The sequence below is a fragment of the Mesorhizobium sp. Pch-S genome (assembly GCF_004136315.1).
Taxonomy (GTDB): Bacteria; Pseudomonadota; Alphaproteobacteria; order Rhizobiales; family Rhizobiaceae; genus Mesorhizobium.
On record NZ_CP029562.1, the window covers coordinates 1,308,456 to 1,423,798 of the forward strand.

The 115,343-nt window shown below is 64.9% G+C and carries 94 protein-coding genes and 2 pseudogenes (1 of these 96 only partly in view); 59 read left to right on the forward strand and 37 right to left on the reverse strand.

Annotated elements, in window-relative coordinates; genetic code table 11:
• Positions 1 to 470 carry the final stretch of a peptidoglycan-binding protein gene (locus C1M53_RS06065; protein WP_129411415.1) on the forward strand. The gene continues 3,253 nt to the left of window position 1, outside the view, so only the last 470 of its 3,723 coding nucleotides appear in the window; the start codon falls outside the window, past its left edge; the stop codon is at positions 468 to 470.
• A gap of 252 nt (positions 471 to 722) precedes the next feature.
• Here the strand turns inward: C1M53_RS06065 and C1M53_RS06070 are convergent, their stop codons facing one another.
• The 3 genes from C1M53_RS06070 to C1M53_RS06080 all read right to left on the reverse strand — a co-directional run bounded on the left by C1M53_RS06070 (position 723) and on the right by C1M53_RS06080 (position 4,208).
• Complete coding sequence (locus C1M53_RS06070; RefSeq protein ID WP_129411416.1) at positions 723 to 1,676, reverse strand: isoaspartyl peptidase/L-asparaginase; 954 nt, start codon at positions 1,674 to 1,676, stop codon at positions 723 to 725.
• A 324-nt stretch (positions 1,677 to 2,000) separates the two neighbouring features.
• Positions 2,001 to 3,581, reverse strand: a complete 1,581-nt coding sequence (locus C1M53_RS06075) for an ABC transporter substrate-binding protein (protein WP_129411417.1) — start codon at positions 3,579 to 3,581, stop codon at positions 2,001 to 2,003.
• 54 nt (positions 3,582 to 3,635) lie between these two features.
• The gene (locus tag C1M53_RS06080) at positions 3,636 to 4,208 is read right to left on the reverse strand and encodes a MarR family transcriptional regulator (protein ID WP_165358061.1); all 573 of its coding nucleotides are present in this window, start codon (positions 4,206 to 4,208) and stop codon (positions 3,636 to 3,638) included.
• Between the two features lie 190 nt (positions 4,209 to 4,398).
• Between C1M53_RS06080 and C1M53_RS06085 the strand changes: the two genes are divergently transcribed.
• The 10 genes from C1M53_RS06085 (at position 4,399) to C1M53_RS06130 (ending at position 14,393) form a co-directional block, all read left to right on the forward strand.
• Positions 4,399 to 5,100, forward strand: a complete 702-nt coding sequence (locus C1M53_RS06085) for a creatininase family protein (protein ID WP_129411419.1) — start codon at positions 4,399 to 4,401, stop codon at positions 5,098 to 5,100.
• 331 nt (positions 5,101 to 5,431) lie between these two features.
• Positions 5,432 to 6,403 carry an ABC transporter permease gene (locus C1M53_RS06090; RefSeq protein WP_129411420.1) on the forward strand — a complete coding sequence of 324 codons (972 nt, stop codon included), beginning with the start codon at positions 5,432 to 5,434 and terminating at the stop codon, positions 6,401 to 6,403.
• A gap of 1 nt (position 6,404) precedes the next feature.
• Positions 6,405 to 7,319, forward strand: coding sequence for an ABC transporter permease (locus tag C1M53_RS06095; RefSeq protein ID WP_129411421.1), 915 nt, complete (start codon positions 6,405 to 6,407; stop codon positions 7,317 to 7,319).
• The gene (locus tag C1M53_RS06100; protein ID WP_129411422.1) at positions 7,316 to 9,001 is read left to right on the forward strand and encodes an ABC transporter ATP-binding protein; all 1,686 of its coding nucleotides are present in this window, start codon (positions 7,316 to 7,318) and stop codon (positions 8,999 to 9,001) included. Before C1M53_RS06095 ends, C1M53_RS06100 begins: the two co-directional genes overlap by 4 nt.
• A 235-nt stretch (positions 9,002 to 9,236) precedes the next feature.
• A complete protein-coding gene (locus C1M53_RS06105) occupies positions 9,237 to 10,160 on the forward strand; it encodes a sulfite exporter TauE/SafE family protein (RefSeq protein WP_129411423.1) in 924 nt (307 codons plus the stop codon).
• Between the two features lie 47 nt (positions 10,161 to 10,207).
• The gene (locus C1M53_RS06110; RefSeq protein WP_129416046.1) at positions 10,208 to 10,981 is read left to right on the forward strand and encodes a TIGR02186 family protein; all 774 of its coding nucleotides are present in this window, start codon (positions 10,208 to 10,210) and stop codon (positions 10,979 to 10,981) included.
• 139 nt (positions 10,982 to 11,120) lie between these two features.
• Complete coding sequence (locus tag C1M53_RS06115; RefSeq protein WP_129411424.1) at positions 11,121 to 11,459, forward strand: gamma-butyrobetaine hydroxylase-like domain-containing protein; 339 nt, start codon at positions 11,121 to 11,123, stop codon at positions 11,457 to 11,459.
• Entirely contained in the window at positions 11,452 to 13,188 is a 1,737-nt protein-coding gene (locus C1M53_RS06120; RefSeq protein WP_129411425.1) for a fumarate reductase/succinate dehydrogenase flavoprotein subunit, read from the forward strand. The genes C1M53_RS06115 and C1M53_RS06120 overlap by 8 nt, the downstream gene beginning before the upstream one ends.
• Before the next feature lie 13 nt (positions 13,189 to 13,201).
• Positions 13,202 to 13,435, forward strand: a complete 234-nt coding sequence (locus tag C1M53_RS06125; protein WP_129411426.1) for a ferredoxin family protein — start codon at positions 13,202 to 13,204, stop codon at positions 13,433 to 13,435.
• A 1-nt stretch (position 13,436) separates the two neighbouring features.
• Positions 13,437 to 14,393, forward strand: coding sequence for a HEAT repeat domain-containing protein (locus tag C1M53_RS06130; protein WP_129411427.1), 957 nt, complete (start codon positions 13,437 to 13,439; stop codon positions 14,391 to 14,393).
• A 235-nt stretch (positions 14,394 to 14,628) separates the two neighbouring features.
• Here C1M53_RS06130 and C1M53_RS06135 read toward each other — a convergent pair whose 3' ends face one another.
• Entirely contained in the window at positions 14,629 to 15,432 is an 804-nt protein-coding gene (locus C1M53_RS06135; protein ID WP_129411428.1) for a Crp/Fnr family transcriptional regulator, read from the reverse strand.
• A 280-nt stretch (positions 15,433 to 15,712) separates the two neighbouring features.
• Here C1M53_RS06135 and C1M53_RS06140 point away from each other — a divergent pair, with 280 nt between their 5' ends.
• The 4 genes from C1M53_RS06140 (at position 15,713) to C1M53_RS06155 (ending at position 19,193) form a co-directional block, all read left to right on the forward strand.
• Positions 15,713 to 17,125 (forward strand): ABC transporter substrate-binding protein, encoded by a 1,413-nt coding sequence (locus C1M53_RS06140; protein ID WP_129411429.1) that lies wholly within the window; start codon positions 15,713 to 15,715, stop codon positions 17,123 to 17,125.
• Positions 17,126 to 17,130: 5 nt separating this feature from the next.
• Entirely contained in the window at positions 17,131 to 17,916 is a 786-nt protein-coding gene (locus tag C1M53_RS06145; RefSeq protein WP_129411430.1) for an ABC transporter permease, read from the forward strand.
• On the forward strand, positions 17,913 to 18,761 hold the full coding sequence (locus C1M53_RS06150) for an ABC transporter ATP-binding protein (protein ID WP_129411431.1): 849 nt from the start codon (positions 17,913 to 17,915) through the stop codon (positions 18,759 to 18,761). The genes C1M53_RS06145 and C1M53_RS06150 overlap by 4 nt, the downstream gene beginning before the upstream one ends.
• Positions 18,762 to 18,842: 81 nt before the next feature.
• Positions 18,843 to 19,193 carry a DUF2200 domain-containing protein gene (locus tag C1M53_RS06155; RefSeq protein ID WP_129411432.1) on the forward strand — a complete coding sequence of 117 codons (351 nt, stop codon included), beginning with the start codon at positions 18,843 to 18,845 and terminating at the stop codon, positions 19,191 to 19,193.
• A 65-nt stretch (positions 19,194 to 19,258) separates the two neighbouring features.
• Here the strand turns inward: C1M53_RS06155 and C1M53_RS06160 are convergent, their stop codons facing one another.
• Positions 19,259 to 20,125: a transporter substrate-binding domain-containing protein gene (locus C1M53_RS06160; RefSeq protein ID WP_129411433.1), complete on the reverse strand. Its 867-nt coding sequence runs from the start codon at positions 20,123 to 20,125 to the stop codon at positions 19,259 to 19,261.
• Between the two features lie 456 nt (positions 20,126 to 20,581).
• Here C1M53_RS06160 and C1M53_RS06165 point away from each other — a divergent pair, with 456 nt between their 5' ends.
• The 8 genes from C1M53_RS06165 (at position 20,582) to C1M53_RS06200 (ending at position 28,622) form a co-directional block, all read left to right on the forward strand.
• Entirely contained in the window at positions 20,582 to 21,502 is a 921-nt protein-coding gene (locus C1M53_RS06165; protein ID WP_129411434.1) for a LysR family transcriptional regulator, read from the forward strand.
• A gap of 397 nt (positions 21,503 to 21,899) precedes the next feature.
• Entirely contained in the window at positions 21,900 to 22,463 is a 564-nt protein-coding gene (locus C1M53_RS06170) for an NAD(P)H-dependent oxidoreductase (RefSeq protein WP_129411435.1), read from the forward strand.
• Positions 22,453 to 22,947 carry a flavin reductase family protein gene (locus tag C1M53_RS06175; RefSeq protein WP_207213071.1) on the forward strand — a complete coding sequence of 165 codons (495 nt, stop codon included), beginning with the start codon at positions 22,453 to 22,455 and terminating at the stop codon, positions 22,945 to 22,947. The genes C1M53_RS06170 and C1M53_RS06175 overlap by 11 nt, the downstream gene beginning before the upstream one ends.
• A gap of 47 nt (positions 22,948 to 22,994) precedes the next feature.
• A complete protein-coding gene (locus C1M53_RS06180; protein ID WP_129411436.1) occupies positions 22,995 to 24,350 on the forward strand; it encodes an LLM class flavin-dependent oxidoreductase in 1,356 nt (451 codons plus the stop codon).
• An 84-nt stretch (positions 24,351 to 24,434) separates the two neighbouring features.
• On the forward strand, positions 24,435 to 25,370 hold the full coding sequence (locus C1M53_RS06185; protein WP_129411437.1) for an amino acid ABC transporter permease: 936 nt from the start codon (positions 24,435 to 24,437) through the stop codon (positions 25,368 to 25,370).
• 2 nt (positions 25,371 to 25,372) lie between these two features.
• On the forward strand, positions 25,373 to 26,137 hold the full coding sequence (locus tag C1M53_RS06190) for an amino acid ABC transporter ATP-binding protein (RefSeq protein WP_129411438.1): 765 nt from the start codon (positions 25,373 to 25,375) through the stop codon (positions 26,135 to 26,137).
• 87 nt (positions 26,138 to 26,224) lie between these two features.
• A complete protein-coding gene (locus tag C1M53_RS06195; RefSeq protein WP_129411439.1) occupies positions 26,225 to 27,301 on the forward strand; it encodes an LLM class flavin-dependent oxidoreductase in 1,077 nt (358 codons plus the stop codon).
• 1 nt (position 27,302) lies between these two features.
• Complete coding sequence (locus tag C1M53_RS06200; protein ID WP_129411440.1) at positions 27,303 to 28,622, forward strand: NtaA/DmoA family FMN-dependent monooxygenase; 1,320 nt, start codon at positions 27,303 to 27,305, stop codon at positions 28,620 to 28,622.
• A gap of 14 nt (positions 28,623 to 28,636) precedes the next feature.
• On the opposite strand, the gene C1M53_RS06205 is transcribed toward C1M53_RS06200, so the two are convergent.
• A complete protein-coding gene (locus tag C1M53_RS06205; protein ID WP_129411441.1) occupies positions 28,637 to 29,530 on the reverse strand; it encodes a LysR family transcriptional regulator in 894 nt (297 codons plus the stop codon).
• A gap of 121 nt (positions 29,531 to 29,651) precedes the next feature.
• Here C1M53_RS06205 and C1M53_RS06210 point away from each other — a divergent pair, with 121 nt between their 5' ends.
• From C1M53_RS06210 to C1M53_RS06220, 3 genes are all read left to right on the forward strand, one after another.
• The gene (locus C1M53_RS06210; RefSeq protein WP_129416048.1) at positions 29,652 to 30,599 is read left to right on the forward strand and encodes an alpha/beta hydrolase; all 948 of its coding nucleotides are present in this window, start codon (positions 29,652 to 29,654) and stop codon (positions 30,597 to 30,599) included.
• 17 nt (positions 30,600 to 30,616) lie between these two features.
• Entirely contained in the window at positions 30,617 to 31,579 is a 963-nt protein-coding gene (locus C1M53_RS06215; protein WP_129411442.1) for an alpha/beta hydrolase, read from the forward strand.
• A 66-nt stretch (positions 31,580 to 31,645) separates the two neighbouring features.
• Positions 31,646 to 32,281, forward strand: a complete 636-nt coding sequence (locus C1M53_RS06220; protein WP_129411443.1) for an SDR family oxidoreductase — start codon at positions 31,646 to 31,648, stop codon at positions 32,279 to 32,281.
• Between the two features lie 8 nt (positions 32,282 to 32,289).
• Here the strand turns inward: C1M53_RS06220 and C1M53_RS06225 are convergent, their stop codons facing one another.
• On the reverse strand, positions 32,290 to 33,198 hold the full coding sequence (locus C1M53_RS06225; RefSeq protein WP_129411444.1) for a LysR family transcriptional regulator: 909 nt from the start codon (positions 33,196 to 33,198) through the stop codon (positions 32,290 to 32,292).
• A 258-nt stretch (positions 33,199 to 33,456) separates the two neighbouring features.
• Between C1M53_RS06225 and C1M53_RS06230 the strand changes: the two genes are divergently transcribed.
• The 3 genes and pseudogenes from C1M53_RS06230 to C1M53_RS06240 all read left to right on the forward strand — a co-directional run bounded on the left by C1M53_RS06230 (position 33,457) and on the right by C1M53_RS06240 (position 36,570).
• On the forward strand, positions 33,457 to 34,404 hold the full coding sequence (locus C1M53_RS06230; RefSeq protein ID WP_129411445.1) for a ring-cleaving dioxygenase: 948 nt from the start codon (positions 33,457 to 33,459) through the stop codon (positions 34,402 to 34,404).
• A gap of 67 nt (positions 34,405 to 34,471) precedes the next feature.
• A pseudogene (locus C1M53_RS06235) lies at positions 34,472 to 35,022 on the forward strand (NADPH-dependent FMN reductase).
• Positions 35,023 to 35,151: 129 nt separating this feature from the next.
• On the forward strand, positions 35,152 to 36,570 hold the full coding sequence (locus C1M53_RS06240) for a GAD-like domain-containing protein (RefSeq protein WP_129411446.1): 1,419 nt from the start codon (positions 35,152 to 35,154) through the stop codon (positions 36,568 to 36,570).
• 132 nt (positions 36,571 to 36,702) lie between these two features.
• Here C1M53_RS06240 and C1M53_RS06245 read toward each other — a convergent pair whose 3' ends face one another.
• From C1M53_RS06245 to C1M53_RS06255, 3 genes are all read right to left on the reverse strand, one after another.
• The gene (locus C1M53_RS06245; RefSeq protein WP_129411447.1) at positions 36,703 to 37,191 is read right to left on the reverse strand and encodes a hypothetical protein; all 489 of its coding nucleotides are present in this window, start codon (positions 37,189 to 37,191) and stop codon (positions 36,703 to 36,705) included.
• Between the two features lie 76 nt (positions 37,192 to 37,267).
• The gene (locus tag C1M53_RS06250) at positions 37,268 to 38,797 is read right to left on the reverse strand and encodes a VOC family protein (RefSeq protein ID WP_129411448.1); all 1,530 of its coding nucleotides are present in this window, start codon (positions 38,795 to 38,797) and stop codon (positions 37,268 to 37,270) included.
• 436 nt (positions 38,798 to 39,233) lie between these two features.
• Entirely contained in the window at positions 39,234 to 39,938 is a 705-nt protein-coding gene (locus C1M53_RS06255; protein ID WP_129411449.1) for an SDR family oxidoreductase, read from the reverse strand.
• 96 nt (positions 39,939 to 40,034) lie between these two features.
• Between C1M53_RS06255 and C1M53_RS06260 the strand changes: the two genes are divergently transcribed.
• Positions 40,035 to 40,919: a LysR substrate-binding domain-containing protein gene (locus tag C1M53_RS06260; RefSeq protein ID WP_129411450.1), complete on the forward strand. Its 885-nt coding sequence runs from the start codon at positions 40,035 to 40,037 to the stop codon at positions 40,917 to 40,919.
• A 98-nt stretch (positions 40,920 to 41,017) separates the two neighbouring features.
• On the forward strand, positions 41,018 to 41,509 hold the full coding sequence (locus tag C1M53_RS06265) for a Holotricin-3 precursor (RefSeq protein ID WP_129411451.1): 492 nt from the start codon (positions 41,018 to 41,020) through the stop codon (positions 41,507 to 41,509).
• Between the two features lie 93 nt (positions 41,510 to 41,602).
• Here C1M53_RS06265 and C1M53_RS06270 read toward each other — a convergent pair whose 3' ends face one another.
• The 3 genes from C1M53_RS06270 to C1M53_RS06280 all read right to left on the reverse strand — a co-directional run bounded on the left by C1M53_RS06270 (position 41,603) and on the right by C1M53_RS06280 (position 44,844).
• Positions 41,603 to 43,051, reverse strand: a complete 1,449-nt coding sequence (locus tag C1M53_RS06270) for an FAD-dependent monooxygenase (RefSeq protein WP_129411452.1) — start codon at positions 43,049 to 43,051, stop codon at positions 41,603 to 41,605.
• Between the two features lie 151 nt (positions 43,052 to 43,202).
• A complete protein-coding gene (locus C1M53_RS06275; RefSeq protein WP_129411453.1) occupies positions 43,203 to 44,330 on the reverse strand; it encodes a DKNYY domain-containing protein in 1,128 nt (375 codons plus the stop codon).
• Between the two features lie 40 nt (positions 44,331 to 44,370).
• Entirely contained in the window at positions 44,371 to 44,844 is a 474-nt protein-coding gene (locus tag C1M53_RS06280; protein WP_129411454.1) for a hypothetical protein, read from the reverse strand.
• A gap of 213 nt (positions 44,845 to 45,057) precedes the next feature.
• Here C1M53_RS06280 and C1M53_RS06285 point away from each other — a divergent pair, with 213 nt between their 5' ends.
• Positions 45,058 to 45,561 carry a hypothetical protein gene (locus tag C1M53_RS06285; protein WP_129411455.1) on the forward strand — a complete coding sequence of 168 codons (504 nt, stop codon included), beginning with the start codon at positions 45,058 to 45,060 and terminating at the stop codon, positions 45,559 to 45,561.
• 11 nt (positions 45,562 to 45,572) lie between these two features.
• Here the strand turns inward: C1M53_RS06285 and C1M53_RS06290 are convergent, their stop codons facing one another.
• Positions 45,573 to 46,226, reverse strand: a complete 654-nt coding sequence (locus tag C1M53_RS06290; RefSeq protein WP_129411456.1) for an alpha/beta fold hydrolase — start codon at positions 46,224 to 46,226, stop codon at positions 45,573 to 45,575.
• 846 nt (positions 46,227 to 47,072) lie between these two features.
• Between C1M53_RS06290 and C1M53_RS32310 the strand changes: the two genes are divergently transcribed.
• Positions 47,073 to 54,848 (forward strand): autotransporter-associated beta strand repeat-containing protein, encoded by a 7,776-nt coding sequence (locus tag C1M53_RS32310; RefSeq protein ID WP_129411457.1) that lies wholly within the window; start codon positions 47,073 to 47,075, stop codon positions 54,846 to 54,848.
• Between the two features lie 134 nt (positions 54,849 to 54,982).
• On the opposite strand, the gene C1M53_RS06300 is transcribed toward C1M53_RS32310, so the two are convergent.
• Positions 54,983 to 55,846: an NAD(P)H-binding protein gene (locus tag C1M53_RS06300; RefSeq protein ID WP_129411458.1), complete on the reverse strand. Its 864-nt coding sequence runs from the start codon at positions 55,844 to 55,846 to the stop codon at positions 54,983 to 54,985.
• A 99-nt stretch (positions 55,847 to 55,945) separates the two neighbouring features.
• On the opposite strand from C1M53_RS06300, the gene C1M53_RS06305 reads away from it, so the two are divergent.
• Positions 55,946 to 56,866 carry a LysR family transcriptional regulator gene (locus tag C1M53_RS06305; protein ID WP_129411459.1) on the forward strand — a complete coding sequence of 307 codons (921 nt, stop codon included), beginning with the start codon at positions 55,946 to 55,948 and terminating at the stop codon, positions 56,864 to 56,866.
• 10 nt (positions 56,867 to 56,876) lie between these two features.
• Here the strand turns inward: C1M53_RS06305 and C1M53_RS06310 are convergent, their stop codons facing one another.
• The 5 genes from C1M53_RS06310 to C1M53_RS06330 all read right to left on the reverse strand — a co-directional run bounded on the left by C1M53_RS06310 (position 56,877) and on the right by C1M53_RS06330 (position 62,722).
• The gene (locus tag C1M53_RS06310) at positions 56,877 to 58,172 is read right to left on the reverse strand and encodes a D-tagatose-bisphosphate aldolase, class II, non-catalytic subunit (RefSeq protein ID WP_129411460.1); all 1,296 of its coding nucleotides are present in this window, start codon (positions 58,170 to 58,172) and stop codon (positions 56,877 to 56,879) included.
• Positions 58,169 to 59,116, reverse strand: coding sequence for a sugar kinase (locus tag C1M53_RS06315; RefSeq protein ID WP_129411461.1), 948 nt, complete (start codon positions 59,114 to 59,116; stop codon positions 58,169 to 58,171). The genes C1M53_RS06310 and C1M53_RS06315 overlap by 4 nt, the downstream gene beginning before the upstream one ends.
• A gap of 28 nt (positions 59,117 to 59,144) precedes the next feature.
• Positions 59,145 to 60,140, reverse strand: a complete 996-nt coding sequence (locus C1M53_RS06320) for a ribose ABC transporter permease (RefSeq protein WP_129411462.1) — start codon at positions 60,138 to 60,140, stop codon at positions 59,145 to 59,147.
• On the reverse strand, positions 60,137 to 61,684 hold the full coding sequence (locus tag C1M53_RS06325) for a sugar ABC transporter ATP-binding protein (protein ID WP_245488466.1): 1,548 nt from the start codon (positions 61,682 to 61,684) through the stop codon (positions 60,137 to 60,139). The genes C1M53_RS06320 and C1M53_RS06325 overlap by 4 nt, the downstream gene beginning before the upstream one ends.
• Positions 61,685 to 61,819: 135 nt before the next feature.
• Complete coding sequence (locus tag C1M53_RS06330) at positions 61,820 to 62,722, reverse strand: substrate-binding domain-containing protein (RefSeq protein ID WP_129411464.1); 903 nt, start codon at positions 62,720 to 62,722, stop codon at positions 61,820 to 61,822.
• A gap of 357 nt (positions 62,723 to 63,079) precedes the next feature.
• On the opposite strand from C1M53_RS06330, the gene C1M53_RS06335 reads away from it, so the two are divergent.
• Together C1M53_RS06335 and greA are read left to right on the forward strand one after the other, a co-directional pair.
• A complete protein-coding gene (locus C1M53_RS06335; RefSeq protein WP_129411465.1) occupies positions 63,080 to 64,105 on the forward strand; it encodes a LacI family DNA-binding transcriptional regulator in 1,026 nt (341 codons plus the stop codon).
• Positions 64,106 to 64,235: 130 nt separating this feature from the next.
• The gene (gene greA / locus C1M53_RS06340; RefSeq protein ID WP_129411466.1) at positions 64,236 to 64,718 is read left to right on the forward strand and encodes a transcription elongation factor GreA; all 483 of its coding nucleotides are present in this window, start codon (positions 64,236 to 64,238) and stop codon (positions 64,716 to 64,718) included.
• Between the two features lie 327 nt (positions 64,719 to 65,045).
• Here greA and C1M53_RS06345 read toward each other — a convergent pair whose 3' ends face one another.
• The 3 genes and pseudogenes from C1M53_RS06345 to C1M53_RS06355 form a co-directional block, all read right to left on the reverse strand.
• Positions 65,046 to 66,860 carry a DEAD/DEAH box helicase gene (locus tag C1M53_RS06345; protein ID WP_129411467.1) on the reverse strand — a complete coding sequence of 605 codons (1,815 nt, stop codon included), beginning with the start codon at positions 66,858 to 66,860 and terminating at the stop codon, positions 65,046 to 65,048.
• A 433-nt stretch (positions 66,861 to 67,293) separates the two neighbouring features.
• Positions 67,294 to 69,092: pseudogene (recQ, locus tag C1M53_RS06350) on the reverse strand (DNA helicase RecQ).
• 140 nt (positions 69,093 to 69,232) lie between these two features.
• Complete coding sequence (locus C1M53_RS06355; protein WP_129411468.1) at positions 69,233 to 69,574, reverse strand: metalloregulator ArsR/SmtB family transcription factor; 342 nt, start codon at positions 69,572 to 69,574, stop codon at positions 69,233 to 69,235.
• Between the two features lie 114 nt (positions 69,575 to 69,688).
• On the opposite strand from C1M53_RS06355, the gene C1M53_RS06360 reads away from it, so the two are divergent.
• Positions 69,689 to 70,381 carry a DUF899 domain-containing protein gene (locus tag C1M53_RS06360; protein WP_129411469.1) on the forward strand — a complete coding sequence of 231 codons (693 nt, stop codon included), beginning with the start codon at positions 69,689 to 69,691 and terminating at the stop codon, positions 70,379 to 70,381.
• Positions 70,382 to 70,432: 51 nt separating this feature from the next.
• Here C1M53_RS06360 and C1M53_RS06365 read toward each other — a convergent pair whose 3' ends face one another.
• Positions 70,433 to 71,464: a class I SAM-dependent methyltransferase gene (locus C1M53_RS06365; protein ID WP_129411470.1), complete on the reverse strand. Its 1,032-nt coding sequence runs from the start codon at positions 71,462 to 71,464 to the stop codon at positions 70,433 to 70,435.
• Positions 71,465 to 71,759: 295 nt separating this feature from the next.
• Between C1M53_RS06365 and C1M53_RS06370 the strand changes: the two genes are divergently transcribed.
• Both C1M53_RS06370 and C1M53_RS31610 read left to right on the forward strand, forming a co-directional pair.
• The gene (locus C1M53_RS06370) at positions 71,760 to 73,757 is read left to right on the forward strand and encodes an EAL domain-containing protein (RefSeq protein ID WP_129411471.1); all 1,998 of its coding nucleotides are present in this window, start codon (positions 71,760 to 71,762) and stop codon (positions 73,755 to 73,757) included.
• A 138-nt stretch (positions 73,758 to 73,895) separates the two neighbouring features.
• Entirely contained in the window at positions 73,896 to 74,708 is an 813-nt protein-coding gene (locus tag C1M53_RS31610; protein ID WP_165358062.1) for a hypothetical protein, read from the forward strand.
• Between the two features lie 9 nt (positions 74,709 to 74,717).
• On the opposite strand, the gene C1M53_RS31615 is transcribed toward C1M53_RS31610, so the two are convergent.
• The 3 genes from C1M53_RS31615 to C1M53_RS06385 form a co-directional block, all read right to left on the reverse strand.
• Positions 74,718 to 74,888 carry a hypothetical protein gene (locus tag C1M53_RS31615; protein WP_165358063.1) on the reverse strand — a complete coding sequence of 57 codons (171 nt, stop codon included), beginning with the start codon at positions 74,886 to 74,888 and terminating at the stop codon, positions 74,718 to 74,720.
• A 501-nt stretch (positions 74,889 to 75,389) separates the two neighbouring features.
• Positions 75,390 to 77,330: a hypothetical protein gene (locus C1M53_RS06380; protein WP_129411472.1), complete on the reverse strand. Its 1,941-nt coding sequence runs from the start codon at positions 77,328 to 77,330 to the stop codon at positions 75,390 to 75,392.
• Positions 77,331 to 77,867: 537 nt separating this feature from the next.
• Positions 77,868 to 78,296 carry a transcriptional repressor gene (locus C1M53_RS06385; RefSeq protein ID WP_165358064.1) on the reverse strand — a complete coding sequence of 143 codons (429 nt, stop codon included), beginning with the start codon at positions 78,294 to 78,296 and terminating at the stop codon, positions 77,868 to 77,870.
• A gap of 167 nt (positions 78,297 to 78,463) precedes the next feature.
• On the opposite strand from C1M53_RS06385, the gene C1M53_RS06390 reads away from it, so the two are divergent.
• From C1M53_RS06390 to C1M53_RS06410, 5 genes are all read left to right on the forward strand, one after another.
• Positions 78,464 to 80,419 (forward strand): TonB-dependent receptor, encoded by a 1,956-nt coding sequence (locus tag C1M53_RS06390; protein ID WP_207213073.1) that lies wholly within the window; start codon positions 78,464 to 78,466, stop codon positions 80,417 to 80,419.
• 2 nt (positions 80,420 to 80,421) lie between these two features.
• Positions 80,422 to 84,276: a cobaltochelatase subunit CobN gene (gene cobN / locus C1M53_RS06395; RefSeq protein ID WP_129411474.1), complete on the forward strand. Its 3,855-nt coding sequence runs from the start codon at positions 80,422 to 80,424 to the stop codon at positions 84,274 to 84,276.
• 23 nt (positions 84,277 to 84,299) lie between these two features.
• Complete coding sequence (locus C1M53_RS06400; protein ID WP_129411475.1) at positions 84,300 to 84,758, forward strand: MotA/TolQ/ExbB proton channel family protein; 459 nt, start codon at positions 84,300 to 84,302, stop codon at positions 84,756 to 84,758.
• Complete coding sequence (locus tag C1M53_RS06405) at positions 84,758 to 85,075, forward strand: DUF2149 domain-containing protein (protein ID WP_129411476.1); 318 nt, start codon at positions 84,758 to 84,760, stop codon at positions 85,073 to 85,075. Before C1M53_RS06400 ends, C1M53_RS06405 begins: the two co-directional genes overlap by 1 nt.
• A 110-nt stretch (positions 85,076 to 85,185) precedes the next feature.
• On the forward strand, positions 85,186 to 85,575 hold the full coding sequence (locus C1M53_RS06410; protein WP_144378044.1) for a DUF930 domain-containing protein: 390 nt from the start codon (positions 85,186 to 85,188) through the stop codon (positions 85,573 to 85,575).
• 67 nt (positions 85,576 to 85,642) lie between these two features.
• On the opposite strand, the gene C1M53_RS06415 is transcribed toward C1M53_RS06410, so the two are convergent.
• The 3 genes from C1M53_RS06415 to C1M53_RS06425 form a co-directional block, all read right to left on the reverse strand.
• Positions 85,643 to 87,625: an FAD-dependent oxidoreductase gene (locus C1M53_RS06415; protein WP_129411478.1), complete on the reverse strand. Its 1,983-nt coding sequence runs from the start codon at positions 87,623 to 87,625 to the stop codon at positions 85,643 to 85,645.
• Positions 87,626 to 87,872: 247 nt separating this feature from the next.
• A complete protein-coding gene (locus C1M53_RS06420) occupies positions 87,873 to 88,874 on the reverse strand; it encodes an inorganic phosphate transporter (RefSeq protein WP_129411479.1) in 1,002 nt (333 codons plus the stop codon).
• Between the two features lie 5 nt (positions 88,875 to 88,879).
• Entirely contained in the window at positions 88,880 to 89,521 is a 642-nt protein-coding gene (locus C1M53_RS06425) for a DUF47 domain-containing protein (protein WP_129411480.1), read from the reverse strand.
• Positions 89,522 to 90,284: 763 nt separating this feature from the next.
• On the opposite strand from C1M53_RS06425, the gene C1M53_RS32315 reads away from it, so the two are divergent.
• On the forward strand, positions 90,285 to 91,505 hold the full coding sequence (locus C1M53_RS32315) for a calcium-binding protein (protein ID WP_281040921.1): 1,221 nt from the start codon (positions 90,285 to 90,287) through the stop codon (positions 91,503 to 91,505).
• A 601-nt stretch (positions 91,506 to 92,106) separates the two neighbouring features.
• Here C1M53_RS32315 and C1M53_RS06435 read toward each other — a convergent pair.
• The gene (locus C1M53_RS06435) at positions 92,107 to 93,093 is read right to left on the reverse strand and encodes a methyltransferase (RefSeq protein WP_129411482.1); all 987 of its coding nucleotides are present in this window, start codon (positions 93,091 to 93,093) and stop codon (positions 92,107 to 92,109) included.
• 277 nt (positions 93,094 to 93,370) lie between these two features.
• On the reverse strand, positions 93,371 to 93,805 hold the full coding sequence (locus C1M53_RS06440) for a VOC family protein (protein WP_129411483.1): 435 nt from the start codon (positions 93,803 to 93,805) through the stop codon (positions 93,371 to 93,373).
• A 238-nt stretch (positions 93,806 to 94,043) separates the two neighbouring features.
• Between C1M53_RS06440 and C1M53_RS06445 the strand changes: the two genes are divergently transcribed.
• The 5 genes from C1M53_RS06445 to C1M53_RS06465 all read left to right on the forward strand — a co-directional run bounded on the left by C1M53_RS06445 (position 94,044) and on the right by C1M53_RS06465 (position 98,400).
• The gene (locus tag C1M53_RS06445) at positions 94,044 to 95,102 is read left to right on the forward strand and encodes an aminopeptidase (RefSeq protein WP_245488467.1); all 1,059 of its coding nucleotides are present in this window, start codon (positions 94,044 to 94,046) and stop codon (positions 95,100 to 95,102) included.
• Between the two features lie 213 nt (positions 95,103 to 95,315).
• Entirely contained in the window at positions 95,316 to 96,350 is a 1,035-nt protein-coding gene (locus tag C1M53_RS06450) for an RNA polymerase subunit sigma-70 (RefSeq protein ID WP_129411484.1), read from the forward strand.
• Between the two features lie 481 nt (positions 96,351 to 96,831).
• On the forward strand, positions 96,832 to 97,410 hold the full coding sequence (locus C1M53_RS06455) for a dihydrofolate reductase family protein (RefSeq protein WP_129411485.1): 579 nt from the start codon (positions 96,832 to 96,834) through the stop codon (positions 97,408 to 97,410).
• 146 nt (positions 97,411 to 97,556) lie between these two features.
• A complete protein-coding gene (locus tag C1M53_RS06460) occupies positions 97,557 to 97,913 on the forward strand; it encodes a metalloregulator ArsR/SmtB family transcription factor (RefSeq protein WP_129416051.1) in 357 nt (118 codons plus the stop codon).
• Positions 97,897 to 98,400: an SRPBCC family protein gene (locus tag C1M53_RS06465; protein WP_129411486.1), complete on the forward strand. Its 504-nt coding sequence runs from the start codon at positions 97,897 to 97,899 to the stop codon at positions 98,398 to 98,400. The genes C1M53_RS06460 and C1M53_RS06465 overlap by 17 nt, the downstream gene beginning before the upstream one ends.
• 91 nt (positions 98,401 to 98,491) lie before the next feature.
• Here C1M53_RS06465 and C1M53_RS06470 read toward each other — a convergent pair whose 3' ends face one another.
• On the reverse strand, positions 98,492 to 98,935 hold the full coding sequence (locus C1M53_RS06470; RefSeq protein WP_129411487.1) for a hypothetical protein: 444 nt from the start codon (positions 98,933 to 98,935) through the stop codon (positions 98,492 to 98,494).
• Positions 98,936 to 99,201: 266 nt separating this feature from the next.
• Between C1M53_RS06470 and C1M53_RS06475 the strand changes: the two genes are divergently transcribed.
• Both C1M53_RS06475 and C1M53_RS06480 read left to right on the forward strand, forming a co-directional pair.
• Positions 99,202 to 99,927 (forward strand): phosphotransferase, encoded by a 726-nt coding sequence (locus tag C1M53_RS06475; RefSeq protein WP_129411488.1) that lies wholly within the window; start codon positions 99,202 to 99,204, stop codon positions 99,925 to 99,927.
• A 596-nt stretch (positions 99,928 to 100,523) separates the two neighbouring features.
• Positions 100,524 to 101,162, forward strand: coding sequence for a LysE family transporter (locus tag C1M53_RS06480; protein ID WP_129411489.1), 639 nt, complete (start codon positions 100,524 to 100,526; stop codon positions 101,160 to 101,162).
• Positions 101,163 to 101,510: 348 nt separating this feature from the next.
• Here C1M53_RS06480 and C1M53_RS06485 read toward each other — a convergent pair whose 3' ends face one another.
• Positions 101,511 to 102,152: a dihydrofolate reductase family protein gene (locus tag C1M53_RS06485; RefSeq protein ID WP_129411490.1), complete on the reverse strand. Its 642-nt coding sequence runs from the start codon at positions 102,150 to 102,152 to the stop codon at positions 101,511 to 101,513.
• Between the two features lie 283 nt (positions 102,153 to 102,435).
• Between C1M53_RS06485 and C1M53_RS06490 the strand changes: the two genes are divergently transcribed.
• From C1M53_RS06490 to C1M53_RS06510, 5 genes are all read left to right on the forward strand, one after another.
• Positions 102,436 to 102,762 (forward strand): metalloregulator ArsR/SmtB family transcription factor, encoded by a 327-nt coding sequence (locus C1M53_RS06490; RefSeq protein WP_129411491.1) that lies wholly within the window; start codon positions 102,436 to 102,438, stop codon positions 102,760 to 102,762.
• Positions 102,762 to 103,250 carry an SRPBCC family protein gene (locus C1M53_RS06495; RefSeq protein WP_129416052.1) on the forward strand — a complete coding sequence of 163 codons (489 nt, stop codon included), beginning with the start codon at positions 102,762 to 102,764 and terminating at the stop codon, positions 103,248 to 103,250. The genes C1M53_RS06490 and C1M53_RS06495 overlap by 1 nt, the downstream gene beginning before the upstream one ends.
• Positions 103,251 to 103,605: 355 nt before the next feature.
• Positions 103,606 to 105,660, forward strand: coding sequence for an N-6 DNA methylase (locus C1M53_RS06500; protein ID WP_129411492.1), 2,055 nt, complete (start codon positions 103,606 to 103,608; stop codon positions 105,658 to 105,660).
• 8 nt (positions 105,661 to 105,668) lie between these two features.
• Entirely contained in the window at positions 105,669 to 107,057 is a 1,389-nt protein-coding gene (locus C1M53_RS06505) for a restriction endonuclease subunit S (protein WP_165358066.1), read from the forward strand.
• A complete protein-coding gene (locus C1M53_RS06510) occupies positions 107,057 to 107,872 on the forward strand; it encodes a hypothetical protein (RefSeq protein WP_129411494.1) in 816 nt (271 codons plus the stop codon). The genes C1M53_RS06505 and C1M53_RS06510 overlap by 1 nt, the downstream gene beginning before the upstream one ends.
• A gap of 244 nt (positions 107,873 to 108,116) precedes the next feature.
• Here C1M53_RS06510 and pdeM read toward each other — a convergent pair whose 3' ends face one another.
• Positions 108,117 to 108,833, reverse strand: a complete 717-nt coding sequence (gene pdeM, locus C1M53_RS06515; protein ID WP_129411495.1) for a ligase-associated DNA damage response endonuclease PdeM — start codon at positions 108,831 to 108,833, stop codon at positions 108,117 to 108,119.
• Entirely contained in the window at positions 108,830 to 111,472 is a 2,643-nt protein-coding gene (locus tag C1M53_RS06520; protein ID WP_129411496.1) for a ligase-associated DNA damage response DEXH box helicase, read from the reverse strand. The genes pdeM and C1M53_RS06520 overlap by 4 nt, the downstream gene beginning before the upstream one ends.
• A gap of 491 nt (positions 111,473 to 111,963) precedes the next feature.
• On the opposite strand from C1M53_RS06520, the gene C1M53_RS06525 reads away from it, so the two are divergent.
• Entirely contained in the window at positions 111,964 to 112,911 is a 948-nt protein-coding gene (locus C1M53_RS06525) for an LD-carboxypeptidase (RefSeq protein WP_129411497.1), read from the forward strand.
• 602 nt (positions 112,912 to 113,513) lie between these two features.
• The gene (locus C1M53_RS06530) at positions 113,514 to 114,002 is read left to right on the forward strand and encodes an ABZJ_00895 family protein (RefSeq protein WP_129411498.1); all 489 of its coding nucleotides are present in this window, start codon (positions 113,514 to 113,516) and stop codon (positions 114,000 to 114,002) included.
• An 85-nt stretch (positions 114,003 to 114,087) separates the two neighbouring features.
• Here C1M53_RS06530 and C1M53_RS06535 read toward each other — a convergent pair whose 3' ends face one another.
• Complete coding sequence (locus C1M53_RS06535) at positions 114,088 to 115,092, reverse strand: methyltransferase domain-containing protein (protein WP_129411499.1); 1,005 nt, start codon at positions 115,090 to 115,092, stop codon at positions 114,088 to 114,090.
• Between the last annotated feature and the right edge of the window lie 251 nt (positions 115,093 to 115,343).

Here is a 115,343-nt window from a genome sequence, read left to right on the forward strand (position 1 = left end):
TCAAGGACAGCCAGTTCAACCTCGGCATCCTCGCCGCCAAGGGTGCTGGCATGCCGCAGAACCTGGAGGAATCCTACAAGTGGTTCGCGCTGGTGGCGAAGTCCGGTGACAAGGACGCTGCCGCCAAACGCGACGAGATCGCCAAGGCACTGCGCCCCGAACAGCTCGAACGCGCCAGGCAGGCCACCGAGCTGTGGAAGCCGAAGCCGCTCGACGAAGCCGCCAATTCCATCGAGATGCCGGCAGCCTGGCAGGACGCCCCGACCACCATTGCCGGTGTCGACATGAAGAAGGCGGTGCAGAACATCCAGCGCATCCTGGCCAAGAACGGCTATGATGCTGGCGGCACCGACGGCGTCATGGGCGACCGCACCAAGAAGGCGATCATGGCCTTCCAGACCGACAACGGCCTGCCGGCCACCGGCTCGGTCGACGAGCCGCTGGTCAAGGCACTGCTGGCGAAGAAATAAGGCTCGCGCTGACGTTTCGGCCAGCACCTTCTCCCCTTGCGGGAGAAGGTGGCCTCGCCACAGGCGATGTCGGTTGAGGGGTGCTGGACGGATCGCGAGTTTGCTGGCCAGACGAGGCAGCCATGCCTCAATCCTCCGCGTTCAGGCAGTGCAACTACAACCCAGAGAGCAGCATTTGCGTAACGGAATTGCAGCGTTTCCGCCATTCAAAGAAAAGCAGAAACGCTCCAGGCTCCAAGACTGGTCTGCGATCTACTGCAGGTCTTCCGGATACCGATAGACTTCCGCGTGCGAGGCCACGAAGATTTCGCCCTTGTCGTTCACCCAGCCACGGAACATGCCGTCGGTGTTGTAGGGTGCCGCAATGGCGCCTTGCGCATCGACCGCCACCAGGCCGGCGCCGACGTCCTTCAGGTCGTTCATGATCACCTTGCGCGTCGCCGTCTCCAGGCTTTCACCGAGATAGTCGACGCGGGACGCGACCTCGTGCCCGGCAACGTGGCGGATGAAATACTCGCCCTTGCCGGTGCCTGAAACGGCGCAGACGCCGTTGCGCGCATAGGTGCCTGCGCCGATGATCGGGCTGTCGCCGACCCTGCCATCCGGCTTGTTGTTGTAGCCGCCGGTCGAGGTGGCGGCAGCCAGATCGCCATGGCTGTCCAAAGCGACCGCACCGACCGTGCCATGCTTTTCGGATTCGCTGGCCCTGGCGGCGGTGCCGGCCTCGACATGCGCCTTCATCGCGGCCAGCGCCGCCCGGCGGCGCCCGGTGGTGAAATAGTTCTGCGGCTCGACGGCCAGCCCGATGTCCTCGGCGAACCTGTCGGCGGCGGGGCCGGTCAGAAGCAGGGGATCGCCCTGCTCCAGCAGCGCCCGAGCGGCCTTGACCGGGTTGCGCACATGCCGGGCGGCGCTGACGGCGCCGGCGGCCAGCGAGCGCCCGTCCATGATCGAGGCGTCGAGTTCATGCACGCCGTTCTCGTTCAGTGCAGCGCCATGGCCGGCGTTGAAATGCGGGCTGTCTTCCATGACGATGACGGCGGCCTGCACGGCGTCGAGCGCGCGGCCGCCGGATTCCAGCACCGCGTAGCCGGCTTCCAGCGCGCGGCCGAGATCGCGGCGCGCTGCGATCCATTCTTCCTCGTCGAGATCGAGCCTGGCCATGACCCCGCAACCACCATGGATCGCCAATGCGAATTTCGTCATCGTCCGTTACCTTCAAAGGGGAGCAGGCGGCCCGGCGGACCGCTTCAGGAGTTTCGCAATTCCGGGCGCAAAACCGCTGCGCACTTTTGCTTCCGGAACACGACCCCGAAAGCAGGAATTGATTTCGGGGTCGCGCTTCAAAAAAGCCAGATCAGGAAGAAGATCGACCCAACGCCTTCCTGACCTGGAGAGAATGCAAACGGGGTGAACGGTATTCCGTTCTATCTCTCGTTTTCAGCATGTTCCGCGTTCGGAAAGCCCTCGGCTTCCTGCCTTGTTTGCTTTCCGGCTGGATCATGCCTCCCCGTTGCATTCCCGGGAATCCTACTGCTTCGGCTTGGCGTCCATCGCCAGCGTGTCCTCGTCGGAACGCGGCGTGTAGGTGATCTTGTCCGCCTTGACGCCCCAGGCCGAGACGTTGACGGCCAGCGGCAGGTCGGGACGGTCGGTCGCGACGAGCAGGTTCGCCTTCTCGAGCAGTTCGCGGCGCCTGGCTTCGTCCATCTCGACGCCGGCATCCTCGATCAGCTTGTCCATCTGAGGGTTGGAATAGCCGCGCGTGTTGAAGGCACCCAGCGACTTTTCCTTGTCGTTGGTGTGCATCAGCGACGACAGCATGTAGTTCGCCTCGCCGGTCAGCGTGCCCCAGGACGCCATGTAGAGCGAATATTCGCCACGCGTCTTGGCGGGATTGAACACCGCGGCCGGCACGCCGTTGACGTCCGCCTGCACGTTGATCGCCGCCAGCAGCTGCGCCACCGTCGGCCCAAGCTCGGTCGGCAGACGGTCGTTGGCGTAGTTCAGCGACACCTTGAAGCCGTCCGGGAAGCCCGCCTCGGTCATCAGCTGCTTGGCCTTGTCGACATCATAGGCCGCCGGCTGGATGTCCTTGTTGTAGCCGAAGATGTTGGCGCTCACGAGCTGGGTCGGCACGACACCCATGCCTTCCAGCGCCACGTCGGCGATGGTCTGGCGGTCGATGACGAGATCGAAAGCCTCACGCACGCGCGGGTCGAGGAAGGGGTTCTTGTCGAGCTTCTTGCCGGCCTTGTCCCAGACCATCGGCGAGTTCTCGCGGAAGTCGAACTCCAGATAGGGGATGTAGACCGACTCGTCCTTGACCACGTCGATGGCCGGATCGGCCTCGAGATTGGCGAGGTCGGTCGCCGGCACTTTGGAGATCAGGTCGACCTGCCCTGCCTTGAGCTGGGCGACGCGGGCCGCGTCATTGGGGATTTCCTTGCGCACCACCTTGTCCCAGGGCTGCGCACCACCCCAGTAGCCGTCGAACTTCTCCAGCACGAGGTCCTGCGTCGGCGCCCAGCTGACGAACTTGTAGGGACCGGTGCCGATCGTGGCCTTGCCGGTGTTGAAGCCCTCGGCCGCCGTCTCCTTGGTGGAATAGGCCGCGGCCGCCTTGTGCGAGACGATGAAGAGACGCACGAAATCGTTGGGCAGGGTCGGTGCCGACCCATGCGTCTTGACGCGCACCGTCAGCGGGTCGACGACTTCGACGCCGGCGACGCGGCGCACATAGATGGTCGACGGGTTCGGTCCGGTGACGTTGGGGATGCGCTCGATCGAGAACTTCACGTCCTCGGCGGTGAAGTCCGAACCGTCATGGAACTTCACGCCTTCGCGCAGCTTGAACTCCCAGGTCGTGGCGTCGACCGGCTTCCAGCTCACCGCCAGATTGGGCTCGACCTCGAGCTTGTTGCCGGACTTCAGCAGCGTGTCGAACACATGCTTGGTGGCCTCGGCATTGGCCGAGGTGGCCGTGAAATGCGGATCCATCGAGGCCGGACCGGATTTGGTGGCAATGGTCAGGTCTGCGGCGAGCGCCGGCAGCGACACGAGCAGCGTCGACACAAGCAGGGCCGAGCGCAGCAAGGAACGGGTTGTCATGGGGATCTCCTCTTTTTGTTGTTGAATGTCTCGTCGTCGCCGATGTCGGCGGGATCAGTCGGTCGCCGCCTCGGCGGCAGTCATGTCGAGATCGCGCGGCCAGCTGCCCGTGGCGACGACCATCTTGGTCAGCAGGTCCGACAGGGTCAGCCGTTCGGCGGGCGACAGGCATTCGAGCATGGCGCGTTCATGCTCGAGCATCAGCTCCTTGACGGAGACCACGGCGGCACGCCCCTTTTCCGTCAGGGTCAGGGTGACGCGGCGCTGGTCGGAGGGGTCGATCTCGCGGTCGATCAGGCCGAGCGTCGCCACCTTGTTGACGGCACGGCTCAGCGTGTTCTTGGGAAAGTTGGACGAGCGCACAACCTCGGTCAGCGTCAGGCCATCGCCGAGATAGAGCGACCACAAGACGACGAACTCCGGACGCAGCAGGCCGAGCTGCTGCTGGATGCGGCCATAGACGGGATTGTTGAACTGCAGGGCGAGGAAGTTCAGCCGGAACGACAGCCAGCAGGGATTGTCCCACAGTTTCGGAAAGAGCGGATCGTCCTGCGGCAGGTGCTGCGGGCCCGGCGTTTCCCGGCCTGCACGCGCCTCATGCAAGGCTGTGCTCAGCAATCGATCCATATGACCTCGCCCCTGAATTAGTCCCAAACGGAACGGTAATTGAAATTTTTGTTGCGTCAACCTCATATTTTTGTTCCTAATGGAACTTAATTGGAGATATCTCGCAGTTTTGTTGCTGGCCCATGCCGCATTCCGGCAGGCTGGCGCACGACACCAATCGCGGACGTCGCGGAGAATGGAGTTTTCAGGAATGCGCATTCAGGACATGCACTGGGCTCAGGTGGAAGAGCGTGCCAAGGTCGACGATCGCTGCGTCCTGCCGATCGGATCGGTCGAGCAGCATGCCTATCTCAGCCTCGCGACCGACATGATCCTGGCCGAGCGCATTTCGGTGGAAGCCGCCGCGCCGCTCGGCGTTCCCGTCTTCCCCTGCCTGCCCTATGGCATGGCCTCGGGCTTCGCCGATTTCCCCGGCACCATCACGCTGACGCTGCGCACCTATATCAGCGTCATCGAGGACATGCTCGACAGTGTCTACCGTTCCGGCTTCCGCCGCATCCTCGTCGTCAACGGCCATGGCGGCAACACGCCGATCGCCCCGCTGCTGTCGGAATGGATGAACAGCCATCGCGACACCTCGGTAAAGCTGCATGACTGGTGGCGTGCACCGAACACCATGGCCAAGGTGATGGAAATCGACCCGGCCGCCAGCCATGCGAGCTGGATGGAGAATTTCCCATGGACGCGGCTCGAAGGCGCGCCGGTGCCGAACTTCAAGAAGGATCGCATCGACTTCGCCGCCACCGGCCGCGTCGATGCCGGCCGCAAACGCGAACGCATCGCCGAAGGCAATTATCACGGCGTGTTCCAGCGCCCGGACGCGGACATGTTCGCGATCTGGGAGGTCGGCGTGGCGGAGACCCGCGACGAGATCGAGAACGGCTGGCATTGATGGATGGACGACGGCATTGCGGCCAGCCCCTTCTCCCCTTGCGGGAGAAGGTGGATCGGCGCGCAGCGCCGAGACGGTTGAGGGGTGTTGGAAGGAACAAGGCCGGGCAGAACTGCTCATCTCGCATCGATCCCGACGGGCAATCGGGAAGGCAGCGTTCCGTCCAACACCCCTCATCCGACCTCGCCTTTGGCGAGGCCACCTTCTCCCACAAGGGGAGAAGGGGCCGGCTGCAATGCAGGCACTCATTCTCTTACCCTCAGGCGAATCCGGAGGGCTCTGTTGCGGGAGGACATATGAAACACGACAAGCACCGTTACGGGGTCAGTGCATGACCTCCTTCGTGTTCAAGCGGCTCAGCCAGGCGGTCATCGTGCTGATCGTGATGTCGATCCTGGTCTTCGTCGGGGTCTATGTGATCGGAAACCCGGTGGACGTGCTGATCTCGCCCGACGCCACCCAGGCGATCCGCGAACAGGTGATTGCCGAATACGGCCTCGACCAGCCGCTATGGAAACAATATCTCGACTTCGTCGGCTCGATGTCGACCGGCGATTTCGGCCGCTCCTTCGTCTTCAACATGCCGGTCGGCGAGCTGATCTCGCAACGCCTGCCCGCGACGCTGGAGTTGGCGGTCATCGCAGTGATCCTGGCCTCGCTCATCGGCGTTCCGCTCGGCATCTATGCCGGCTACCGGCCGGGCAGCCTCGCGTCCCGCATCATCATGGCAGGCTCGATCCTCGGCTTTTCGGTGCCGACCTTCTGGATCGGCCTGATGCTGATCATGCTCTTCGCCGTGCAGTTCGGCGTGCTGCCGGCGGGAGGACGCGGCCAGACGGTCAGTCTGCTGGGGGTCCCCTTCTCTTTCCTCACGCTGGACGGCTGGAAGCACCTGATGCTGCCCGTGCTCAACCTGTCGCTGTTCAAGATGTCGATGATGTGCCGGCTCGCCGCCGCCGGCACCCGCGAGGTGATGACCACCGACGCCATCAAGTTCGCACGCGCCGCCGGCATCCCCGAGCGCACCATCCTGCGCCGGCACGTGCTGAAGCTGATCTCGATCCCGCTGGTCACGGTGTTCGGCCTCGAACTCGGTTCGACGCTGGCCTTCGCACTGGTGACGGAAACCATCTTCAACTGGCCGGGCCTCGGCAAGCTGATCATCGATTCCATCGCCTCGCTCGACCGGCCCGTGATGGTCGCCTACCTGATGATGGTCTCGGTGCTGTTCGTCGTCATCAACCTCAGCGTCGATCTGGCCTATGCCGCGCTCGATCCGCGCCTTCGACTCAAGGGACGCTGAGATGAGCGACATCACCGTCAAGGACAATATCGACGCGGCACCGCCGGCTTCCGCCTGGCGCGACTTCTGGCGCATCTTCCTGCGTAACAAGGTTGCGGTGATCGCGCTGGCGGTCGTGCTGGTCATTGCGCTGGTCGCCATCTTCGCGCCCTTCATCACGCCGCAGGACCCCTATGACCTGCGCTCGCTGGTGCTGCGGGACGCGCGGCGGCCGCCGGGCTTCGTCGGCGCCAACGGCATGCACTACCTGCTCGGCACCGACAGCCAGGGCCGCGACCTTCTGTCGGCCATCATCTATGGCCTGCGCATCTCGCTGGAGATGGGCCTGATCGCCGGCGCGGTGGCCTTCACCATCGGTGCCATCGTCGGCTGTTTCGCCGCCTATGCCGGCGGCCGCTTCGAGACATTCATCATGCGGCTGGTGGACGTGCAACTGTCCTTCCCGGCCATCCTGCTCGCCTTCGTCGTCGCCGCGCTGCTGGGACAGGGTAAGGGACAGCTGATCCTGGCGCTGGTCTTCGCCCAATATGCCTATTTCGTGCGGACCGCCCATGGCGCGGCCTCGGCCGAACGGCAGAAGGACTATGTGCAGGCGGCACTCTCCATTCCGATGAGCGGCTGGTTCGTGGTCACCCGGCACATCCTGCCGAACTCGCTGCCGCCGCTGATCGTCGTCGCCACGGTGCAGGTCGCCTCCGCCATTTCGCTGGAAGCGACGCTGTCCTTCCTCGGCGTCGGCCTGCCACCCACCGAACCGTCGCTCGGCATGCTGATTGCGAACGGCTTCCAGTATCTCCTGTCAGGCCGCTACTGGATCTCGATCTATCCGGGCGTCGCCCTCATCATCCTGATCATGGCGATCAACCTGGTCGGCGACCAGGTCCGCGATCAACTCAATCCACGGCTGCGCAAATGACCGAACTGCTCAAAGTCGAGAACCTGCGCACCTATTTCGAGACCGAGCGCGGCATCGTCAAATCGGTCGACGGCATTTCCTTCGAGGTGGGCAAGGGCGAGATCTTCGGCCTGGTGGGCGAATCCGGTTCGGGCAAGTCGATCACCGGCTTCTCGCTGATCGGCCTGCTCGACGCCAATGGCAAGGTGCAGCCGGGCAGTTCCGTCAGGCTGGAGGGCCGCGAGATCGTCGGCCTGCCGGACCAGGAGCTGCGCAAGATCCGCGGCCGCGAGATCGCGATGGTCTTCCAGGACCCGATGATGACGCTGAACCCGGTGCTGAAGATCGTCGACCAGATCGCCATGGCGATCCGCGCCCATGAAAAGGCCAGCGATCAGGACGTGCGCCGCCGCGCCATCGAGGCGCTGGCGCGCGTGCGCATCGTCGAGCCCGAGAAGAAGATCGACCAGTATCCGCACCAGTTCTCGGGCGGCATGCGCCAGCGCGTCGCCATTGCCATCGCCCTGCTACACAAGCCCAAGCTGGTGATCGCCGACGAGCCGACGACGGCGCTCGACGTCTCCGTGCAGGCCGACATCCTCAAGGAGATGAAGGCGCTGGTGGCCGAACTCGGCGTCTCGATGATCTGGATCAGCCACGACCTGGCGACGGTCAGCCAGATCTCGCAGCGCATCGCGGTGATGCGCCGCGGCAAGATCGTGGAAACCGGCAGCGTCACGCAAGTGCTTGGCACGCCGCAACATTCCTATACGCAAGGGCTGCTCGACGCCCTGCCCTCGCGCGCCAGGCCCGGCGAACTGCTGGCCTCGGCCGCGACCGAAAGTTCCGGCCCGATCGTGCTCGACGATCTGGCCAAAGCCGCTCCCAAGGCTGCCGACGGCGCGTTCGTCCAGGTCGACGATGTCGACATGGTCTTCGAGCGCCCCGTCGGCCGCGTCGGGCGTTTCACGCAGAAGCTCGGCATGAGCCAGCCGCCGCATGCCGTCCACGCCGTCAGGGACGCCAGCCTGACCATCGCCCAGGGCGAGGTGCTCGGACTGGTCGGCGAAAGCGGCTCCGGCAAGTCGACGCTCGGCCGCATCATCTGCGGTATCTACACCCCGACTGCCGGCACGGTGACCGTCGCCGGCCGGAAGGTGCGCGAAGGCCAGCGCAAGCTCGGCACCGGCGTGCAGATGATCTTCCAGGATCCTTATGCCTCGCTCGATCCCCGCCGCACCATCTTCCAGTCCGTCGCCGAGGGTCCGCTGGCGCATGGCCTCACCACGCGCAGCAGCGCCCGTGCCTATGTGAACCGCTGGCTGAAGGCGGTCGCCTTCGACCCTGCGCTTGGCGACCGTTACCCGCACCAGTTTTCCGGCGGCCAGCGCCAGCGCATCGCGATCGCACGGGCGCTGGCCATGCAGCCGGAACTGATCGTCTGCGACGAACCGGTTGCCTCGCTCGATGTCTCGATCCAGGCACAGGTGATCAACCTTCTGATCGAATTGCGCCGCACGCTGAACCTGACGCTGCTGTTCATCAGCCACGACCTGTCGGTGGTGCGCCATCTGTGCGACCGGGTCGTCGTCATGCATCACGGCAGGATCGTCGAAGAGGCGGAAGTCGGCCAGCTTTTCGAAGCACCGAGCCAGGCCTACACCAGGATGCTGCTCGACGCGGTGCCGAAACTGGCGGTGTAGAAATCGGGCGGGGCCAGCCCGCGACGCGCAAATAGCGCCAAAGGCGTCGCCTTCGCGACGCCCTGCCATCAAATTGCCTGTTAGCTTGCCCGTAACTGCTTGAATGGGTTTTTGTTTCGGTAACCGTGACCGGTGTTTTCCCTGTCACGTTGCCGGCGCAAGAACGAATTAGCTTTTCGATGGTATAGCAACAGAAGTTCTGTTGCCGAGAGGCTGGATTGATCGAGACTGACGGGTGAGCATTTATCTCCCGATCGCGGAAATTTCCGTCAACATCCTCGTGCTGCTCGCCATGGGCGCAGCGGTGGGTTTCCTGTCGGGCATGTTCGGCGTCGGCGGCGGATTCCTGATCACGCCACTGCTGATCTTCTACAACATCCCGCCGGCAATCGCGGTCGCCACCGGCGCCAACCAGGTCATCGCCTCGTCCTTCTCCGGCGCGCTGTCGCACATGAAGCGAGGTACGCTTGATTTCAAGCTGGGCGGGGTATTGTTAGCCGGCGGTGTCGTCGGCTCGACGGTCGGCATCTATGTGTTCGGCCTGCTGCGCGAGATCGGCCAGCTCGACCTGTTCATTTCGCTGCTCTACGTGGTGCTGCTCGGCACGGTGGGCGGACTGATGCTGGTGGAGAGCATCAATGCGCTGCGCGCCACGCGCGGCGGCGCGGCACCGGTGCTGAAGAAATCCGGCCAGCACAACTGGATCCACCGGCTGCCGCTGAAGATGCGCTTCCGCGCGTCCAAGCTGTTCGTCAGCGTCATCCCGGTGCTCGGCCTCGGCGCCGCCATCGGCTTCCTGTCGTCGATCATGGGTGTCGGCGGCGGCTTCATCATGGTGCCGGCACTGATCTACCTGCTGAAGGTGCCGACCAACGTCGTCATCGGAACTTCGCTGTTCCAGATCATCTTCACCTCGGCCTACACCACGCTGGTGCACGCCACCACCAACCAGACGGTGGACGTGATGCTGGCGTTCCTGCTGATGGTCGGCGGCGTCGCCGGTGCGCAATACGGCGCCAGGGCCGGCCAGAAACTGCGCGGCGAGCAGCTGCGCGCACTGCTGGCAGCGCTGGTTCTGGCGGTGGCCATCCGCCTAGCCATCGATCTCTTCGTAACGCCACCCAACCTCTATTCGCTCGCCGCGCTGGGGCTGAGCTGATGGCAGTTCAGACCCTGCCGGTTTCGTCCCCGTCCCGCCGGTTCGGCATGACCCTGGGCTTGCTGCTGCTCCTCGCGTTCGCCGCGCTGCCGGCCGCGGCGCAGTCGCCGCACCAGGAAAATATCCAGATCGGGCTTTCCACCGACAGGGTGATGATCACCGCGGGCTTCACCGGTGCCGACCTCACCATCTTTGGCGCACTGGAGGATGCCGACCCGCAGATCGCCCGCCAGGGCCGCTATGACGTGATCGTGGTGCTGGAGGGTCCCGCGAGACCGGTCGTGGTGCGCCGCAAGGACCGCGTGCTGGGCGTCTGGATCAACCTGGAATCGGAAACCTTCGAGAACGTGCCGGTATCCTATTCGGTCGCCACCACACGGCCGTTCCAGGACATCACCGAGCCGGCAAGCTACAAGCAGCTCTCGCTTGGTGCCAACAACATCTTCATGCAGCCGGCCGACGAGAGCCAGAATCCGGCGACCATCGCCGAGTTCACCAAGGCGCTGCGCGAACGCAAGGCGGCGACCGGGCAGTACAGCGAGAATGTCGGCGGCGTGCAGTTCCTGTCACAGAACCTGTTCCGCGCCACGGTCAGGCTGGCGCCCAGCGTACCCGTCGGCACGCACAAGGCGCGCGCCTACCTTTTCAAGAACGGCCTTTTCGTGAAGGAAAGCTCGGCCCAGCTCGAAATCCGCAAGTCCGGTTTCGAACAGTCGATCTTCCGTGCCGCCCACGACTATTCCTTCCTCTACGGCTTCTTCGCCATCAGCCTGGCCATGATCACCGGCTGGCTCGGACGCGTCATCTTCCGCAAGGATTGAGGACAGGCGGCTCTACCCTCGAACCGTTCGCGGATGTCCGGGGATCACTCGGCGACGGCCAAAAATTCGAGCGACGGCAATTTATTGCGTGCCTTGCAGTCCAAGGCAGCCAACATGGCGGCCTATTGCAAAGGACGCCATGCAACCGCTCGAACTCAGGATAAATGCCGCGCGCAACGCCCTCATCGTCAGATGGGGCGACGGCACGAGCACGGCTTTGGCGGCGGCGGCGCTGCGCGCCACGAGCCGCGCGGCCGGGCAGGTTCGCGCCGGGCTGGAAGGGCGAAATGGCGTGTTCGAGGGCGTGGTGATCACCGGGGCCGAGGCTGTCGGCACCTACGCCATCCGCCTCGCCTTCTCGGACGGCCACGACAGGGGCATCTACCCATGGGATTACCTGCGCGATCTCGCCACCCTGAACCCAATCGCACATCAATCCCGCACGAGCGGCGGCGGGCGGGAGCAACAAGATGGATGATTTTGTCGAAGGCCTGTCGGAAGTCAGCTGCGACGTGCTGGTGATCGGCGGCGGCACCGCCGGGCCGATGGCCGCGCTGAAGGCCAAGCAGAAGAACCCGGCCCTCAACGTCGTGCTGCTCGAAAAGGCGAATGTGAAGCGGTCCGGAGCGATCGCCATGGGCATGGACGGGCTGAACAACGCCGTCGTGCCCGGCTACGCGACGCCCGAGCAGTACACCAAGGAAATCACCATCGCCAATGACGGCATCGTCGATCAGGCGCCGGTGCTGAAATACGCGACGCGCTGCTACGACATCATCCAGGAGCTCGATCGCTTCGGCATCCGCTTCCAGAAGAACGCCAACGGCGAGTACGATCTGAAGAAGGTGCACCACCTCGGCACCTATGTGCTGCCGATGCCGAATGGCGATACCGTCAAGAAGGCGCTTTATCGCCAGCTCAAGCGGGAACGGGTGCTGATCTCCAACCGCTACATGGCCACCCGCCTGCTGACGGCCGGCGACGGCCGCATCGCCGGCGCAATCGCGGTCAACACGCGGTCGGCTGAATTGCTGGTGCTGCGCGCCAAGACGGTCATCCTGTGCATGGGTGCGGCGGGCCGGCTCGGGCTGCCGCATTCCGGCTACCTGTACGGCACCTATGAGAACCCGACCAATTCGGGCGACGGCTACGCCATGGCCTATCATGCGGGTGCGGCGCTGGCCAATCTCGAATGCTACCAGATCAACCCGCTGATCAAGGACTATAACGGTCCGGCATGCGCCTATGTCGCCGGCCCGTTCGGCGGCTACACCGCCAACAATGAAGGCAGGCGTTTCATCGAGAGCGACTACTGGTCCGGCCAGATGATGCAGGAGTTCTACAACGAACTGCAATCGGGCAAGGGGCCGGTCTTCCTCAAGCTCACCCACCTGCATTCCGATACGGTCGGCGAGATCGAGCGCATCCTGCACAAGGTGGAACGCCCCTCGCGCGGCCGTTTCCATGAAGCGCGCGGCACCGACTACCGGGAGAGCATGATCGAGATGCACATCTCGGAGATCGGCTTCTGTTCCGGCCACAGCGCGTCCGGCGTGTTCGTCGACGAGCATGCGCGCACCACGGTGCCCGGCCTCTATGCCGCAGGCGACATGGCCAGCGTGCCGCACAACTACATGCTGGGTGCCTTCACCAACGGCGCCGTGGCCGGCGAGCACGCCGCGGAGGTCGCGACCGCGATCGACTTGCCGGACTTCGATGGCGGTGCGGTGCGGCGCGAACGCGAGCGCGTGCTAGCGCCGACACGACGCGAGGACGGCATTCCGCCGAACCAGCTCGAATACAAGGCGCGCCGGCTGGTCAACGACTATCTGCAGCCGCCGAAGGTGACAGCCAAGATGCGGCTGGGGCAAGCGCGGCTGGCCGAGGTCCGCGACGATCTCGAAACGGGGCTGATCGCCCGCAACGCGCACGAACTGATGCGGGCGCTGGAGGTGTCGTCCATCCTCGACTGCGCCGATATGGCAGCCCATGCCTCGCTCTATCGCACCGAGAGCCGCTGGGGCCTCTATCACAACCGCGTCGACCATCCCGACAAGGACGACGACAACTGGTTCTGCCACACGCTCGTGGAAAAGGTCGACGGCCGCATGGTCTCACGCAGACAGCCGATCCAGCCCTATGTCGTGCCGGTCGAGGACGCGGAACGCACCGCCTATGACCGCCTGCGGGTTTCAAGCAAAGCCTGACCGAGAAAAGCCAATGCCGCTCGCTCATTCCCCATCAACGGTTCCGGTCGTCGTCGACGAGGCGAAATGCATCGCCGACAAGGGCTGCACGGTCTGTGTCGAAGTCTGTCCGCTGGATGTGCTGCGCATCAGCGAGCTGACCGGCAAGGCCTACATGAAATTCGACGAATGCTGGTACTGCATGCCTTGCGAAACCGACTGCCCGACCGGCGCGGTCACCGTCAACATCCCCTATCTGCTGCGCTGACATGACCCAGTCCGACCCTTTTGAAGATTTCGGAGACGTCGCGGAAATCGCGCGGGGGCTGCACAACGCGGATGCCGCGGTGCGCCGGCTGGCCGTCATCGACCTTGCCGAGACGGCCGAGCCCGAAGTGGTTTCCCATCTCGTCGCCGGTGCCGAAGACGCCGATGCCGGCGTGCGGCTGGAGATCGCGCTCGCCCTGTCCGGTTTCGACGGCGTGGAAACCGCGGCAGGGCTGGCTCGCCTTCTGACCGATGAAGATCGCGCCGTCGCGCAGGCGGCGGCCGATGGCCTGGCTGAGCTGAAGGAGCCGGCGGCGGCGGCCGCCATCCTGCCGCTGACGGATCACGAGGCGACCTTCGTCCGGGCCGAGGCGTTTCGCGGATTGAAAGCCCTGCGCTCACCCGCCGCGCTCGGCGCTGCACTTGCCGCGCTCAAGGATCCGGAAGCCGCCGTGCGCATGCAGGCGCTCGGCGTCGTCGCCTACCTGAAGCTGGACGAGACCCTGCCTTCGCTCATCGCCGCGACACATGATCCCGACGCGACCGTCAGGGCAACTGCCGTCAGTTCGCTCTCCTTCACCAGCCAGCCCGCGGCGGCGACCGCCGTCAACGCCGCACTGAAGGATGTCGACTGGCAGGTGCGGGCCGCCGCGGCGGAGACACTTGGCCATCTCGGCTTCGCGCCGAGCCTCGACGGGTTGCTCGCCGGGCTTTCGGAAGATTTCTGGCAGGTCAGGCAGAAATGCCTCAACGCGCTCGGCAAGCTGAAGGCGCAGGCGGCGGTGCCGCAGATCGTGGAGCAGCTGTCGAGCGAGATCGCACTGCTGCGCAAGGAAGCCGCCGCGGCACTCGGCGAGATCGCTCATCCCTCCGCGCGCGAAGCCCTGCTGCAGCATGTCTCCGACGGCGACCCGGACGTGCGCAAGACCGTGCGGTGGGCGCTCACGCGGATCGGCTGACAGGTAGCGACCCCTTCTCCCCCTGCGGGAGAAGGTGGCTCGGCGCGCAGCGCCGAGACGGATGAGGGGTGCTGGAAGAAACGAGACCGTGCAACGTATTACACCTGCATCGCTCTCTCTGTATTTGGAAAAGAGGCGCTCCGTCCAACACCCCTCATCCGACCTCGCCTGCGGCGAGGCCACCTTCTCCCACAAGGGGAGAAGGATCAGCCAACGCCGCGCGGACCGGCTGAAGTCAGCCGCCCTTAGAGACCATCTCGAGCAGCAAATGCGGCCGCTCGATGCGGATGTGGCGCGGCGTCACCGTCACCAGCCCGTCGCGCTGGAAACGCTTCATCATCATCGTCACCCACTGACGCGTCGAGCCGACCATGGCCGCGATCTGGTCATGCGTCACCCTGGCGTTGATGATGATGGCGCGGCCGTCGCGCACGCCGTGCAGCTGGCCGAGATTGGACAGGAACTGCGCCAGCCGCTCGATGACCGAACGTGTGCCCAGCATCTGCGCCATGGCCGAATAGCATCTTCCCTTCGCCGCAAGCCCCTGCAGCAGGCAGACGGCAAAGTTTGGCATCTCGACGATGAGCGTGCGCAAAGCCGCTGACGGCAGGAACAGGATACGGCAGTCGCTCAAGGCCTCGCCGGACCAGATGTGGACGCCGCCGCCGCTCAGTTCGGGCCCGCCGATGAAATGCCCCTTGGTCCAGTAGGCCAGCGTGATCTCACGCCCGGACGGTGCGGTGTAGAAGACGCGAACCCGGCCGCCGTCGATGATGAAGATGCCGCCATGTTCCTCGCCCTGCGTGAAGATCGGCTGGCCGGCGGTGAATGCGAGCTGCCGGCAATTGGCTCGAAGCCGCTCCAGCTCATCCGGTTTCAAGGCGTCGAGAAAGTAGGCGCCCTCGTTGAGACCCTCGACACTGTCGCTGAGAAACAGCGATCCGTCCCCGGGCAGCACCACCGGATCGGGCAGGGAAACAGCTGGCCTCGAAGCGGCGCGCCTGGCGCCGGGCGTGGTCACTTGCAGGTCGAGGCTCATGAGGCAGCTCCAGCGGGTGGCCTTTGATCGCCAGCAAATTAGATAAATGCGATAGACTTAGAAGAAATATATTTGCGGCTTTGCGGCCTGCCGTAGATGGAACCTGACGCGAGAGGCCGTTCCGGCACGCGGAAGCTTCCGGCAGGGCCGGAAATCGGCCCTCGGCGGTGGATCCCTGGCCCGGTGCCGCGCAACTAATTGCTTCAGCCGCCGATGACGCCCCCCAATAATCCGATGCGACAACGGCCGCATCGCCGGCAATCAATCGGGGGTTCAACCTATGACATTGCGCTTACATCTTGCCGCACTCGTACTCGCCGCGTCCGCGCTGGTTTCGACGGCCGAGGCCGAGACGATCCGGGTCGCCATCGGCACGCAGGACACCACCATCAACACGGCGACCGGCGGGCTTTTGATCCGCGAACTGAAGCTGCTCGACAAATATCTTCCGCATGACGGAAAATACGCGGGCGTCAGCTACGACATCCAGTGGAAGAACTTCACCAGCGGCGCGCCGATCACCAACGAACAGATCGCCGGCAAGCTCGATTTCGGCGTGATGGCGGACTTCCCGGGCTCGTTCAACGGCCTCGCCCACATCAAGGCAGGGCGCAAGAGCATCTTCATCACCGCCCTGCAGGGCAGCGTCGGCGGCAGCGGCAACGGCATCGTCGTGCCGGTACAGTCGCCGATCCAGTCCTTCTCCGAGCTCAAGGGCAAGACGATATCGGTGCCGTTCGCCTCGACCTCGCACGGCATGCTGCTGCGTGCGGTGAAGGAACAGGGCTGGGATCTCGAAAAGGACGTCACGATCATCACCCAGGCGCCGGAAGTCGCCGGGGCTGCCCTCAAGGCCAACCAGATCGAAGCGCATGCCGATTTCGTGCCGTTTGCGGAGCTGTTCCCCTGGCGCGGCATCGCCCGCAAGATCTATGACGGATCGCAGGCAAAGACGCCGACTTTCCACGGCGCGCTGGTCGATGCCGACTATGCGGCCAAATATCCCGAGATCGTCGTTGCCTATCTGCGCGCCGCCATCGAGGCCGACCAGCTGATCGGCAAGGAGCCGGAAAAATACAGCGAACTGATCGCCAAGGTCACCGGCGTCGATGCCGAAGTGGACTATCTTTTCCACGGGCCGCTTGGGCTGCAGACACGCGACCTGACCTGGAAACCGGAATACCGGCAGGCCGTCGCCACCGCGATCGACACGCTGGTTCTGTTGAAGAAGGCTGACCAGACCTATGACGTCAACAGCTTCATCGACGACCGTTTCATCCGGGAAGCCTTCAAGCAGTCCGGCCTGGACTACGAAGCAGCGCTCAAGAACTATGCGCAGCTGCCGCTCGACGCCAAGGACGCCGCCACCGGCGAAGTCATTACCGACCCGAAGCGCGTGGCCGAGGTCTGGGTTGCGGGTGAGCCGCTCGTGCGCCACTACGCTTCCGCGCAGAACGCATTGAAGGCGCTGAAATCGGTCGAAAGCGAAGGCAAGACGGCACGCGTCTTCTATGCCCAGGATCGCGAGAGCGGCATCAAGCTGCTGGGCGCCCAGGCCTGGTTCGTGCGCGCCGACAATGGCGAGGTCGATGCCTTCCTGCTCAAGGAACGGGCGGAAGCCTGGGCCAAGGCACATGGCGGCAGCGTGCAGGACTTCGCGACGGCCAAGGCCGCCGTCGTGGCCAGCAACTGACCGGCATGGAGCGCGCAAGCACCGGCCGCTGGCTGCGCCGCGCCGCATCGCTCGCCATCTGCCTGGCCTTCTGGCAGGTGGCGTCGCGGTTCAAGCTCGATCTCGGCATCGTGACGTTCCAGAACGTGCCATCGCCGGTCGACGTCGCGCGGGCCGGTCTGGATTTCCTGCAATCGCCGCGTTTCGCGACGCATGTGGCAAGCAGCGTGAAGCGGGTGCTGGCGGGTTTCGCGCTTGCCGCGCTGATCGGCATCGCGCTGGGGCTCGTCATCGGCCGGTCGCGGCGTCTGCGCGACTTCCTGCAGACACCGCTGGAGATCCTGCGCCCGATCCCGGCCGTCGCCTGGATTCCGCTGGCGGTGCTGATGTTCCCGTCATCGGAACTCTCGATGATCTACATCACCTTCACCGGCGCGCTGTTTCCGATCGTGCTCAACACGGTGCACGGCGTCGAGCATGTCGATCCGCGCCTGATTGCCTCGGCGCGCAGCCTGGGCAGCACCAGGGCGGCGATGCTGTTCGAGGTCATCCTGCCGGCGGCGGCGCCGAACATCGTCACCGGCCTGGTCATCGGCATGGGCACCTGCTGGTTCTGCCTGGTGACCGCGGAAATGATCTCCGGCCAGTTCGGCATCGGCTATTACACCTGGGAATCCTACACCCTGCAGAACTATCCCGAGATCATCGTCGGCATGATCCTGATCGGACTGCTCGGCCTGGGCAGCAGCCTGCTGCTGCGCGCCGCAGGCAAGGCGGCACTGCCATGGCACAGGCAGGAGAATTCGCGATGAACGCCCATTCGCGCGACGTCGGGGCAGCCGCCGGCCACATCCGCGCCGATCGCGTCACGATCCGGCTCGGCGAAGGCGCCGGCGCCTTCGAGGCGGTGAGCGAGGCGAGTTTCGAGGTCCGCCCCGGCGAATTCGTCTGCCTGCTCGGTCCCTCCGGCTGCGGCAAGTCGACATTGCTCGGCGCCATGGCCGGCCACATCAGACCAGCCTCGGGCACATTTTCCGTCGACGGCCATCCGATCGACGGTCCGCATCCGGAACGCGGCATCGTCTTCCAGCAGCACACCCTGTTTCCGTGGAAGAATGTCCGCGACAATGTCGCCTTCGGTCTGAAGATGCGTGGGGTGAAGCGCGGCCCGCGCCGGCTCGAGGCAGACAGGATGCTGGAGCTCGTCGGGCTCGCCGGCAGCGCCGACCGCTATCCCGGCCAGCTTTCCGGCGGCATGCAGCAGCGCGTCGAGATCGCCCGCGTGCTGATAAACCAGCCGAAGCTGCTGTTGATGGACGAGCCGTTCGGGGCGCTCGATGCGCTGACCCGGCTGCGCATGCAGGAATTGCTGCTCGACATCTGGGAGCAGTTCCGCAAGACCATCGTCTTCGTCACCCACGACATCGATGAAGCGCTGCTGCTCGCCGACCGCATCATCGTCATGCAGGCACAGCCCGGCCGCATCCATGAAGAGATCCGCGTGCCTTTCGAGCGGCCGCGCTCGACCGACATCATAACCTCGGGCACGTTCATGCAGCTGAAGCAGCATTGCCTCAGCCTGCTGCATGGCGACCGGCGACAGGACACCTTGACCCGGCTCTCGCCGCTCGGAGCTGTCCGCGCCGCCAAGGCATGAGGCGCGCGTCGCCTTCCGACACATGCCGAAGCGGCTTGATCGCTGCCGCATTCGGTCCGATGATCCGCGCCCGGAGGACGCATGATGGAACATCGCATCTATTCCACCAGCGTGGCGAGCGTCTATCGGCTCTACGTCGCGAAGGTGGAAAGAAAGGGACGCACCCAGGCGGAGGTGGATGAGGTCACCCGCTGGCTGACCGGCTACAGCCAGCAGGCGCTGGACGAGCAACTGGCGAAGAATACGAATTTCAAGGATTTCTTTGCCCAGGCGCCCCAGCCGAACCCCTCGCGTTCGCTGATCACAGGCATGGTCTGTGGCGTCCGGGTGGAAGAGGTCGAAGACCCGCTGATGCGGGAAATCCGCTACCTGGACAAACTGGTCGATGAACTCGCCAAGGGCAGGAAGATGGAGAAGATCCTGCGGGCATAGCCCGCAGCATCCTGCTGACCGTTCTGGCCGAACCCGTCGGGAACGGGCACGGCCTGTCACCCTGCTCACTTCCTGGTGGCGTTGATCTCGGGCTTGTCCATCAAGGATGCTTCGAGACCGTATTTCCTGGCGATGGTCTCCAGCGTGCCGTCGGCCTTGAGTTCGGTGAGCGCCGCGACGAAGGCCTTTGCCAGCTCGGGCTTGTCGACCGAGGTATAGGGGCCCATCGGAACCTTGTCGCCGACACCGGCCTGCAGGATCATCCAGTCCTGATGGCCCTTGCTGAGGATGAAGGCAGCCTGTTCGGTCGAGACGACCTCGGCAGCGTCGCGGCCCGACTTCAGCGCGAGATCGGCATCCGGCACCGAGCTGTAATAGCTGATGGTCAGCGCCGGCTTGCCCTTGTCGGCGCAGTTCTTCACCGCGAACTCGCCGACCTTCACCGTATCGGTGCCCTTGAGAACGCCAATGCTGCCGCCGCACAGGGCGTCGATGTCGGGATATTTGTCCTTGTTCGCGGCCTGGATGATGATCGCGTTGGACGAGGTCGCATAGTCGGCGAAGGTAACAAGCTTCTGGCGCTCCAGCAGGTCGCTGGTGCCGCCGGCGCCGGCATCGAAGCGGCCGCCGCCGACACCGGTGATCAGGCCTTCCCACTTGGCATTGACGATGTTGGCCTTGATGCCGAGCTTTTCGGCCACGGCATTGAAGACGTCGACTTCCAGGCCGGTGGTCTTGCCGGCCTCGTCGATCCAGGAATAGGGCGGATAGTCGAGCACCATCGCCACCGTGATCTCGCCCTTGGACTTGTAGGGCTCAGGCAGCAGATCCTTCGCGCTTTCGGCAAAGGCGGAAACGGCGGTGCCGGCGATGATCGCCGCCGACAACACAGTCGTCCTCATGAATTTCGTCAGACAGCTCACAGTCTTCATCAATTTTCCTCCCAGGTAGACGATGAAACCCCAACAACCCGGCAAAGCTCCGCCCGTCCGCCAAAGCGGGGGTCGGAATCGTTTCCAGAATTTGCCAAATTGCCTATGCGTTCAGACGCAAGCAGTGGATGAGGGGCGTTGCGATATAGCGTCCGGAAGCCCCGCCCTCCAATGCAGAGCCCCTCCGGGTCACACCATCACGTTGACAACCCTTGCGGACCTATCGAATTCCGCGCCCCCATAGCTTATGCGTTTGCATAGAGCGTTTCCGTTTTTCACAGAAACGCGGAAACGCTCCAAGTTTTTGTTTTCGACGCATTTTTGTAACGCCAAGTCATCCCACTTGGCTAAAAAATGCTCCAGTGGCACATTGCTAACATCAAAAAGTGATTATTTGCAACGTGCATTGTTGAAAAAAATGAATGAAACGATTGTGACGGATCGGCGAGCGCTTTCATGGTGACGTTCAAACAGCTCGAAGCCTTGTACTGGATCGGCACGCTCGGCAGCTTCGAGGCGGCCGCGCAGCACCTCGACACGACGCAGTCGGCGATTTCCAAGCGCATCCAGGAACTCGAGGCGAGTTTCGGTGTCTCGGTGTTCGACCGCAGCCGCCGCGCCGCCCATCTGACGCCGAAGGGCGTCGAGATGCTGGAGCTTGCCGCCGGCCTGCTCGAACAGCGCACGCGTTTTGCCGAGCGCTTCAGCGCCCCTGACCTGATCGAGCGCCGGCTGCGCATCGGCGCGACCGAAGCCTCGGCCATGACATGGCTCGGCCGCTTCGTCGGCAGCCTGCACCAAGCCTTCCCGAAGGTCTCGCTGGAGATCGTGGTGGATTCGGCAACCACGCTCACCCAGAAACTGGCCGAGAGCCAGCTCGATCTTGCCGTGGTCCCGGACGGCCTCACCGATCCGCGTTTCCAGGCCGTTCCGGTCGGCTCGTCGCAATGGTGCTGGGGCTGCGCGCCCGGCCTTGTCGAGGCCGACAGGAAACATCACCTCAGGGACCTCGCCGAACATGCGATCCTGCTGCGCCCCGACTCGGCGTCCGAGATGCTGGTCGGCACAACGCTGCGCTCGGCCGGGCTTGCCACCACCAGGATTATAGCCGTTCCCGATTTCCTGTCGCTGGTCAGCCTGACCGTCGGCGGCCTCGGCGTCGCCGCCATGCCGACCTTCCTCTTCGACCAGGGCTTTGCCGGTGCCGCGCTGGCCCGTATCGACACGGTGGAACCGGTGCCGGACCTGCAATATCTCGCAGTTTTTCCGGCCGCCGACACCAGCCCGATCCTGGCTTCCGTGGTCACGCTGCTCAAGCAGACCTGCGATTTCTCCAAGGCCTACCAGGCTCGGGACGTGGCGGTCGAGCCGAGCTAGTTACGTCGGCATTCTTCCTTCTCCCCTTGGGCCCACAAATGTTCGAGGCGCGACTTGCCTTCTCCCCTTGTGGGAGAAGGTGGCTCGGCGCACAGCGCCGAGCCGGATGAGGGGTGCTGGACGGAACGCTGCTTTCCCATTTTACAGACAACCAACTGTTATACGTACATAATCCTTCTCTTCCTCGTTTCTTCCAACACCCCTCATCCGGCCCTTCGGGCCACCTTCTCCCACAAGGGGAGAAGGGGACGCCACGTCTGCGCATTTCACAATTCATTCTTTTTTTTCCACAATCATTCTTGCAATAAATCTCTTTTAGAAATACTCGTAAAGCCAGATCACGGCTGACGGGTGCGCACGGTGCGCGCTGACCGGCCAACGTTTTCGGCTTTGCGACATGGACAGTTTTCCAACCACGGCACCCAGGATTTCGCTCGTCATCGGCAATCCAAAGCCGATGTCGCGCACCCGCACGCTTGCCGAGCGGTTCACCGACGGGTTGATCGCACAGCCCGGTCGCGATCGGGTCGTGATCGACCTGGCCGAACAGGCCGATGCGCTGTTTCCGCCAAGGACCGAGTTGCTGGCGCCACTCTACGAGCGGCTGAGCGGCAGTGACCTGGTGGTGGTCGCCTCGCCGACCTACAAGGCGAGCTATACCGGGCTCACCAAGCTGTTCTTCGACCAGATGCGGCCCAACGCGCTGCAGGGCGTGGTCGCCATCCCGCTGATGACCGGTGCAAGCGCGGCGCATTCGCTGGCCGTCGATTTCCATCTCGCCGCGCTGCTCAGGGAGCTCGGCGCGATCGTGCCGACCGGCGGCGTCTATTTCATCGTCAACGAAACCGAAGACCTCGAGGCAGCCGTGAACGCCGCGATCGCCAGGCAGCGATCGCAGCTGGCGCTGCTCAAGGCGCCCTGGGGAGGCAAGCATGCTGGAAATGCCATCGATGGTCGCTAGGACCGCGCCTGAACCGCACCTGTTTCGCCAGGCGCTCGGCCATTATGCGTCGGGCATCACGGTGATCGCCGGTGTCGCCGACGGCCTGCCGGTCGGCTTCACCTGCCAGTCCTTCTACAGTGTCTCGCTGGAGCCGCCACTGGTGTCGTTCAGCGTCATGCGCACCTCCGGCAGCTGGCCGAAGATCCGTGCCAGCGGCGCCTTCTCCGTCAACATCCTGTCGGCGCGGCAGCGCGAGGTCTCGAACGCCTTCGCCCGCTCCGGCACCGACAAATGGAGCGGCGTCGACTGGGCCCACAGCGGCTTCGGCAACCCGATCATCGCCGGTTCGCTCACATGGCTCGATTGCACGCTGTTCGAGGAATACCCGGCGGGCGACCACACCATCGTCGTCGGCCAGGTCCGCGAGATGGCGTCGATCAACGCGGACGAGGACCACGAGCCGCTGATCTTCTTCAAGGGACGCTACGTGAATTCGATGTGAAGCCGGCGGCACAAGCCGGCTGACAGACCGAGACGGGAGGACGACCGATGACCGCAGCAAAGCGCCAGCTCAAGCTGGCGCTCTTCATGAACACGACCGAATATGCCTGGCTCTACGAGAAGGCGCGTTCGGAGAGCGAGTTCGACTTCGCCTTCTACCGCGACCTCGCGCAGATGGCCGAGCGAGCGAGGTTCGATGCCGTCTTCCTGGCCGACATCGTCGCCGTCAACGACCGCAACCGCGGGCTCGAAGCGGCCGGCCACATGGGCAACGCCGTCGTCTACGAGCCGCTGACCATGCTCGGCGCGCTGTCGGCGGTAACCGAGAAGATCGGCCTCGTCGCCACCGCCTCGACGACCTATCACCAGCCCTTCCACATCGCGCGGATGATCGGCAGCCTCGACCATCTGTCGAAGGGCCGCATCGGCTGGAACGTCGTCACCTCGCAGGGAGAATCGGAAGCCGCCGCCTTCGGCCTCGACGCGCAGCTCGACCCCGGTTTCCGCTACGACCGCGCCAGCGAATTCGTCGACCTGGTCTTCGACCTGTGGAACAGCTGGGAGGGTGACGCCTTCCTGCGCGACAAGGCTTCCACGCGCTATTTCGACCCGTCGAAGGTGCATCCCGTCGACCACCGCGGAAAGCATTTCAAGGCGCGCGGCGCGCTCAACGTGCCAAGGCCACCGCAGGGCCGGCCGGTGATCTCGCAGGCCGGCTCGTCGGAAGCCGGCTTCGAGCTCGCGGCCCGCACCGCCGACGTCATGTTCTGCGCGCCGGGCTCGCTCGAACGCGGCAAGGCGTTCTCGGCCAACATCCGCGAACGCATGGTGAAATACGGCCGCGGCCCGGACGAAGTGGCGATCATGCCCGGCCTGTTCGTCGTTGCCGGCGGCACCGAGGAAGAGGCGCGCCGCAAATATGCCGACGCGCAGGCCGCGACGCCCGACAGCTTCAAGCTGCAGAGCATCGACCGCTATCTCGGCGGCGTCGGCGCGCTGGAATGGGACCTCGACAAGCCGATCCCGACAACAGCCGAGGAAGGTGCGGCCCGCCTGCGCCGCCGCGTCACCTTCGAGATCGATGGCCGCCGCATGACGGCGCGCGAACTCGGCGACCAGATCACCTCCTGCTACGGCCACATCACCTGCATCGGCGCCGTCGAGCAGGTCGCCGACACGATGGAGACCTGGCTGAAGGAGCGCGCCTGCGACGGCTTCACATTGTTCCCGCACTACTTGCCCGGCAATGCCCATGACTTCGGCCAGCTCGTCGTGCCCGAACTGCAGCGGCGCGGCATCTTCCGCAAGGAATACGAAGGCTCAACCTTCCGCGACCATCTCGGCCTGGCGTCGCCGCAGCATCCGGCGTCCGACCGGAACGCGGCGCGGCTGGCCGGACAATAACGACAATGAACATCGACCCCACCCGGTTTCGATCGCCGCCAAGACGATCGGGCGGATAAGGGTGCGCGCGTGGAGGAGGAGAACATGAGCGCAGTGATACCGATCAAACCGATGCGCGGCGCCGAGGGCGTGGCAGCGTATCTGCCGCCGCTCGACCAGAACGGCGTCGTCACCGCAGCGAGGCGCCCGCGCCTCGGCCAGATCGCTGCCAGCATCGTGCTGCTGGCGCTGCTGGCCGCCTTCGTCTGGACGGTGGCCGTCAACAAGAACATGCACTGGGACGTCGTCGGGACCTACCTGTTCCACCCGCTGATCCTGAAGGGCGTGGTCTCGACGCTGCAGCTGACGATGCTGGCGGTGCTGCTGGCCTTCGTCACCGGCGTGGTGCTGGCAGCGATGGGGCAGTCGCGCAACCCGGTGCTGTCGACCTTCGCCGCCTTCTACATCTGGCTGTTCCGCGCCCTGCCGCTGCTGGTGCAGATCGTGCTGTGGTTCAACCTGGCGCTGCTGTTTCCCGAACTCGGCATCGGCATTCCCGGCACCTCGCTCTATGTCGGCTGGAACACCAACCACGTCATCACACCCTTCACCGCCGCGATCCTGGCGCTGGCCATGCACGAGGCCGCCTACATGGCCGAGATCGTGCGCTCCGGCATCCTTTCGGTGCCGCAGGGACAGACCGAAGCGGCCCTGACCATCGGCATGACGCGCGGCGAGGCGCTGCGCCGCATCGTGCTGCCGCAGGCGCTGCGCGTCATTATCCCGCCGATCGGCAACCAATTCATCATGGTGCTGAAGGCGAGCGCGCTGGTTTCGGTGATCGGCGGCGGCGACCTCCTGACCGCCGCGCAGAACCTCTACGCCGTCAACTACGAGGTCATCGCGCTGCTGCTCGTCGCCTCGGCCTGGTACATGGTCATCATCTCCATCACCAGCGTCGGCCAGCACTATCTCGAAAAGCGGCTGAGCCGCTCCGAACGCAATGGCGCGGGCGCCCCCGCCGCCGACACGGAGGTTTGAGCATGGAACCGGCCATCCGCATTCACGGACTGCGAAAATCCTTCAAGGGCGTCGAGGTGCTGCGCGGCGTCTCGCTCGACGTCGCGCCCGGCGAAGTCGTCTGCATCCTCGGCCCTTCCGGCGGCGGCAAGAGCACGATGCTGCGCTGTATCAACCAGCTCGAGACCTTCGAAGCCGGCTTCATAACCGTGCATGACGATCCGGTCGGCTATGCGCGACGGACCAATGGCGAGCTGGTGGAGGCGAGCGAGCGGCACATGGCCGGCCAGCGCCGCCGCATCGGCATGGTGTTCCAGCAATACAATCTGTTCCTGCACCTGACCGCGCTGCAGAATGTCACCGAAGGCCCGGTCAAGGTGCTGGGGCAGAACCGCGCCGCCGCCGAGAAGCGCGCGCGGGAGCTGCTGGCATCGGTGGGTCTGACCCGCCACGCGCACAAATATCCGAGCCAGCTGTCAGGCGGCCAGCAGCAGCGCGTGGCGATCGCGCGTGCGATGGCCATGGAGCCGGACATCCTGCTGTTCGACGAGCCGACCAGCGCACTGGACCCGGAATGGGTCGGCGAGGTGCTCGACGCCATCCGCAACCTCGCCCGGTCCGGCATGACCATGGTGATCGTCACCCACGAGCTGAACTTCGCGCGCGAGGTCGCCGACCGCATCGCCATCATGGCCGACGGTCAGATCATCGAATGCGGGCCGGCCGCCGATGTGCTCGACCGGCCGAGTTCGGCCCGCGCGGAAGCCTTCGTGCGGCGGCGCAACTGAGCGCACGCAAGATCATAGCGGCCTGAGGCAACGGCGCTCGCACTGGGCGCCGCCATCCGCAGCGACGCCAACAACGGAACCATCACGATGCACCAGAAGCTGTTTAGTCTGTCGCTGAACGGACAGGGCCACCACCCCGGCGCGTGGCGGCTGCCCGGCGCCAGGCGCGAGCGCGCCGTCGCCCCGGATTTCACCCGCGACCTGGCCAGGCAGGCCGACGCGGCCGGCTTCGATCTGCTCATCGTCGAATATCCGCCGCGCCCGACCACGATGCCGGCGCCCGACCGGCAGGAGGCGGTGCATTTCGAGGCGCTGTCCGTCGCCGCATCGCTGGCCGGCGTGACGGGAGCGATCGGTCTCGTCGCGCCGGTTTCGGCGGTCTACAACGAACCCTTCAACATCGCGCGCCAGTTCACCGCCTTTGACCATCTGTCGAAAGGCCGTTCCGGCTGGCTGCTGGTGCCGGGGCTGGACGAGGCCGACCGCCCCAACTTCAACCGCCTCGACGGCACTGACAGCGCCTTCCACGACACCCGCTCGGCGGAGTTCTCCGACGTGGTGCTGGAACTGTTCGACAGCTGGGAAGATGGTGCACTGGCGCTGGACAAGGCGGAATCGATCTTCGCGCATCCCGGCAAGGTGCACGTCATCGACCACAACGGCCCGCATTTTTCGATCAGCACCTCGATGAACGCGCCGCGTCCGCCGCAGGGCCATCCGGTGGTGCTGATGTCGCCGCAGACGCGCGCCGACGAAACCACCGCGGTGACCCGGGCCGATGTCGTGCTGCTGTCCGGCGGCCGCGAGGAAATCTCGGCGCGTGGCGCTGCCCTGAAACAGGTGGCCGCTGCCGGGGGACGCGGCCACCTCAAGGTGTTCGCCAACCTCGCCACCACGCTGGCCGACAGCGATGAAGAGGCACAGGCACTGGCCCGGCAGCTCGACGGGCTGGGATCGCCGATCAGCGGCGTCGAACATTTCATCGGCACAGCAAACGGTCTCGCCACCTATCTGGAGACCTTCGACTGCGACGGCTTCAACCTGATGCCGTCGGTACTGCCGGACGGGCTGGCGCCGCTCTCCGCCCTGCCCCGCAAGCCAACCACCAACATGACATTGCGCAACAGGCTGGGCCTGCCCCGCCCCGCCGGACGGAGGAGCTGACATGGCAACGCGGAAGATGCACATCCTGCTCTGGCTGCAGAATCTCGGCCACAACCTCGCCGCCTGGCGCCATCCGGACTCGCGCACGCAGGATTTCCTCACCGTCGACTATCTGCGCGATGTCGGCAGGCTGGCGGAATCCGGCAAGCTCGACATGGTGTTCATCGAGGACGTGATGTTCACCCGCGAAAGCGGCGGGCGCTATTTCGGCGAAGTGTCGATCAATTCGATGGATCCTTCGATCATCATCGCGGCGCTGTCCTCGGTCACCGAGAAGATCGGGCTCGCCGCCACCTATTCGACGACCTATCACGAGCCGGAGGTGCTGGCGCGCAAGTTCGCCACGCTCGACCATCTGAGCAAGGGACGGCTGGCCTGGAACGTCGTCACCTCAGACCCGCGCGTGGCGCGCAATTTCGGCGCCACGCTGCATCCCGACAAGGAGCTGCGCTACCGCAAGGCAGCCGACACGATCGCGGCGATCAAGGCGCTGTTCGATTCATGGCGCGACGACGCCCTGGTCTTCGACCAGGCCGGCGGGCGTTTCTACGATCCGGAAAAGGTCCGGCCCGTTGCCCATAGTGGCGAGTTCGTGCGCGTGCAGGATGCGCTCGGCGTGCCGCGTTCGCCGCAAGGCCATCCGGTGTTCATCCAGGCCGGCATGTCGGAATGGGGCCTCGACTTCGCCGCGTCCTTCGCCGAAGCCGTCTTCGCCTCGGCCAAGAGCCTGGAGCTGGCGCGCGACTATCGCACGGCGCTGAAGCAGAAGGTCGCCGACAAGGGCCGTGACCCCGACGGCATCAAGATCTTCCCCGGCTTCGTGCCGATCGTCGGCTCGACCGAGGAGGAAGCGCGCCGCAAGGAGGCCTATTTCGACAGCCTGGTGCACCCACGCGCCATGCTCAACCTTTTGCGCGAACAGTTCCATCTCGACTTCTCGCAGCATTCGCTCGACGATCCGTTCCCGATCGAGACGATCATGGCCAGCGACGGCTACACCAACGGCCGCACCCAGGTGCCGCACTACCTGAAGGCGATCCGCGGACAGGAAAGCATGGCCACCTATTGCAGGCGCTACATGCGCAGCCTCGGCCATCAATACATCGTCGGCACGCCGGAGCAGGTCGCCGACTTCATGCAGGGCTTCGTCGACGGCGGCGGCTGCGACGGCTTCGTGCTGGCGCCATCGCACATCCCGGGCGAGCTGAAGACCTTCATCGAGGAGGTGGTGCCGGTGCTGCAGAAGCGCGGCGCCTTCCGCCAGGACTATGAAGGCGAGACGCTGCGCGACCATCTCGGCCTGTCGCGGCCTGCTTCCTAGGCTCGCAGGCGGTCTCAGCCGCGATAGCGCAGCGCTTCGACCACCAGCTTGAACGCCGGCGAGTTGAGGCGGCGGTTGGCGTAATAGAGATGGTATCCCGGCAGCGGCGGGATGTGATCTTGCAGGACGCTGACCAAAGCGCCGCTTTCGAGATGGGCTGCAACCTGGTCCAGCGGCAGGAAGGCCAGCCCGACGCCGGCCAATGCCGCGTCCAGGATGAGATCGATGGAATTGTAGACAGCCTGACCTTCGACGCGCACGCTCAACGGCTTGCCGTCTATCTCCAGGTTCCAGGCATAGAGCGCATTCGACGTCGGCAGGCGCAGATTGATGCAGCGCTGCCTGGTGAGGTCGTCCGGTGTGTGCGGCACGCCACGCCCCTCGAGATAGGCGGGTGAACCGACGATCGCCATTGGAATGTCTGGCGATATCCGCACCGCGATCATGTCCCTGGCGACCTGCACGCCGAGCCGCACACCGGCATCGAAATGATCGGCGACGACATCGGCAAGACTGTAATCGACGAAGATCTCGATGTTGAGGTCCGGATAGAGCGGCAGCAGTCTGGCGAGCGCCGGCGACAGGATCGTCCTCGCCGCATGTTCCACCGAGGTGATGCGGACCGTTCCCGACGGCGTCTCCCGAAATTCCGCCAGGGTCTCGATGCCGCGGTCGAGCTCGTGCAGCGCCGGCGCCAGCCGTTCGAGCAGCCGTTCTCCGGCCTCGGTGGGCGCTACGCTGCGCGTCGTGCGGGCCACCAGGAGCACGTCCAGCCGCTCCTCCAGCCGCTTGACGATCTGGCTGAGCGTCGACTGCGAAATGCCGAGACGAGCCGCCGCGCGGGTGAAGCTGCGCTCCTCGGCGACCGCCAGGAAGGCAGCCAGGTCAGCGATCTCCTCGCGTCTCATTTATCATCCTGCCAATAAATCCTAGTGGAGATTACCCGCTAATCAGATGGATCGCCACGGCCTATCTTGGCCTTGTGAATTGCAAGACAGATCAACAAATGCGGTCCCAAGGAGCAAGATGATGGGTAAAATCAGCTTCCCCAATTCGAACAACCAGACCATCGCCATGTCGGCGGTCATCAACTTCCCGGCCGGCTTCGATGAAAGCCGGACCTATCCGACCATCATCGTCTCGCATCCAGGTGGCGGTGTGAAGGAACAGACGGCGGGCACCTATGCCCGGAAGCTGGCCGAGCAGGGCTTCGTCGCCATCGCCTATGACGCGTCCTACCAGGGCGAAAGCGGCGGCCAGCCGCGCCAGCTGGAAAATCCCTACATCCGCACCGAGGATGTCAGCGCCGTGCTCGACTACCTGACGACACTGCCTTATGTCGACCAGGATCGCATCGGCGCGATGGGCATCTGCGCCGGTGCCGGCTACACCGCGAATGCCGCGATCCAGGATCGCCGCATCAAGGCGATCGGCACGGTCAGCGCCGTCAACATCGGCTCGATGTTCCGCAATGGCTGGGAAAACAACGTCAGGTCGATCGACGCCCTGCCCTACGTCGAGGCCGGCTCGAACGCCCGCACAGCTGACGCCAGTGGTGCCGCGGTGGCAACGATGCCGCTCGCCCCGATGAAGGAAGCCGATGCGCCGAATGAGGAACTGCGCCAGGCCTGGGAATATTACCATACGCCGCGCGCCGAATATCCGACCGCGCCCGGTTACGCGACCCTGCGCAGCCTGAACCAGATCATCACCTATGACGCCTACCACATGGCGGACGTCTACCTGAACCAGCCAATCCAGATCGTGGCGGGCAGCGTTGCCGGCAGCAAATGGATGAGCGACGACCTGTTTGCCCGCGCCGCCAGCACCGACAAGTCTTTCCACATCGTCGAGGGAGCCAATCACATGGACCTCTATGACGGCCAGAAATATGTCGACGAGGCCGTAGCGGTGCTGGCCCCATTCTTTACCGCGAAGCTCTCGACCGACGCCACAGCCGCCCAGGCTGCCGAGTAACAGAACGGGAGAGACACATGGAAACCGTCAGCATTCGCAACCCCGGAATGTACTGGGATATCGCCGCCAACATCCACTTCCCGCCCGGATTCGATGCCGGCAAGCGCTATCCCGCTGTCGTTTCGAACCACCCCATCGGCAGTTGCAAGGAGCAGACCGCCGGCAATGTCTATGGCGCCGCCTTGGCTGATGCCGGCTTCGTCGTCATCGTACCCGATGCCAGCTTCCAGGGGGCCAGCGGTGGCGAGCCGCGCTGGACCGAAGATCCCGAACAGCGGGTAAAGGACTATCGCGACGTCATCGATTACGCTCAATCACTGCCTTATATCGACCCTGACCGTATTGGCATCCTCGGTATCTGCGGTGGTGGCGGCTATTCGATCAAGGCGACGATCATCGACAAGCGGATCAAGGCGCTGGTCAGCATCACCGGTGTCAACTTCGGGCGGCTGATGCGCGAAGGTTTCAGCAATTTCGATCCGGTCGGCGCGCTCGAAGGCATGGCGGCGCAGCGCAGCGCCGAAAACAGCGGGGAGGATGAACGTATCAATATCTTCCTGCCACCCAGCGTCGAGGCGGGCAAGGCCGCCGGCATCACCGACATCGACGTACTGGAGGCTACCGACTACTACCGCAACCGTTGCGTGGCCGAAGGCTCGGGCACGCGGATGCTGTTCTCCCATGCCGCGCCGGCAATGGCCTGGGATGCATTCGCCTTCGCCGAAACGCTGCTGACCCAGCCGATGATGGTGGTGTTCGGTGACAAGCCGGGAGGCTTCGGCGCCTATCGCGACGGCATGGAAATCTACGGTCGCGCGGCCTCGAAGGACAAGGAACTGGTCGTGATCAAGGGCTGGTCCCACTACGATCTCTACGACAAGCCCGAGCCGGCCGGCCTCGCGCTTGAAAAGCTGGTGCCGTTCTTCAAGGCGCATCTGGGCGGTACGACCGCCGCGAGCGGGCTGAAGGCGGCGGAATAGGCAGGTTTTCCCGTGAAGGGGCGCCGGGCGTTCGCACCCCTCCACGCCATTCGCAAGGAACGGAACATGACGAAAGTGCTCATTCTCGGCGCGGGCGGGCAGATCGCCCGTCACGTAACCGCCATGCTGGGTGACGACGACGATATCTCGCTGACACTGTTTGCCCGCAACACAGGCAGACTTACGCACACGCCGGTAAATGCCAGACCCGTCCAAGGCGATGTGCTCGACAGTGCAGCTCTCGACGGCGCGGTCAAGAGACAGGACATCGTCTACGCCAACCTGACTGGCGAAGACCTCGACATGCAGGCCAGGGCCGTGATCGCGGCGATGAAAAAGGCCGACGTGATGCGGTTGATCTTCGTGCTCTCGCTCGGCATCTATGATGAGGTTCCGGGCCGGTTCGGCGCATGGAACAGGGCGACGATCGGCGAGGACCTGAAACCCTTCCGCCGCGCTGGCGATGCCATCGAGGCCTCCGGGCTGGATTACACGATCCTGCGCCCGGCCTGGCTGACCGACGAAGCCGAGATCGACTATGAGACGACCGGGCGCAACGAAGCGTTCAAGGGCACCGTTGTCTCACGCAGGAGTGTGGCCGACCTGATTGTCAGCATCATCCGTGCACCAGGCGCGCATATCGGCGGCAACCTTGGCGTCAACAAGCCAGGCACGGACGGCGACAGGCCCTATTTCATGTAAGCCTTGAACTAATCCAGCCAGGGTGGACGCTCGGCGAAGGCCTTGGCCAGATGATCGACGATCGCGCGCAGTTTCATCGGCAGCGGCTTGACCGGCGGCCAGACGAGCGAAATCGGCAGCGGCACCGGCGTCAGCTTAGGCGCGATCCTGACCAGACGGCCCTGCCGCAGCGCCTCATGCGCGACGAACAGCGGCAGCAGCGCGACGCCGAGGCCGGCGATGGCCATGTCGCGCATGGCCTCGCCATTGTTCGCCGTGACGCGGCTCTGCATCGCAATCCCGGTCGGCGTTCCGTCGCCACCCCGGAACTGCCAGACACTGGCGGCATGGACATTGAGATAGCCGATGCTGGCATGTGTGTGCAGGTCGTCGAGGCTTTCGGGCATGCCGCGCCGGATCACATAATCGGGGCTGGCAACAATGACCCTCGGGTCTTCGCACAGCCTGCGCGCGATCAGCCCGGAATCCCGCAGCTGACCGATCCTGACGGCCAGGTCGAAACGGCCGCGCACGAGGTCGACCGCCCTGTCGTCATAGTCGAGCGTGACGGCAAGCTCGGGATGCTGGCGCGCGAAGTCGGCGACGACGGGACTGAGATGGCTGATGCCGAAGCTCATCGGCGCCGCGATGGCGAGCGTCCCCCTGAGGCCGGCCATACCCCAGGCGGCGCTTTCGACGGCGTCGTTCATTTCCGCCAGCGCCGGCCGAAGCCTGAGTGCCAGTTCCTCCGCGCCTTCCGTCGGCGTGATGCGTCCGGCATGGCGCCGGAACAGCGCGGTGCCGAGTGCCGCCTCGAGGTCGCTGATGCGCTTGCTGATCACCGATTTCGACAGGTTGGCGCGTGCGGCGGCGCCTGAAACGGTGCCCGCCTCCATGACATCCAGGAACGTCCTGATTTCCTCGACCGACCATTTCATGGCCCGATTCTATCGCATTTGAACCGACCCGGCATCGGAAAACTGTTCGCGATTCACGAATTGCTTCCGTATGCCGGGGCGGTTGCGATGCCAGAGCGTTCGCGAATTGCGAACGGCTTTCTGGTGCTGGGCGTTCGCGAATTGCGAACGCCGGGTCCGGTGACTGGCGGCTAAACAGCATCGCTTGAGGCGCTCATATTGACGGCAACGAAGCGATCATCGTGGTCGCAGAACTTTTTGCTCTTGGGAGTGACCGACATGAACCTGACCGGCATCCACCATCTGACGGCGATCACCGCGAACGCGCTCGCCAACAAACATTTCTACACCGAGACGCTCGGCCTGCGGCTGGTCAAGAAGACCGTCAACCAGGACGACACCAGCGCCTATCACCTGTTCTATGCCGATGGCGAAGCGACGCCCGGCACCGACCTCACCTTCTTCGACTGGCCGGTTGCGCCCGAGCGGCGCGGCACGCATTCGATCAGCCGCACCGGCCTGCGCGTAGCCGGCGAGGAAAGCCTGAGCTACTGGGCCGCCCGTTTCAAGGACAGCGGCGTGAATGCCGATGCGATCAAGACGATCGACGGGCGCGCCGCGATCGAGTTCGAGGATGCGGAAGGCCAGCGCTTCCGGCTGATCGATGATGGCAGCCACGGCGAAGCCCATGCCTGGGAACGCAGCCCGGTGCCCGCCATACACCAGATCCGCGGCCTCGGTCCGATCACCATCTCGGTGCCGACGCTTGGGGCCACCGATGCGGTGCTGACCACCGTGCTGAACATGAAGCAGGAGCGGGTTTACGCCTCGCCGGACGGCCAGGGCGACGTCCATGTCTACGCCATGGGCGAAGGCGGGCCGGCGGCCGAACTGCATGTCGCGGTGCAGCCCGGCCTGCCGATCGCGCGGCAGGGCGCCGGTGCGGTCCACCATGTCGCGTTCCGCACGCCGGACGTGCCGGCGATCCGCGACTGGGCGGCACGGCTTTCGGAGTTCCGCATCCCGAGTTCCGGCGAAGTCGAGCGCTATTATTTCCGCTCGCTCTATTTCCGCGAACCCGGCGGCAACCTGTTCGAGATCGCCACAGACGGCCCCGGCTTCACCGCCGACGAGCCGCTGGAAAGCCTCGGCGAAAGGCTGTCGCTGCCGCCTTTCCTGGAAGGCAGGCGGACCGCGATCGAAGCCAACCTGAAGCCATTGGACTAAGTCATACTGAAAGCCGGTCTCGCAGCGATGTACTCGCTGCGAGACCGGCCTTGGGGAGAACAGCGACATGACCACCATCCTCGGACTGTCCGGCAGCCTGCGGCAGGCCTCCTTCAATGCCGGCCTGCTCAGGGCGGCGGCCGCGGCCGCTTCGCCGGCCACGAATGTCGTCATCGGCTCGATCCGCGACGTGCCGCTCTACAACGCCGACGATGAGGCAGCTAACGGCATTCCGCCCGCAGTGCAGGCGTTGAAGGACACCTCGCTGCCGCCGACGGGCTGCTTCTGGTCACGCCGGAATACAACAACGGCATTCCCGGCGTGTTCAAGAACGCCATCGACTGGATGAGCCGGCCGGCCAATGAGATCCCGCGCCATTTCGGCGGCAAGCCGGTGGCCCTGCTCGGCGCATCGCCGGGCGGCTTCGGCACGGTGCTGTCACAGAATGACTGGCTGCCGGTGCTGCGCACGCTCGGCACGCGTCACTGGGCAGCAGGCAGGATGCTCGTCGCGCGCGCCGGAACGGTGTTCGACCGTGACGGCAACCTGACCGACGAGGCCACGCTGGCACGGCTTGGCGACTTCATGGCCGGCTTCGCGGATTTCATCGAAAGCTGAGACGCTAGCGCCAGGACCAGCAGGGTCGCGTGAGCTCACCCGAGAAGCCGTAGAAATGCGGGTTGCCCGTCATTCAACGTGACATTCAAGGCGGCTATCGTTTGAATATCTTCACACGGAGATATTCGGATGCTGTTTTTTCGCCGTCTCGCCCTTCATCGCTTCGTAAAGACGCATCCCCCATCAAGACAGGTTTCGCCCGCCGATCGTGAGCTTGTTTCTGCCTATGACGACATCCTTCCCGCCAGCCTCATCGAGTTATGGCGCCGGAAAGGGCTTGGCTTCTATGGCGATCTGCAACTCGCCCTGATCGATCCGCGGCCGTGGCAGCCCGTGCTCGACCGCTGGATCGTCTCACCCACGGATGCTGTACGGCGCACGCCGATCGCGCTGACGCCGTTCGGCGTGCTTGTCTACCATCGCAAGCTCACGGCCACCGACGAGGATGTGGCCTATATCGATCCCGTCACGAAACAGACCGGAGACCTGGCCTGGAGCCTCGGCGAATTCTTCAACCGGTTCCTTTGCGAGCGGGAAACGCTTGGATCGCTCGTTCCGCCGTCGCTTGCGCAGGCAGCACGCAAGGAATGCGGAGCGCTCGCGCCGGGCGAGGTCTATGAGATCGATCAGCTGCTGTTTTCTATGCAGATGCTGAAGATCACGAAGACCGACGCGTTCGAGCTGCATCGTCGTCTTCGTGACGCGGTCGATCCACCCGAGCCGAAGGATGTCGAACCGGTCACCGTGGCCGATGCGGTGCCGGCTCAGCACCGTGCCATGTTCGAGAAGACCGTGGCGGGCGAGCGTCTCGCCGGCCTGTATCTTTCCTCTTACATCGACTGGCACCGCCTGCTGGCGCTCGAACCGGATGGCCACTACCGACTGCTGTTCTGGCGCATCCACCACAAGACGTTCGAGCGCACCGAAATCCGGCTCTACGCCGGCACCTACCAGGTCTCCCGCAATGCCGAGGGTGATGAGACCGTCGAGCTCGACATCACCCTGAGGGCGGATTCGCTTGGCAGCGACGCCAATGACGAGCGCCTTGTTGCGATGCATTCGGGTGGCGCGACCTGGCTGTTGAACACCGGTCGCTTGGGGAGCATCGCCACGGCAATCGGCGGCAGGGACACGATGGGACGCAGTGAAGATTATTTTCGCCGCGTGACGCCGGACCAGGCCTTCGAGGAAGAACCGAGCGATGGCCGCGATGCGCCACCCTTTGCAGACCTTCCCCATGTGCTGCAGGCCATGATCCATGTCGAGCCGCTGCGGCCGAGGATTACCCACGTCGCCGATCCGAACCCCGACGAAGAGGACGATGGCGACGGCACCGTCATGTGCACGCTCGATCTCGGCGAGGATGATGGCTTGCGCATGAACATGCCGCTCTATTCGCTCGCCGAAACCGGTCGCGACCTGAAAGGCTGGGTGTGGAAGATGGACCCCCGCGCCTGCCAGGCCGGCATCAAATATCGCCGTGGAGAAGACGGCACCATCGAGCATGGGCCAGTCGTCGGCGACATCCTGACCACCCGCGCGCCATAGAGATGCGACATGACCGGCATCAAGCAGATGCCGGGTGGCCGGGAGGCACTTGCCGAAATCAGCCTCGCGCGATCGCCTCGTCATCGACCGTCGGCTGATGGCCGATGACAACCGTGCGGTGTTCGGCGGCGCTCAGCCGTGATTTCCGCGGTAACGCAGTTCGAGCCAGAGATGAAACAGCGGAACGCAGAGCGTCACGCCGCTGAACAACAGCAAGCCGCCACTCAAATCAGGATCGGCGTATGGGAACAGCATGGTGGTGGCGAGAAGCGGAAGCGCCGCCCATGCGAGGCAACGCCAATAGGTTTCCCGCAATTCCTGCAGCGCCTGCGTGCCTTGGTTCACGAAAGCCGCTGACAGACGAAGAAATTTCAGGATTGCAATCAATCCCATACCCGTCAGAACGATGAGTGCTCCGAATATGGCCACGTTCCTGAGCGTTTCCAACAATGACGCCGAGTCGTTGCTGCCTGCCAGCGCCGTGAGCATGAACAGAAACATCAGAATGGAGCCCGCTCCATAGAAAACCGCCCATGCCGCGAGCGCGCATAGGGGAATCAGGGCAAACAGGATGAACTCTATCCCATAGAGGATCCGGCTCGCCTTTTCCGAAATGATCATCACCTACGCCCCATGTTGACGAGCAGCAGCGCGGGCGATCGCCATGCTCTCGCGCAGGCGCATTCCGATCCCGCTATCAGGCACGATCCTTCCTTTCTCCGATCCAACCCTGCGCGATCGTTTCGTCGTCGGCAACCAGCTGATGCCCGGCGGCAACCGTGCGATGTTCGACGGCAGCGCCGTGTTTCACCAGCCATTCGGCAAGCACCGGCGCGCTGTCGCCGAACGGGTCCTGCTCGCCGCTGATGAGCAGGGCGTCGCTTCCCGTCAGGTCGGCCTCGGGCAGCGGGTCGAGCACCGGCACGGCCCTGAGCAGGATGGCACGGCGGATCACCGCCGGATGCAGGCCCATGACGGCGGCAGCGAAGTTCGCGCCGTTCGAATAGCCGAGGAAGGTGATGCGCGCCGGGTCGAGCCCATAGCCCGAGATCGCGCCGGCCATGAACGCCTCGAAGGCTTCGGCCTCGGAACGGATGTCGGGCTGGTCGAACACTTTCTGCGACAGGCGCCGGAAGAAGCGGGCGATGCCCTCCTCATGGCTGCGGCCACGCACGCCGAGCAGCGTGGCGCGCGGTGCGATGCGGTGCGCCAGCGGCATCAGGTCGGCCTCCGTGCCGCCGGTGCCATGCAGCAGGACAAGCGTGCTGCCGTCCGGGTCCTGCGGCGTGAAGAAACGATGCACGAAGGGCAGGTCGCGCTTCGGCAGGCGCGGTTCCCCCGGCATGGCAAACTGCGGCAGCATGACCCGCAGGTCCTCGGCCAGCGCGGCATCGTGCGGCGGGATGAACAGGCTCTCACCGAGACGCCCGGCCGGTTCGTCGATCGCGAAACCTGGCCCGTCGGTGGCCAGTTCGAACAGCGTGCCGCCCGGCTCGCGCACATAAAGCGAGGTGAAATATTTGCGGTCGTGGACGGTGGTCGGTGACGAATTCAGCCGCGACAGGGAAGCTTCGACGTCGCGCACGGCCGCTACGTCCGCAGCGCGGAAGGCGACATGGTCGGCGGTGCCGGTGCCCGGCAGGCCGGGCACGTAACCTGCGGCGTTGCGCACATCGATCGCGTCGTTCGTGGACAGCAGGCGCTGGATGTTTTCTTCGACCGGCCCCGGCGCATAGCCGAAACGGCGCACGAAGGCGGCCGTCTCCTCGGCGTCGCCGGTGAGGATGGTGACCGCGCGCAGCCTGCCGACGGCGTTCTCGGAGCCGCCTTCGGCCAAGCCGACCAGCTTGACGATGAAGCCGTCAGGGTCCTTCAGCCTGAGCACGGGCTCGCCGAACTCGCGCAGCGGACCCTGTACCGGCACGCCCTTTTCGAGCGCCCGCACCAGCCAGTTGCCGATGCTTTCTGCCGGCACCGCAAAGGCGATCTCCGAAACCTGGCCAAGACCGGCGCGGCCTGGCGCCCCGTCCTGCCAGACCAGGAAGGTGACCAGCGAGCCGGGCGCCCCCGCGGCGTCGCCATAGAACAGGTGCAGCTGCTGGCCGTCCTCGTAACCGCCGGTGCGCTTGACCAGATGCAGGCCGAGGAAGCCGACATAAAAATCGACATTGGCCTGCACATCGCGCGTGATCAGCGTGACGTGGTGGATGCCGTTGGAGAGTTCCATGCCTCAGCCCCCGGCGCGCTGTGCCGAGGGCAGGAATGTAAAGAGGTCATGGATCGGCATGTGCAAACTCCCGGTGCTGCGGCGACATTTGCACGTGCCGTCCGCAGCGCCAAGCGCGGCGGCGCGAACACGGCGTTCAGCGATCGCGAACTGCGAGCTCCAGTTGCTGCTCCCGCAAGGGCCAGCGTGCGCACGAATGCTTCGGAGGGGTGTCAGGGAAGGCGCGGCGTTGCGGCCAGCCCTTCTCCCCTTGTGGGAGAAGGTGGCCCGAAGGGCCGGATGAGGGGTGTTGGAAGAAATGAGGTCGGGCAGAACTATAACAGCGTGTTGATGGAAGTCTGGAACGCCGCACTTCGTCCAGCACCCCTCATCCGACCTCGCCTGCGGCGAGGCCACCTTCTCCCACAAGGGGAGAAGGCAAGTAGCGCCTCCCCAATCACACCGAGCGGATCAGGCCGCCGTCGACCCTCAGGCTCTGGCCGGTGATGTAGGAGGCCTCGTCCGATGCCAGGAAGGCGATCGCGGCGGCGATCTCGTCGCTGGTGCCGTAGCGCTGCATGGGAACACTGTCGCGGCGCTCCTCGGTCGCCGGAAGGCTGTCGATCCAGCCCGGCAGCACGTTGTTCATGCGGATGTTGTCTGCCGCGAAGGTGTCGGTGAAGATCTTGGTGTAGGCGGCAAGGCCGGCGCGGGCGACCGCGGAGGTCGGGAACATCGCCGACGGCTGACTGACCCAGGCGGTCGAGATGTTGACAATGGAGCCCTTGCGCTGCGCCTGCATGATCGGGGCGACGAGGCGGACCGGGCGCACGACGTTCAGGAAATAGACGTCGATGCCCTGGTGCCACTGCTCGTCGGTGATGTCGAGGATCGGGGCGCGCGGGCCATGACCGGCGCTGTTGACCAGCACGTCGACGCGGCCCCACTTCGCAACCGTGGCATCGACCAGCCGCTTGAGGTCGTCGTTCGACTGGTTGGAGCCGGTCACGCCGATGCCGCCGAGTTCGGCCGCGAGTGCCTCGCCCTTTCCGGAAGACGACAGGATGGCGACCTTGTATCCGTCCTGCGCCAGGCGCTTCGCCGCCGCCGCACCCATGCCGCTGCCGCCAGCCGTGACAATCGCTACTTTTTCTACAGTCATCTTGCTTCCTTCCGAAAACCCGTTGGTTCTGATACCCTTTCCATACGGGTTATTCGAACCAGTTTCCTTGTATTTTGCCAATAGAAAAACTACTGGATGCGATCGGGCCAACTTCCTTCACTCAATGCGGTGCGCGCCTTCGAGGCCTCGGCCCGCCACCTGAACTTCCGGCTTGCCGCCGAAGAACTGGGCGTGACGCAAGGCGCCGTCGCGCAGCATGTACGCGGACTGGAGGATTCGCTAGGCCTGAAACTGTTCCTGCGGCTGCCGAGGACGCTGGCGCTGACCGATCAGGGCCGGGCCTATGCCGGCACCATCCGCCGCGCTTTCGAGCTCATCGTCGAAGGCACGGCGGCGCTGCGGCCGCAGCCGGTCCGCCTCTCCATCAGCGTCACCCCGACCTTCGCCTCGAAATGGCTGCTGCCGCGCCTGCCGGGCTTTGCGGCGCTGCATCCCGAGCTCAGCCTGGGCATCGTCGCCACCGACCGGATCTCCGGCTTCCAGCCGGAGGGCATCGATATTGCGGTCCGCTACGGCCCGGCGCCTGCCGATCCGCAACTCGAGGCCGACCTCCTGTTCCGGGAAGAACTCGTCGGCGTCTGCAGCCCCTTGCTGCTGGCAGGCGCGAAGACCCCGCTGTCGGCAGGCCGGCTCGACGGCCATGTGCTTCTCCACGACGCCCACAGCCGCTGGCCCGAATTCATCGAGACGCTGTCCGGGCGGCCTGACGCCGGCGGAAACAGGGGCGTGCATTTCAACCAGACCGCGCTCGCCATCGACGCCGCCCTCGGCGGCCAGGGCATCGCGCTGGCCAGCCGCGGCTTCGTCGAGGCCGACCTTGCCGCCGGGCGGCTCGTCGATGCGTTCGGCGTGACGATGCAAAGCGACCGCGCCTATTATGTCGTCACGCCGCGCAAGCCCCGCTTTCCGTTGCCGGTCGCGGCGGTCCGGGCGTGGCTGCTGTCCGGTCCGGAAGTCTGATTCAGGGGCTTTCAGCCGCGTGCGCTCTCGCAGGCCACACATCCGCCCCAATACGGCGGGAAGCAGGCATTGCGGGTAAGGCATATGGAGGTCTTCCCATGAAACCCAATCGATATCTCGCCGCCCTGGCATGTGCCGGACTGGTAGCCGGAACCGTGTCCCTGAGCCAGCTCGGTCCTGTCGGGTTTGTCAGTGCCGCCTATGCGAAGAACGGTGGCGGCAATGGCGGCGGCAACGGCAATGGCGGCGGTAACGGCGGCAATGCCAGCGGCCACAGTGCCGATCACGGCAAATCCGCCGAGGCACATGACAAGAACGACGCAAAGAGCAAGGAAGCCAATGCGCTCGGCGCCTTGAACGCCGCCCATGCTTCGGCGAAGGCACGTGCGCATGCCAGCCCGAATTCGGCTGTCGGCAAGATCGCCACTTATGAGAAGAGCCGCGAGGCCGCCCTCAGCCTGCAGGACCCTGCCGCCCAGCAGCAGGCGCTTGAGACTGCCGAAGCCAAACTGGCCGCCAGCTTTGGCATGTCCTCGCTGTCGCCCGAACAGGTCAGCCAGGTCAACACCCTGCTGGACGCCCGCAAATAAGCGACGTCTCGCGGCGTTTCCCGGCCTTGCGAAGCACAGACGCCGACAAAAGCGGTCGGCGTCTGGAGAGACTGGCCGGGCCCGGCATTTCCTTCACCCAAGCGGTCGATCGAACCAGGCACCGAGGACATCGGACAGTCCGGCGCCGTCGCCAGCCCATGCCACATGCCCGTCGGGCCGGATCAGAACGGCAGCAGGCATGTCGACTGCGCCTATGACCGGAAGCTGGCACACGCCTTCAAATCTCGCCTCGACCTGCTTGATGCGATCGGCCCATCTGCCGACAGCGACCTGCCTGCCGAAGTTCAGCAGCACCGGCTGCGCATCGTGCAGCAAGGTGAAGACACGCGCCGGGCTGCCGTCGATGGTGATGTCGAGATCGGGCATGCGACGGCCAAGCAGCAGGTGGCCATCGCCGAGCTCGTAGCGAATGTCGAGGCCGCTCATCATCGCGGCAAAGTGCCTGCGCGGTTCCTCCATCGCAAGCAGCTCGGAAACGAAGTCGCCAAGCACCGCGGTGCGCTCGCCGGGATAACGCAGCACGCCCTGCGCCATGGTGTTTTTCAGCACGCGCGCCGCGACCGGATGGCGCTCGGCCTGGTAGGTGTCGAGCAACGTTTCGGGCGACATACCCCTGGCCACCCGCGCCAGCTTCCAGCCGAGATTGACCGCATCCTGCAGGCCGAGATTGAGCCCCTGCCCGCCCATCGGCGAGTGGATGTGCGCGGCATCGCCGGCCAGCAGGACCCGTCCCTTGCGGTAGTCTTGCGCCTGCCGCGCCGCATCGCTGAAGCGGGACAGGAAGCCTGGCGCATGCACGCCGAAATCGGTACCGTAAGCGGCCTTCAGCGCGACGGCGAATTCGTGCAGCGACGGCTCGCCGCCGGCGCGCGGATCCTGCCCGGCAAGCACCACACCCACCGTTTCGCCATCGTCCAGCCTGGCCATGGCATGGCGGCCCAAAGCGGTTTCATGGAAGCCGAGCACCGGCTGCTCGCGCATGCCGACCTCAGCGATCAGCCAGCTCGTCGAGGCATCCCAGCCAGGAAAATCGATGCCGGCTGACTTCCGCACCGTGCTGCGGCCGCCATCACACCCCACCAGCCAGCCGGCCCGCAGGGTCTTGCCCTGTGCCGTCGCCACCCCGACACCGGTCTCATCCTCGACGATGTCCAGAACCTCGGTGCCGCGATGGACCGGCACGCCGAGCTCCTCGACCCAGTCCGCCAGAAGCCGTTCGATGCGTTCCTGGCGCAGCGCCAGCAGATAGTTGTGCCGGGTCGGGAAATCACTGATGTCGAGCGCGACATGAAAGCCGACATTGGGATAGGTCTGCCCTTCGGCGAGAAAACGGTCGACGATGCCGCGCTGGTCGAGCACTTCCAGCGAACGCGCATGCAATCCGCCGGCGCGGCGGCCGGCAACCGCCATGGTGGATCGCTGCTCGACGAGCGCGACATCGATGCCGGCAAGCGCCAGCTCGCCGGCAAGCATCAGGCCGGTCGGGCCGGCGCCTGATATGAGGATCTCGTGTTCGGACATTTGCCGCCTCGTGCAGTGAAAGGGGCCTGCCTTCTACGACGCGATCGGGGCCTTGAAGCAAGAGGGTTGTGCGCCATATGTATGATATGAGGGGCACGGCTCTCCGAGCGGGAGCAGCAGCCAGCACCCTGGCGAGCATCGAACCGGCGGATCACCCGGCAAGCTCGTGCCACCACCAGCCTTTCAGATCAGGTCTCGCCTCGAAGAACGGACGCCAGTCCTCGATCCACTGCAGCGGGTCGCATGGCTCGCCCTCGACATAGGGGCGATATTGGTCCGTCACGCAGGAGCCGCCGTGGCGGCCTGTGACATGGGGTTCGCCCGGACCGGGAACCGTGAAGGTCGCGGCATCGGCATTTTCCACCAGCTTCTTGCGGCTGAGAAACCAGACGCTTGTGCCGTCCGTCGCGTAGCCATGCCCGATGTCGCGGAAGCTATCGGGGATAGCGTTCTTGAGGCGGGTCCCGTAAAAATATACCGCCTCGCGGTCGCGGGCGATGACGCTGGTGTCGTGCAGGGGGTCACGTGTTCCATCGCGATAATTCAGCCTGAGTTCCGGCACGACCTCGAAGGCTTCGGGGCTTTTGGTGCGGATCGTCTTGCCGGTGATGTAGTAGGCCTGCCTGCCATCGCGCGCATAACGCAGGTTCAACGCCTCGAACGTTGCAGCATCCGCGCCTTCGACGACATACCAGTAGAAGGTCTGGTTCGCGCCATACTGCCCCTGGCCGTAGACATGATGCCTGTCGGCAAGCCAGCGTCCGGCGACGGCCCTGAAGCTTGCCGCGTCGACGACAATGCGCCCGCCCTTGCGATCCGCCAGCGGTTTTCCATCGAAATAGACCGTCTTTCCGTCATGCGTGTAGCAGCACAGCACGGCTTCCGCATGTGCGGCGATGAAGGTGCAGGGCCAGCTGCAACCAGCGAACGGCCCGACATGGGGGTTGCGCCACACGGCCTCGCGGATATGCCGTGTCGAGCGCAGGTCCGCTGTGTCGCCTTCCTGCAGCCGCCATCGCGGCGGCAGCACCAGCCGACAGATCGCGGCATCGTCCAGTCCCTTGAAGTAGGCGTGCCTGTAACTCTCGCCGAGCGCGGTGGGAAACCATCGATAGGTTTCCCGCAGCCTGTCCCATTCGCCATTGGCAAGACCGATCAGCGGCAGCACCTCTTCCCGGGTCCGTCCGGTGGCAAGGAACAGGCTGGCGGCTTCGAACGTGTCGTAAGGAATGACGGGAACGGTACCGTCGCCCACGCCGTGGTCGGATCGCTCGGTCATGCCGCCTCACTGATCCAGTCTGCGATGGGTGCTGGCTGCATCAACCGCGCTCGGCTGGCCAGAAGACGATCTCGATCACATCCGGCTCGACGGGCACGCTTTCGTCCCGGCTGCCCTGGAACTCCATCCAGCTGATGCGGACGGATACCGTGGCGCTGTCCAGAAAGAAGATCGGGCCGCCGGCAAGCGTATCCGGTGCGGAGGGGCTCGAGATCGAGAACGACCTGGAAGGGAAGCGCGCCGGTGTCGTCTCGATCTGCGTCCACGGCTTGCCGCTCATCGGCTCCACCGGTGCGTGATCCGGCTCGGCATCGTGGATATGGATGCGGATGTGCTGCTGCAGGCTGCCCTCGGTATAGACCACCAGCCCCGCCTCGGGAACGAAGAAGCGCCGGGCCTCCATTTCCGGCGTAATGATCTCCGGAGGAAGGAAAGACGTGTCTTCACGGTCGACAAGATAGAACTGACCATAGTCGGCCTGCCATGCCAGCGTAGCCCAACCGCGCAGTCCCAAAGCATACTCTCCTTGCAAACAATCATGGCTCGTCCAAGCCTTGTCGCAGCCTCGGCTGGATGCCAGGCCTCGGCTTGCCGAAGCTCCTCCTGAAGGACTGGTGTCAGCAGGACTGTGCAACACTTTCCTCCGCTGATGAAGCCGGAAAGGCACACAGCGATGCTGGAAAAGCGCTCAGCGCTGACATTGATGAAGCCGGAAAGGACCGGGCCGATGACAACATCGTCGTTTCTCACCGCCCTCGCATCAGAGGGCCCATCCGCCGAGCGCGCGCAGGACATGGCGCTTTATGGCTGGCTGATCGGCAACTGGCAGATGGAAACGCTGCATCATTGCGACGACGGCACGATCGAGAACCTCCCGGGCGAAATCCATTTCGGCTGGGTGCTCGAGGGCCGCGCCATCCAGGACATCTGGATCAGGCCGCGGCGTCCCGAGCCATCCATCATGTACGGCACGACCCTGCGCGTCTTCGACGCCGCGATCGACGGCTGGCACATCATCTGGAGCGACCCGCTCAACCAGGACTATTCGCGCCAGATCGGCCGAGCCGAGGGCAAGGACATCGTCCAGGTCGGCGAGGATTCGCGGGGCATGAAGACGCGATGGCGTTTCACCGAAATCACCAGCGACAGCTTCCACTGGATCGGGGAGGAAAGGACTTCGGACAGCGACCCCTGGCGGATCACCTATGAGCATTTCGCGCGGCGGGTCTGATCCGCGCCGCCTCAAACCTGCGCCAGCAGGATCTCGGTCAACCGCTCCGGCATCAGCCGCGCGACATTGTGGCCGCAGTCGAGGGAATGGGTCGACCAGTCGGGGTCGCTGCCCAGGCGCTGGTAAAGCTCGAGGAACGGGCTGCCTTCCCAGCCATGCGCGCCGACATAGGTCTTGCGCGGCACCTCGCGCCAGCGACCGCTGAGCGTGATGGCCTGCAGGAACGCCGCAAGCGGATGCGGCCGGCAGCGCGGGTCGAGATTGGGCGGTGGCATGCAGTTCAGCCCGTCGGTCCTGGCACCGGCAACGAACATGTCCCGGAAACGCGGCGTCGTCAGCGACCAGACCGAGTCGCCGCTATCGGGCACATAGGCATCGACATAGACCAGGGCGCGGATACGGGACGGCTCGGCATCAGCCACCCCGCTGACCACCATGCCGGCATAGGATTGGCCGACGATGACGACCTCGCCGCGCTGCGCCTTCACGACATCGACGACCTCACCGATATGCGCTTGCAGATTGGCCATCGGGGCCGGGACATCGCCAAGACCCGAAAGCGTGAGGGGCAAGGCTTCGTGCCCGTGAGCGGCCAGCAGATCGGCCACCGTCTGGTAGACCCAGCCGCCCTGCCAGCCCCCGGCGATCAGAACAAAGGTGGCCATGGCGCTTATCCCTGATTTTGACGTGGACGAAGCTTCGACAGCTCCAGGGCCGAAATCAAGGCCATACTGTCACCAGGCTCCGGCGACGAACCGCCCGCGACTGACGCCATCATACAAAAATGAGTTTAAACCGCTCGGCATAGATAAGCAGCTTATTCAAAACAGCCGTGTCCCGAAAAAAGAGATATCCTTTTTCACTTTCCAGTAAAGCGAAGCGTCCCGGTCGAAAATCGCCTTTCCTGAATCATCCAAGACTTGGCTGCCCCGTGGCTTGTGACTGGCTACGCCGAGAGTGTGACCATCCAGCCCTGCCTGCCCCAAGTCGGGTGGCGCGCACCTCCCACGCACATTCCGGGACCTCGACTGCGTAGATATAACATGAATCAAATTCAATTGGTGTCGATATTTTCTTGCCGTTTTTAAGCAAAATTGGATTCCATACAACTCTTTTATTAATTGAAATCCCGAAATACTGCATATCCCGATTTTGCCATAAACTCGATTTGATTTTGATTTTCTTCACATTTCTTTCTCGTAACAATAAACAAGATTCGGAATTCAAATAAAGCCGTATCAAATGATCTTTTGAAATATCATTCAATGTATAAAATAAATCGCGATCTCATTTAGTACATTCTTACAGTCGAAACGAATCATATTCTGTGGCACGATGAGTTGAGTAATCTTGCTTAACGCGTAAATCATTTCTCGGTGTTTAATTTTAACCCTCAACAATCCGTTGAGGGCGTGAGGTTTGGCGCGCCTGATGGGGAGGCAGCGTCGTGATCAATGGGCTGGGGCGAGGACTTGACGAGGTAAATCCACATACTTCCACGAAGAGGGGTCATGATGCGGCATTACAGCCTTTCTCATCGTTCCGGTTGTTCTACTCTGCTTCTCAGTGCTTCTACTTTGGCGCTTGCGGTTGCGTACCCGATAAGTCCCGCATCCGCCCAGGATGCCACCTGGCTCGGTGGTGTGGTGGCGGCCCCCTGGGATGCCGGGACATCCTGGATCGGCGGGACGGTTCCCACCGGTACGGCAACCTTCAATCTCTCCGTCTCGCCGGGCGTTCTGTTCACCCCGGGCAGCTCCAGCACGGTCGGCGGCATCAATTTCGGCGCAACCGCACCCGGCTACACATTCGGACTTGCCGGCACGGGCCTGGGCAGCGTTTCCCTGGATATCAACGGAGCGGGAATCCAGAACAATTCCGCGCTGCCGCAAACCTTCACCGCCTCCGGCATCGGCGGCGGAACCGGAACGCTGTCGTTCAGTGGCACCGGCACGACTGCTGCCAATGCGGTCATCAATTCCAATCTCGGTGGTATCGTCAACTTCTCCGGATCGAGCACGGCTGCAACGTCCGGCATCCTCGCAACGGGCGGCAGCGTCAATTTCTCGGGCACGAGCACGGCCGCCAACGCCAACATCACCGCGGCGACCGGCGGCTCCGTCAACTTCGGCGGTAACAGCACGGCTGGAAGCGCTACCATCACCGCCAATGCCGGCGGCAGCATCGCCTTCACCGGCGCCGCCAGTGGCGGCAGTGCGCAGGTCAACCTCAACGGCACCGGCAGCCTCAACATAGGCGGCCTCACCGGCACCGGCACGAGCATCGGCTCGCTGTCCGGAACCGGTTCGGTCGACCTCGGCGCCAAGGCGCTGACACTTGGAGGCAACGGGGCCAGCACCGTTTTCAGCGGCAACATCAGCGGAGCCGGCGGCTCGCTGGTCAAGACCGGCGCCGGCCTGCTCACCCTGGGCGGCTCGAACACCTCGACAGGCGGCCTGACCATCAACGGCGGCGGCGTGCTGGCAACCAATCTCGGTGCCGTCGGCGCTGGCGCCATCTCGCTCGGCGGCGGCGGCCTGACGCTCGGCGCAAGCGGAACCCTGGCCAACCAGATCAATGTCGGCGCCGGGGCTGGCAACAGCCTGTCGGTGGGTACGGGCCTCAACGCCAACCTGACCGGCGGACTGAACATCGGCGCCGGGGCGACGCTCGGGCTGGGCTCCGCGGGGGCCACCGGCGGGCTGACCCTGTCGGGCCCGGCCAGCATCGGCGCCGGCGCGACCCTGTCGGCGGATTTCGGCGCCGTGACGTTCGGCAGCGCGTCGATCGGCGCCCAGCTGGCCGGCGCGACGCTGAATGTCGGCGGGGCCGGCTCGGTCAACCTCAACGGTTTCGGCGCCACCATCGGCAACCTCACCGGCGCTGCCGGGGGCATCCTCACCAACACCGGCGCTGCCGCGGACATCACCGTCAATGGCGGCAATTTCGCCGGCAACATCACCGGCAATCTCGGCCTGCAGGTCGGCGGCGCGCTGACGCTGTCGGGCAACAACACCTTCTCGGGCAATGTGACCATCCTCAGCGGCGGCGCCCTGACCGCGGCCAACGACGCCGCGCTCGGACTGGGCACGGCGCTCAACCTCGGCGCCGGCGCCTCCTTCGGCATCGGCGCCGGCGGGACGATCAGCAAGAACCTCAACCTCGGCGGGGCGGCTTCGCTCGACGTGGGAGCCGGCATCGGAACCCTGAACGGGACGATCAATGGTGCTTTCGCCCTCACCAAGACGGGCGCCGGGCAGCTGACGCTCGGCGGCGTCAACACCGGCTTCAGCGGCGACCTGAACATCGGCGCCGGCTCGGTGCTGGCGACCAACCTCAATGCACTGGGAACCGGTGGGGTCAATTTGAGCGGCGGCGGCGAGCTGACGCTGGGCGTCAACGGCACCTTCACCAATGCACTCGGCGTCGGCGCCGGCCTAAACGGCACGCTGTCGGCGGGTGCAGGCCTGGCGGCAACGATGGGCGGCGGGCTCAACCTCGGCGCCGGCGCAACGCTCGGCATCGGCACCGCCCTCAACAACGGTACCGTGGCGCTGGGCGGTGGCGCCACCATCGGCGCGAACGCAACGCTGTCGGCCAATTTCGGCACGCTGCAATTCGCCGATGCCACGATCGGCGCGGCACTCGGCAATGCGACGCTCAATGTCGGCGCTGCCGGCAATGTCGACCTCAACGGCTTCGGCGCCACCATCGGCAACCTCACCGGTGCGGCGGGAGGCGTCATCGCCAATGCCGGCGCGGCGGCAACGCTCGGAATCGGCGCCGGCAACTACAGCGGCGCCATCAACGGCAACATCGCGCTGAGCAAAACCGGCGCCGGTCTGCTCACCCTGGGTGGCGCCAGCACCTTCAATGGCGGCCTCGCCATCGGCGGCGGCACGGTGCTGGCCACCAATACCGGTGCGCTCGGCACCGGCGCGGTGAACCTCAGCGGCGGCGGCGAGCTGGCGCTCGGTGTCAACGGCACCTTCGGCAACGCGCTCGGCATCGGTGCCGCCGGAGCCGGCACGCTGTCGGCGGCCGGCGGCGTCACCGCGACGCTCGGCGGCGGGCTCAACCTCGGCGCCGGTGGCACTTTGGGCATCGGCACCGCCACCAACAACGGTATCGTGGCACTGGGCGGTGGCGCCACCATCGGCGCGAACGCAACGCTGTCGGCCGACTTCGGCACGCTGCGGCTGGCCGACGCGACGATCGGTGCCAATCTCGGCAATGCAACGCTCAATGTCGGCGCCGCCGGCAATGTCGACCTCAACGGCTTCGGCGCCACCATCGGCAACCTCACCGGTGCGGCGGGAGGCATCATCGCCAATGCCGGTGCAGCGGCCACGCTCGGCATCGGCGCCGGCAACTACAGCGGCGCCATCAACGGCAACATCGCGCTGAACAAGACCGGCGCCGGACTGCTCACGCTCGGCGGCGCCAGCACGTTCAATGGCGGCCTGAACATCGGCGCCGGCACGGTGCTTGCCACCAATACCGGCGCGCTCGGCACCGGCGCGGTGAACCTCAGCGGCGGCGGGCTGACGCTCGGTGCCAATGGCACATTCGGCAACGCGCTGACTGTCGCCGGTGGCGGCACGCTGTCGGCGGGAACCGGCATCACTGCTGCGCTGGGCGGCGGGCTCAACCTCGGTGCCGGCGCCACATTGGGCATCGGCACCGCCACCAACACCGGCATCGTGGCGCTGGGCGGCGGCGCCACCATCGGCGCGGGTGCGACGCTGTCTGCCGACTTCGGCACGCTGCGGCTGGCTGACGCCACGATCGGCGCCGGCCTCGGCAATGCGACGCTCAATGTCGGTGCTGCCGGTGCCGTCGATCTCAACGGCTTCGGCGCGACAGTCGGCACCTTGAACGGCGCAGCCGGCGGCCTCATCGCCAATGCCGGCGCGGCAGCAACGCTCGGTGTCGGCGGCGGCACCTACAATGGCGCCATCAACGGCAACATCGGGTTGAGCAAGACCGGTGCCGGCCTGCTCACGCTCGGCGGCGTCAGCACCTTCAATGGCGATCTGGCCGTTGGTGGCGGCACGGTGCTGGCCACCAACACCGGCGCGCTCGGCACAGGCGCGGTGAACCTCAGCGCCGGCGGCGAGCTGGCGCTCGGCGTCAACGGCACCTTCGCCAACGCGCTCGGCGTCGGCGCCGGAACAACCGGCACGGTGTCGGCTGGCGCCGGCCTCGCCGCAACGCTGGGTGGCGGACTCAATCTCGGTGCCGGCGCGACGCTCGGCATCGGCACCGCCACCAACACCGGCATCGTCGCGCTCGGCGGCGCTGCCACCATCGGCGCCGGGGCAACACTGGCGGCCAACAACGGCACGCTGCGGCTGGCCGACGCGACCATCGGCGCCGGGCTGGGCAATGCAACGCTCAGCGTCGGCGCTGCCGGCGCGGTCGACCTCAACGGCTTCGGCGCCACGGTCGGTATCCTCAACGGTGCGGCCGGTGGCGTCATCGCCAATGCCGGCGCGGCGGCCACGCTGGGTGTCGGTTCCGGCACCTACAATGGCGCCATCAACGGCAACGTCGGGCTGAGCAAGACCGGTGCCGGCCTGCTCACGCTCGGCGGCGTCAGCACCTTCAATGGCGGCCTCGCCATCGGCGGCGGCACGGTGCTGGCCACCAACACCGGCGCGCTCGGCACCGGCGCGGTGAACCTCAGCGGTGGCGGCGAGCTGGCGCTCGGCGTCAACGGCACCTTCGCCAACGCGCTCGGCGTCGGTGCAGCGGCAACCGGCACGGTGTCGGCGGCTGGTGGCGTTACCGCGACACTGACCCGCGGGCTCAATCTCGGTGCGGGCGCCACGCTCGGCATCGGCACGCCCGTCAACAACGGCACGGTGGCGCTGGGCGGCACCGCCACCATCGGCGCGGGGGCGACGCTGTCGGCCAACAACGGCATCCTGCAACTGGCCGATGCCACGATCGGCGCCGGCCTCGGCAACGCCACGCTCAATGTCGGTGCAACCGGCGCTGTCGACCTCAACGGCTTCGGCGCCACGGTCGGCGCCCTCACCGGCGCCGCCGGTGGCGTCATCGCCAATGCCGGCGCGGCCGCCACGCTCGGTGTCGGCGGTGCCGGCACCTACAATGGCGCGATCAACGGCAACATCGCCCTGAACAAGACCGGCACCGGCCAGCTCACGCTCGGCGGCGCCAGCACGTTCAACGGCGGCCTCAACATCAACGGCGCCGGTTCCGTGCTGGCGACGAATGTCGGAGCCCTGGGAACGGGTGCGGTGAGCCTCGGCGGCGGTGGCGAGCTGACGCTGGGTGTCAACGGCACCTTCAACAACGCGCTGGGCGTCGGCGCCGGCCTCGGCGGAACGCTCTCGGCGGGGGCGGGCCTGACGGCAACGCTGAATGGCGGGCTGAATCTCGGCGCGGGTGCCACACTCGGCATCGGCACTCCCACCAACAGCGGCACCGTGGCTCTCGGTGGCGCCGCCACCATCGGCGCGGGTGCGACGCTGTCGGCCAACAACGGCATCCTGCAACTGGCCGATGCCACGATCGGCGCCGGCCTCGGCAACGCCACCCTCAATGTCGGGGCAGCCGGCCAGGTCGACCTCAACGGCTTCGGCGCCACCGTCGGCACCCTCACCGGTGCCGCTGGCGGCGTCATCGCCAATGCCGGGGCGGCAGCCACGCTCGGCGTCGGAGCCGGCGATTTCGCCGGTGCCATCACCGGCAACATCAGCCTGGACAAGGGCGGCACCGGCATCCTGTCGCTGAGCGGCAACAACAGCTTCACCGGTGCCGTCGCCGTCAATGGCGGCACGCTGGTGGCCGGCAGCAACACCGCGCTTGGTGCGGCCGCCAACCTCGTCTCGCTCGCCAACGGCACGACGCTCGGCCTGGGGGCCGGTGTCACGCTGGCCAACAACATCGCGCTGACCGGCGACGCCTCGCTCGACGTGGCCGCCGGCAACGGCACGCTGGGCGGGATCGTCTCGGGTGGCTTCGACCTGACCAAGACCGGCGCCGGTACGCTGGCGCTCAACGGCGCCAACACCTTCACCGGCGGTCTCGCCATCAATGCCGGCACGGTGATCGCCGGCAACACCGGCGCACTCGGGACCGGCCCGGCGACGCTGGCGACCGGCACACAGCTGGTGCTCGGCGCCAACGGTACCTTCAACAACGCGCTTGGACTTGGCGCCGGGGTGGATGCGACGGTTTCGGCCGGCACCGGCATCACCGCCGGTCTGGCCGGGCCGCTGGCGCTCGGCGCCGGGGCGGACCTCCATATCGGCTCAACCGGCAATACGGGAACTGTCTCGCTCGGCGGCGCCGGAGCATCGATAGGATCCGGCGCCACCATCTCGGCCGACTTCGGCACGCTTCAGCTGGCCGACGCGGCAGCCGGATCGCTGCTTTCGGGAGCCGGCGCGACGCTCAATGTCGGGGCGCAGGGAACCGTCGACGTCAACGGCTTCGGTACAAGCGTCGCCAATCTGACCGGAGCGGCGGGGGGCACCATCACCAATGGCGGCGGCGCGCTCGCCAACATCGCCATCGGCGCCGGCAATTTCGCCGGAGCCATCGTCGATGGTGTCGGCGGCATCTCGCTCGACAAGACCGGCACCGGCACGCTGACCCTTTCCGGTACCAGCACCTACAGCGGACCGACCACGGTGAATGGCGGAACGCTCAACGTCACCGGCTCGATCGGCAATTCCAGTGTTGCCATCGCAGCGGGTGGCACGCTTGCCGGAACCGGAACCGTCGGCGGCGTCAATGCAGGATCGGGCGGTACGGTCGCCCCCGGCGGCTCCGGTGCTGGAACAAACCCGATCGGCACCCTGACGGTCACCGGCAATACCGGGTTTGCGGGTGGCTCGATCCTGGTGATCGACGCCAATGTGGCCGGCGCCAGCGATCAGCTGGTGACCAGCGGCACGACCACGATCGGCGGCGGCCAGGTCAACGTCGCCGGATTGCTGAACCCCAACCAGGTCTACACCATCCTGACCTCGAGCGGCGGCGTCACCGGAACCTTCAGCGGCCTGACCGCGGCCGTCAATTCGGGCTTCCTGACGGCCAGCCTGGCCTACCAGCCGACGGCGGTGCAGCTGCAGGTGCAACGCAACGGGGTGACGCTGCCGAGCGTTGGCCAGACCGCCAACCAGCGCAGCGTCGGCACCGCCGTGGAAACGCTCGATCCGGCCAATCCGATCGCCGCCGAGATCCTCAACGGCTCGGTTGCGCAGGCCCGCGACGCCTTCGACCAGCTGTCGGGCGAAATCCACCCGAGCATGACCTCGGCGCTGATCGACGAAAGCCAGCTGATCCGCCGGACGATGGTCGGGCGCATCATGTCCGGCTTCGCCGACCAGTCGTCGACGCCGGCGCCGATGGATTCGGCCGCAAAGGGTGGCTCCGTCGACCTGAAGGACCCGCTGCTCACCCGCTACCAGGAGGCCCCGAAGAGCGAACGCTTCGCGGCATGGTCGGAAGCACTCGGCGGCTGGGGTAGCTACTCCGGCGACGGCAACGCGGCCCGGCTCGAACACTCGCTTGGCGGTGTGCTGTTCGGCCTCGACGGCGCCATGGGCGACAACTGGCGTGTCGGCGTCGCCGGCGGCTACTCGCGCACGTCGTTCGATGTCGATGCCCGCAAGTCCTCCGGCTCGGCGAACAGCTACCACCTGATGGCCTATGCCGGCACCCAGCTCGACGCCATCGGCCTGCGCTTCGGCGTCGGCCACAGCTGGCACGACGTCAAGACGGACCGCAGCGTCGCCTTCGGCGGCTTCGCCGACAAACTGTCGGCCAGCTACGACGCATCGACCACCTATGCGTTCGGCGAAGTCGGCTACGCGATGGTGATGGACAGGGTGACCTTCGAGCCCTTCGCCAACGTCGCCTTCGTCCATCTCGACACGGATGGCTTCACCGAAAGCGGTGGTCCGGCGGCGCTGACCAGCAATGGCGAAACGCGCAACATCCCCTACACCACGCTCGGCCTGCGGGCCGGGACCGACATGCTGCTGGGCGGCACGACGCTGCGCCTGGACGGCATGGTCGGCTGGCAACATGCCTACAACAACGTGGTGCCTGGCGAAAGTTTCGCCCTCAAGGGTAGCGACCTGTTCAACGTCAGCGGCGTGCCGATCGCCAGGGACGCGTTCCTGCTCGAAGCCGGCACAAGCTGGCGGCCTGCCGACAACGTCACGCTTGGCCTGACCTATAGCGGCCAGTTCGCCTCCGGTTCGAGGGATCATGGCTTCAAGGGCACGCTGAGCGTCAAGTTCTGAAACGGGGGCCATCGGCCGGGCTCGTCAATTGCGGCGAGCCCGGCCGATGTGTTTTCGGGATTGGCCCTCGCCTCTTCGCGAGGGCCGTTTTGTGTGGCCAAGCGATAGACCGCCAACTCAACGAAAGAACAGCTTCAGCAGCCTGCGGCCGCGACAATCCGCTCGACCGCTTCCCGCAGCGAAACCGTACCGCGGCGATGGTCGTTGCCGTGCTCGCGGGCGAACAGGCCGCGGGCGATGCCTTCATACATGCCGAGCAGTGCGCTCGCGACGTCATCCGGCACGCCTTCCCCGGCAAGCAGCGCGGCGCGGTGTTGCGGCGGCACGAACACCGGCGTCACCGGACGGCCGAGGACCTCGGCGAAAGCCTCGGCGACATCGCCGGCGCTCCAGTCCTGCGGGCCGCCAAGCTCAACGATGCCTGTCCGGGCCTCGCACAACAGGCTTGCCGCGACGCGCCCGACATCGAGCGTGCTCACCATCGGAATCTTCAAGGAAGGTTCGATGAAGGTTGGCAGAACATTCTCAGAAAGGACGGCTTGCGCGACCTCGCCCCACGTCTCGACGAAATAACCCGAACGCAGGAAGACGATCGCCGGGACCGTATCCTTGAGCAAAGCCTCGAACCGGTTGAGGGTGGTTATCACTCCTGTGCCGGTTGCATGCTGCGCGCCGATGGACGACAGCACGACGGCCCTGGGCAGGCGCGCCTGCCGCACCGCCTCGGCCAGCGCAGCGCCAAGTTCGTCGGTCTGCAGGTAGGGGTCGCCATTCGCCGGTGGCGGATTGAGCAGGAACGCCGCCGATGCGCCCTCCAGCGCCGTCGCCATCGCTTCTGCATCCTCCATGCCGGCAAGCGCTGCTTCGGCACCAAGGGCTCTCCATCGGCCTGCCTGTTCGCTGCGGCGCAGCACGACACGCACGGCCTCGCCCCGTTCGATGAGGGCATGCGCAACCGCGCCACCGGCACGACCGCTTGCTCCGAGAACGACATACATGACTACCTCCTTCGCCAGACCGGCAGGACAGGCCTGCTTGATGGGAGAAAGGTAGGCGGAGCAATTCCATGCGTCCAATGCATGGTATATATGCCTAGCATGCGGAAAGTGAATTTACGTCGGATCGATCTCAATCTCCTGGTGGCGCTGCAGGCGCTGCTGGAGGAAAGGAACGTGACGCGGGCGGCCCAGCGGCTTGGCATGAGCCAGCCGGCGGCGAGCCGTGCGCTGGGACGGCTGCGCGCGCTGTTTTCGGACGCACTGCTGGTCGACGCTCCGGGCGGCTACATCCTGTCCGCCCGTGCCAACGAGATCCGTCCTCACCTGCAGAGAATACTGGCGGGCGTCGGCGACATGCTGGAAGCCAATGCCTTCGATCCGGCAACCGCCACCGGCCACATCCGGCTGCTGATGCCAGACCTCCAGGCCGCGGTGCTGGCACCGCATCTGCTGGCCCGCCTCGCCCGCGAAGCACCGCTGCTCGACCTCGACATCGCGGCGCCCGGCGCGAACGGGTTCGAAATGCTTGAACATGGCGGAGCCGAGGCGATGGTGGCGTTGATCGACGACGCGCCGGCCGGTATCCAGCGGCGGCGGCTCTATGACGAAGAACTGGTGACGCTGATGCGGGCACAGCATCCCGCGCTTGCCCGCAAGCTCACGCTGGAACGCTTCCTGGCGCTGGAGCATATCGTGGTGAGCGTCACCGGCGTGGGCGCAGCCCCTGTCGACGAGGCGCTGGCACGACTGGGGCAGACGCGGCGGGTGAAACTGCGCGTGCCCAACTTCTTCGCAGCGGTGGAGATCGCTGCGCGTTCCGACCTCGTCATGACCCTGCCGGCGAGCCTGGCGCGCGCCGCCGCCACCATGGAACGCTTCGTCTCGCTGGCGCCACCGCTCGATCTCGGGACCTTCACGATGAGCCTCGCCTGGCACGCGCGCCAGCAGGATGCACCGCGGCACATCTGGCTGCGGCGCGCTATCGTCGCGGCAGCGACGGATATGTCGTCGCGCCGCTGAGCCGGTCCGGTCAGGCCGGCTGGAGTGACAAGGCCGCGCGGTTGTAGCTGCGCACGACGTTGCGGACCGCCTCGACCATCAGGGCGTGCGGCGTCGCCTCGACCTTGCCGGCGGCAACCGCCGGGTAGAGCGTCGCCAGGTTCTGGCTGATCAGCGTCTCCGGGATGGCGCGGCCTTCGAGGCGCTTGAGCAAGGCGTCGACAGCGGCCGAAGCCTGCGGATGCGGCCAGTAGTAGCGGATGCGGTCGCTGTAGGAGAAATGGCGCTGCAGGCGCAGGTCGTCGGCGTCGCCATGATAATATTTCTCCCAGTTCTTCGGCTCGGCCAAAAGCAGCTTTTCCATCTTGCCGCGCAGTGTCTCCTCTTCCGGCAGGCGGTCAAGGAAAGCAGCGATCTGGTCGAGGCCGAACAGCGCTTCGCGCAGCGCGAAGGTGAGGCCGGGGCCGACCTTGAGGATGGCGAAGCCGTCATGGACCAGAGCCGCCAGCGCCTGCTGCGGCTGGTAGTCGGTCGAATGCGCCTCGAAGACGAATTGCGGCATCTGCCTGAGCACGCCGCTCAGCGCCGTCGCCTTGGCACTGTCATAGACGACGACATTCTCGTTGCCGAATTCCACACCCGGCTGCACCACCACACCGATGGCGCGGGCGAAGGCGTCCTCAAGGCCGAGTGCCGCGAAGGCGCGGCGGTGGACCTCGACCGTCTCGACGGCGGCGGCCGGCGTGGTCAGTTCCAGATGGTCGAGCGCTTCCATCGCCCCGCCCGGGATCGGTACCTCGGTGCCGATGATGTAGGCCGGCAGGTCATAGCCGGCCTCAGCCGCCGCCATTTCCGCGATCCTGGCAAGCCGTGCCGCCCGTTCGGCCGTCACCGCATCCGGCAATGCCACCGGCTCGCCAAGACAGCCCATCGAGGTGTCGAGGTGGATCTTGGTGAAGCCGGCGCGGACGAACGCGTCCATCATGACATCGGCGCGCTGCATCGCCTCATCGGCGGGCAGATGTTTCCACGGATTGGGGCCGAGGTGATCGCCGCCGAGGATCAGGCGGCTGGTGTCGAAGCCGAGACGCGTCGCGATGTCCTCGACGAAGCTGCGGAAGTCCGCCGGCGTCATGCCGGTGTAGCCGCCTTCCTGGTTGACCTGGTTGCAGGTGGCTTCGATCAGCACATCCATACCGGTGGCGATGCCTTCCAGGAGTGCTGCCTCGATGACCAGCGGATGAGCCGAGCAGATCGAAGTAATGCCGCCGCGCTCGCCCCTTGCGAAGCGGGCCGGAAGGCCGGCGAGTCTGCTGGTGGCGCTCATGCCGCAACTCCTTGGCTGTGCAGGAAGGTTTCGATCTCGGCCATGGTGGAGGTGCCCTCCATCGGCCCCTTGACGCTGACGGCGCGCGCGCCGGTGGCGTTGGCGATGGTCAGCGCCTTGCCGGGCGCCATGCCGCGCAGCCAGCAGGTGACGAAGGCCGCGCCGAAGCTGTCGCCGGCGCCGGTCGGATCGATCTCCTCGACCCTGAAGGCCGGGGCGGACACTTCGCCGGAGCGGTCGAAATAGCTGGCGCCGTCGGCGCCGCGCTTGACGACGATGGCCTTGATGCCGCGCTCGAGCAGTTCGGCGATCGCCGCCGCCTCCTCGGTCGCCTTGGTGAACAGGAACATCTCCGGGCCGCTCGGCATGAACAGGTCGGCGTTTTCGAGCGCATGGGCGAGAGCCTCGCGCATGCCGGGCAGCTCCAGCATCTCCTTGCGGATGTTGGGGTCGAAGGAGACGGTGCCGCCTTTGGCCTTGATGCGCCGCGTCGCCTCGAAGATGGCCGAGACGATGCCGTCGAAGAACAGCGCCGAACCCATGATGTGCAGGTGGTCGGCACCGTCGATGAGCGCTTCGGCCTCAGGCGTCAGGCCGATGGCGCTGCAGGCGCTGTGGCGGATGTTGTAGATGAAGTCGCGGTTGCCGTCCGGCCGGTAGCGCACGAAGGCGCTGCCGGTGGCCGCCGTCGGATGAACGCCAATGGCCGAGACATCGGCGCCGTCCCGCCGCAGCCGCTCGACATTGAGCACGCCAAAGTCGTCATTGCCGACGGCGCTGACAATGCCGCAGGGCTGGCCGAGCTTGGCGGCCTGGTCGATGAAGATCGCCGGCGCACCGGAGGCGAACGGACCGATGAGCGGGATGGCGGCGGTGAAACCGAGCCCGGGCTCGACAGCCATGATCTCGACGACGATCTCGCCGATGGTGATGATCTTCTTCATGCTTGCATTCCGATGAAAGGGTTGCCGCTCAGGTCCGGGCGGATTTGCTGCGCACGTCGAGCCAGACGGCGATAAGGATGACGGCGCCCTTGACGATGAGCTGGTAGAAATAAGGCACCGACAGCATGTTCATGCCGTTGTTGATGACGCCGATGATGAGCGCGCCGAGGATGGTGCCGACGATGGTGCCGACACCGCCGGCGAGCGAGGTGCCGCCGAGGACTACCGCGGCGATGGCGTCGAGCTCGTAGCCCGTGCCGGCATTGGTCTGCGCCGACGATAGGCGCGAGGACAGCAGCATGCCGCTGATCGCCGCCATCATGCCCGAAATGGTGAAGACGATGATCTTGATGCGGTCGACGCGGATGCCGGAATAGATCGCCGCTTCGCGGTTGCCGCCGGTGAGATAGACCTGCCGCCCGAAGATCGTCTTCGACAGGATGATGTGGTTGACCACGAACAGCACGGCCATGATCCAGATGATGATCGGGATGCCGAGGAAGCTTTCGCCGCCGATGGCGAGCCAGGTGTCGTTCTCGATCATCGCGGGCGCGCCGTTGGTCGGCAGGCTGACCATGCCGCGATAGATGCCCATCGTCGCCACCGTGACGATGAAGGATGGCAGCATCAGCTTGGCCGACAGCGCGCCGTTCAGCGCCCCCATCAGCGCGCCGGCGGCCAGCGTCAGCGCCACCGCCGGCACAAAGCCGAAGCCCATGGCGAAGGCCTGCGCCGCCACCATGCCGGCGACGGCGATGATGGAGCCGATCGACAGGTCGATGTCGCCGAGCAGGATGACATAGGTCATGCCGTAGGCGGCGACCGCGATGACGGCGACCTGCTGCATGATGTTCATGAAATTGTTGAAGGCGAGGAAGCGCGGGCTCATCACCGAGAACACCACGCACAGCACGGCCAGCGAGATGATGATGCCGCCATACTGGCGCACCGTCGGCGAGGCCAGGAAAGAGCGGCGGACCTCGGCGTCGGCGGCCTTCTTCTGGATGTCCTGAACATTGCTCATGCGTGTATCCCCGCTGCATAGGTCATGACGGTTTCGGGTGTGAGGCCGTCGGCATCGAGCACGGCGGCGACGGATTTGTTGTGCATCACCACGACGCGGTCGCTGAGGCCCAGCACCTCCGGAAGCTCGGAGGAGACCATCAGGATCGCGGTGCCGTTGGCGGCCAGTTCGCGGATGATGCGGTAGATCTCGAATTTGGCGCCGACATCGACGCCACGGGTCGGCTCGTCCAGGATCAGCACGCGCGGCTTGATCTGCAGCCATTTGGCCAGCACGATCTTCTGCTGGTTGCCGCCGCTCAAGGACCCGGTGGTGGTGTCGATCGAGGCGGTCTTGATGGCGAGACGCTTGACTTCGCTCCTCGCCGCCTCGCGTTCGGCCGTGCCCCGCATCAGGCCGAGCGGCCCGGAGAGCTGGCCGAGCCCGACCATGTTGATGTTGCGCTCGACGCTGTGCAGCAGCACCAGGCCTTCTTCCTTGCGGTTCTCGGTGACGAAGGCGATGCCCTTGCGGATCGCCTGCGCGGCCGAGCGGAATACCACCGGCTTGCCGTCGAGCAGGATTTCGCCCTGCGGCGCAAGCATGCCGAACAGCGCCTTCATGACGTCGGAGCGGCCCGAGCCGACGAGGCCGAACAGCCCGACGACCTCACCGGGCTTCACGTCGATCGAGACGTCGCGGAACTTGCCGGCAAAGGTGAGATGCTTCGTCGCCAGCACCGGCGGCGTGTCGGCCGGCGGGCGCGGCGCCTCGCGCGGCGGATAGATGTCGTTCATGGCGCGGCCGACCATCAGCGTGATCAGCCGGTCGATGCTGGTCTGGCTCTTCTGCGTCGTCGTCACATATTCGCCGTCCCGCATGACGGTGATGTCGTCGGAGAGCCGCATGATCTCTTCCATGCGGTGGGAGATGTAGATCACCGCCTTGCCCTGGCTCTTCAGGCGCTCGATGATGGCGAAGAGGATCTCGGCCTCGCTGTCGGATAGCGACGAGGTCGGTTCGTCGAGGATGACGACGTCGGCCGGCAGGCTGAGGCCCTTGGCGATCTCGACCAGCTGGCGCTGCGCGATCGACAGGTCGCCGACTTTTGCGCGCACGTCGACCGGCAGGCCCAAGTCGCGGATGAGCTGCTCGGCAGCGGCGTTCAAGGCACGGTCGCGGATGAAGCCGAAGCGGCTCGGCTCATGGCTGGCGAAGATGTTCTCGGCCACCGACAGGTTGCGGCTGAGGCTGAGTTCCTGAAAGACGATGGAAACGCCATGCGCACGGGCATCGCGCGGATTGCGCGGCGTGTAGGCCTTGCCGTTCAGCACGATGCTGCCGGCGGTCGGCTTGAAGACACCGGCGAGGATCTTCATCAGGGTGGACTTGCCGGCGCCGTTCTCGCCCAACAGCGTGTGCACACGACCGCGCCGCACGGTGAGATTCATGCGCTTCAGCGCTGCAACCGGGCCGAAGGACTTGGCGATGTCGTGGATCTCGAGCACCACGTCGTCCGAAGGATCCGAGGCAGCGGCGTGCGGCTTCTGGTTGATGGCTGTCACGGATTGCTCCTCCATAACCCACCGCCGACGGGCGTAGCGGGCACTCCCTTTCGGGGCATGCGAGAGCGTCGGCGTTGTGGATCAAGGCAAGGCAGGGAGAGCATGGCGCCCTCCCCACCGCCTGCCTGTTCGGGCTTACCTGGTTTCGCCGTCCTTGGTGACGACGCCCGGAACGATCGGCTGCTTGGCCTCGACCGTCTCGCCCTTGATGACCTTGGCCGCGGTCTGGACCGCAACCTTGCCCATCTGGTCCGGATACTGGGCGATGACGCCCACCATGACCGGGTCGTTCTTCACGGCGTTGCGGGCTTCTTCCATGCCGTCGAAGCCGATCACCTTGACCTGGGACTCAAGCTTCGCGGCCTTGACGGCGGCAGCGGCGGCCAGTGCCGCGTCATCGCCGAAGCCGAAGATGCCGACGATGTCGGGATTGGCCTGCAGGATGTTCTGCGCGGTCGCCAGCGCCTCGGGACGGGTAATGCCCGGCTGGATGGCCACGATCTTGACGTCCGGATGCTTCTCCAGGCCCTTCTTGAAGCCTTCGACGCGATCGACCACCGACTGCACGGTCGGATAGTCGATGACCGCGACATTGCCCTTGCCGCCGATCGACTTGGCCATCAGCTCGGCCGCCTTCTCGCCGCCGGCGAAATTGTCGGTGCCGACAAAGGAGGTGACGTCGACATTGTTGGCGGGCACGTCGACGGTGATGACCTTGATGCCGGCCTTCTCGGCCTTGGTGATGGCCGCCTTCACGCCCTTGGAATCCACCGGCGAGATGATGATGACGCTGACGCCCTTGGTGATGAAGTCCTCGACATCGGCAAGCTGCTTGGAGAGGTCCTGGTTGGCGATGGCGACTTCGAGCGGCACCTTCTCGGCCTCGGCTTCCTTCTTCATCGCGTCGGCGAGCGAGATGTAGAACGGATGCTGCTGGGTAAGCAGCGACGCGCCGATGCCTTCGGCGGAAGCGATGCCGGCCATCAGGGCAAGAGCGGCACCCGACAGAAGAATACGGCCAAGCGTTTTGCGAAACATGTGTTCCTCCATGAAGCCGGCGATGCCCGGCCTGTTGTTGATCTGAACGCGAAGATGCGCCTCCCGCCTTGCGGACCGAAATCGGCCGCTACCTCCAAGACAGGAATTGGGCCCGATATCGAGCCAGCATCCAGATGCCGCACAATCTCCTACGTGTCAACTTATTTTTTTACACGCGATAAAAACTTGCAAAACCCCACAAATGCGGCGACTATCTGGTCAATTGAAACGCAGCGCACAGGAAACGATCGCTTCGGGTCGGCCTGCGGCTTGCTTCGGTCAAAAAATAATTTTACGCATGGAAATAAATCGATTTATCCCGTTCGGGGCGCGCGGCAACAGGCGAGGAAGCCGAGCATGAGCGAACAGAAGGTCAGGACCATGGAGGAGTTCGCGGCGGCCACCGGCCTGTCGCGGCCGACGGTCTCGAAATACTTCGACAATCCCGACAACGTGAAGCCGTCGACCCGGGCGCGCATCGAGAAGGCGCTCAAGGATTACGACTACCGGCCCAACATCTTCGCAGCCAGCCTCAACCGCAAACAGCCGAAGAACATCGGCGTGATCGTGCCGCACATCTCGGACCCCTTCTATGCCGAGGTGGTGCGCCAGATCGAGATGCGCTGCCTTGCCGAAGGCTATTGGGCGATCGTGTTGTCCTCGCATGGCGAGCGCAAGCTGGAAGCGCGCGCGATGCGCACGCTGATGTCGCTCAACATCGCCGGCGTGCTGATGGCGCCGCTCGGCTTCGAGACGGACGCCACTTTGCTCGCCAGCCTCGTCAGCACCATGCCGATCGTGTTCCTCGACAACCGGGTCAACACCGAGCAGTCCTTTGTCGGCACCGACAACCGGCAGAGCATGGGCATGATCACCGAATATCTGTGCCGCACCGGCGAGCATCCGTGCTTCCTGGAAATGCCGGCGGTGAACCAGAATGCGCTGGAGCGCCGCGCCGCCTATGTCGCCACCATGGAGCGGCTCGGTTTCGAGCCGGTCGTGCTGCCGACCACGGCCACGGGCTGGGAATTCGAGGAGCTCGGCTACCGCGAGGCCGGGCGCATCCTCGACAGCGGCGGCTTTCCGACCCGCACCGTGCTGTGCGCCAACGACCGCCTGGCTTTTGGGGTGATTGCGGCGGCCTTCGAACGCAAGCTGCAGGTGGGCAGAGACGACGGCTGCGAACTGCGTGTCGCCGGCCATGACGACCATCCGCTCAGCCGCTTCACCTGCCCGCCGCTGACCACGGTGGCGCAGGACTACCAGGGAATCGCAGCCAGCGGCGTCGACATGCTCTTCACCCGCATTGCCGGTGGCGCGGACGCCGGCAAACCGGAGATCAGGCAGCTGGAAGCCAAGCTGATCATGCGCGGCTCGGCGTAGGAAGCGCAGCACCTCTTTTTCGCCCGCAAGGGCGGAAGGGTAACGGCACGCGCCATTGTCAGCTGTTGCAGCCTCGGCCGGCTCCGGGTTATCCGTTGCCGACACTGTTCAGCCCGGGGGTTCCAGTCACGTGAGCGTCGCATTCGCCAAGGAGGAAAGCGCCGAGGCCGCATCGGAAACCATCCTGCCGCCGCGCCCGATCCCCGACCGGATCAACCTGGTCACCGAGGCGGGTCTCAGCATGCTGCAGGAGGAACTGGCGCGGGCGCAGGAAGCGCTCGAGGCCGCCGGCAGGCTGGAAGATGTCAATGAAAGGCGACGGCAATCAGCCGTACCGGTTCGGGATGCCCGCTATTATGCCGAGCGCGTCCGCACGGCGCAGCTCGTGCCGGCGCCCACTTCGAATGCGGTGGTCGGCTTCGGCCATTCGGTCACCTTCAGGCGCGACGATGACCGCGTCCAGACCTTCCGCATCGTCGGCGACGACGAGGCCAATCCGGCCCAGGCTTCCATCTCGCACGGCTCGCCGGTGGCGATTGCACTGATGGGCAAGGCAGTGGGTGATTTCGTGCCGTTCGGGCAAGGTGAGATCGAGGTGCTGGCTATTTCGTGAGGAAGCGCCAGCGCCCGTTATCTCCCCTTTGCGGGGGAGAACGGATTTTCACGATCTTAGCGAGCACGCCCTTTAGGGCGGCACAGCTAAGTCGTAGAAAATCCAAGAGAGGGGATTTTCAGCCGAGGGGCCAGCTAGAGGGAGACCTTCCCTTCCTCAAAGAGAATACGAAATGCAGATTACCAGCGCTGCGACTGCATATCCCCTCTCTTGCGATTTCTAGCACTTAGACTGCGCCGCCCTGCGGGCGTGCTCGTCTAAGATGCTGAAATCGCTTTCTCCCCCACAAGGGGGGAGAAAGGGGCGCCGCTTGCGCCCCCCAAAAACTCAACCCGGGCGCTTCGGCTTGCCCTTGCCCTTGTATTCCCCGGGCGCGCCCTGGCCACGGTGGGGTTTCTTGGCCGGCTTGCCGCCCTTGCCGAACTTGGCCCCCTTGGCGAAATCCGGCTTGCCCTTGCCGAATTTCGGCTTGGGCCGCCACACGGCAGCGCCGGCTTCTCCGGCGGGCGCGATGACGATGCCGCGCTCGGTGCTGCCGGGCTGCTTGAGCTGCTCGATGAAGCCGGCCGCCTTGTCGGCGGAGATCTCGAAGCGGGTTTCGGTGTCGTCGATGCGGATCGAGCCGACGTCGCGCTTGGAGACGCCGCCGGCGCGGCAGATCATCGGCAGAAGCCATTTCGGATCGGCGCGCTGCTTGCGGCCGAGCGACAGCGTGAACCAGACGCCGCCTTCCATGTCGGGGCGGCGCGGCTCGGCCTCACGCCGGTCTTCACCTCCTCGGTCCCGGTCGCCTTTCTCACGCTTGGGCTTGCGCGCCTGCATGTCGTGGACCGGCAACGGAAACAGGTCCTCGGGCACGGGCCGGGCGGACAGCTGCTGGCGCAGGAAGGCGGCGGCGATGCGCTCGGGGCTGGCCTTGGCCAGAAGTTCGGTGACGAAAGCCGCTTCCGCCTCGTCCGGCTCGGCAGCCGACAGCACGGCATCCAGTATCTGGGCGCGATAGCGGGTCTCGATCTCGGCGATGCTCGGGGCGGCGCGCAGGGTGGCCGACAGCTTGGCCAGCGCCAGCACGCGCTGGGCGGCGCCGCGCCTGGTTTCGGGCACGATGAGCACGCAGACGCCTTTGCGGCCGGCGCGCCCGGTGCGGCCGGAGCGGTGCAGCAGCGTCGCCGGATTGCTCGGTACATCGGCATGGATGACGAGGTCGAGGTTCGGCAGGTCGATGCCGCGTGCCGCGACGTCGGTCGCCACGCAGACATGGGCGCGGCCGTCGCGCATCGACTGCAGCGCGTTGGAACGTTCCGACTGCGCCATTTCGCCCGACAGCGAGACGACCGAGAAGCCGCGATTGGCAAGTCGCGCCGTCAGGTGGCGCACCGCTTCGCGCGTGTGGCAGAACACCAGCGCGCTGGCGCTGTCGGAATCGAGCAGCGTGTTGATGACGGCATGTTCGCGCTCGTCGCGCCGCACCAGCATCAACTGGTATTCGATGTCGGCGTGCTGTTCGGTGGCGGCGGTCGCGGCAATGCGCACCGCGTCCTTCTGGAAATTCCTGGCCAGGTCCGCAATGCCGCGCGGCACCGTGGCCGAAAACAGCAGGGTGCGGCGATCCTCGGGCGCGGCGCCGAGGATGAATTCGAGGTCCTCGCGGAAACCGAGGTCGAGCATCTCGTCGGCTTCGTCGAGCACCACGGCGCGGAGCGCGCTGAGATCGAGCGCACCCTTGGAGATGTGGTCACGCAGGCGTCCCGGCGTGCCGACGACGATATGCGCGCCGCTGTCCAGGGCGCGGCGTTCGCGGCGCATGTCCATGCCGCCGACGCAGGTGGCGATACGGACGCCTGCGTCGGCGTAGAGCCAGTCGAGTTCGCGCTGCACCTGGATGGCGAGTTCGCGCGTCGGCGCGATCACCAGGCCAAGCGGCAGGTCGGCCTGCGGAAAACGTTCGGCGCGGCCGAGCAGCGTCGAGGCGATGGCAATGCCGAAGGCCACCGTCTTGCCCGAACCGGTCTGCGCCGAAACCAGAAGGTCGGCCTCGCCATGCCCGCCGCCCGCCATCTCGGCCTGCACCGGGGTGAGCTGGTGGTATCCCTTCGCTTCCAGCGCGGAAGCAAGGGCGGGGTGAATGGTGTCGTCGGTCATGGCTGCGGTCTCGGTTCAAAGCCGCGCATAGCACGGTATCGTGGAAGTTGTAGCGCAATTCTGGTCAGAACGCGCTGAAAGCGGCGGCGACAGCAACGTTGAAGGACAGCGACAACGTCGGCGCTGCCATCTCCCCCCTTGCGGGGGATAAAGGATTTTCACGATCTTAGTCGGAGCAGGCCGAAGGCCGTCGCGAGGCTAAGTCGTAGAAAATCCAAGAGAGGGGATTTTCAGCTGAGACACATCGTGTGTAACGCAGCCGTCTTGCTTCCAGGACGTTCCGCGAGAGCCGATTGTCAGCGTTGCGGCTGAAAATCCCCTCTCTTGCGATTTCTAGCACTTAGCCTGCGCCGCCCTAAAGGGCGTGCATCGTCTAAGATGCTGAAATCGCTTTCTCCCCCGCAAGGGGGGAGATAAGGCGCCGCGTCACCCCTCACCCGAACTCCGCGATCACCGACAGGAAGGCCGGGCCATAACGATCGAGCTTGGCTTCGCCGACGCCCGGCACACCGGCCATCTCGCTGCGCGAGGCGGGCCGGGCGGCTGCCAGTTCGATCAGGGTCTGTCGTGGAAGATGACATAGGGCGGCACGTTCTGCAGGCGGGCGATTTCGATGCGCTTGCGGCGCAGCGCCTGGAACAGGTCGTTGTCGGCCTGCGGGACGGCGGACTGCGCGTTGCCGCGCACCACCTTGCCGCGCCTGGCCCGCGGCGGCGCCGGAATGCGCAGCATCAGCTGCGGCTTCTCGCGCAGGAAATCACGCCCGGCCGGCGCGATCGACAGGCCGCCATGGCCGACCAGGTCGACATCGATGAAGCGCAGCGCGATCAGCTGGCGCAGGATCGCCCGCCAGGTGCGGTTGTCGTGCTCCTTGCCGATGCCGAAGGTGGAGATCCGGTCATGGCCGAATTGGGCGATGCGTTCGTTGTCCGCGCCCAGCAGCACGTCGACGACGTAGGCCTGCCCGAACCGTTCGCCGGTGCGATAGATGCACGACAGCACCTTCTGCGCGGCAATGGCACCGTCGAACAGGCGGGGCGGCTCCGCGCAGGTGTCACAATTGCCGCAAGGCTCGCAATGGTCGCCGAAATAGGACAGCAGCACCTGGCGGCGGCAACGCGCCGTTTCCGCCAGTCCCAGCAGCGCATCGAGCTTCTGCCGTTCCATGCGCTTGCGCTGGTCGGGCGCCTCCGATTCCTCGATGAAGCGGCTGCGCAGCGCGATGTCCTCATGGCCGTAGAGCATCAGCGTATCCGACGGCAGGCCGTCCCGCCCGGCGCGGCCGGTTTCCTGATAGTAGGCCTCGATGCTGCCCGGCAGGTCGACATGCGCGACGAAGCGCACGTCCGGCTTGTCGATGCCCATGCCGAAGGCGACGGTGGCGACCATGATGACCGCCTCGCCGTGCTGGAACCGCTGCTGGTTGGCCTCGCGCGCCGCCTTGTCCATGCCGGCGTGGTAGGCGAGCGCATCGTAGCCGAGGCCTTGCAGCCAGGCTGCGATCTCCTCGGTGCGGCGTTTCGACAGGCAGTAGACGATGCCGCTCTCGCCCTCGTAGCGCTTGAGGAATTCCTTCAGCTGGGCGCGCGGATTGTCCTTTTCCTCGATGGCGTAGCGGATGTTGGGGCGGTCGAAACCGGCGATGAAGGCGTCGGCCTCGTCGATGTCGAGATGCGACAGGATCTCGGCGCGGGTCGGTTCGTCGGCGGTGGCCGTCAGCGCCATGCGCGGAACGCCGGAAAAGCGCGCAACGACGGCGTCGAGCTGGCGGTAGGATGGGCGGAAATCGTGCCCCCATTGCGACAGGCAGTGCGCCTCGTCGATGGCGATCAGCGACAGCTGCACGCTTTCCAGCAATTCCAGCACGTCCGGGCGAGCCAGGGTTTCGGGCGCGACATAAAGCAGGTCGAGCGCACCGCCGCGGATGTCGCGCCACAGCGCACGGCGCTGGTCCAGTTCCAGATCGGAGTTGAGCGCCGCCGCGCGCACGCCGGCCTGGCGCAGCGCCGTGACCTGATCGGCCATCAGCGCCAGCAGCGGCGACACCACAAGCCCCATGCCGGGGCGCACGATGGCCGGGATCTGGTAGCAGAGCGACTTGCCGCCGCCCGTCGGCATCAGCACGAAGGCATTGTTGCCGTCGATCACATGCCCGACGATGTCCGCCTGCGGGCCCCGGAAGGCGTCATAGCCGTAGACGGTCTTGAGAATGTCGAGGGCGGCAGTGGTCATCTTGAGGTGGCGGCACGGAGAATCACGGGGAGACCCTTCATAGCAGCTTCGCCGGGCCGAGGTGGCTGCGATCAGTCCGAAATCGGCAGGTTACCGCCTCGAACCAGGCCGCCGGACTATCGAAAGGCATCGGCGCGGCATCACCGTCCTGCGGCGCCCGAACCTTCCAGGTCACCGCGGAGCCTGTCGAGGATGGAGACCGCATGGGCGGCATAACCGCTGATCCAGCGATCGTGGATGCGCTTGATCGGCAGGGCGTTGAGATGGTTCCAGCGCTCGCGGCCTTCGCGCCGGACGATGATCAGACCGGCGTCCTCCAGCACCTTGAGATGCAGCATCACGGTGCAGCGGTCCATCTCGGCGAAGACCTCACAAAGCATGCCGGTGGTGTGTGCCTCATCCTTCAGCTGATCGAGCATGGCGCGCCGCCGCGGATGGGCCAACGCCTTGAAAACCAGGTCTTCTTCGTGCTCGCTTGACATGTTATGTTTTTATAACATATTTGAAAATGAGCACAACACGGAGCCTGCGGCCGAAGCGAAATTCCACAGCGGCGCCGTGGCGTCTCGAACCGCACCGCATCAAGGAGGTTACTGATGACGCTGCCCAGTATCGTCTCGGAGCAGGAGTGGCGGGCCGCGCTGCGGCAGCAGGTCGACCGGGAAAAGGCTTTCACCCGCGCACGCGACGACCTCAACGCGCAGCGACGGCGCATGCCCATGGTGAGGATCGACAAGAACTACTCATTCGCCGGGCCGTCGGGAACGGTGAGCCTTGGCGACCTGTTCGACGGACGCCGCCAGCTGATCGTCTACCACTTCATGTTCGGGCCGGACTGGCAGGCGGGCTGCGACGGCTGCTCATGGGTGGTCGACGCGATGACCCATCCCGCGCATCTCAACGCGCGCGATACCTCCATCGTGCTGGTGTCGCGCGCACCACTGGAAAAGCTGCAGGGGTACCAGCAGCGCATGGGGTGGCGGCACCCCGTCTGGTATTCATCGCTCGGCAGCGACTTCAACCAGGACATGGGCGCGACAGTCACCGACCCGGACGATCCGACCAGGACCAGCGAACGCCACGGCATCAGCGTTTTCCTGCGCGACGGTGGCAACATCTATCGCAGCTATTTCAACGGCGCTCGCGGCGTCGAATATCTCGGCAGCCTGTGGACCTATCTGGACCTGACCCCTTACGGGCGCCAGGAGACCTGGGAAGAGTCCCCGCAGGGCTGGCCCCAGACCGAGCCCTATGGCTGGAACCGGCGGCACGACGAATACGGCAGCTGACCCCGCGACACGGGATCACCGGTTCCCGGCACGCCGGGCCTGAAAAAGCACTCAATCGTGCTTTTCGATCACCGCGTAGAGCACGTTGCGGTTTTCGCCGAAGAACACCTGCACGTCGACCTTGTTGCGGTCGACGCTGGCGTTGACGACGTTCCACATGTCGGCCTCGGAACGCAGCAGCAGCACCCAGTTCATGAAGGTTTCGCGGTAGCCGGCGTCCGGATTGCCTTCGGCATAGTTGGCGAACAGGAAGGTACCGCCCGGCTTCAGCATCTGCAGGCAGGTCTTGGTGAGCTTCACCGCCACCTTGTCCTGCAGGTAGTCGTAGAGGCCCGAGGCATAGATGAAGTCGAACTTGCCGAGCTTGTGCCCCCGCGTCAGCAGGGTGCGGACGGAACCGTCGACGGTTTCCACGGCCGTGCCGGCGAAGTCACGCGAGATCAGGCCGACGCTGAGCGGGTCCTGGTCGAGCGCTACCCAGCGCTTCAGGCGCTTTTCGCGCAGCGCAAGCGAGAGGTTGGCTTCGCGCAGATGGCCGGCGGCGACTGCCAGGACCTCGGTTCCGGGCCCGCGCTTCTCGGCGATCTCGTCGACATAGCGGGCGAGAAGATCACGACGCTCGCGGGCCGCCACGCAGGAGGGCACGTTCTGGGTATAGGCATAGAGCGCCTTGCCGATGTCGGACGAGTCGGCGACGGCGTCGGCGACATGCGGATCGCAATAGATGTAGTCGAGCAGTTCGGCGTCGCCGGAATAGCCGCGCGGCTTCTCGAACGACCAGCGCGTCAGCGGATCTTCCAGGAAATAGTCGAGGACCGGATGGCTCTGGATGATCGGTGCCAGCGCATTCCAGGTGTCGTCATGGAGCCTGAGGCGCATCGCCTCGAGGCGCGCCATCAGCGGCTTGATGATTTCCGCCGGACCCTTCTTGAGGGCGATCTGCTGCTGCGTGACGGACAGCATGAGCGCGAGCTCGGCACGCGCCGTCTCAAAAGCCTCACTGCGATTGTCCAGCCCTCTTGCGAGGTTGGCCGCGATCGATTCTTCCGTAATCAGACTCTTGCCGTCGAGGACCGTGGCCACCAAAACCCCCATGGTTAACAACTCGTTAACAACTGGCATGTTAATAGCGCGAAGCAGACCCCCTGCAAAGCACGCTGGGTGGCATTCTAATGTTATCGTTAACGCACAATTTACCGAATTCGATTGCGCCAGGGCATTTCGTTTCAGAATCCGTGGATGATTAACCCAACCTTGTGGCCTCAGGCCGCATTGTCTGCGAGGCGCCAAGATCGCCCGCGCACGTTGGAGTTGTTCTGCGTTGAGGCCGGAAGCAACAAACGGCTTACAAAAGCCCTTCCTGAGAGGTCTCTCGGCGATGAGCAACTATGCAATGTCAGCTGTGGCTGAACTTGCGCCGGTGGAGCCGGCCATCCAGCCGCAGGCCGCGCCTGACGCCAGCAGCCTGCGCGCGCAGTTCCATGCGGAATCCCAGGCCGCGCGCCGCATGGCGGCCCGGCCGGGGCTCTACATCGCCGTCATCATCTACCTACTGTTCGCCGCCACTGACATTCTGCTGGTGCCGGATGTCGCGGCCTACACCATCGCCGCGCGCTTCGCGGTCGGCGCGACCGCGCTGGTGACGCTGGAGGCACTGCTGCGCTTCGGTGCCGCCACGAAATGGCTGGACATTACCTGCGCCGGCGCGATCATCCTCGGCTATATCGGCTGGCTGCTGCCGACGGCCGCCAGCGCCAATCATGAAAGCGTCTCGTACTACATGGTCTTCGGCACCATCTTCATGATGAGCGCCAACCTGTTTTTCACGTTCCAGTTCAGCTTTTCCGTCGTCACGTCGACGATCATCCTGCTGATCCTCTATGCCGTGAACTATTTCGTGCCGTCGACGCTGACCTACAAGCTGGTTTTCGGCGCCTTCTACATCTCCTGCTTCGTCTTCACCTCCTACATCAACTGGAAGCTGAACCGCGAGCGCTACAACGTCTTCCTGAACGCGCTGGAGGCGCGCAACCAGCACCGCGAAGCCACGGAGCGCGGCAAGGCGCTGCTCAAGCTGTCGCGCACCGATCCGCTGACCGGGCTGGAAAACCGCCGCGCCGTCGACGAGCGGCTGCGCGACCTGTGGAGCAACTGGCAGCGCCATGGCGCGACCTTCGCGGTGCTGCTCATCGACGTCGACTTCTTCAAGCGTTTCAACGACTATTACGGCCACCAGAAGGGCGACCGTTGCCTGATGGAGGTGGCAGACAGCCTGCGCCACCTGGTGGAGCGGCGCAGCGCCTCGATCGGTCGTTATGGCGGCGAGGAGTTCATCGTGCTGGCGCAGGCCAAAAACCACGAGGACGTCGTCACGCTTGCCGAGGAGATCCGCAGCGAAGTGGAAGCGCTGGCGATCACCCACAACGAGCGCCGCGACGGCACACAGGTGGTGACGGTGTCGATCGGCGCGGCCTTCACCCGCGACGAGGCCGGCACCAAGCTGGAAAAGATCATCCAGGAGGCCGACCGGGCGCTGTATCTGGCCAAGGCCGACGGCCGCAACTGCGTGCATCTGTTCGACCCCAACGACCCGCAGACCAGCGACGAAAGCGAGAACGTCGCCGCGCTCCTGAAGATCGCCATTGAGCGCGACCTGGTTTCGCTGGTGTTCCAGCCGATCGCCAACATGCGCAGCGGCAGGATCGAGGCGATGGAGGCGCTGATGCGCCTGACCATGCCGGACGGGACGGCGGTGCCGCCGAGCCTGTTCATCCCGGTGGCGGAACGCACCGGCATGATCCTGGAACTCGGCCGCTGGGCGATCCGCACGGCCTGCCGCGAACTGATGTCGAACGAGCATATCCGCACCATCAGCGTCAACGTCTCCCCGGTGCAGCTCAAGGCGCCGGGTTTTGCCGCCTCCGTGGCCGCCGCGCTCGGCGAGGCCGGCGTGACCGGCGATCGCCTGGCCCTGGAGATCACCGAGGGGCTGGAGATGGAGATGCATTCCGACGTGCTGCGCTGCATCAGCGACCTCAAGCTGCTCGGCATCAAGGTCTGGCTCGACGATTTCGGTACCGGGTTTGCCGGCCTGTCCTGGCTGCGGCTGATCGACTTCGACACGGTCAAGATCGACCGCTCCTTCCTGCACGACTGCGTGACGCCGCGCGGCCGCGCCATGTTCCGCGACATCGTCGGCCTGCTCAGGAACCGCGGCCCGAAGATCCTGGTCGAAGGCGTGGAGAGCGAGGAGCAGCTGGAGCTGCTGCGCAAGCTCGACATCGACCACGCCCAGGGCTACCACATCGGCCGCCCCGCCCCGGCCGAACGCATCCGCGCGCTGTTCGAGGAACCGAAGCGGCAGCGGATGGCATAAAGACGGGTCTGAACCGCCGCTGCGTCGGCGTTCCGGCATGGGTTGCGATACGCTCCGCTCATCCCGCCGCAACAGTTCTACGCCCGGCGATCGATTTCGTGTATCGAGGTCGCAGCGTCCCCGCCGGAACACCGCCTGATGAGACCCGTCCTTGCCGCCCTCGCCCTGATGCTGCCTGCCCCGGCTTTCGCCGAATGCGCCATGACAGACGCGCTGCTTGCCCAGGCCTATCCGAAGGCGCAGCAGGGCGACAACGGACTCACGGTCGACGGCGGCGGCTTTCAGCGCGCGATCCAGAGCGAAGGCGTGGTCTGCAAGGCCTGGCCCTGGCGGCCGGGGCTGATGCTGGCCGCGGTACCGCTGCTCGAGGCAAAGCCGGCCGAAGAAGGCTCGAACAAAGGCGATGTCGAAATCCTCGTCACCGACCGTGCCGGCAAGCCGCTGGCCAGGCGCCTCGAGCCGGACATGGCCTACTCCGACGCCATCCGCTTCGGCGACATGGCCCTCGACACCGCGCGCTACGATATCGCCGAGGGCCTGCGCGCCTTCGGCCTGCGCACCAATCAATCCGGCAGTTCACGGGTCAACCCCTATGAAGAGCAGGCGCTGTGGCTGTACACCTTCGACAGGGGCCGCATCGAGCGGGTGCTGGACGGCCTGATCGTCGAGCACGGCCTTGGAGAAAACAACGGCAATTGCGAGGGCGAGTACACCACGACGAAGCGCACCATCACGCCCGGCCCGAAAACAGTCGCGCGCTACCGCGCCCTCAAGGTGGAGCAGACCGAGACCCTCGACACCTCGACGCGAAAGGGCGACGACTGCGTCAGCGACGAACGGCCGGGACCGAGCAGGCAGTTCGAACTGGTCTATGACAAGGGCCGTTACGTACTGTCGGGCAAGGCCGAGATCGACCCGCTGTTCTCCACGATCGAGATCGGGGAGCGGTGAGGTCAGCTTTCACGAAAGCCAGGCAGCGACGGGAGCGTCGCTCCAGACCTGGACCTCGACATATTCCCTGAGGTGGTAGTCCGCATAGGTGTCTTCATCGGCATTGTCTTTCGGCAGGCCGAACTGACTACTGACTTCCGATTGTCGCGCATTGCAGCGTGCGCCTGGCGATGGCACCATTGTCCTCCCCTTAGACCTATACATCGGTCGTATAAGTCGTCAGGGCTGAGCCTCGCGGCTGAGAGGCCGAGTGCTTCTGGAGGATGCCTCAGCATCGCGCCACGCTTTGAGGACATCGCCGAGCAGCCCAAGCGGCCGTATTAGCGCTTGCAGAAACCGACTCGACTGTAGTTGGGGTAACCCGCAGGGCAACATTGCCCGCTGGAACTATCAACCTGAACACAGGTTCCAGTTTTGCACACCCAGCCGCCATTCTTCGAGCACATGGCTACCGCAGGGAACTCGTCGCTCTTCTGCGTCACGCTCATTACAGGCACAGGGTGAACGGAACCAAGCTTCCCACTTCGCCCTGGTTCACTTGCATCGGCCCCTCCAACCCCAAACGAAAGTACAAGACCGGCAAGCGAAAACATAAAAGGCGTTCTTATGCCTCCCATTCTTCTCTCCTGTTGGTACTACGACACCAGTGGTACCCAAGCCGAAGCGTGGGCAATTGCTGGATCAAAGTGGTGGTGCGCAAAACTCCTCGACTTTTGGCTGTGCACCCTGTGCAGCAACGCGGGCGCGATACCATGTTGCCCATTCGCTGTTCACATAACATCCAGCCGCGCGGTGCGACGAAACACAAAACTCATCACCGCCTGCGTCACAGTATTCCGGGCCGCCTTTGCAACCCAGCGACAGGTTCCAGCCTTCCGAGCCGGCAGGATAGACACGACCGTCGTATGTGCCGACCTCCTGTGCGCCGATTTTCTCGTATGTATCGCCTGGTGAAGTCGGTGTGTTCACGCAAGGAAAGACGTTAGAGTAGGCACCTCCCGCCCAATATGCTGTTGTCTGGTAGAGACCGCCCGTAATGGGTACCACACTCTTAGCCGGCCCATCTATTTTTGCGACAAGCGCACTAACGCGTTGGTCCATTTGATCGACCAGGTAGTCAGTTGGCTGGATGTCGGCAACGTGAACCAAAGTGTGCATTTGCGCCGTCTTTGACTGGGTCACGACCGCCATCTCGATACTGACTTTGGCGCGATCAGCCAAGCTTTGAGTATCAATTGCATAAATGTCGACATCTACAGGAACCCAATCAGGCCCGACGCGATGCCATTTAATCGAGTCTGCATACCCATAGGTCAGATTTCTTGAAGAAGCGCACCGCTCCTTGTCGTCGACTTTGCCAGTTTCGGTCGCCTTCGCAGTTTTGGTGGCCGATGCACCAGCGGTTCCCGCTGCTGCCGCACCTCCCGTTGCCGACGCTGCCAGCATCGCGCAATCGACCGTATCACTACCGGAAATGGCGAGATCCGCATCGGGTACGCTGGACATGAGCAGATTGCTTTCTGCGACAGAAAGCGTGCGTTTGTATGTGTCTGTTACAATCGCCCATTGGTCGGCACCCACCTTCTCAAAACGAGCCTTGAACGCGGTTTGCTGACCGAGGATGAAAGTCATAAGCGTTTCGACGATCTTTGCCTGATCGAATCGGTCAGGGTCCTCAATCCTGGCTGAGATCGTTCCGTCTGTTGCCACCTCCTCAGCAATTGTCTGGATGAGGCTCGCACTGACGCCTCGATATCGCGTGTCGGAGCTCGTTTCCGAGCTCTTCCCTGTGGTGGCACCGCCTCCCAAGAAGCCCCCAAGATTGAAGCCGATGCCCTTCGAACCCGACTTCGATTCAACACGCACCACGCCGCCTTGTTGCTCGTCGCGTTTCAGATCAGCAAGGCCGCCTCCATTGGCGAAAGCCGAGATGACTGCAGAAACTGAGTTGAGTTTGACCTCCGCATACTGCGTGTAAACGAACGCATTAAGGTCTCGATTGACCGCTATTTCTTTAAGGTTCGCGCAGGTTTCACGAATCCGCAGCGGCGGGCGCTGGCCGAGGCCTGTAAGAGGTGCATCGATTGTCGCAGTAACGCCTTGAGGGAGCACATCCGTAATCCCTGGCGGAAAGCGAAATTGGATTTTGGTAGCTACCGTGTCTTCGGGATCGATTGACCCAGAAACCACGAAAAGGGCATAGATCGGATAGGAGAAGATGGTGTTGACGTTGACGGCCGCATTGCTTTTGCTGAGCTCGCTCGCGACCTCCTCATTGAGTCTCTTGGAAGCGAATTGAACTTTGATCGGCGCTGTCTTGACGTCTGTTTCCTTAGCTCCGCCGCAGGTTACTTTCACTTCCTTCTCGAAGTCCTCCCAAGCGGGGATGAATACTGGTTTGAAGAAGCGACGCTCCCGACTATCCGAAGCATCCTTGTAGATTGTTATCGCTTGCTCGTTCGCAGACTTCGGGAAGACGACCGCATCTGCGATGTACGGCAAGCGAATCTCAGGCGCGGCACCCACTGCATTTTTATCACCGTTTTGCGAATAGCTTGGACAGCTTAATGCGAGCAAGGCAGCAACGAAGGAAGAGGCCTCCCGCAAATAATATCTTGGCATTGCACCCCCCATGTCAATTTCTGTAACTATCCTTCAGCAACAGCAAGTTTACAATAGGATTCATTTCTTGAATTATTGACACCGTGCCAGCAACTCTGCAGATCACGGAGATACCTTCTCTTTGCGAGATCTCGCCTCCTTATCGACATTCGGAGTCAGGGCAGCTCCGGGCGATCATCGCGATGGCTTTCCGCTGTTAGAACTTATAGAGATACCACTTTCTTCAATCCCATCACCATGGGAACCGTCGATGACGGGGTTGATCGGCCGGCGAAAACATGGCGACCCTCCGCCCATGTGAACAGCTCTGCCCGCGCGCCTGACGGCGAGGTCGCAACCGTGCGCGTGCTCGACAGCCGCCTGAAAGCCGGCTCCTGAAGCCCGATCCGCGGACACGGCTGGAGCTGCGACGCTGGAAGTGCCAGATGGAGGTTCTGAACTTCCGCTACCGGATAGACGATCCCCAGGGCGGACACCTGTGATCACCGCAAGGGTACACATTTCTCCGACGGGTTCGTGAGCCCACGCCGACCCGTGTCACGCAGTGGTCCCTGCGCACGCCTCGCAAACACCGGAAAGTTCGACAGTCGTGGCCTGCACCTGGAAACGCTGGCGGCGGGCGAGCCTGGCCAGAAGCCGGGCGAGAGAGGCATCGTGGGTCTCGGTGGCCAAGCCGCACCGCGTGCACACCGCAAAGACGGCATGGCCTTCGCTGGCGCAGCCGGCATGCGTGCAGAGAGCGTAGGCGCTGACACTCTCGATCTTGTGGACAATGCCCTCGGCGATCAGGCGATCCAGCGCGCGATAGACCTGCAACGGCGCGTAGACCCCCAGTCCACGCAGGCGCCGCAGCAGTTCATAGGCCCCCAACGGCTTGTCGGCCTGCCTGAGGGCCTCCAGTACCAGTTGCTGATTGCGGCCGCGCCGTCCTCGGGTCACCGCGACAGGAGCCTGACAATCGGACATGCCTACCGCCGTTCCGTGATCACAACACTGTTGACGAATGTAATAACATAACATAGTCGATCGTCAAGCGGCCAACCGGTGTGCCTCATCCCTCCTGAACAGCGGGATGCGCAGCGATTGAGCATGTAATGATATATCATATTAAATCGATTTCGTGGGGGTAGAAGATGAAGTGGGGATCCATCGTGTCGGGGTGGTCGATGGTGCTGGCGGCCTCGGCAAGCCATATTGGTGATGCGCACGGCCAGACCGTTCCCGATCCCGCGACGTTGCTGCAAAGGATCGTCGTGACCGCGACCTCGGGCGAGCGTTTCCTGAAGGATGCGCCCGCCAGCGTGAGCGTGGTGACCGGCGAAGAGCTGCGGCAGCAGCCGGTCAAGGACCTGGCCGATGCGATCGAGGGCACGCCCGGCGTCCAGCTCACCGGCATAGGCCTCGGCCGCCGCGGCATCTCGATTCGCGGCATGCTGCCGGAACAGACGCTGGTGCTGGTCGACGGCATGCGCGTCACCAATTCGGCTTCGGCGGTGGCGCATTCCGACTATGAGCTTGGCTGGGTGCCGGCGGAAGCGATCGAGCGGATCGAGGTCGTGCGCGGTCCGATGTCATCGCTCTATGGCTCCGAGGCGCTTGGCGGCGTCGTCAACATCATCACCCGGCGCGCGACCGACGAATGGCATGGCTCCTTCTCGACCTTCGGCCTGCCGACCGAACATGGCCTTGGCGGCAATGGCTATGATGTCAGCTTCTACGCCGGCGGACCGATCGTTCCGGGCGTGCTCGGCCTCAATGTCCGGGGTGCGGTCAAGGGCCGGACGGAGCTCGCCTCGCCCACCGATGCGCGCGTTTCGTCCATGGGCGACGAGAAATCGTTCGTCGGCACGGCGCAGCTGACATGGACACCCGACGAGCGGCAACGCATCGACCTGTCCTACGGCGCCGGCTTCGAGGAGCGCTGGTCAGGCCTGCAGGGTGCCGGGCGCTTTCCGACCTTCTACCGCTCCAGCGACGACATCTGGCGCCAGCAGGTCTCACTGGCACATGAAGGAACCTGGGACTGGGGCACCAGCCGCATCCGCTTCTACAACACCACGCTCGACCGCGAGAACACACGCAGCGACGGCGCTGCCCCCTCCGGACCACAGCGTTTCGTCGATACGGTCGGCGACGGGCAGATCAGCTTCTCGCCCCTGCCCGGGCACAAGGTCACGCTCGGCGGCGAGGTCCGCCAGGAACGCCTGAAGGATCCGACCGTCACCAGGGCCGGACGCGCCGACCAGATCCACTATGCGTCCTATCTCCAGGACGAGATAACGCTCGGCGACCGCTGGGAACTCGTCCTCGGCAGCCGCTTCGACCATCACGAATCATTCGGCTGGGCTGCGAGCCCGAGAGCCTATCTCCTCTACCATCTCTACGAGGCACTGACCTTCAAGGGCGGTGTCGGCACCGGCTTCAAGGCGCCGACGTTGAAGCAGCTTTCGCCCGAATACAAAGCGATCGCCGGCGGGGGACGCTTCACCATCGCCGGCAATCCCGATCTGCAGCCGGAAACCAACCTCTCCTTCGAAGCCGGTCTCGACTATCAGCAGGGAATATGGTCGGCGCACGCCACCGCCTTCCAGAACGATGTCGAGAACCTGATCCAGGCGGTCTGCGTCACCCGCTGCACGGGCGCGCCGGGAGCGACCTGGTCATACAGGAATGTCAGCGAGGCGCGGCTGCGCGGCATCGAACTCGGCGGCGGCGTCGAACTGCCCTGGGACCTGCGGCTCGACGCCAACTACACCTATCTCGATCCGATCGACCGGACGACCGGCCAGCGCCTGCCGGACCGCTCCAGGCACGCCGCGAACGCGACGCTGGCATGGACGCCGATGGAAGGGCTGACGACGTCGCTGCGCATCAACTATCTCGGCTCGCAGAAGACGACGACGGCCTCGGGCAGCCAGCCTGCCTACACGCTGCTGTCGGCCTATGCCAATTACGACGTCACCGAGCACGCCACCCTCCAGTTCGGCATCGAGAACATCACCGACGTCAGGCTTGCGGACGAGAACAGGGACTATGCCTTCGCCGACGCGGGACGGCGCTATTTCCTTGGCCTGAAGACGAGGTTCTAGCCATGCGCGTTCTATGCCTGTTGATCGTGACGCTGCTTCTCGCCCCCATGGCTTTCGCGCAGGAACCGGCCGCCGGCAAAGCACCGGTCGTGCGGGTGCTGACCACCAGCTTCGTGCTGCCGGCCAAGTTCCGGGCCATTGATCCCATCGCCAGGCAGGCGGGCGTCACGCTGGAGAGCATCGACGTCGAGACAGCGACATCGGCCCCTGGCGAATGGTTCTCGGGCGCGGATCTCGTCATCCTCGACGTGCCGCGGCCCAGTGACCGCGCACGCGTCGAAAAGGCCCTGGGTGACGGGCCTGGCGCAGCAGCCACGATCTCCATCGGCGGGGGACCGCCCCGATGGAGCGGCATCGAGCCAGGGCCAGCCTCCCTCCTCCTCGGCTACTATGCCGCCGGCGGTGCGGAAAACTTCCGCGCCTTCTTCACCGCCGTGCGCGTGTGGAAACAGGGCGGCGACCTGTCCGCGATGCCGCCGGCGCAGCGCCAGCCGCGCACGGGTTTCTACCATCCTGCCGCGCCACATGCCTTCGACACGGTCGAAGCCTATCTCCAATGGGGCGGCAATCGCTGGAAGGACACGGCGGGACGGATCGGCTTTGTCATTCACAGCGGCGCCATATCCGACATGCAGACCGGCCTCGTCGACGCCCTCGTCGCGCGCAGCGAGGCGGCGGGCCTGCTGCCGGTCGTGTTCTGGTTCGACAGCACCGACCCGAAAGGATTGTCCCGGATCGCCGGTCCGGCAAAGCTCGACGCACTCGTCAACCTCACCCACATGATGGACGGCAAGGCGCGCAGCGCCGAATTCCTCGACCTCGACATTCCCGTCCTCCAGACGACGGGCTTCCGCGAGGGCGGCACGAAGGAATGGGCGGCGGCCATCACCGGCATTCCGATGCGCACGGCCGCCGTCTTCCTTGCCGGAACAGAGGGCTGGGGCATGAGCGATCCGCTGGTGCTGACCGCGATCGAGGACGGCGCCGAGGTGCCGTTGCCGGCACAGCTCGACGCTCTTGTCGGCAAGCTGGCAAAGCTGGTGAGCCTGCGCCGCAAGCCGGCTTCCGGCAAGCAGCTTGCGCTGTTGTTCTGGAACTATCCGGCCGGCGAGAAGAACCTTGCGGCCTCCAACCTCAACGTGCCGGCGAGCATCGAAACCCTGACCGCCGCGCTCGCCGGGGCGGGCTACGACGTGCCGGCACTTTCCGGGCAGGAGATGATCGAAGCCGGGCAGGCTATGCTTGGCGGGCTCTACCGCACCGTACCGCTCGAGGACCTGCTGAAGCGGGACCTCGCCGAGGCGTTTCCGGTTGCCGCCTATCAACGCTGGCTGGCCTCGCTTTCGCCGCAGAAGCGCTATGCCTATGCCCATTGGGGCGATCCCCGCAAGCACTGGGCCGTGCGCGATATCCAGGGCGTGCCGAGCTTCGTCATTCCGCGCATGAAGCGCGGCAAGCTCGTCATCATGCCGCAGATGCCGAGGGCAGGAACGATGGGTGCGCATTATCACGACACGGCGAGCCCGCCGGACCATCTCTACATGGCCGCCTACCTCTATCTGCGGCAGACGATCGGCGTCGACGCCATCGTCCATTTCGGCACCCACGGCACGCAGGAATGGCTGCCGGGCAAGGACAGGGGGCTCGCTGCCGACGACGACCCTTTCCTCGCGGTTGGCGACGTGCCGGTGTTCTATCCCTACATCCAGGACAATGTCGGCGAAGCACTGCAGGCGCGGCGGCGCGGCCGCGCCGTCACCATCAGCCACCAGACGCCGCCCTTCGCGCCCTCCGGCCTCTACGACGAACTGCGCGATATCCACCACATGATCCACGAATACATCCAGCTCGACGAAGGCGCGGTCCGTGACAGGACCGCGGACGGGATCGCGAAGGCGGCGATCGCGGCGAAGATGCATGCCGATCTCGGCTGGAGCGAGGATGCGGTGCGGCGCGATTTCGACCGCTTCCTGCCCGTGCTGCACGACCACCTGCACGAGCTGGCGCGAACGGCGATGCCACTCGGGCTGCACAGCTTCGGCAAGCCGGCAGAACCGGATCAAAGGCTGGCGACCGTCATGCAACAGCTTGGCCAGCCCTTCTACGCGGCGGTCGGCGCAGGCTCGGACGAACTGTTCGTCGAGGACTTCTCCGCCCTGAAGAAGACAGCGCCCTACAGGACGCTGCAGCTCTATCTGCGCGATGGCGCCGACAGGTCGGCGCTCAAGGAGCCGCTGAAGGGCCTGATCGAACGCGCCGACCTGCTGGATGCCAATCTGGCGACCCCGGGCGAGACCGAGGCGCTGCTGGCGGGGCTGGCGGGCCGCTTCGTCGCGCCGGGCTCCGGCGGCGACCCCGTGCGCAATCCTGAGGTCAGGAGCGGCCGCAACCTCTATGCCTTCGAGCCGGACAGGATACCGACGAAGGCGGCCTACGCATCCGGAAAGGAGGCTTTCGATCAGCTGCTGGCGGCATTCCGCAGCGAGCATGGTGGCGCATCGCCGCGCAAGCTCGCCTTCAGCCTGTGGTCGTCGGAAGCGGTCCGCCATCTCGGCATCACCGAGGCACAGGTGCTGCATGCGCTCGGCCTGCGCCCGGTCTGGGACGAAGGCGGACGCCTGCGCTTGCTGGAGATCGTGCCTGCAGCCGAGCTCGGCCGGCCGCGCATCGACGTCGTCGTGCAGGTCACCAGCGTCTATCGCGACCAGTTCGACGGCTTCATGCGGCTGCTTGCCGACGCCATCGACCGCCTCGCCGCGCTGGATGAGCCGGACAATCCCGTCGCCGTCAACACCGCCCGCATCGCCGCGATGCTGCAGGAGAAAGGGCTTGCGCCAGACGAGGCGAAAAACGAGGCCAGCCTGCGCATCTTCTCCAACGCGCCCGGCAGCTACGGCTCGGGCCTGCCGGACATGGCGCTGGCATCGACGACATGGGACGGCGATTCGGCGCTGGCCGAGCGCTTTCTCGAAGGAACCCGCTTCGCCTATGGCGCGAAGGCATGGGGCGTTGCCCAGGACAAGGCCAATCTCTTTGCCGAACAGCTGAAGGGCGCGCAGGGAGCGATCATGTCGCGCTCGAGCAACCTGCACGGCGTGCTGTCGACCGACCATCCTTTCGAGTTCCTCGGCGGCCTGTCGCTGGCGATACGCCATCTCGATGGCACCGCACCCTCCCTCTACGTCTCCGACCTGCGCAAGGGCGCGCCATCGACCACGACGCTTGCGCGCTTCCTGTCCGACGAGATGCGCGTGCGCTACCTCAACCCGCACTGGATCGAAGGCATGAAGGCCGAGGGTTATGCCGGCACGCTGGAAATGCTCAACGCCGCCAACAATCTGTTCGGCTGGCAGGTGGTCGATCCCTCGACGGTGCGGGCCGACCAGTGGCAGGCCATGTTCGACACCTATGTGGCGGACACGCGCAAGCTCGGCATGAACGCCTATTTCGAAACGCACAATCCCGCTGCCCAGGCACAGCTGATGGAGCGCATGGTCGAGGCGATCCGCAAGGGTTACTGGGACGCCCCGGAGGAGACGCGCCGCCAGCTGGCCGAACGCTGGCGGGAACTGGCAGCCGATCACGGCGTGACCGTCGGGGAAGCGCCGACCAAGGCCTTCGTCGAGCGCATGGCGGCGGGCTTCGGCCTTGCCGCGAAGCCGGCGGCACCCGCTGCAAGTCCTGACCAGCAGGCCGTGGCCGGCGCGCCGCAGCCCGTCGCGGGACAGGTGCTGGAACAGATGCCGGCGGCGGCCGAGCCACAGGACACCTGGCGCCTGTGGCTCGCGCTCTGCGCCATGCTCGGCCTCATCGCACTCGGCGCGACCCTGCAATGGCGCACGGGACGTTCTTCATAAAAATCAGAATCCACGGTGTTTTCATGAATGGTTTTGAACTCGGCCTCTTCGAGGTCTCGCACCTGTTCCTCGCGCCGGTGCTCGTGCTGATCTCGGCCTCTCTCGCCTATGCGCTGGTGGCACTCGGCATGTTTGCGGCGGAAGCCGTCCAGCGCTGGCGCTTCGGCCATCGGCCGGTGCTCGGCGGCGGCATGAGCGACGATCTGGAGCTGACGATCATGCGGCGGCTCGAATGGCTGCGCATCGTCTCGCGCACGGCGCCGATGCTGGGGCTGGTCGCGACCATGATCCCGATGGGACCGGCCCTTCTGGCGCTCAGCCGCGGTGAAGCCGCGTCGGTGGGCGAGAACCTGGTGGTTGCCTTCTCCGCCGTGATCCTGGCGCTCGTCGCGGCCAGCATCACCTTCTTCATCCTGACGATCCGCCGCCGCTGGCTGCTGGAGGAACTGCGCGGCATCGAACGGGCAAGGGAGGCAAGCTGATGCGCTTTCTCGACCAAGACGACGACGACCCGCTGCTGTCGGTGGTCAACCTGATCGACCTGTTCCTCGTGGTGATCGGCATCCTGATGATCCTCATCGTCACCAATCCGCTGAATCCGTTCTCGTCACAGAAGGTGACCGTAGTGGAGAACCCGGGCCAGCCCGACATGCGCATCACCATCAAGGATGGCAGGGAGCTGACCCGGTACGAGGCCAGCCAGCAGGTCGGCGAAGGGCAAGGGATGCGCGCCGGCACCACCTACAGGCTCGATGACGGACGCATGATCTATGTGCCGGAGAGCAGCGAGCGGCCGTGACAGGCCATGGCGGCTCGCTGCCCGGGCGGCGCGCGTTTTCCTCGCGTTTTCGGCCGTGTCGAATTCTTGCGGGTTGATCAGCCGGCGAAAATATGGTGGCTTCCCGGGCCATGAGAACAGCTTTGCTCACCGCGCTCGCGCTCCTGACGGCGAGTTCAACAGCCCATGCCCTCGACAGCCGCCTGAAAGCCGGGCTGCTCAAGCTCGATCCGCAGACGCGGCTGGAGCAGCGCTGCGATGCGGAGGTGCTGGACCGGATCACGCATGACGACCCGCACTACAAGGCCGACCGCGTCGTCGCCTACGCCTTCGGCCAGCCGGAAATGACGGACGATTCGATCAAGAGCAAGGTCGCCGCCTTCCGCAGCCGGGGCGAGTGGTACCGGCTGAAGTTCAAATGCGAGACGGCGCCCGATCACATGGAAGTGCTGAACTTCAAGTACCGGATCGGCGACAAGATCCTGAAAGAGGACTGGTCGAAATACTACCTCTATCCGTGAGTGCTGGAGCCGCATTTTCGAGGCTGGAAGCTGCTGGTCTGACCCAGGAAGCAGCACCGTCGAAATCCTACAGGCCAAGTGCCACCTTACGCCCGTCATGGATGGCATAGGCAGCCTGCCGTGGCGCGGTGCAGTCGCCGATCGTCGTGAAGATAATGCCACGGGCCAGGAGCTCGACGGCAAGGCTGTCCTCGGCCCTGTTGGTACCGGCAAAGACGAGTGAATCCGCGGTGTGCTCCTGTCTGGCGCCGGTGAGCAGCGAGACGATCGCGGCCGTCTTGCCATCCCAGCGCACGACGGCACTCTCGGTCAGGAAACGCACACCGAGACCCGCCAGCGCGCGTCGCAACGGCGCGTCCGCCGCCATGCGCTGCAGTTCCTTGCCAACGAGCGGATCAGGTGTCACCAGCGTCACCTCATGGCCATCCTCGGCCAGACGCCACGCCGTGCCGCAGCCTTTCCAGTTGCCGCCATCGTCGAGCACGATCACCCGTTTGCCAGGCCTCGCCTCACGCGCCATCACGGCTTCTGCCGAGAGCACGGTGCCGGTACCGGGGATCGCATCGAACTGCGGCAGCGCCCTCTGGAACGCCCCGTCCGGCGGCTGTGAACCGGTCGCGACGATGACATGGTCGACGCCTTCCCGCGCGACATCGTCGGCCTCGACATACTGGCCGTAGCGGACATCGACCTGGAGTTGGGTGAGCTGCCGCTGGTACCAGTCGATCAGGTCGATGATCTGGGCGCGGCGCGGTTGCATGCCGGCAAGCCGGAACTGCCCGCCGAGACGGTCCGAAGCTTCCGCGAGCGCCACCTGGTGGCCGCGCTCGGCCGCCACCCGCGCCGCTTCCAGCCCGGCCGGACCGCCGCCGACGACAAGCACGCGCTTCGGCCTTGCCGCCGGCGTGAAGCGGTCGCCGCCCCACTCCCATTCGCGGCCGGCCGAAGGGTTGATGACACAGCTGATCCAGTAGTCGCGCGAGCGCCGCCCCCAGCACATCTGGTTGCAGGACAGGCAGCCGCGAATGTCCTCGGCCCTACCGGAGGCGGCTTTGTTGGCAAGATGCGGGTCGGCGATCTGACCGCGCACGATGGAGACGAGATCGGCGCGGTCCTCGCTGAGCACGCTTTCGGCATTTTCCGGAGTGCGGATATGGCTCTCGGCGGTGATCAGTGCGTGGCGCACGGTGGACTTCAGCACCGCCGCCAGATCAGCCCCGAGCTTCTCCGGGTAGAGGAAGGTCGGCATGATCTTGTAGAAGTCGAAATAGCTGCCCGAGCCGCAGGTCACATAGTCCATCAGATGCTCGCGATCGTGCCGGTCGATGATCTCGGCCAGCGCCTCACGCGACAACGCCACCTCGACGTCCTGGTCGTCGTTGATGGCCAGGCCAACGATGAAATCGTCACCGCATGCGCGGCGGATGCGGCTCATCACCTCTCGGCTCATGCGGGTACGGTTCTCGAGGCTGCCACCCCAGCGGTCGTCGCGACGATTCGACCACGGAGTCCAGAACTGGTCGAGCATCGAATGATAGGCAGCCCAGACCTCGACCCCATCAAAGCCCGCCTCGCGGCAGCGCCGCGCGGCCTGGACGAAGCCGTCGATCGTCTCCTCGATATCGGCCTCGGCCATGCGGTGCGAGCCATCGGAATCGTGGTAGCTCGGCAGGCCGGACGGCGACCAGCCGGCGTGGAAGGAGTTATCGGCATCGGCGTGCTGGCCGACATGGTAGAGCTGTTGGATGGCGACGGCGCCGTTGCTTTTGATCGCCTCGGTCACCTGGCGGAAATGCGGGATCACGCCGTCGTCCGATGGCCGAAAATTGCCGCGGGTCAACACCGCCGCCGGATGCACGGGCATCGGCTCGACCACGATCATGCCGGCGCCGCCGATGGCGCGCTCGGCATAGTAGCCGACATGCTGCCGGGTCGGCAGGCCGTCGGCCGCCATGTTGGCGGTGTGCGCGCCAAAGACGATGCGATTGCGCAGCGTCTTGCCGCGCAAGGTGACCGGCGTGAACAGACGTCTGAATTTCCGTTCGGACATTGTGCCTCCCTTGGAGCGTTTCCGTTTTTACGGAAACGCTCCGGTACCCGCTGGTGGATCGCCTGCTCCGGCGATCACTTCCATGGACGGACAATCGAGGCTGGCAGTCAATGTGAACGAAATTCTTCTGCGGTTGAGCCACAGGCAACCGAACTGGGCGCTTTACCCGGAACCGCCCTTCGCTTTACGCAATTCCGGACGCGAAACCGCTGCGCGCTTTTGCTGGAATTGCTGCTGAGCCCGGTGGCTAGAACAGGCTGAGCGCCAGGTAGGTCAGGGCGGCGATCGCGGCGGTGGCCGGCAAGGTCACCACCCAGGCGATGACGATGTTGCCGGCGATGCCCCAGCGCACCGCCGAGACGCGGCGTGCGGCACCGACGCCGATGATGGCGCCGGTGATGGTGTGCGTGGTCGACACCGGCACGCCGAGCCAGGTCGCCGCGAACAGGGTGATGGCGCCGCCGGTTTCGGCGCAGAAGCCCTGCATGGGATTGAGCCTGGTTATCTTGGAGCCCATCGTGTGCACGATGCGCCAGCCGCCGAACAGCGTGCCGAAGGCCAGCGCGCTCTGGCAGGTGATGACCACCCAGAACGGCACGTAAAATTTGTCGCCCAGCATGCCCTGCGAATAGAGCAGCACGGCGATGATGCCCATGGTCTTCTGCGCATCGTTGCCGCCATGGCCGAGCGAATAGAGCGAGGCCGAGAAGAACTGCAGCACGCGGAAGGAGCTGTCGACGGCGAACGGCGTCTGCCGCACGCACACCCAGGACACGATCAGCACCAGGACGAGCGCCAGCACAAAACCGGTGAGCGGCGACAGCACGATGGCCGCGACCGTTTTCAGAAGCCCGCTCCAGACGATGGCGCTGAGGCCGGTCTTGGCGAGACCGGCGCCGACCAGCCCGCCGATCAGCGCATGCGAGGAGCTGGACGGGATGCCGGCGAGCCAGGTGACGATGTTCCAGACGATTGCCCCGGTCAGCGCCGCGAAGATGACGCCGGGCGTGACGATATCGGCATCGACGATGCCCTTGCCGATGGTCTCGGCGACATGCAGGCCGAAGACGGTGAAGGCGATGAAGTTGAAGAAGGCCGCCCACAGCACGGCATATTGCGGCCGCAGTACCCGGGTCGAGACGATCGTGGCGATGGAGTTGGCGGCATCGTGCAGGCCGTTCAGAAAATCGAAGAACAGCGCGACGCCGATAAGCGCGACCAGGATCGGAAAGGCAATGGTCGGGTCCATGGCGGTCAGACGTTCTCGATGACGATGCCGCTGATCTCGTTGGCGACGTCCTCGAAACGGTCGACCACCTTCTCGAGCTGACCGTAGATCTCGGAGCCGATCATGTAGGCCATCGGATCGGACTTGCCGTGGCGGCGGAAGAGGTCCTTCAGCCCCTGCTCATGCAGGTCGTCGGCGCGGCCCTCGACGCGCATCACCTGCTCGGCGATGGCGTTGAGCCGTGTCGTGTGCGTGCCGATCTTGTTGAGCAGCGGGATCGCCTCTGCCACGAGCTTGGCCGCCTCGACGATGACGGCACCCATCTCCTGCATCAGCGGATCGAATTCGCGCTTCTCGAACAGCTTCACCGTCTTGACGGTCTTGTGCATCATGTCGATGGCGTCATCCATCGACTGGATCAGGTCCTTGATGTCGCCGCGGTCGAAGGGCGTGATGAAGGAGCGGCGCACCGCCAGCAGTACTTCGGCGGTGATCGCGTCGGCCTGGTTTTCGAGCTCAACGATCTCCCTGCACCAGCGCTCGACATCCTTGCCGGACAGCAGCTGCTGCAGGGCTTCCGCGCCACCGACGACGGTGCGGGAATGCTGTTCGAACAGGTCGAAGAAACGGTCTTCGCGCGGCAGCAGCCGCCTGAACCAGCCCAGCATGATTTCTCTCCGCATCGTCTGTAAGTCGGCAAAGCCAATAACGCCTTTATGCCGGATAACGCAAACAGATAGCCGGCTTTTGAACAGTCATGGGTTTCTGCCAGTGGAATCGGGACCTGCCCCGGTCACGCTGGTTCCTGCCCCCTTGCACGCGCGGAGTTCCCGCTCACCTTCGTTTTGGCCGAACTGTCCTGGACCACTGTGCCTTCCTCGGCGTTCCGGCATGGATCCCCGACACTCTCCGCTCCATGCGGTCGCTCCGAGGTCGAGGATGACGGGGAGAGCGGCGTGTCGGCCAATCTTCAACGTTGGCGATGACGTGGTGCCGGCGGGCGACGATGTCAGCACCAACGCTGACAATCAGCGTCGGCGCTCTGTGAAGTCCGTCATCCTCGACCCCGTAGGGAGCGAAGCGACCGAAGGGTGTCGGGGATCCATGCCGGAACGTTGAGGAAGGCTCCGCGGCCGAGAACAGCTCAACGTCGCGACAGCGATTGGCAAAGGCGAACAGCCAACTACGTTCCACGTCGAAGGGAGCGCAGCGACTGGTCGGCGAGCCATGCCGGAACGGTGACGAAGTGGAACCGGCTCGTGTCCCGTCGGGGTCATAAAATGGTCAAGTTCCGTATGCCACCATCGCCCCGATACTGAAGGGAGCGCATGCGCTCCGGCAGGCCATGGGACGGCAACGGGCCTGCTGAAGTGTCTGGCGTGCAGCACGCGCCGCAGGGCTATGGGGCTTGTCACGGAGATGAGATCCACCATGGCCTATATTCCCGGTACTGAAAAAGACGATCAGCTGTACGGCGGCAACGGCGCCGACCAGATCCTCGGTTTCGGCGGCAAGGACCGTCTTTTCGGCTTTCGCGGCGACGACAGCATCAAGGGCGGCGACGGCGACGACCAGCTCTGGGGCGACGAAGGCAATGACACCCTGTCGGGCGATGCCGGGCGCGATGAGCTCTACGGCGGCACCGGCAACGACACGCTGCATGCGGGTCTTGGCGGCGACGTGCTCGATGGCGGCGCCGGCAACGACACGGTGAGCTACGCCGATGCCCCCGGCTACATAACGCTCGATCTCGAACTCGGACGCGGCGTCGGCGATCCGCAACATTACCCCGACAGGGCCCAGGATACCTATGTGGGCATCGAGAATGTCGACGGCTCGGCGTTCGACGATTCCATGGTCGGCAGCACCGCCGCCAATGTGCTGCGCGGCGGCGGCGACAATGATTTCCTGTCCGGCGAAGTTGGCAACGACACACTCGAAGGCGGCAGCGGGCGCGACCGGCTCTATGGCGGCGACGGCAACGATGTGCTCGACGGCGGCGCCGGCGGCGACAAGCTGTGGGGCGGCACCGGCAACGACACCTATGTCATCGACAGCGCCGACGACCGCGTCGATGAAGCCGACGATGGCGGCATTCCTCCCGACGGCATCGACACGGTGAAGTCGAGCATGTCCGTCTCGCTCTCGAACACCACGACCTTCAAGGGCGACATCGAGAACCTGACGCTGACCGGCAGCGGCAACCTGAACGGCAGCGGCAACGACCTCGACAATGTCGTGACCGGCAACACAGGCGCCAACAGGCTGGACGGCCGTGCCGGCGACGACACGCTTGCCGGCGGCTTCGGCAACGACACGCTGGTCGGCGGCGACGGCAACGACACATTCGTGTTCGACACCGCGCTCAACCCCGGCTCGAATGTCGACAGGATCGCCGACTTCTCGGTGGTCGACGACACGATCTGGCTGGACAACGCCGTCTTCAGCGCGCTTGGCGCGCCGGGTGCGCTCGACGCGGCCGCCTTCCATGTCGGCACGGCGGCGCACGATGCCGACGACCGCATCATCTACGATCCGACCAGCGGCCATCTCACCTACGACGCCAATGGCGACGCCGCCGGCGGTTTCACCGACTTCGCCGTGCTCGAAGCCGGCCTCGCGCTGACCAGCGCGGATTTCATCGTGGTGTAGTGCATCCTTTCCGCCGCGCGGGGGAGTGACTCGCGCGGGCGGAGGATGTGACTGGGCGGGCTTTCGCTGGAGAGGGAAGTTCTGGATCGCCGAGCCTTCCTCGGTGTTCCGGCATGGATCCCCGACACTCTCCACTCCCTGCGGTCGCTCCGAGGTCGAAGGATGACGGGGAGAGCGGCGTGTCAGCCAATCTCCAACGTTGGCGATTACGCGGTGCCGTCGCCGACGAGCGATGCCAGTGCAGACGGGCGGCGATGCCAGAGCTGACGCTGACAATCAGCGCCGGCGCTCAATGAAGCCCGTCATCCTCGACCTCGCAGGGAGCGCAGCGAGCGGAGAGTGTCGGGGATCCATGCCGGAACGCAGACGAAGGTGCAGCGGCTCACGACGTTCAACTATGACGAGGCGAACAGGGACTCCCGTCATCCTCGGCCCGTGTGGAACGAAGCGACAGAAGGATGGCGGATGCCGGAACGTTGAGGAAGGCTACGCGGCCGAGAACAGCTCGACGTCGCGACAGCGATTGGCAAACAGCGAATTACGCTCCCCGTCGAAGGGAGCGAAGCGACCCGGTCGAAGACCGATGCCGCAACCCGGCAGATCAGCCCGCGAGGCGCGCACGAAACAGGGTGCTGCCATCCGCCAGTGACGACCGGGAGATGTCGTGGAACCCGGCCTCGGTCATCCACGCGCGATACTGACCTTCCGTGTAGGCCTCACCGTGGCGATAGAGGTTCAGGAAGGTGAGGTTGAGAAAGACGCCCTCGGGCGGGCTAAGGCGGCCGTCGTCAACGACGCCCCATCCCGCGATGGCGATCTCACCGCCGGCGTTGAGGCAACGCGCCGCGTTCAGGATCGCGCTGCGCGCCTTGTCCGGCGGCAGCACCTGGACGACAGCCTTGAGGATCGCGAGATCGTGCCGGCCTGCCGATGGCGCGAGCGTTATGTCGCCCTCTTCGACAACCACGTCGCCGGCGCCGTATTCCAACAGGATATCCGGTGCTGCCGCCGCGACCGTCGGGAGTTCCATCAGCGTCGCCGAAATCCGCGGCCACCGCTCGCGCAACCCGACGAGAATGGTTCCGGCCCCGCCGCCGATGTCGATCGCCGAGCCGGTCGCCGAGAGGTCCATGGCCTGCGCCAGATGGCGGCCGAAGATCACCCCGCCCGGGGCGAGCATGCGGCTGAAGGCCGCCGCCTCCTCGCGGCCCGCTTCCGAAAAATCGTGCAGCGCGGCCGGCCGGTTCTGGCGCAGCGAGTCCGCAGTCAAGAGGTCGGCACCCCAGAGCTCGCGCAGCAGCGCATGATCACCACCGCGATAGGTCGACCGAGATGCGTCGAGGAAGGCCGATGCTTCGGCTCCGTTGCGAAATCGACCATCCACGACTTCCAGGAGATCGATGCTGGCCAGCGCGTAGAGGAGCCGCGACAGGCGATCGGGATCGACGTCGAGCGCAGCGCCAAGGCTGTCGGCGGTCTGCGCGCCGCCACCGAGCCGCGTGAAGATGCCAAGCTCCAGCCCGGCACGCAGCGCCAAAGCGGGCGGCACCGCCGCGATCATTTTTTCGATGCGATCAAAATCCACCATGCCAAATCCGTTTCCGTAGTCCGACTTCGAAGCAGTCGGAAGATGGATTCGACCGGAAAAGACGATCAGGCGTCGCCACAAAAGCAATTCCAGGAAAACCGCTTTTCCGCCCGCGATTGCGTGAAAACAGGAGTTGGAGCGTTCCGCGGACACGGTAACGCTCCTGCCGCGACGGGAACTCTGTCACGGAACCGAAGCGCCTTTCAACTGACAGGGCCTGCCATGAGGACGCTTTCCTGCCGGCTGATGACACGTGATGCTGTGGTGGAGAGGTGCCCTAACCCTTCACCGCCAGCACCAGCCAGGGCACGCCGAACCGATCCGTCACCATGCCGAACCGGTCGACCAAGTCGACCCGGTCCGCCCAGTCGACCTCGGCCAGCGGCGTCGTCACGGTGCCACCTTCGCTCAGCGCTTCGAAGATGCGGCGTGCCTCGTTGGCGCCCTCGATGTGCAGCGAGACGCTGAAGCCCTGCATCGGCACATGCTGGTCGGGCGGCACGTCATTGCCGCGCAGCACGGAGTGGCCAAGGCTGAGTTCGGCGAAGCGGACCTGGTCGGGCGCGGCGGCGGTCGAACCCGGCGGCAGGGCCTTGTCCTCATTGGCGCCGAAGGTGTTCATCACCGTGATCACCCCGCCCATCAGCCGGGCATAGAATTCGAACGCCTGCCGGCAATCGCCGGCAAAGGCCAGTTGTGGTGCGGTGTTCATCCTGACGGTCCTCCATGAGGTGATGCTTGTCGAACGCGACGGCGCGAACGGGGTTCCTGCGAAGTTGGGCACGCGTCATCCTCGACCTCGGAGGAAGCGCAGCGAATGATCCGGGATGACGGAAGTCGAGGTGTCGGCGCAACGGTGCTCGAAAACCCGATCTGCCATCCCCGCCGGGCCTTGACGAAAACCGCCGCGCCTGTTGAGACCGGGCGATCGGAACGAGGCGGGGCTGCCGGTGAAACGCGTTTTTCGGTTGATCGTGGCGGCGGTCATGGCGGCGGGCGTGGCCGGCTGCACCAGCATTTCCTATTACGCCAGGTCGCTCGAAGGCCATGTCGAGATCATGGCGGCGCGGAAAGATGTGGGCAGGCTGATCCAGAACCCGGCAACGCCGCAGGCGCTGCGCGCCAGGCTGATGTCGGCAAGCGCCATCCGGCAATACGCGACGGACGCGCTGGCGCTGCCCGACAACAGCAGCTACCGCAGCTATGCTGACATCGGGCGCGAAGCTGTGACCTGGGCGGTTTTCGCCGCGCCACAATTCTCGCTGGCACCCCAAACCTGGTGCTTTCCGGTTTTCGGCTGCGTACCGTATCGCGGCTATTTCGATCGCAAGGAGGCAGCCGAAAACGCCGTCGCACTGCAGAAGGAAGGGTTCGACGTCCACGTCACCGGCGTCACCGCCTATTCGACGCTCGGCTGGTCGAGCGATCCGCTGCTGTCGACCATGCTCGGCCAGAACGACACCTTCCTCGCCAGCCTGATCTTCCACGAACTGGCGCATCAGCGCGTCTATGTGAAAGGCGACTCCGCCTTCAACGAGGCCTTCGCGGTGGCGGTCGAAACCAGCGGGGTGCGCAAATGGCTGCGCGCCAGCGGCAATCTCGCCGGGCTGCGCCGCTACGAGGCCGATCGCAGGCGCCGGGCCGATTTCCTCGGCCTGCTGGCGACGACCCGCGAGGAGCTGCAGCAGGTCTATCAAAGCGCACGAACGCCTGAACAGAAGGCGGCGGCCAAGGCAGCCACGATCGAGACGCTGCGGGCGCGCTACCGGTCGATGCGCGACGGGCGCTGGGCGGGATACCGGGGCTATGACGCCTGGTTCGCCGCCCCGATCAACAACGCCAAGCTCGCCGCCACCGCCGTCTATGGCGAACAGGTGCCGGCATTCCTGCGCCTGTTCGATCTCTGCGCCGGCGACTACCCGAAATTCTACGCCGCCGTGCAGCGGATCGGGAACCTGCCGCAGCCCGCCCGCGCCGGGGCGCTCGCGGCGGCAAAGGCGTGCCGTTGATGTAAGCGACGGGAAGTCGGCAGGTCCGGCGCAATCGCCTATGGCGTAAGCGCCCCTCTCCGTCTCGGGCAAGACGGCGGCAAAGCCGCCGTGCCCGAGACGGAGAGGGGGAGTTCACAAGCGCAGCCGTTAAGGCAAGGCAATGCTTCCCAGCAACGAAGGCGCCTACTAAGGTACCACCCAGCGAGCGAACAAGCCCCACGGATTTTCGACATGTCACACCATGCGGCGCGACAGGCTGTCGTCGGGCAACCTGCCGAACCGGCTGAAGACGAATGGCTGCGGCAGGCGCAAGCCGGCGATGCAGCGGCCTTCGACCAGCTGGTGAAGCCTTACCGCAGGCGGCTGCACACGCATTGCTACCGCATGCTCGGCTCCCCCTTCGACGCCGACGATGCCCTGCAGGAGACGCTGCTTGCGGCATGGCGTGGCCTCGGCACGTTCGAGGGCCGCAGTTCGCCCGGCACCTGGCTGACCAGCATCGCCACCCGCATCTGCCTGCGCATGATTGCCAAACGCCCCCGGCGCCTGAGGTCGGGCGACCGCGCCGCACCGCTTCGGGCAACGGCGGAACTGGGCGAGCCGATCGAGGGACCGCTCTGGCTGGAACCGCTGCCGGACGGCGAACTGGCGGACGATGACGATCCGGCAGCGATATTGCTGCGCCGCGAATCCATCGGGCTCGGCTTCGTCGCCATGCTGCAGCACCTGCCCGGCCTGCAGCGCGCCGTGCTGCTGCTGCGCGAAGTGCTCGGCTATTCGGCAGTCGAGACCGCCGACATGCTGGGCACCAGCGTGGCGTCGGCCAACAGCGCGCTGCAGCGCTCGCGGCAGACGATGCGGGCGAAGACCGACATCGGCGAGAAGCAGCCCGTCGACCCGCAGGGGCTCGAACGGCTGCTGCAGGCCTTCCTCGCCGCCTGGGAAAGCCGCGACATCGCGGCGATGGTCGAGCTGCTCAGCGACGACGTCCGCTTCACCATGCCGCCGCTGCCGGCCTGGTTCGATGGCCGCGCCTTCGTCGAAAAATTCTTCGCCGAGCGCGTGTTCCAGACGCCCTGGCGGCTGGAACCGCTGCGCGGCAACGGCCAGCCCGGTTTCGCCTGCTACATCAGGCAGGCCGGCGACGACCGTTTCCGGCCCGGCGGCGTCGTGCTGCTCAGCTTCGCGGACGGCCGCATCGCCGCCATCGACAGCTTCATTGACCCCGCGGTTTGCCGCCGCTTCGGCATGCGCGAGGAAATTTGACCCGGCGCGATCCTGGACAGCAGTTCTGTCCGGAATTGCGCAGAGCCTGAATGTTCCGTGTTTCGGTGAACACATAATCCCAGCGGTGATGTGGGCGGCGTGGTCCTCACCAGCGTTCCGGAATGGATCCCCGACACTCTTCGCTTCGCTACGAGGTCGAGGATGACGAGAGTAAAGAGCGCTTCGGCCAATCTCCAACGTCGATGATGACAGGGATGTTGTTGGCGGAGATGTTTTGGCGGCGTTGATGGTGACGCCGGCGATGACAATGAGCGCCGGCAGTTCATGACGTCCGTCATCCTCGACCTCGTAGCGAAGCGAAGAGTGTCGGGGATCCATTCCGGAACGTCGATGTGTTTGGTGAGAACCCTTCCGAACTTTTTTCGCCGCGCAGCGATGAGTTTCAGCGTCGCGATGTCTCCAAGGCAATGACAGGCCCGGATGGTTCGGGACTGCGTTGTGCCGCACAAGGAGATTTCCGATGGCCAAGCTCGTCGTCAGCATTCTGAGTTCCCTCGACAATTACTGCGCCGGCCCGGGCGGACGGCTCGACGGGCTGCCGATGGGGCCGGCGTTCGGCGTCCACAACCTCGACCTGATGCGCAGCGCCGGCACGCTGCTGTTCGGTGCCGTCACCTTTCCGATGTTCGAAGGCTACTGGCCGAATGTCGATCGCGGCAGCGACCCGGTGCAGCGCGAGATCGCCGAGCGTTGCGACGCCTCCCGCAAGCTGATCGTCAGCGACAGCTTCGTCGTGGCGCAGAGCTCGCCCTGGGCCGATGCCGAGGTGGTGAAAAGGTCCTCCGCGCACCAGCGCATCGCCGCGCTCAAGACGCAGGCCGGCGACGACCTGCTGATCTTCGGCAGCCACGTCCTGTTCAACGACCTGCTGCGGCATGGCCTGGTCGACGAGTTCCACCTTCTGGTCGGCAATGTCGTGCTGGGCGGCGGCGTGCCCACCTTCGAACCCGGCGTGACCGCGCCGTTCCGGCTGCTCGGCCAGCGCCGGCTGCCCGATTCCGACATCGCTGCCCTGCATTACGACTGCCGGGCGGGCTGAGGCGGATGGCTGGAGGACCGGCAACTCCCCGGCATCCGGAAGTCCACACCGCGGCAGACGATCCTGCTGCCGCGGCCATCGAATGACCGGGCTGGGAAAGCTGTGAACGCTTGCGCTTCGTGCGGGTCGACCCTATACTGAACTACATGGTTCAGTATTTAGATCTCCCGCTCGATCGCTCGTTTGCAGCGCTGTCCGATGCCACCCGCCGCGGAATCATCGATCAGCTTGGCCGGGCGGACGCGTCGATCACCAGCCTCGCCGACAGGTTCCAGATGACGCTGACCGGCATGAAGAAGCACGTCCAGGTTCTGGAGCGCGCGGGGCTCGTCGTGACGCGCAAGGTCGGACGGGTCAGGACCTGCGCGCTCGGGAAACGCGGCCTCGAGGCCGAGGCGGAGTGGATCGAGGCGCACCGCAAGCTCTTCGAGGCCCGTTTCGAGGCACTGGACGCAATCATCAGCGAAATGAAACAGGAGGAAAACGATGGATCGGCAGGCTAGCAATGCAGGCGGTGCGCCGAACCCCACGTCGATCGAGCGCAGGGGAGATCGCGAACTCGTCGTGACGCGGACATTCGATGCGCCGCCGGGCATGGTTTACCGGGCATGGAGCCGGCCGGAGCTGTTCCAGCGCTGGTGGATGCCAAGATCGGTATCCGGCGTTGCGCTGGTTTCGTGCGCCATGGACGTCCGCACCGGCGGGAAGTATCGGCTGGAATTCAGCACCGGCGGTTCGGACACCATGGCCTTCTACGGCAAATATCTCGAGGTGGTGCCGAACGAGCGCATCGTGTGGACCAACGACGAAGGCGAAGAAGGCGCGATCACGACCGTGACCTTCGAGGACCAGGGCGGCGGGACGCTCCTGACCTTCCACGAGGTCTATCCGTCCAAGGAGGCGCTCGAGGAAGCGCTGCAGGGCTCGGCAGCCGGATTGCCGGAGCAGCTCGAGCAGCTCGACGAATTGCTTGCCGGCATGGGCGCCTAGGCGGGTCGGCAAATGCGCCCGTGCAGACCATCTGCGCCTGCGAGGTGCTGCGCCGGTCCAGCCGACCGGCGCGATGCGCGTTGGTTGCGGCTCAGAGGATGTCGTCGACCCTGACGGTGCGACCACCGAACTCGGCGGTGTCGGATTTCTCCAGCCCGTCGATCGCCAGATAGAACGGCGCGCGCGGCGACAGGCCGGTCAGCTCGACGCCGTCGCAGGTGAAGTGATCCATGGTGATGCCGATGACGAAGTGGCGGCCATCGACGGTCACGATCGCGCCCGGTTCGACAACCTCTTTCGGCCCGAAGTCGAGCGTGTTCAGCGCCGCGACCTTGGCTTCGGCGGTGCGCACCATCTTTTCGAGGTCTTCCGCGAGCTCCGCCTGCGTCCAGGCCTGGGCCTGATCGTCGGCGTCGGTCGCCTCATCCTCGAGCGGCTTGCTCGCCTGAAGGTGCTCGGCATAGGCGGCCCTGGCGCCGTCCAGTTCGGCCGAAGCCAGATCACTCAACCTGCTGCGCACGCTGGCCTTGTTCATGTACCGGTCTCCCTTCCTGAAACTGACACCATCTGCCACGAGACACGGCTGAGTTTTCGCCGCCTTGCGTCCAGCGTCAATGCCAAGTTTCCGGTCCGTCGACGTCATGGACCTGCTGAAAGCGCAATCGCAGGGGCATGGGGTTGCGAAGCGGCCGCCGCACCGCCGACCAGATCGCCGGGTGCAGCCGCGTTTCGCCCGGGCACGTTGCCCGGCAACCACCCCTGCTCTACTCAAGGCGCGTGCAAGGAATGGGGACATCGCCAGTGGGATGGGAAACGTTGGAGCTGTGGGGCGCGACCCGCATCGAAGCGCTCTCCGGCGGCGTGGCCAACGATGTGTGGAGCGTGCGTGTCGGCGGTACACTGGCGGTCGCCCGGCTGGGCTCGCACAGCGACGCCGATCTCGCCTGGGAGGCCGGGCTGCTGCAACATCTCGACCACAACGGCATGAGCGTGCCGGTGCCGATCCCGACGCGGGACGGCAAGCTGTTCGCGGACGGCCTTATGGTGATGCGCTATGTCGAGGGTGGACCACCCGAGACGGAGGCCGACTGGCGCCGCGTCGCCGAGGCGTTGCGGCATCTGCATCGGCTGACGTCGGGCTGGCCGCAGCGCCCGGGCTGGTGCTCCTCGACCGACCTGCTTTCCGCCACCACCGGCACGAAGGTCGACCTGACCGCCATGCCGTCCGAAGGGGTGGCGCGCTGCCGGGCTGCGTGGGCGCGGCTCGCCGGGCGCCAGACCGCGGTCGTCCACGGCGACCCCAACCCGCGCAACATCCGCATCACCGCGGAACGGGTCGCGATGATCGACTGGGACGAGTCGCATGTCGACGTGCCCGACCTCGATCTGGTGCTGCCGCACAACGCCGCCGGGCTGAAAGGGGCCGCGCACGACATCGCCGCCCAGGCATCCGCCGCCTGGGAAGCCGCCGTCTGCTGGGATGACGACTATTCGAAAAGGCGGCTGGCCGAGGTTCGCGCGGTGTAGGTCCGACTGTCGGTGCTGCCTGCCGGCCCTCTCCTGAGGGCAATCGCTATGGCAGTGCTTCGGCGGTGGCCATCCTTCCATGTTCCGGAATGGATCCCCGACACTCGCCGCTCCCTGCGCTCGCCTGCGAAGTCGAGGATGACCGAGTTCCCTTTTCGCCTCCTCCAACCATCAGAGCGTTTCCGTTTTCACGCAAAGGCGGAAACGCTCCAACGCCCTGGTCTTTCCTCTGAGCGGGAAACCACGACACACTTTCCTGGGAAAGCTCCAGCTTGGATCCAGGCGTGACAATTAGCGACAACGGCAAATGAAGTCCGTCATCCTCGACCTCGCGGAGAGCGAAGCGAACGGCGAGTGTCGGGGATCCATTCCAGAACGCAGGAAGGCTGGTCCCGCTTTCAATTCGCATCGGCTGGCATGACCTGCCGGGGAGAGGCGCGCCCGTGCCACCGATCTCGCCGATCGTCAATGTTGCGGAACAGGCGCGGCTGCCGGCCATGGAACAACCACCACTCCCGCTGTCCCATTGCGGACGCCGGCGAGAGGCCCCACTATCCGTGAGCTGCCCCGGCGCGGGGTGAAGAGGAGGAAGTGCCGTGCATGAGCTTGCAATCCTTTTCTCCATCCTCGGCGTGTTCCTGCTCGGCGCCATCAGCCCGGGCCCGAGCTTCGTCGTGGTGTCGCGCATCGCCATCTCCGGCTCGCGCGCCGACGGCGTGATGGCGGCGATCGGCATGGGGCTCGGCGGCTTCCTGTTCGCCTGCATCGCCATGGCCGGGCTGACCGCCATACTTTTGCAGGTCGAATGGCTGAACCTTGTGCTCAGGCTGGCCGGCGGTGCCTATCTGATCTGGCTCGGCATCAACATCTGGCGCGCCGCGCCGCAACCGCTGACGGTTGCCGAAACGACGGACGGACGGACGGGCACGTTGTGGAAGTCGCTGCTGCGCGGCCTGTTCGTGCAGTTGTCCAACCCGAAGACGGCAATCTTCTACGCCTCGATGTTCGCGGCGCTGCTGCCCTCGCCGACGCCGCACTGGATGCTGTTCGCCCTGCCGCCACTGCTCTTCGTCAATGAAACCCTGTGGTACACCATCGTGGCGCTGGGCTTCTCCTCGCGCCGGCCACGGGCCGTCTACCTGCGGTCAAAAGCCTGGATCGACCGCTGCGCCGGGCTGGTGGTCGGTGCGCTCGGCGTCAAGCTGATCACGGACAGTGCGCGGACGTCTTTATGAGGGAAGCGTGGCGCCTCTATCTCCCCCCTTGCGGGGGAGAAAGCGATTTCAGCACCTTAGACGAGCACGCCCGTCAGGGCGGCGCAGGCTAAGTGCTAGAAATCGCAAGAGAGGGGATTTGCCGGCACAACGCAAACAAGTTGCTTCTCAACACACCTTGTTCTCGAAGGTCATCTCCGTTTCGCGATAGATGGGGAAGCCTCTCAGCTGAAGATCCCCTCTCTTGGATTTTCTACGACTTAGACTGCGCTGCCCTGCGGGCATGCTCGCTAAGATCGTGAAAATCCTTTCTCCCCCGCAAGGGGGGAGATAGAGGCGTAGGCGCCGACTCTCCCTCTCCGGCCAGACCTACCGCCCAAACGTCAAATGCATCACGCCGCTCTCCGCCGTTTCCGACTCCACTGTGTAGCCGGCTTCGAGTCCGCGCAGGTCGTCCCACAGGCGGATGCCGCGGCCGAGCAGGATGGGGACGATGGCGACGTGGAGGCGGTCGACGAGGCCGGCTTTCAGGAATTGCTGCACGGTGCTGGGGCCACCGCCGATGCGCACATCCTTGCCGCCCGCTACCGCAACGGCCTTGCCCAGCGCCTCGGCCGGCGTAGTGTCGATGAAGTGGAAGGTGGTGCCGCCGGCCATCTCGATCGAGGGCCTCTTGCGGTGGGTCAGCACGAAGACCGGGCAGCGGAACGGCGGCTCGTCGCCCCACCAGCCCTTCCAGTCCGGATCGTTGGGGAAGTTGTGCAGGCCGAACATGCCGGCGCCCATGATCTCAGCGCCGATGTTGTCGAAATAGGCCCTGGCGTAGCTGTCGTCGACGCCGGTCGTGCCCTCGCCGCTGGTGTCGTGGAACACGCGCTCGCGCATCGTCTTCGTCTCGATGTAGGCACCGACGAGGCGCATCCAGTCCGCCCCCATCGGCTGTTCGGGCGTCTGGTCCGTCGTTGTCGCGAAACCATCGAGCGAGATGTTGAGGTCGACACGTACTGCCATAGAAGACTCCTTTTTTGGTTAGGTTCTGGATGTTCACACATCCAGAACGCCTCAAACGCCGGCGCGGCCCATCCGGGCCGCTTGGCTTACGCGCCAACGGGCGCGGCGCCCGAAAACACAATCAATTGGCGCGCGCTCCAACAGTCATCAGGATGACTGTTGGTAATGCCATGCTGCCCATCGCCAACTCAATAGTAAGGCATGTACCTTTATGTTGACTCAAAAGCTAAGGCAAGTGCCTTTCTTTCATTGACCGCGCTCGCCGCCCGGCATAAGGAATCCCATGCCCTATCATTCGACCCCGCTCGACCTTGCCTTCCACGCGCTCAGCGACCCGACGCGGCGCGCGGTGGTGTCGCGGTTGGCCGAGGGCGAGGTGCCGGTGAGTGTGCTGGCCGAGCCGTTCGACATGGCGCTGCCTTCCTTCGCCCAGCATCTGAAGGTGCTGGAGGAATGCGGGCTCATCACATCCGAGAAGCGCGGGCGCAGCCGCTGGTGCCGGCTGGTGCAGGCGCGCTTCGACGAGGCCGCCAACTGGATGGAAACGGAGCGCCGCAGCTGGGCGATGCGGCTGGAGCGGCTGGATGTCTATCTGGACGGGGAGGAATGATGAAAGACGAGGTTCGCCCGCTGCAGAGCTGGTCGCTCGATCGCGAGATCGTGCTGGTGAAGGTGCTGAACCATCCGCGCGCAAAGGTGTTTGCCGCCTGGACGAAGCCCGAGGCGCTGGCCGCATGGTTCGGCCCGACCGGCCTCAGCATCGAGAGCCATGAGGCCGATATAAGCGAAGGCGGCATCTGGCGCTTCGACATGGTGGGCACGTTCGAGGGCAAGGAGCAGCGCTTCCCCAATTTGATGCGCTTCCTGGAGATCGTGCCGAACGAGCGCATCGTGATGGACCACGGCTCGGCCGACCCAAACGACCCCGACCGCTTCCGCGTCACGGTGACCTTCGACGAGCAGGGCGACGGCAAGACGATCCTGACGCTGCGCCAACTCCACCCCAGCCGCGAACGGCGCCAGATCGTCATCGGCTTCGGCGCGGTGGAATATGGGCTGCAGACGCTGGAGAAACTGGCGGGGTGGCTGGAGAGGTGAGTGGGGCTTTCGACGAAACGTGGCAGTGCCATGCTCCTGGCTATGGCGCAGAAACCGCCGCGCATGTCTACAGCGGTTGCAGAGGTGGAAAGACACCTACTGAGTTGGATGAAGATGTTGATACGACGACAGTGTTGGGCTCGAAAGCTGCCTGCGCCGGCTGAACGAAGAGCTATTGTTCTGTATCAACCGAGAAATATAGATCTGTCCGTCATGCACCGCTCAATAGTTCGCCTCGAAGAGGCGGTGGATCAGTGCCACCTCAGCCCTATCCCCAGCTCGGCTTCGTCGCTATGAAGCGAATAGCATTGCGATGCGCGCCGAGTGTGAGTGGGGCGTGGGGAAGGTATGAAGCATGGCGGGAATCAAGAATATCGAGACGGCTGACGAGTTTGTCCTGTTCTCGCAAGAAGAACATCGCGCGCTGGACGGTCGAACGGTCGAGCGCGATGTGCGGGGCAAATTCGTGCCCTATGCCACCTGCTTGATCAGAGGGAAGGAGGTTCAACTCAAGCCCGAGGAGCGCGCTCGCCAACTTTGGCTGGCTCGTCTCATCGACAATCTAGGCTATGCACCATCGCGCATTCAGGTTGAGTATCCGATCACTTTCGGACGCGACAGCTCCAAACGCGCCGATATCGTGGTGTTTGATGCAGACCGCCCCACCGTTCCATACATCATCATCGAGGTGAAGCAGGCTAAATACAAGGACGGCAAAGAGCAGCTCCGTTCTTATGCCCACGCCACGGGCGCGCCGCTGGCCCTGTGGAGCAATGGCACGCTCGCAGAGGTCTGGCACCGCAAGAACCCCAATTACTTCATGCCGATCCATGATCTGCCGCGCGCGGATCAGACCATCGAGCAGGTTGTCGATCAGCCTTGGACCATTCAGAAGCTGATTGAGTTGGAGGACGAGCGTGTCCGTGAGGGGAAATCTGCCAAGTCGCTGCGCGACCTCATTGCCGATATGGAGGACGAGGTGCTCGCCAACGCGGGCGTGGATGTGTTCGAGGAGGTCTTCAAGCTGATCTTCACGAAGCTCTACGACGAGATGACCTCCTACCGACGGGGTAGCGCACTCAGATTCCGCAACCAGAACACCGCCTCCCAGCTAAAGACTGCGGTTCAGAACCTGTTTGACGAGGCCAAGCGCAAATGGCCTGGTGTGTTCCTCGCCGATGAGCGCATCCGGCTCTCACCAGATCACCTTCAGGTGTGCGTTGGTTCTTTGGAAGAATGGAAGCTGTTCAACTCCAACCTCGACGTCATCGACGACGCCTTCGAATATCTCGTGTCAAAGTCGTCGAAGGGCGAAAAGGGGCAATACTTCACGCCGCGTTGGGTCATCGACATGTGCGTAAAGATGATGAATCCCGCAGAGGGCGAGACCGTCATCGACACGGCCTGTGGATCGGCAGGCTTCACCGTGCACGCTATGTTCCATGTCTGGCGACAGATCATCGCCGACATGGGCAAGGAAGAAAGCCACCTCTTCACAATGGAAGAGAAGCCGCACCGCTGCGTTGACTATGTGCGTGACAATGTCTTCGCCATCGACTTTGACGAGAAGAGCGTACGCGTCTCTCGCTGCCTAAACCTGATTGCCGGCGATGGCGAGACCAACGTGTTGCACCTCAACACGCTTGACTGGACCAAGTGGGACGAGACGGCGAAGCAGGATGACTGGCAGTCGACGTACGCCGCAGGGTGGCAGCGTCTGAGGAAGATGCGCGCCACGCCCCGGCAACAGGATTATCGCCAGTTCCGTTTCGACCTACTGATGGCCAACCCGCCCTTCGCGGGGGAGATCAAGCAGTCCGACATGCTGGCACCCTATGAATTGGCCCATAAGAGGGACGGTAAACTTGACAAGGCGGTGGATCGCGACCTCCTGTTTGTCGAGCGCAACCTCGACTTCCTGAAACCCGGTGGGCGTATGGCGGTAGTGCTGCCGCAGGGGCGGTTCAACAACTCGTCCGACCAGCGGCTACGCGAGTTCATAATGGAGCGTTGCCGCGTGCTGGCTGTGGTGGGGCTGCATCCTAACACCTTCAAGCCGCACACCGGCACCAAGACCAGTGTCCTATTCGTGCAAAAATGGAACGACGACGCCAGCGCTGGACCATTGTGCAAGAAGCAAGACGACTACGAAATCTTCTTCGCGACCCAGCAGGTGGAGAGCGTCGACAACTCAGGCCACAAGGTCTATCGGCGCGACAATGACGGCAACTTGGCACGTGACATGCACGGGCACTTCATCGTTCAGCATGACCTGTTCCGGCACGACGCGGTGGCCCCGAACAAGACGGTAGTCCCCGGTAAGGAGGGTATAGCCGAAGCCTTCGAGGCGTTCGCCCACAAGGAGGGACTCAGTTTTTTTCGGGTCGCCCCTTCGACCAAGGCCGCATAAATGGCCTGTTGAAGGGGCTGGAGGTCACAGTCCTTCCGTTCAGCGAGTTGGAAAACCTGCTCACCATCGGGGCAGAGTATTATGGCCGAGCATACGTCTCCGACCAGCTAAGGCTACAGTCAGGCCCCCTCCCCCTCGCCACTTTGGGCGAGTTATGCACGCTGATAACGGACGGAGACCACGGGGTTGCCGACTATCAAGATCACGGCGTCCCATTCATACTGAGTGAGAACGTCAAGGAAGGTTGGATCGACATCGGCAGCGTCCGACACATCTCGGAGGCTCATCATCAGTCGCTTGCAAGGAGCAAAATTCGCAGTGGCGACGTGCTTGTCACGAAGACCGGTTTGTATTTTGGCAAGAGTGCGGTAGTCGACGAGCAGCTCGGTGAAGCGAATACGATCGCGCATGTGGGCATTCTGCGGATCGCTGCTGGTCACGACCCCTATGTGCTCTCAACCTTCCTGAATTGTCGATATGGCCAGACACAGCTCCGCCGACGGGGGATCAAAGCCACTCGGCCCGAGATCAAGCTCGTCGAGTTTCAAAATATTCAGGCCCCTCTCGTATCACCTCAGTTTGCGCAGTCTTTGCGAGCGACCATTCAAAAATCCAAGGCGATCCGGCGAGAGGTCGAGAATGCGGTCTTAACGGCATCAAACACACTGCTGGCCGCTCTAGACCTTGCCGGCTGGACCCCACCGGATCCGCTGACCTATACAGCCACGCTGTCGAATTATGCCACAGAAGGACGCCTTGACGCTCAGTTTCACAGGCCAAAGTTTGTCGAACTGTTCCGTTTGCACGCAGCCCGTTTCGAACTCTTCCGCCTTGGTGGGGTAGTGTTGAAGGGCCGCACGGTCCCGTACGTTGATGACGGTGAAGTCCCGATCATAAGATCCGGCGACCTTTCAGACATCGACGATGACGAACGCTTCCTGAGAGCGGCGTCAACTGAGCCGATATTCTACTTGCACAAGGGTGACATCCTGATCTCCTCGATTGGCTTCGGCTCAATCGGCAAAGTGCAGGTGTTCGACAAGGCTGGCAAATTCGGCACAGTCAGCGAGGTTACAGTGGTGAGGCAGTCAACGCTTAATCCATATTACCTTGCCACCTACCTCCGGTCTGCTTTCGGCCAGATGCAGATAGACCGATACATCACAGGTGCAACAGGGCAACTTCACCTAAATCCGAAGGACGTCGAGAAGTTCTTTATCCCTGTCATCCCCACAGCCGACCAGTTGGCCTTCGAGCACCTTAGTCAGGAGATAGTCCAAACGAAGGCCCGTGCCTCTGCTCTTCTAGCCGCAGCCAGGCATGCGGTTGAAATCGCGATCGAAGACAACGAGGCCGCCGCAATAGCCTACCTCATCCAAGCAGAGGAGGCCACCTGATGCCGATGCCTCCCCATGCGCAAGATTGGATGAACCGTGCCGAGATTGACTACATCGGCCCCTTTATCAAGGCTTGGGCTGCCTTTAATGCTTGGTATCGCTACGCCTCCGGTGCTCGCAAGGATATCGATGGGCTGCGCTATGTGAAGCAGAACCCGAACCCGGTGAGGAACGCCATCATGCCTCTGCTGCGTGCGGCGCAGCGGGATGGGAACGGTGACCTTGTCGCAGACCCGGAACCCGCACAGAAGTTCAAGCTACTCATCCGCGATCTCCATGTGTGCCTCGATGACTTCCACATCGAGGTGATGCGGGATGAGGTCGTCGAGCGCATCTCGTTCCGCTCCGTGTGCCTCGGTCGTGGGGCCAATCTGCCACAGACGATGCCGTCTTACGGACTGCGGTATACAGTCGAGAAGACTAATGGGCAGTGGAAGAGCACGGTCCGCTCAGATGCCAACGCCACCAATGTCCGTGCTGAGATCTTACAGGAAAGCTTCGACGTTGGCGGCTTGCAGGGGCACGAGCAATTTGGGTGGCTGTCCGGGGCACAACGAGCCACCTTGCTCGATCTCTACCGGCGCTGTGACCCGCGACCAATGACGGACCTCTTCGCAGGACGCGACAACCATATCGTAGCTGCCGATGTGGAATTCCGCTGCACCGACCAGCAGCTCTTCGAGGCCCTGATTGAGGTGATCTACGGACTGAGAAACACGCTGCTGCACGGCGAGCTTCAGCCCCATGAGCAGGCTTTCGCTGCCTACGAACCGGCCTATCGGCTCGTCATGAAGTTCCTCAGCTGCGTTCGGTGAGAAAGGACAACATGACGAAGCTCAAAGGCACCAAGTTCATCTAGTATTGTAGGCCGGCTTAGAGATGAGTCTTCAGCGATGTCTAACAACCACAATCAAGGTGTTAGTCTGGGCTGTTGCTGAATGGGATCCGCTTCCAGAGGCGGCGAAAGGTTATCCGAATTGCTAAGATGAGGGCGGAAAGCTACCGCGCCACGCAGTTCTAGGTGATCGAAATCCATATTCTCGAACGCGCATCAATTCCTCACCCCGGCCTAAGCATCGCCCCCGAGATCGCAAACACCCGCTCCGCTCCCAGCATGTAAGCCATCAGCGTTTCCCGCCTGAACAGCCCCTGATAGGCGCGGTCGAGCACATTCAGCGAGCCGGTGTAGGCACCGAAGGCGGGCATGATGAGGCGGGTGCCGTCGCCGGCGAAGCAGCGGCGGCGCACCGAGCGGCCGCGCTGGACGATGCGGGCGCAGGGGTGGAGGTGGCCGGCGATCTCGCCTTCGACGCGCTGCTTCGATGGTTCGTGACGGAACAGCACGGAGCCGACGGCGAGCTCCAGCACGGTTTCGCCGGGCAAGTCGGCCGGGGCTTCCGGGTCATGGTTGCCGGCGATCCAGAACCAGTCGCGGCCGGCCATCAGCGCTTCGAGCCGCTGGCGGAAATCGGGATGCAGGCGCTCGGCGCCCTTGCCGTCATGGAAGGAGTCGCCGAGGCTGACGACGATCCTGGGCTGATAGTCGGCGATCACCGCTTCGAGGCGGGCGAGCGTAGCAATCGTGTCGTAAGGCGGGATCAGCGCGCCGCGGCGGGCGAAGGACGAGCCTTTTTCGAGATGCAGGTCGGAGACGGCGAGCAGCGAAAGGTCCGGGAAGAACAGCGTGCCGCGCGGATCGCACAGCGCGCGCTCGCCGGCGACGGTCACCGTCTCGGCGCCGATGGCGGTTGCTGCTCTTGCCGCCGAAAAATTCATCGGGGTCCCATTGCCTCTTCGACCAGATCGGCCGCTTCCATCAGCAGCGATTCATTGGCGCCGCCATTCACCGGCTCCTTGCCGATCTCCAGCATCACCGGCACGGCCAGCGGCGAAATGCGGTCCAGCACCTTATGCACGATTCGACCACGGATGCGCGAGAGCAGCTGGCCAAGCCTGCTGACATCGAGCAGGCCGGCGGCGGCATCGGTGCGGGTGGCCTGCAGCAGGATGTGGTCGGGCTCGTGGCTGCGCAGCACGTCGTAGATCAGGTCGGCCGAGACGGTGACCTGGCGGCCGCTCTTTTCCTGGCCGGGGAAACGCTTCTCGATCAGGCCGGCGATGACGGCGCAGTTGCGGAATGTGCGCTTCAGCATCCAGCTGTCGTTCAGCCAGGCGTCGAGATCGTCGCCCAGCATGTCCTCGTCGAAGAGCTCGGCAAGCGAAGGCTGCCTGGCCTTGAACAGCGCACCCATGTCGTCCAGCGCCCAGACCGCCAGCGAATAGTCGGTGGCGACGAAGCCGAGCGGGCGGGCATTGGCACGCTCCAGCCGGCGGGTGAGCAGCATGCCGAGCGTCTGGTGCGCGAGGCGGCCCTCGAAGGGGTAGCAGACCATGTAGTGGCGGTTGCCCTTCGGAAAGGTCTCGACCAGCATGTCGCCCTTCTTCGGCAGCACCGAACGCAGCTTCTGCATGGCGAGCCATTCGGCGACCTGCTCGGGCAGGTTCTGCCAGCGCTTCGGGTCGGCCAGCATGGCGCGCACCTGCTCGGCCAGATAGGTGGAGAGCGGGAACTTGCCGCCGGCATAGCTCGGCACGATGATGTTGGCGCCGGTGCCGGCCGACACGATGCACTCGCTTTCGCGGATGCCTTCGAAGTGCAATATCTTGCCGGCAAACAGAAAGTTGTCGCCGGGCCGCAAAGTCTCGGCGAAATACTCCTCGATCTTGCCGAGCACCGGGCCGCCGCGCCCGGCCATGCCGCGGCCCTGGCGCACATAGCGCACATTGAGCTCCGGCATCTCGACGATGGTGCCGACATTGAGGCGGTATTGTTGGGCAATGCGCGGATGGGTGACGCGCCACAGCCCTTCCTTCGTGCGGCGGATGCGGGCGTAGCGTTCGTAACTGCGCAGCGCATAGCCGCCGGTGGCGACGAAATCGACGACGCGGTCGAAGGTTTCGCGCTCCAGCTCGGCATAGGGTGCGGCGGAGCGGATCTCGGCATAGAGCCGGTCGGCGTCGAAGGGGGCTGCGCAGGCCGAGCCCAGCACGTGCTGCGCCAGCACGTCCAGCGTGCCGGCGAGCAGCGGCGGCGTGTCCTGCGCGCCGAGATAGTTGGCGTCGAGGGCGGCGCGGCATTCCAGCACCTCGAAGCGGTTGGCCGGGATGAGGATCGCCTTGGAGGGCTCGTCCATGCGGTGGTTGGCGCGGCCGATGCGCTGGGCAAGGCGGCTCGCCCCCTTCGGCGCGCCGACATGCACGACGAGGTCGACATCGCCCCAGTCGATGCCGAGGTCAAGCGTCGAGGTGGCGACTATGGCGCTGAGCGCGTTGTCGGCCATGGCCTGCTCGACGCGGCGGCGCTGGCCGACTTCGAGCGAACCGTGATGCAGGGCGATCGGCAGCGCATCCTCATTGGCGCGCCACAGTTCCTGGAACAGAAGCTCGGCCTGGCTGCGCGTGTTGACGAACAGCAGCGTCATTTTGTGCTGTCGGATCGCCTCGTAGATCTCGGGGATGGCATAGCGCGCCGAATGGCCGGACCACGGCACGCGCTCGCGGGAATCGAGGATGGAGATATCGGGCTTGGCGCCGCCGGCAACGGTGATGAGGCCGGCCATGGGGGGTCGCGTGGTGCGGGCCGGGATACAGGTTGACGTCGGAGGCGCTTCGATGCCCCGGCTTTTCGCTTCGCCCAGGGCGCTCGCCGAGCTGCCGGGGCGAGCCAGCCCTGTGACGCCCCTTGCGGGCGAGGGTAAAGGCACCTGCGGCACCAGCCAGCGGCGCAGCTCGTCGGGCTCGGCGACGGTGGCGGAGAGGCCGATCGCGGTGAGGTCCGGCACGAAGGCGCGCAGGCGCGCCAGCCCGAGCGCCAAGAGGTGGCCGCGCTTGGAGGTGACCAGCGAATGCAGCTCGTCGAGCACGATGTAGCGCAGGTCTTCGAAGAAGCGGTCGGCGCCGTTGGAGGCGATCAGCAGGGCCAGCTGTTCGGGCGTGGTGAGCAGGATGTCGGGCGGCGCCAGCTTCTGGCGCTGGCGCTTGTGGGCGGGGGTGTCGCCGGTGCGGGTCTCGATGGAAATGGGCAGGCCGATCTCCTCGACCGGCTTGCCGAGGTTGCGCTCGATGTCGACGGCCAGCGCCTTGAGCGGCGAGATGTAGAGCGTGTGCACGCCGCGCGGCCGCTCGCCCGGCCGGCGCCTGGGGCGGGTAGCGAGTTCCGTCAGCGAGGGCAGGAAGCCGGCCAGCGTCTTGCCGGCGCCGGTCGGCGCGATCAGAAGCATGGAGCGGCCGGCGCGGGCCTGGCCAAGCAGCTCCAGCTGATGCGCGCGCGGCGCCCAGCCCTTGGCCGCGAACCACCGGGTGAAGGGTTCGGGCAGCAGGCTGTCGTCGGCAACAAGGCGCGGTTCGGCGGTCACCGGCAAGACCTAGCGCGGGAGCGGGCGAAGGCCAAGCGAAATATGGAACAAAAGGGGATCGCACCGAGACGTGTCGGGTGCCAGCATAGCGGGCAAGCGCGGCGCCTCTATCTCCCCCCTTGCGGGGGAGAAAGCGATTTCAGCATCTTAGACGAGCACGCCCTTCAGGGCGGCGCAGGCTAAGTGCTAGAAATCGCAAGAGAGGGGATATGCCGGCACTACGCTGACAATCTGCTTCGAGGGAAGAGAAGCTCATTTGCAAAGCCCCCAGCTGAAGATCCCCTCTCTTGGATTTTCTACGACTTAGCCTGCGCCGCCCTGCGGGCGTGCTCGTCTAAGATCGTGAAAATCCTTTCTCCCCCGCAAGGGGGGAGATAAGTGGCGCCGCGCCCGTCGCAAAGGAAGATCGCTTAGGGGCTTCGGCTCAGTGCCCAAAATCGCAGCAGAGAAAAATTGCCGCCGGGGTGTCGGCGAGGTACGCCTGTGCGGCAATGGTTGAGAACTGCGAGGCCGTCCTGGATTCGAAATCTGCCCCGCTTCATCCCCGCGTGCTTCGCCCCGGCGATGCGGTGCGTCTCGTTTCGCCGGCGAGCACGCCGGACGAGCAGGCTGTCGAACAGGCGGTGGCCGTGCTCGAGCGCAGTGGCCTGCGGGTCGAGCTCGGCCGGCACGTCTTCGACCGGTACGGTTATCTCGCCGGGCGCGACGAGGACCGGCTCGGCGATCTCAACGAGGCGCTGCGCGACAGTACGGTGCGGGCGATCATCGCGACGCGCGGCGGCAAGGGCGCCTACCGCATCGCCGACGGACTCGACCTCGCCGCCCTGCGCGCCGACCCCAAGCCGCTGATCGGGTTCAGCGAGATCACCATCCTGCATCTGGCCATGTGGGGCGGCGCCGGCGTTCCCGGCATTCATGGCGCCTGCTGGAGCGCCGCGCAGTTTGGCGAGCGCGCCGAACAGTCCTTCCTGCGCGCGCTGCTGACGACGGAGGCGGTCACCATCCGTTGCGAGCCGCACGAGCCGACATCGACCCTGACCACCGGCGGCCGCGCCGAAGGCATCCTGCTCGGCGGCAACCTCGACATGATCGCCACGGCGGCGGGCTGGACCTTGCCCGGCCTGCAGGGCGCCATCCTGCTCATCGAGGACGTCGAAAAGGGGCTGGGGCATGTCGACCGCAACCTGACCCGGCTGCTGAAATCCGGCGCGCTCGCCGGCGTCGCCGGTGTCGCGGTCGGCCAGTTCACCGGCTTTGCCAGTTCCAAAGGGGTGACGGTGGTGGAGCTGCTGCGCGAACGTCTCGCCCACCTTGCCGTGCCCATCCTCGGCGGCCTGCCCTTCGGCCATGGCGACAACCCCGTCGCCGTGCCGGTCGGAACGCAGGCCGTGCTGGACGCCTCCGGCGGCACGCTGACCGTGGCGGCGGCGATGCGGTGAGGTGCCATAGCAGGGCGAGGCGCTAGCTATCTCCCCTTTGCGGGTAGGGCAATTGCATTTGCTACGCCGCGACGTGAAGCCGGCCCGGATCGCTGCGCCTTCGTCTGCGTTCCGGAATGGATCCCCGACACTCTCCGGTCGCTTCGCTCCCTTCGAGGTCGAGGATGACGGATTTCATTTGCTGCCAGCGCCAATTGTCGCCGTTGGATCCACGCAAGAGCAATTGCAGGAAAAGTGTGTAGCAGTTTTCCGTTCGGAATTGCTTCGAAACAAAGAGCGTTTCTGTGAAAACGCTCCAGGATTGGCGGAGCGAAAAGGGAACTCCGTCATCCTCGACCTCGCAGGGAGCAAAGCGACCGGAGAGTGTCGGGGATCCATTCCGGAACGCAGACGAAGGCACGGCGATCCAGATTCGGCTTCAAGACGCCCCGACCGGCATGGGAGTTAACTCCAAGGGGAGATGGCAGCACCGCCCGCCAGGCGAGATCCAGCCGCACCCTTCCGCCGCCCCCCTGCCCCCCGCTTGTGGCATTGCGTTGCATCCGCTAGGAGCCGGTCGGGGGATTTCAGATTTTTCAGCACCGGATTTTCGAGGGACGACCATGACCATTTCCAGCGACACCGCCACGCCACGAAGCATGCTGAAATATGCGCTGCTGTTCGGGCTGATGATCATATTCTGCCAGATCGTCGTTGCCGTGCTGACATCCATCCTGCAGTTCGAGACGCCGGCGGCGATGGGCATCATCGTCATCATGGCGAGCCTCGCCTTCGTCATGCAGAAGTTCGCGACCGACACAAGGCGTGCGCCGCTGTCGTCGGAACGGCTCAGCCTCGCCCTACTGGGCGCCGTCGCCGCGGTGGTGGTGACGGCCGCACTTCAGGCCCTGTCCGCGATGCTGCTGAACATCGCCGGCGAACACGATGCGCTGAAGGACGTCATTCGCGAGCTGACCGTCGGCAACGCTTCGCCGATGCTGACCACCGCCCTGCTGGCCGCGCTGATCTTCGTGCTGACCTTCGTCATCATCTTCGCTTCCGCCGGCTTCCTCGCCCGCAGCGCCCTGAAGCGGCTCGACGCCAAGAAGTAGGCCGAAGCGTCCACACTACTTCCCGCCTACAAAGGCGAAGCACGCCTCTGTGTCTCCCGCAAGGGGGGAGATAGAAGCGCCTCGCCTACTTCCCCGCCACCACGATCAGCCCGGCGACCGGTTCGCGGCGGTCCTGGCGGATGACGCGCTCTTCGAGCGAGAGCACGGCAAAACCGCTGGCGGCGAGCACGGCCCGCACGTAGGGCTCGGAATGGGCGTAGCGGCGCGACGGCTGCAAGGCAAAGCCTTCGGCTGCATCGAGCTTCTCGACCGAGAAGGCGAACAGGCCATCTGCCGCGAGCAGACCGGCGACGGTGGCGACGATGGTTTCCAGCGCGCCGACATACATGAAGACATCGGCCGCGGTGACGAGATCGGGTGCGGGGCCGGCATAGGCGAACTGCTGCAGGTCGGCCTTGCCGAGATGATCGTAGACGCCCTTGCGTTCGGCCTTGCGCAGCATCGCGGCGGAGATGTCGAAGCCTTCCAGGCGTTCGACGATCGGGCGCAGCCTCTCGCCCATCAGGCCGGTACCGCAGCCGAGATCGAGCGCGAGGCGGAAGCGGCGTTCGCCTGCGACGGAGCTGCCACCGGAGGGTTTCGCCCGCTCGGCGTCCGGATCCGGCTGGGGAGCGGAGCCCGTGCCCTGCCCGCGGCCTGACGAAGGCTCGCCCGCTGCCCGGATCGCTTCGTCGAGATATAACGGCACGCGATAGCCGAGCTTCTCGACCAGCGCGGTGTCGAAGTTCGGCGCATACTGGTCGAACAGCGCCTCGACGAAGGCGCTCGGCGGGGCGGCCACCGGCGGCGCCTTGCCGATCAGCGCCAGCTTCAGCGCCGAGCCCGGCCGGTCGGCAGGGTCGAGCTTCAGCGCCATCGTCCAGGCAAGTGCCGCCGCATCGAGATCGCCGGCGGCCTCCTGCATTTCGCCGAGCCGGAACCAGCCGAGCGCCCAGCCGGGCGCCAGCTCCACCGCGCCGAGCATCAGCTCGGCGGCATCGGCATAGTCCTGCGAGGCGAACAGCGCCTCCGCGTAGTCGGCGCGGCGGTCGGCAAGCAGGTCGCCCGACGAAGCGGGTAGCGGTTTCATGAAGGTGATCTCCGGCGCGTCGCTTAACTGGAGAGTGGTGGTCTGTGCAAGTCCTCTTCCTTCTTCGCTTGCGGGAGAAGAAGATCGAGTCCCGGCGCCTCTATCTCCCCCTTTGCGGGGGGTGAGTGCCTGGTTCGCCGCAGGCGAATTGAAAGGTCCAGTGGACCTTTCAAAAGGCACGAACGCCTGAGGCCATAGCCGAAGGCCGGGCGATTTCAGCATCTTAGCGAGCACGCCCTTCAGGGCGGCGC

Bases quoted from the DNA above. Each gene is read 5' to 3' on its own strand.
- C1M53_RS06270 (WP_129411452.1), bottom strand. From the start codon at position 43,051: ATGTCCGAACACGAGATCCTCATATCAGGCGCCGGCCCGACCGGCCTG.
- C1M53_RS06255 (WP_129411449.1), bottom strand. From the start codon at position 39,938: ATGACTGTAGAAAAAGTAGCGATTGTCACGGCTGGCGGCAGCGGCATG.
- C1M53_RS06250 (WP_129411448.1), bottom strand. From the start codon at position 38,797: ATGGAACTCTCCAACGGCATCCACCACGTCACGCTGATCACGCGCGAT.
- C1M53_RS06155 (WP_129411432.1), top strand. From the start codon at position 18,843: ATGATGGAACATCGCATCTATTCCACCAGCGTGGCGAGCGTCTATCGG.
- C1M53_RS06085 (WP_129411419.1), top strand. From the start codon at position 4,399: ATGCGCATTCAGGACATGCACTGGGCTCAGGTGGAAGAGCGTGCCAAG.
- C1M53_RS06370 (WP_129411471.1), top strand. From the start codon at position 71,760: ATGAGCAACTATGCAATGTCAGCTGTGGCTGAACTTGCGCCGGTGGAG.
- C1M53_RS06310 (WP_129411460.1), bottom strand. From the start codon at position 58,172: ATGAGCGCCACCAGCAGACTCGCCGGCCTTCCGGCCCGCTTCGCAAGG.
- C1M53_RS06320 (WP_129411462.1), bottom strand. From the start codon at position 60,140: ATGAGCAATGTTCAGGACATCCAGAAGAAGGCCGCCGACGCCGAGGTC.
- C1M53_RS06335 (WP_129411465.1), top strand. From the start codon at position 63,080: ATGAGCGAACAGAAGGTCAGGACCATGGAGGAGTTCGCGGCGGCCACC.
- C1M53_RS06170 (WP_129411435.1), top strand. From the start codon at position 21,900: ATGGACAGTTTTCCAACCACGGCACCCAGGATTTCGCTCGTCATCGGC.
- C1M53_RS06115 (WP_129411424.1), top strand. From the start codon at position 11,121: ATGCAACCGCTCGAACTCAGGATAAATGCCGCGCGCAACGCCCTCATC.
- C1M53_RS06140 (WP_129411429.1), top strand. From the start codon at position 15,713: ATGACATTGCGCTTACATCTTGCCGCACTCGTACTCGCCGCGTCCGCG.
- C1M53_RS06150 (WP_129411431.1), top strand. From the start codon at position 17,913: ATGAACGCCCATTCGCGCGACGTCGGGGCAGCCGCCGGCCACATCCGC.
- C1M53_RS06240 (WP_129411446.1), top strand. From the start codon at position 35,152: ATGCTGTTTTTTCGCCGTCTCGCCCTTCATCGCTTCGTAAAGACGCAT.
- C1M53_RS06220 (WP_129411443.1), top strand. From the start codon at position 31,646: ATGACGAAAGTGCTCATTCTCGGCGCGGGCGGGCAGATCGCCCGTCAC.
- C1M53_RS06330 (WP_129411464.1), bottom strand. From the start codon at position 62,722: ATGTTTCGCAAAACGCTTGGCCGTATTCTTCTGTCGGGTGCCGCTCTT.
- C1M53_RS06315 (WP_129411461.1), bottom strand. From the start codon at position 59,116: ATGAAGAAGATCATCACCATCGGCGAGATCGTCGTCGAGATCATGGCT.
- C1M53_RS06415 (WP_129411478.1), bottom strand. From the start codon at position 87,625: ATGTCCGAACGGAAATTCAGACGTCTGTTCACGCCGGTCACCTTGCGC.
- C1M53_RS06360 (WP_129411469.1), top strand. From the start codon at position 69,689: ATGACGCTGCCCAGTATCGTCTCGGAGCAGGAGTGGCGGGCCGCGCTG.
- C1M53_RS06530 (WP_129411498.1), top strand. From the start codon at position 113,514: ATGACCATTTCCAGCGACACCGCCACGCCACGAAGCATGCTGAAATAT.
- C1M53_RS06390 (WP_207213073.1), top strand. From the start codon at position 78,464: ATGAAGTGGGGATCCATCGTGTCGGGGTGGTCGATGGTGCTGGCGGCC.
- C1M53_RS06090 (WP_129411420.1), top strand. From the start codon at position 5,432: ATGACCTCCTTCGTGTTCAAGCGGCTCAGCCAGGCGGTCATCGTGCTG.
- C1M53_RS06245 (WP_129411447.1), bottom strand. From the start codon at position 37,191: ATGATCATTTCGGAAAAGGCGAGCCGGATCCTCTATGGGATAGAGTTC.
- C1M53_RS06535 (WP_129411499.1), bottom strand. From the start codon at position 115,092: ATGAAACCGCTACCCGCTTCGTCGGGCGACCTGCTTGCCGACCGCCGC.
- C1M53_RS06190 (WP_129411438.1), top strand. From the start codon at position 25,373: ATGGAACCGGCCATCCGCATTCACGGACTGCGAAAATCCTTCAAGGGC.
- C1M53_RS06400 (WP_129411475.1), top strand. From the start codon at position 84,300: ATGAATGGTTTTGAACTCGGCCTCTTCGAGGTCTCGCACCTGTTCCTC.
- C1M53_RS06200 (WP_129411440.1), top strand. From the start codon at position 27,303: ATGGCAACGCGGAAGATGCACATCCTGCTCTGGCTGCAGAATCTCGGC.
- C1M53_RS06075 (WP_129411417.1), bottom strand. From the start codon at position 3,581: ATGACAACCCGTTCCTTGCTGCGCTCGGCCCTGCTTGTGTCGACGCTG.
- C1M53_RS06300 (WP_129411458.1), bottom strand. From the start codon at position 55,846: ATGTATGTCGTTCTCGGAGCAAGCGGTCGTGCCGGTGGCGCGGTTGCG.
- C1M53_RS06355 (WP_129411468.1), bottom strand. From the start codon at position 69,574: ATGTCAAGCGAGCACGAAGAAGACCTGGTTTTCAAGGCGTTGGCCCAT.
- C1M53_RS06195 (WP_129411439.1), top strand. From the start codon at position 26,225: ATGCACCAGAAGCTGTTTAGTCTGTCGCTGAACGGACAGGGCCACCAC.
- C1M53_RS06165 (WP_129411434.1), top strand. From the start codon at position 20,582: ATGGTGACGTTCAAACAGCTCGAAGCCTTGTACTGGATCGGCACGCTC.
- C1M53_RS06070 (WP_129411416.1), bottom strand. From the start codon at position 1,676: ATGACGAAATTCGCATTGGCGATCCATGGTGGTTGCGGGGTCATGGCC.
- C1M53_RS32315 (WP_281040921.1), top strand. From the start codon at position 90,285: ATGGCCTATATTCCCGGTACTGAAAAAGACGATCAGCTGTACGGCGGC.
- C1M53_RS06380 (WP_129411472.1), bottom strand. From the start codon at position 77,330: ATGCCAAGATATTATTTGCGGGAGGCCTCTTCCTTCGTTGCTGCCTTG.
- C1M53_RS06305 (WP_129411459.1), top strand. From the start codon at position 55,946: ATGCGGAAAGTGAATTTACGTCGGATCGATCTCAATCTCCTGGTGGCG.
- C1M53_RS31615 (WP_165358063.1), bottom strand. From the start codon at position 74,888: ATGGTGCCATCGCCAGGCGCACGCTGCAATGCGCGACAATCGGAAGTC.
- C1M53_RS06470 (WP_129411487.1), bottom strand. From the start codon at position 98,935: ATGAACAAGGCCAGCGTGCGCAGCAGGTTGAGTGATCTGGCTTCGGCC.
- C1M53_RS06465 (WP_129411486.1), top strand. From the start codon at position 97,897: ATGGATCGGCAGGCTAGCAATGCAGGCGGTGCGCCGAACCCCACGTCG.
- C1M53_RS06185 (WP_129411437.1), top strand. From the start codon at position 24,435: ATGAGCGCAGTGATACCGATCAAACCGATGCGCGGCGCCGAGGGCGTG.
- C1M53_RS06285 (WP_129411455.1), top strand. From the start codon at position 45,058: ATGACAACATCGTCGTTTCTCACCGCCCTCGCATCAGAGGGCCCATCC.
- C1M53_RS32310 (WP_129411457.1), top strand. From the start codon at position 47,073: ATGATGCGGCATTACAGCCTTTCTCATCGTTCCGGTTGTTCTACTCTG.
- cobN (WP_129411474.1), top strand. From the start codon at position 80,422: ATGCGCGTTCTATGCCTGTTGATCGTGACGCTGCTTCTCGCCCCCATG.
- C1M53_RS06275 (WP_129411453.1), bottom strand. From the start codon at position 44,330: ATGACCGAGCGATCCGACCACGGCGTGGGCGACGGTACCGTTCCCGTC.
- C1M53_RS06205 (WP_129411441.1), bottom strand. From the start codon at position 29,530: ATGAGACGCGAGGAGATCGCTGACCTGGCTGCCTTCCTGGCGGTCGCC.
- C1M53_RS06385 (WP_165358064.1), bottom strand. From the start codon at position 78,296: ATGTCCGATTGTCAGGCTCCTGTCGCGGTGACCCGAGGACGGCGCGGC.
- C1M53_RS06410 (WP_144378044.1), top strand. From the start codon at position 85,186: ATGAGAACAGCTTTGCTCACCGCGCTCGCGCTCCTGACGGCGAGTTCA.
- C1M53_RS31610 (WP_165358062.1), top strand. From the start codon at position 73,896: ATGAGACCCGTCCTTGCCGCCCTCGCCCTGATGCTGCCTGCCCCGGCT.
- C1M53_RS06215 (WP_129411442.1), top strand. From the start codon at position 30,617: ATGGAAACCGTCAGCATTCGCAACCCCGGAATGTACTGGGATATCGCC.
- C1M53_RS06435 (WP_129411482.1), bottom strand. From the start codon at position 93,093: ATGGTGGATTTTGATCGCATCGAAAAAATGATCGCGGCGGTGCCGCCC.
- C1M53_RS06125 (WP_129411426.1), top strand. From the start codon at position 13,202: ATGCCGCTCGCTCATTCCCCATCAACGGTTCCGGTCGTCGTCGACGAG.
- C1M53_RS06455 (WP_129411485.1), top strand. From the start codon at position 96,832: ATGGCCAAGCTCGTCGTCAGCATTCTGAGTTCCCTCGACAATTACTGC.
- C1M53_RS06425 (WP_129411480.1), bottom strand. From the start codon at position 89,521: ATGCTGGGCTGGTTCAGGCGGCTGCTGCCGCGCGAAGACCGTTTCTTC.
- C1M53_RS06180 (WP_129411436.1), top strand. From the start codon at position 22,995: ATGACCGCAGCAAAGCGCCAGCTCAAGCTGGCGCTCTTCATGAACACG.
- C1M53_RS06080 (WP_165358061.1), bottom strand. From the start codon at position 4,208: ATGGATCGATTGCTGAGCACAGCCTTGCATGAGGCGCGTGCAGGCCGG.
- C1M53_RS06135 (WP_129411428.1), bottom strand. From the start codon at position 15,432: ATGAGCCTCGACCTGCAAGTGACCACGCCCGGCGCCAGGCGCGCCGCT.
- C1M53_RS06175 (WP_207213071.1), top strand. From the start codon at position 22,453: ATGGTCGCTAGGACCGCGCCTGAACCGCACCTGTTTCGCCAGGCGCTC.
- C1M53_RS06485 (WP_129411490.1), bottom strand. From the start codon at position 102,152: ATGGCAGTACGTGTCGACCTCAACATCTCGCTCGATGGTTTCGCGACA.
- C1M53_RS06500 (WP_129411492.1), top strand. From the start codon at position 103,606: ATGGCGGGAATCAAGAATATCGAGACGGCTGACGAGTTTGTCCTGTTC.
- C1M53_RS06265 (WP_129411451.1), top strand. From the start codon at position 41,018: ATGAAACCCAATCGATATCTCGCCGCCCTGGCATGTGCCGGACTGGTA.
- C1M53_RS06450 (WP_129411484.1), top strand. From the start codon at position 95,316: ATGTCACACCATGCGGCGCGACAGGCTGTCGTCGGGCAACCTGCCGAA.
- C1M53_RS06100 (WP_129411422.1), top strand. From the start codon at position 7,316: ATGACCGAACTGCTCAAAGTCGAGAACCTGCGCACCTATTTCGAGACC.
- C1M53_RS06490 (WP_129411491.1), top strand. From the start codon at position 102,436: ATGCCCTATCATTCGACCCCGCTCGACCTTGCCTTCCACGCGCTCAGC.
- C1M53_RS06460 (WP_129416051.1), top strand. From the start codon at position 97,557: ATGGTTCAGTATTTAGATCTCCCGCTCGATCGCTCGTTTGCAGCGCTG.
- C1M53_RS06145 (WP_129411430.1), top strand. From the start codon at position 17,131: ATGGAGCGCGCAAGCACCGGCCGCTGGCTGCGCCGCGCCGCATCGCTC.
- C1M53_RS06120 (WP_129411425.1), top strand. From the start codon at position 11,452: ATGGATGATTTTGTCGAAGGCCTGTCGGAAGTCAGCTGCGACGTGCTG.
- C1M53_RS06440 (WP_129411483.1), bottom strand. From the start codon at position 93,805: ATGAACACCGCACCACAACTGGCCTTTGCCGGCGATTGCCGGCAGGCG.
- C1M53_RS06230 (WP_129411445.1), top strand. From the start codon at position 33,457: ATGAACCTGACCGGCATCCACCATCTGACGGCGATCACCGCGAACGCG.
- C1M53_RS06260 (WP_129411450.1), top strand. From the start codon at position 40,035: ATGCGATCGGGCCAACTTCCTTCACTCAATGCGGTGCGCGCCTTCGAG.
- C1M53_RS06345 (WP_129411467.1), bottom strand. From the start codon at position 66,860: ATGACCGACGACACCATTCACCCCGCCCTTGCTTCCGCGCTGGAAGCG.
- C1M53_RS06510 (WP_129411494.1), top strand. From the start codon at position 107,057: ATGCCGATGCCTCCCCATGCGCAAGATTGGATGAACCGTGCCGAGATT.
- C1M53_RS06420 (WP_129411479.1), bottom strand. From the start codon at position 88,874: ATGGACCCGACCATTGCCTTTCCGATCCTGGTCGCGCTTATCGGCGTC.
- C1M53_RS06290 (WP_129411456.1), bottom strand. From the start codon at position 46,226: ATGGCCACCTTTGTTCTGATCGCCGGGGGCTGGCAGGGCGGCTGGGTC.
- pdeM (WP_129411495.1), bottom strand. From the start codon at position 108,833: ATGAATTTTTCGGCGGCAAGAGCAGCAACCGCCATCGGCGCCGAGACG.
- C1M53_RS06525 (WP_129411497.1), top strand. From the start codon at position 111,964: ATGGTTGAGAACTGCGAGGCCGTCCTGGATTCGAAATCTGCCCCGCTT.
- C1M53_RS06095 (WP_129411421.1), top strand. From the start codon at position 6,405: ATGAGCGACATCACCGTCAAGGACAATATCGACGCGGCACCGCCGGCT.
- C1M53_RS06495 (WP_129416052.1), top strand. From the start codon at position 102,762: ATGAAAGACGAGGTTCGCCCGCTGCAGAGCTGGTCGCTCGATCGCGAG.
- C1M53_RS06225 (WP_129411444.1), bottom strand. From the start codon at position 33,198: ATGAAATGGTCGGTCGAGGAAATCAGGACGTTCCTGGATGTCATGGAG.
- C1M53_RS06405 (WP_129411476.1), top strand. From the start codon at position 84,758: ATGCGCTTTCTCGACCAAGACGACGACGACCCGCTGCTGTCGGTGGTC.
- C1M53_RS06210 (WP_129416048.1), top strand. From the start codon at position 29,652: ATGGGTAAAATCAGCTTCCCCAATTCGAACAACCAGACCATCGCCATG.
- C1M53_RS06130 (WP_129411427.1), top strand. From the start codon at position 13,437: ATGACCCAGTCCGACCCTTTTGAAGATTTCGGAGACGTCGCGGAAATC.
- C1M53_RS06110 (WP_129416046.1), top strand. From the start codon at position 10,208: ATGACCCTGGGCTTGCTGCTGCTCCTCGCGTTCGCCGCGCTGCCGGCC.
- C1M53_RS06160 (WP_129411433.1), bottom strand. From the start codon at position 20,125: ATGAAGACTGTGAGCTGTCTGACGAAATTCATGAGGACGACTGTGTTG.